107 protein-coding genes and 11 pseudogenes are annotated in these 102,042 nt (G+C 64.0%); 62 read left to right on the top strand and 56 right to left on the bottom strand.

All coding sequences use genetic code 11. The features are described from left to right. Window positions 1–58: 58 nt before the first annotated feature. The 14 genes and pseudogenes from PE067_RS14165 to PE067_RS14100 form a co-directional block, all read right to left on the bottom strand. Window positions 59–976 (bottom strand): annotated as a pseudogene (locus PE067_RS14165) (ATP-dependent metallopeptidase FtsH/Yme1/Tma family protein); the annotation flags it as partial. A 59-nt stretch (window positions 977–1,035) separates the two neighbouring features. Further along, window positions 1,036–1,242, bottom strand: a complete 207-nt coding sequence (locus PE067_RS14160; protein ID WP_276190160.1) for a hypothetical protein — start codon at window positions 1,240–1,242, stop codon at window positions 1,036–1,038. Further along, entirely contained in the window at window positions 1,215–1,931 is a 717-nt protein-coding gene (locus PE067_RS14155; protein ID WP_276190281.1) for a tRNA lysidine(34) synthetase TilS, read from the bottom strand. The genes PE067_RS14160 and PE067_RS14155 overlap by 28 nt, the downstream gene beginning before the upstream one ends. Window positions 1,932–1,998: 67 nt before the next feature. Then, window positions 1,999–2,229: pseudogene (locus tag PE067_RS14150) on the bottom strand (ATP-binding protein); the annotation flags it as partial. 115 nt (window positions 2,230–2,344) lie between these two features. Continuing rightward, window positions 2,345–3,337 carry a tetratricopeptide repeat protein gene (locus PE067_RS14145; RefSeq protein ID WP_276190164.1) on the bottom strand — a complete coding sequence of 331 codons (993 nt, stop codon included), beginning with the start codon at window positions 3,335–3,337 and terminating at the stop codon, window positions 2,345–2,347. Next, window positions 3,240–3,743 carry a peptidoglycan-associated lipoprotein Pal gene (pal, locus tag PE067_RS14140; RefSeq protein WP_276190280.1) on the bottom strand — a complete coding sequence of 168 codons (504 nt, stop codon included), beginning with the start codon at window positions 3,741–3,743 and terminating at the stop codon, window positions 3,240–3,242. Before pal (PE067_RS14140) ends, PE067_RS14145 begins: the two co-directional genes overlap by 98 nt. Window positions 3,744–3,780: 37 nt before the next feature. Beyond that, window positions 3,781–5,103 carry a Tol-Pal system beta propeller repeat protein TolB gene (gene tolB / locus PE067_RS14135; protein WP_276190279.1) on the bottom strand — a complete coding sequence of 441 codons (1,323 nt, stop codon included), beginning with the start codon at window positions 5,101–5,103 and terminating at the stop codon, window positions 3,781–3,783. Between the two features lie 332 nt (window positions 5,104–5,435). Then, window positions 5,436–5,630, bottom strand: a complete 195-nt coding sequence (locus PE067_RS14130; protein ID WP_276190166.1) for a hypothetical protein — start codon at window positions 5,628–5,630, stop codon at window positions 5,436–5,438. Between the two features lie 17 nt (window positions 5,631–5,647). Further along, complete coding sequence (locus tag PE067_RS14125; RefSeq protein ID WP_276190278.1) at window positions 5,648–6,946, bottom strand: protein TolA; 1,299 nt, start codon at window positions 6,944–6,946, stop codon at window positions 5,648–5,650. After that, entirely contained in the window at window positions 6,943–7,191 is a 249-nt protein-coding gene (locus tag PE067_RS14120; RefSeq protein ID WP_276190277.1) for a hypothetical protein, read from the bottom strand. The genes PE067_RS14125 and PE067_RS14120 overlap by 4 nt, the downstream gene beginning before the upstream one ends. 4 nt (window positions 7,192–7,195) lie before the next feature. Next, window positions 7,196–7,649 (bottom strand): annotated as a pseudogene (locus PE067_RS14115) (ExbD/TolR family protein). A 1-nt stretch (window position 7,650) separates the two neighbouring features. Further along, window positions 7,651–8,337, bottom strand: a pseudogene (gene tolQ, locus PE067_RS14110) (protein TolQ). 302 nt (window positions 8,338–8,639) lie between these two features. Beyond that, a pseudogene (locus PE067_RS14105) lies at window positions 8,640–8,966 on the bottom strand (thioesterase family protein). Window positions 8,967–9,015: 49 nt separating this feature from the next. Continuing rightward, entirely contained in the window at window positions 9,016–9,228 is a 213-nt protein-coding gene (locus PE067_RS14100) for a hypothetical protein (protein ID WP_276190276.1), read from the bottom strand. Window positions 9,229–9,894: 666 nt separating this feature from the next. Here PE067_RS14100 and PE067_RS14095 point away from each other — a divergent pair. From PE067_RS14095 to PE067_RS14085, 3 genes are all read left to right on the top strand, one after another. Beyond that, window positions 9,895–10,017 carry a hypothetical protein gene (locus PE067_RS14095; RefSeq protein WP_276190275.1) on the top strand — a complete coding sequence of 41 codons (123 nt, stop codon included), beginning with the start codon at window positions 9,895–9,897 and terminating at the stop codon, window positions 10,015–10,017. A 545-nt stretch (window positions 10,018–10,562) separates the two neighbouring features. Continuing rightward, the gene (locus PE067_RS14090) at window positions 10,563–10,982 is read left to right on the top strand and encodes a hypothetical protein (protein WP_276190274.1); all 420 of its coding nucleotides are present in this window, start codon (window positions 10,563–10,565) and stop codon (window positions 10,980–10,982) included. 200 nt (window positions 10,983–11,182) lie between these two features. After that, window positions 11,183–11,605 carry a hypothetical protein gene (locus PE067_RS14085; protein WP_276190273.1) on the top strand — a complete coding sequence of 141 codons (423 nt, stop codon included), beginning with the start codon at window positions 11,183–11,185 and terminating at the stop codon, window positions 11,603–11,605. An 899-nt stretch (window positions 11,606–12,504) separates the two neighbouring features. Here the strand turns inward: PE067_RS14085 and PE067_RS14080 are convergent. From PE067_RS14080 to PE067_RS14070, 3 genes are all read right to left on the bottom strand, one after another. Further along, on the bottom strand, window positions 12,505–12,861 hold the full coding sequence (locus PE067_RS14080; RefSeq protein WP_276190272.1) for a hypothetical protein: 357 nt from the start codon (window positions 12,859–12,861) through the stop codon (window positions 12,505–12,507). 1,652 nt (window positions 12,862–14,513) lie between these two features. Next, the gene (locus PE067_RS14075) at window positions 14,514–14,873 is read right to left on the bottom strand and encodes a hypothetical protein (RefSeq protein ID WP_276190271.1); all 360 of its coding nucleotides are present in this window, start codon (window positions 14,871–14,873) and stop codon (window positions 14,514–14,516) included. Next, the gene (locus tag PE067_RS14070) at window positions 14,873–15,118 is read right to left on the bottom strand and encodes a hypothetical protein (RefSeq protein WP_276190270.1); all 246 of its coding nucleotides are present in this window, start codon (window positions 15,116–15,118) and stop codon (window positions 14,873–14,875) included. The genes PE067_RS14075 and PE067_RS14070 overlap by 1 nt, the downstream gene beginning before the upstream one ends. 32 nt (window positions 15,119–15,150) lie before the next feature. On the opposite strand from PE067_RS14070, the gene PE067_RS14065 reads away from it, so the two are divergent. Both PE067_RS14065 and PE067_RS14060 read left to right on the top strand, forming a co-directional pair. After that, the gene (locus PE067_RS14065; RefSeq protein WP_276190269.1) at window positions 15,151–15,591 is read left to right on the top strand and encodes a hypothetical protein; all 441 of its coding nucleotides are present in this window, start codon (window positions 15,151–15,153) and stop codon (window positions 15,589–15,591) included. Between the two features lie 1,660 nt (window positions 15,592–17,251). Beyond that, entirely contained in the window at window positions 17,252–17,590 is a 339-nt protein-coding gene (locus PE067_RS14060; RefSeq protein WP_276190268.1) for a hypothetical protein, read from the top strand. 871 nt (window positions 17,591–18,461) lie between these two features. Here the strand turns inward: PE067_RS14060 and PE067_RS14055 are convergent. From PE067_RS14055 to PE067_RS14015, 9 genes are all read right to left on the bottom strand, one after another. Further along, on the bottom strand, window positions 18,462–19,061 hold the full coding sequence (locus PE067_RS14055; RefSeq protein WP_276190266.1) for a hypothetical protein: 600 nt from the start codon (window positions 19,059–19,061) through the stop codon (window positions 18,462–18,464). A 264-nt stretch (window positions 19,062–19,325) separates the two neighbouring features. Continuing rightward, window positions 19,326–19,472, bottom strand: coding sequence for a hypothetical protein (locus PE067_RS14050; RefSeq protein WP_276190265.1), 147 nt, complete (start codon window positions 19,470–19,472; stop codon window positions 19,326–19,328). Window positions 19,473–19,580: 108 nt separating this feature from the next. Next, window positions 19,581–19,742 (bottom strand): hypothetical protein, encoded by a 162-nt coding sequence (locus PE067_RS14045; protein ID WP_276190264.1) that lies wholly within the window; start codon window positions 19,740–19,742, stop codon window positions 19,581–19,583. A 67-nt stretch (window positions 19,743–19,809) separates the two neighbouring features. Then, a complete protein-coding gene (locus tag PE067_RS14040) occupies window positions 19,810–20,031 on the bottom strand; it encodes a hypothetical protein (protein ID WP_276190261.1) in 222 nt (73 codons plus the stop codon). A 364-nt stretch (window positions 20,032–20,395) separates the two neighbouring features. Continuing rightward, window positions 20,396–20,839, bottom strand: coding sequence for a hypothetical protein (locus PE067_RS14035; RefSeq protein WP_276190259.1), 444 nt, complete (start codon window positions 20,837–20,839; stop codon window positions 20,396–20,398). Further along, window positions 20,833–21,366 (bottom strand): hypothetical protein, encoded by a 534-nt coding sequence (locus PE067_RS14030; RefSeq protein WP_276190257.1) that lies wholly within the window; start codon window positions 21,364–21,366, stop codon window positions 20,833–20,835. The genes PE067_RS14035 and PE067_RS14030 overlap by 7 nt, the downstream gene beginning before the upstream one ends. Window positions 21,367–22,165: 799 nt before the next feature. Then, window positions 22,166–22,396, bottom strand: coding sequence for a hypothetical protein (locus PE067_RS14025; RefSeq protein ID WP_276190256.1), 231 nt, complete (start codon window positions 22,394–22,396; stop codon window positions 22,166–22,168). Between the two features lie 796 nt (window positions 22,397–23,192). After that, window positions 23,193–23,372 (bottom strand): hypothetical protein, encoded by a 180-nt coding sequence (locus PE067_RS14020; RefSeq protein ID WP_276190254.1) that lies wholly within the window; start codon window positions 23,370–23,372, stop codon window positions 23,193–23,195. Between the two features lie 891 nt (window positions 23,373–24,263). After that, entirely contained in the window at window positions 24,264–24,425 is a 162-nt protein-coding gene (locus PE067_RS14015; RefSeq protein WP_276190252.1) for a hypothetical protein, read from the bottom strand. Between the two features lie 184 nt (window positions 24,426–24,609). Here PE067_RS14015 and PE067_RS14010 point away from each other — a divergent pair, with 184 nt between their 5' ends. Next, complete coding sequence (locus PE067_RS14010) at window positions 24,610–24,801, top strand: hypothetical protein (protein WP_276190250.1); 192 nt, start codon at window positions 24,610–24,612, stop codon at window positions 24,799–24,801. 104 nt (window positions 24,802–24,905) lie between these two features. Here PE067_RS14010 and PE067_RS14005 read toward each other — a convergent pair whose 3' ends face one another. Further along, window positions 24,906–25,370, bottom strand: coding sequence for a hypothetical protein (locus tag PE067_RS14005; protein WP_276190248.1), 465 nt, complete (start codon window positions 25,368–25,370; stop codon window positions 24,906–24,908). A gap of 1,935 nt (window positions 25,371–27,305) precedes the next feature. On the opposite strand from PE067_RS14005, the gene PE067_RS14000 reads away from it, so the two are divergent. The 6 genes and pseudogenes from PE067_RS14000 to rplP all read left to right on the top strand — a co-directional run bounded on the left by PE067_RS14000 (window position 27,306) and on the right by rplP (window position 30,838). Next, window positions 27,306–27,770 carry a hypothetical protein gene (locus tag PE067_RS14000; protein ID WP_276190246.1) on the top strand — a complete coding sequence of 155 codons (465 nt, stop codon included), beginning with the start codon at window positions 27,306–27,308 and terminating at the stop codon, window positions 27,768–27,770. A gap of 630 nt (window positions 27,771–28,400) precedes the next feature. Next, window positions 28,401–29,027: pseudogene (gene rplB, locus PE067_RS13995) on the top strand (50S ribosomal protein L2); the annotation flags it as partial. A 3-nt stretch (window positions 29,028–29,030) separates the two neighbouring features. Then, on the top strand, window positions 29,031–29,309 hold the full coding sequence (gene rpsS / locus PE067_RS13990) for a 30S ribosomal protein S19 (protein ID WP_276190244.1): 279 nt from the start codon (window positions 29,031–29,033) through the stop codon (window positions 29,307–29,309). A gap of 64 nt (window positions 29,310–29,373) precedes the next feature. Continuing rightward, window positions 29,374–29,695: pseudogene (gene rplV / locus PE067_RS13985) on the top strand (50S ribosomal protein L22). Beyond that, the gene (rpsC, locus tag PE067_RS13980; RefSeq protein WP_276190242.1) at window positions 29,695–30,411 is read left to right on the top strand and encodes a 30S ribosomal protein S3; all 717 of its coding nucleotides are present in this window, start codon (window positions 29,695–29,697) and stop codon (window positions 30,409–30,411) included. Before rplV ends, rpsC begins: the two are co-directional and overlap by 1 nt. A gap of 13 nt (window positions 30,412–30,424) precedes the next feature. Beyond that, window positions 30,425–30,838 (top strand): 50S ribosomal protein L16, encoded by a 414-nt coding sequence (gene rplP, locus PE067_RS13975; RefSeq protein ID WP_276190240.1) that lies wholly within the window; start codon window positions 30,425–30,427, stop codon window positions 30,836–30,838. A gap of 99 nt (window positions 30,839–30,937) precedes the next feature. Here the strand turns inward: rplP and PE067_RS13970 are convergent, their stop codons facing one another. After that, the gene (locus PE067_RS13970) at window positions 30,938–31,204 is read right to left on the bottom strand and encodes a hypothetical protein (protein WP_276190238.1); all 267 of its coding nucleotides are present in this window, start codon (window positions 31,202–31,204) and stop codon (window positions 30,938–30,940) included. Between the two features lie 61 nt (window positions 31,205–31,265). Here PE067_RS13970 and rpmC point away from each other — a divergent pair, with 61 nt between their 5' ends. From rpmC to PE067_RS13885, 17 genes are all read left to right on the top strand, one after another. Beyond that, window positions 31,266–31,472, top strand: coding sequence for a 50S ribosomal protein L29 (gene rpmC, locus PE067_RS13965; RefSeq protein ID WP_276190236.1), 207 nt, complete (start codon window positions 31,266–31,268; stop codon window positions 31,470–31,472). Between the two features lie 12 nt (window positions 31,473–31,484). Continuing rightward, the gene (gene rpsQ, locus PE067_RS13960; RefSeq protein ID WP_276190234.1) at window positions 31,485–31,730 is read left to right on the top strand and encodes a 30S ribosomal protein S17; all 246 of its coding nucleotides are present in this window, start codon (window positions 31,485–31,487) and stop codon (window positions 31,728–31,730) included. A 76-nt stretch (window positions 31,731–31,806) separates the two neighbouring features. Beyond that, window positions 31,807–32,175 carry a 50S ribosomal protein L14 gene (gene rplN, locus PE067_RS13955; RefSeq protein WP_010400243.1) on the top strand — a complete coding sequence of 123 codons (369 nt, stop codon included), beginning with the start codon at window positions 31,807–31,809 and terminating at the stop codon, window positions 32,173–32,175. Continuing rightward, window positions 32,175–32,480, top strand: a complete 306-nt coding sequence (gene rplX / locus PE067_RS13950; RefSeq protein ID WP_276190215.1) for a 50S ribosomal protein L24 — start codon at window positions 32,175–32,177, stop codon at window positions 32,478–32,480. Before rplN ends, rplX begins: the two co-directional genes overlap by 1 nt. After that, window positions 32,480–33,040 (top strand): 50S ribosomal protein L5, encoded by a 561-nt coding sequence (rplE, locus tag PE067_RS13945; protein WP_276190213.1) that lies wholly within the window; start codon window positions 32,480–32,482, stop codon window positions 33,038–33,040. Before rplX ends, rplE begins: the two co-directional genes overlap by 1 nt. Window positions 33,041–33,058: 18 nt before the next feature. Continuing rightward, window positions 33,059–33,364: a 30S ribosomal protein S14 gene (rpsN, locus tag PE067_RS13940; protein WP_276190211.1), complete on the top strand. Its 306-nt coding sequence runs from the start codon at window positions 33,059–33,061 to the stop codon at window positions 33,362–33,364. Between the two features lie 9 nt (window positions 33,365–33,373). Beyond that, complete coding sequence (rpsH, locus tag PE067_RS13935) at window positions 33,374–33,772, top strand: 30S ribosomal protein S8 (protein ID WP_276190209.1); 399 nt, start codon at window positions 33,374–33,376, stop codon at window positions 33,770–33,772. An 11-nt stretch (window positions 33,773–33,783) separates the two neighbouring features. After that, the gene (gene rplF / locus PE067_RS13930) at window positions 33,784–34,317 is read left to right on the top strand and encodes a 50S ribosomal protein L6 (RefSeq protein WP_276190207.1); all 534 of its coding nucleotides are present in this window, start codon (window positions 33,784–33,786) and stop codon (window positions 34,315–34,317) included. Window positions 34,318–34,328: 11 nt separating this feature from the next. Next, entirely contained in the window at window positions 34,329–34,688 is a 360-nt protein-coding gene (gene rplR, locus PE067_RS13925; RefSeq protein WP_276190206.1) for a 50S ribosomal protein L18, read from the top strand. 111 nt (window positions 34,689–34,799) lie between these two features. Further along, window positions 34,800–35,366 carry a 30S ribosomal protein S5 gene (gene rpsE, locus PE067_RS13920; protein ID WP_276190204.1) on the top strand — a complete coding sequence of 189 codons (567 nt, stop codon included), beginning with the start codon at window positions 34,800–34,802 and terminating at the stop codon, window positions 35,364–35,366. A gap of 11 nt (window positions 35,367–35,377) precedes the next feature. Then, window positions 35,378–35,566 (top strand): 50S ribosomal protein L30, encoded by a 189-nt coding sequence (gene rpmD, locus PE067_RS13915; RefSeq protein ID WP_145396710.1) that lies wholly within the window; start codon window positions 35,378–35,380, stop codon window positions 35,564–35,566. Between the two features lie 200 nt (window positions 35,567–35,766). Then, the gene (locus PE067_RS13910; protein ID WP_276190201.1) at window positions 35,767–36,441 is read left to right on the top strand and encodes a hypothetical protein; all 675 of its coding nucleotides are present in this window, start codon (window positions 35,767–35,769) and stop codon (window positions 36,439–36,441) included. Window positions 36,442–36,772: 331 nt separating this feature from the next. After that, entirely contained in the window at window positions 36,773–39,961 is a 3,189-nt protein-coding gene (locus tag PE067_RS13905) for a hypothetical protein (RefSeq protein WP_276190199.1), read from the top strand. Further along, entirely contained in the window at window positions 39,921–40,517 is a 597-nt protein-coding gene (locus tag PE067_RS13900) for a hypothetical protein (protein WP_276190198.1), read from the top strand. Before PE067_RS13905 ends, PE067_RS13900 begins: the two co-directional genes overlap by 41 nt. Before the next feature lie 53 nt (window positions 40,518–40,570). Beyond that, window positions 40,571–42,595, top strand: a complete 2,025-nt coding sequence (locus tag PE067_RS13895) for a TonB-dependent receptor (protein WP_276190196.1) — start codon at window positions 40,571–40,573, stop codon at window positions 42,593–42,595. 44 nt (window positions 42,596–42,639) lie between these two features. Then, window positions 42,640–44,229 carry a calcium-binding protein gene (locus PE067_RS13890; protein WP_276190194.1) on the top strand — a complete coding sequence of 530 codons (1,590 nt, stop codon included), beginning with the start codon at window positions 42,640–42,642 and terminating at the stop codon, window positions 44,227–44,229. A 120-nt stretch (window positions 44,230–44,349) separates the two neighbouring features. Further along, window positions 44,350–45,873: a phospholipase D-like domain-containing protein gene (locus PE067_RS13885; protein ID WP_276190192.1), complete on the top strand. Its 1,524-nt coding sequence runs from the start codon at window positions 44,350–44,352 to the stop codon at window positions 45,871–45,873. Here PE067_RS13885 and PE067_RS13880 read toward each other — a convergent pair. Both PE067_RS13880 and PE067_RS13875 read right to left on the bottom strand, forming a co-directional pair. Continuing rightward, on the bottom strand, window positions 45,825–46,241 hold the full coding sequence (locus PE067_RS13880; protein ID WP_276190190.1) for an HTTM domain-containing protein: 417 nt from the start codon (window positions 46,239–46,241) through the stop codon (window positions 45,825–45,827). The two genes, PE067_RS13885 and PE067_RS13880, sit on opposite strands and share 49 nt — an antisense overlap. Next, window positions 46,148–47,263 (bottom strand): HTTM domain-containing protein, encoded by a 1,116-nt coding sequence (locus tag PE067_RS13875; RefSeq protein WP_276190188.1) that lies wholly within the window; start codon window positions 47,261–47,263, stop codon window positions 46,148–46,150. Before PE067_RS13875 ends, PE067_RS13880 begins: the two co-directional genes overlap by 94 nt. Before the next feature lie 110 nt (window positions 47,264–47,373). Here PE067_RS13875 and PE067_RS13870 point away from each other — a divergent pair, with 110 nt between their 5' ends. Further along, window positions 47,374–47,760, top strand: a complete 387-nt coding sequence (locus tag PE067_RS13870) for a DUF393 domain-containing protein (protein WP_276190186.1) — start codon at window positions 47,374–47,376, stop codon at window positions 47,758–47,760. Window positions 47,761–47,838: 78 nt separating this feature from the next. Here the strand turns inward: PE067_RS13870 and PE067_RS13865 are convergent, their stop codons facing one another. After that, window positions 47,839–48,300: a hypothetical protein gene (locus PE067_RS13865; RefSeq protein ID WP_276190185.1), complete on the bottom strand. Its 462-nt coding sequence runs from the start codon at window positions 48,298–48,300 to the stop codon at window positions 47,839–47,841. A gap of 135 nt (window positions 48,301–48,435) precedes the next feature. Between PE067_RS13865 and PE067_RS13860 the strand changes: the two genes are divergently transcribed. Both PE067_RS13860 and PE067_RS13855 read left to right on the top strand, forming a co-directional pair. After that, a complete protein-coding gene (locus tag PE067_RS13860; RefSeq protein ID WP_276190183.1) occupies window positions 48,436–48,606 on the top strand; it encodes a hypothetical protein in 171 nt (56 codons plus the stop codon). 88 nt (window positions 48,607–48,694) lie between these two features. Next, window positions 48,695–49,321: a DsbA family protein gene (locus PE067_RS13855; protein WP_276190181.1), complete on the top strand. Its 627-nt coding sequence runs from the start codon at window positions 48,695–48,697 to the stop codon at window positions 49,319–49,321. Here PE067_RS13855 and PE067_RS13850 read toward each other — a convergent pair. Further along, a complete protein-coding gene (locus PE067_RS13850; RefSeq protein ID WP_276190178.1) occupies window positions 49,318–51,018 on the bottom strand; it encodes an ABC transporter ATP-binding protein in 1,701 nt (566 codons plus the stop codon). The genes PE067_RS13855 and PE067_RS13850 overlap by 4 nt on opposite strands. A 277-nt stretch (window positions 51,019–51,295) precedes the next feature. On the opposite strand from PE067_RS13850, the gene PE067_RS13845 reads away from it, so the two are divergent. From PE067_RS13845 to PE067_RS13785, 13 genes and pseudogenes are all read left to right on the top strand, one after another. Beyond that, the gene (locus PE067_RS13845; RefSeq protein ID WP_276190176.1) at window positions 51,296–51,919 is read left to right on the top strand and encodes a hypothetical protein; all 624 of its coding nucleotides are present in this window, start codon (window positions 51,296–51,298) and stop codon (window positions 51,917–51,919) included. Beyond that, a complete protein-coding gene (ybgC, locus tag PE067_RS13840; RefSeq protein ID WP_276190174.1) occupies window positions 51,916–52,302 on the top strand; it encodes a tol-pal system-associated acyl-CoA thioesterase in 387 nt (128 codons plus the stop codon). The genes PE067_RS13845 and ybgC overlap by 4 nt, the downstream gene beginning before the upstream one ends. 302 nt (window positions 52,303–52,604) lie before the next feature. Beyond that, window positions 52,605–53,300: a protein TolQ gene (gene tolQ / locus PE067_RS13835; RefSeq protein ID WP_276190172.1), complete on the top strand. Its 696-nt coding sequence runs from the start codon at window positions 52,605–52,607 to the stop codon at window positions 53,298–53,300. A gap of 1 nt (window position 53,301) precedes the next feature. Next, window positions 53,302–53,754: an ExbD/TolR family protein gene (locus PE067_RS13830; RefSeq protein WP_276190170.1), complete on the top strand. Its 453-nt coding sequence runs from the start codon at window positions 53,302–53,304 to the stop codon at window positions 53,752–53,754. Window positions 53,755–53,945: 191 nt separating this feature from the next. Further along, on the top strand, window positions 53,946–55,301 hold the full coding sequence (locus tag PE067_RS13825) for a protein TolA (protein ID WP_276190168.1): 1,356 nt from the start codon (window positions 53,946–53,948) through the stop codon (window positions 55,299–55,301). Window positions 55,302–55,318: 17 nt separating this feature from the next. After that, on the top strand, window positions 55,319–55,513 hold the full coding sequence (locus tag PE067_RS13820) for a hypothetical protein (RefSeq protein WP_276190166.1): 195 nt from the start codon (window positions 55,319–55,321) through the stop codon (window positions 55,511–55,513). Between the two features lie 332 nt (window positions 55,514–55,845). Continuing rightward, a pseudogene (gene tolB / locus PE067_RS13815) lies at window positions 55,846–57,169 on the top strand (Tol-Pal system beta propeller repeat protein TolB). Window positions 57,170–57,289: 120 nt separating this feature from the next. After that, window positions 57,290–57,709 carry a peptidoglycan-associated lipoprotein Pal gene (pal, locus tag PE067_RS13810; protein ID WP_276190289.1) on the top strand — a complete coding sequence of 140 codons (420 nt, stop codon included), beginning with the start codon at window positions 57,290–57,292 and terminating at the stop codon, window positions 57,707–57,709. Continuing rightward, window positions 57,612–58,604 carry a tetratricopeptide repeat protein gene (locus tag PE067_RS13805; RefSeq protein WP_276190164.1) on the top strand — a complete coding sequence of 331 codons (993 nt, stop codon included), beginning with the start codon at window positions 57,612–57,614 and terminating at the stop codon, window positions 58,602–58,604. The genes pal (PE067_RS13810) and PE067_RS13805 overlap by 98 nt, the downstream gene beginning before the upstream one ends. Before the next feature lie 57 nt (window positions 58,605–58,661). After that, on the top strand, window positions 58,662–59,720 hold the full coding sequence (gene tilS / locus PE067_RS13800; RefSeq protein ID WP_276190162.1) for a tRNA lysidine(34) synthetase TilS: 1,059 nt from the start codon (window positions 58,662–58,664) through the stop codon (window positions 59,718–59,720). Then, on the top strand, window positions 59,701–59,907 hold the full coding sequence (locus PE067_RS13795; RefSeq protein WP_276190160.1) for a hypothetical protein: 207 nt from the start codon (window positions 59,701–59,703) through the stop codon (window positions 59,905–59,907). The genes tilS and PE067_RS13795 overlap by 20 nt, the downstream gene beginning before the upstream one ends. 60 nt (window positions 59,908–59,967) lie before the next feature. Beyond that, the gene (gene ftsH, locus PE067_RS13790) at window positions 59,968–61,866 is read left to right on the top strand and encodes an ATP-dependent zinc metalloprotease FtsH (protein ID WP_276190157.1); all 1,899 of its coding nucleotides are present in this window, start codon (window positions 59,968–59,970) and stop codon (window positions 61,864–61,866) included. 334 nt (window positions 61,867–62,200) lie between these two features. After that, the gene (locus PE067_RS13785) at window positions 62,201–62,518 is read left to right on the top strand and encodes a chorismate mutase (protein WP_276190155.1); all 318 of its coding nucleotides are present in this window, start codon (window positions 62,201–62,203) and stop codon (window positions 62,516–62,518) included. A gap of 117 nt (window positions 62,519–62,635) precedes the next feature. Here the strand turns inward: PE067_RS13785 and PE067_RS13780 are convergent, their stop codons facing one another. From PE067_RS13780 to dapA, 7 genes are all read right to left on the bottom strand, one after another. Further along, window positions 62,636–63,070 carry a PaaI family thioesterase gene (locus PE067_RS13780; protein ID WP_276190154.1) on the bottom strand — a complete coding sequence of 145 codons (435 nt, stop codon included), beginning with the start codon at window positions 63,068–63,070 and terminating at the stop codon, window positions 62,636–62,638. Beyond that, on the bottom strand, window positions 63,063–64,091 hold the full coding sequence (gene ruvB / locus PE067_RS13775; RefSeq protein ID WP_276190288.1) for a Holliday junction branch migration DNA helicase RuvB: 1,029 nt from the start codon (window positions 64,089–64,091) through the stop codon (window positions 63,063–63,065). Before ruvB ends, PE067_RS13780 begins: the two co-directional genes overlap by 8 nt. Next, window positions 64,088–65,008, bottom strand: coding sequence for a zinc metalloprotease HtpX (gene htpX / locus PE067_RS13770; RefSeq protein ID WP_276190151.1), 921 nt, complete (start codon window positions 65,006–65,008; stop codon window positions 64,088–64,090). Before htpX ends, ruvB begins: the two co-directional genes overlap by 4 nt. Before the next feature lie 4 nt (window positions 65,009–65,012). Then, window positions 65,013–65,684, bottom strand: coding sequence for a Holliday junction branch migration protein RuvA (gene ruvA / locus PE067_RS13765; protein WP_276190148.1), 672 nt, complete (start codon window positions 65,682–65,684; stop codon window positions 65,013–65,015). Next, window positions 65,681–66,175 (bottom strand): crossover junction endodeoxyribonuclease RuvC, encoded by a 495-nt coding sequence (ruvC, locus tag PE067_RS13760; RefSeq protein ID WP_276190146.1) that lies wholly within the window; start codon window positions 66,173–66,175, stop codon window positions 65,681–65,683. The genes ruvA and ruvC overlap by 4 nt, the downstream gene beginning before the upstream one ends. Before the next feature lie 80 nt (window positions 66,176–66,255). Continuing rightward, the gene (locus PE067_RS13755) at window positions 66,256–66,660 is read right to left on the bottom strand and encodes a group II truncated hemoglobin (protein ID WP_276190144.1); all 405 of its coding nucleotides are present in this window, start codon (window positions 66,658–66,660) and stop codon (window positions 66,256–66,258) included. Between the two features lie 121 nt (window positions 66,661–66,781). After that, complete coding sequence (gene dapA / locus PE067_RS13750; protein WP_276190142.1) at window positions 66,782–67,657, bottom strand: 4-hydroxy-tetrahydrodipicolinate synthase; 876 nt, start codon at window positions 67,655–67,657, stop codon at window positions 66,782–66,784. Between the two features lie 101 nt (window positions 67,658–67,758). On the opposite strand from dapA, the gene PE067_RS13745 reads away from it, so the two are divergent. After that, a complete protein-coding gene (locus PE067_RS13745) occupies window positions 67,759–69,909 on the top strand; it encodes a lytic transglycosylase domain-containing protein (protein WP_276190140.1) in 2,151 nt (716 codons plus the stop codon). Here PE067_RS13745 and PE067_RS13740 read toward each other — a convergent pair. From PE067_RS13740 to PE067_RS13730, 3 genes and pseudogenes are all read right to left on the bottom strand, one after another. Beyond that, window positions 69,854–70,804 (bottom strand): DMT family transporter, encoded by a 951-nt coding sequence (locus tag PE067_RS13740; protein WP_276190138.1) that lies wholly within the window; start codon window positions 70,802–70,804, stop codon window positions 69,854–69,856. The genes PE067_RS13745 and PE067_RS13740 overlap by 56 nt on opposite strands. 75 nt (window positions 70,805–70,879) lie before the next feature. Next, window positions 70,880–71,669: pseudogene (locus tag PE067_RS13735) on the bottom strand (inositol monophosphatase family protein). 81 nt (window positions 71,670–71,750) lie between these two features. Further along, on the bottom strand, window positions 71,751–72,656 hold the full coding sequence (locus PE067_RS13730) for a LysR family transcriptional regulator (RefSeq protein ID WP_276190287.1): 906 nt from the start codon (window positions 72,654–72,656) through the stop codon (window positions 71,751–71,753). An 89-nt stretch (window positions 72,657–72,745) separates the two neighbouring features. Here PE067_RS13730 and metF point away from each other — a divergent pair, with 89 nt between their 5' ends. After that, window positions 72,746–73,609, top strand: coding sequence for a methylenetetrahydrofolate reductase [NAD(P)H] (gene metF, locus PE067_RS13725; protein ID WP_276190135.1), 864 nt, complete (start codon window positions 72,746–72,748; stop codon window positions 73,607–73,609). Between the two features lie 66 nt (window positions 73,610–73,675). Here metF and PE067_RS13720 read toward each other — a convergent pair whose 3' ends face one another. Then, complete coding sequence (locus PE067_RS13720) at window positions 73,676–74,770, bottom strand: DUF2235 domain-containing protein (RefSeq protein ID WP_276190131.1); 1,095 nt, start codon at window positions 74,768–74,770, stop codon at window positions 73,676–73,678. Window positions 74,771–74,823: 53 nt separating this feature from the next. Next, entirely contained in the window at window positions 74,824–75,981 is a 1,158-nt protein-coding gene (locus PE067_RS13715; protein WP_276190129.1) for a type III PLP-dependent enzyme, read from the bottom strand. Between the two features lie 165 nt (window positions 75,982–76,146). Between PE067_RS13715 and PE067_RS13710 the strand changes: the two genes are divergently transcribed. Next, window positions 76,147–76,578: an Lrp/AsnC family transcriptional regulator gene (locus tag PE067_RS13710; RefSeq protein ID WP_276190286.1), complete on the top strand. Its 432-nt coding sequence runs from the start codon at window positions 76,147–76,149 to the stop codon at window positions 76,576–76,578. A gap of 41 nt (window positions 76,579–76,619) precedes the next feature. On the opposite strand, the gene PE067_RS13705 is transcribed toward PE067_RS13710, so the two are convergent. Then, a complete protein-coding gene (locus PE067_RS13705; protein ID WP_276190128.1) occupies window positions 76,620–77,186 on the bottom strand; it encodes an RsmD family RNA methyltransferase in 567 nt (188 codons plus the stop codon). After that, the gene (locus PE067_RS13700) at window positions 77,183–78,385 is read right to left on the bottom strand and encodes an FAD-dependent oxidoreductase (protein ID WP_276190127.1); all 1,203 of its coding nucleotides are present in this window, start codon (window positions 78,383–78,385) and stop codon (window positions 77,183–77,185) included. Before PE067_RS13700 ends, PE067_RS13705 begins: the two co-directional genes overlap by 4 nt. 76 nt (window positions 78,386–78,461) lie before the next feature. Between PE067_RS13700 and PE067_RS13695 the strand changes: the two genes are divergently transcribed. Then, on the top strand, window positions 78,462–78,947 hold the full coding sequence (locus PE067_RS13695; RefSeq protein ID WP_276190126.1) for a peroxiredoxin: 486 nt from the start codon (window positions 78,462–78,464) through the stop codon (window positions 78,945–78,947). On the opposite strand, the gene PE067_RS13690 is transcribed toward PE067_RS13695, so the two are convergent. Next, window positions 78,881–79,603, bottom strand: coding sequence for a winged helix-turn-helix transcriptional regulator (locus PE067_RS13690; RefSeq protein ID WP_276190124.1), 723 nt, complete (start codon window positions 79,601–79,603; stop codon window positions 78,881–78,883). The genes PE067_RS13695 and PE067_RS13690 overlap by 67 nt on opposite strands. A gap of 88 nt (window positions 79,604–79,691) precedes the next feature. On the opposite strand from PE067_RS13690, the gene PE067_RS13685 reads away from it, so the two are divergent. The 4 genes from PE067_RS13685 to PE067_RS13670 all read left to right on the top strand — a co-directional run bounded on the left by PE067_RS13685 (window position 79,692) and on the right by PE067_RS13670 (window position 84,709). Further along, complete coding sequence (locus PE067_RS13685) at window positions 79,692–80,045, top strand: DUF1428 domain-containing protein (RefSeq protein WP_276190123.1); 354 nt, start codon at window positions 79,692–79,694, stop codon at window positions 80,043–80,045. A 25-nt stretch (window positions 80,046–80,070) separates the two neighbouring features. Beyond that, a complete protein-coding gene (locus PE067_RS13680; protein WP_276190120.1) occupies window positions 80,071–80,865 on the top strand; it encodes a VOC family protein in 795 nt (264 codons plus the stop codon). Beyond that, a complete protein-coding gene (locus PE067_RS13675; protein ID WP_276190118.1) occupies window positions 80,862–81,509 on the top strand; it encodes a YceI family protein in 648 nt (215 codons plus the stop codon). Before PE067_RS13680 ends, PE067_RS13675 begins: the two co-directional genes overlap by 4 nt. A gap of 101 nt (window positions 81,510–81,610) precedes the next feature. After that, window positions 81,611–84,709, top strand: coding sequence for a valine--tRNA ligase (locus tag PE067_RS13670; protein WP_276190115.1), 3,099 nt, complete (start codon window positions 81,611–81,613; stop codon window positions 84,707–84,709). Window positions 84,710–84,797: 88 nt separating this feature from the next. On the opposite strand, the gene PE067_RS13665 is transcribed toward PE067_RS13670, so the two are convergent. Next, the gene (locus tag PE067_RS13665; RefSeq protein ID WP_276190285.1) at window positions 84,798–86,123 is read right to left on the bottom strand and encodes an HlyD family type I secretion periplasmic adaptor subunit; all 1,326 of its coding nucleotides are present in this window, start codon (window positions 86,121–86,123) and stop codon (window positions 84,798–84,800) included. Window positions 86,124–86,236: 113 nt separating this feature from the next. Further along, window positions 86,237–87,978 (bottom strand): annotated as a pseudogene (locus PE067_RS13660) (type I secretion system permease/ATPase). A 140-nt stretch (window positions 87,979–88,118) separates the two neighbouring features. Here PE067_RS13660 and PE067_RS13655 point away from each other — a divergent pair. Both PE067_RS13655 and PE067_RS13650 read left to right on the top strand, forming a co-directional pair. Continuing rightward, window positions 88,119–88,850, top strand: a complete 732-nt coding sequence (locus PE067_RS13655; protein WP_276190112.1) for a VacJ family lipoprotein — start codon at window positions 88,119–88,121, stop codon at window positions 88,848–88,850. Then, window positions 88,840–89,451 carry an ABC transporter substrate-binding protein gene (locus PE067_RS13650; RefSeq protein ID WP_276190284.1) on the top strand — a complete coding sequence of 204 codons (612 nt, stop codon included), beginning with the start codon at window positions 88,840–88,842 and terminating at the stop codon, window positions 89,449–89,451. Before PE067_RS13655 ends, PE067_RS13650 begins: the two co-directional genes overlap by 11 nt. A gap of 43 nt (window positions 89,452–89,494) precedes the next feature. Here PE067_RS13650 and PE067_RS13645 read toward each other — a convergent pair whose 3' ends face one another. Next, window positions 89,495–91,852 carry a transglycosylase domain-containing protein gene (locus tag PE067_RS13645; RefSeq protein WP_276190110.1) on the bottom strand — a complete coding sequence of 786 codons (2,358 nt, stop codon included), beginning with the start codon at window positions 91,850–91,852 and terminating at the stop codon, window positions 89,495–89,497. A gap of 211 nt (window positions 91,853–92,063) precedes the next feature. Between PE067_RS13645 and PE067_RS13640 the strand changes: the two genes are divergently transcribed. Further along, window positions 92,064–92,471 carry a DUF4087 domain-containing protein gene (locus PE067_RS13640; protein WP_276190108.1) on the top strand — a complete coding sequence of 136 codons (408 nt, stop codon included), beginning with the start codon at window positions 92,064–92,066 and terminating at the stop codon, window positions 92,469–92,471. Window positions 92,472–92,548: 77 nt separating this feature from the next. Here the strand turns inward: PE067_RS13640 and PE067_RS13635 are convergent, their stop codons facing one another. Beyond that, window positions 92,549–93,550 carry a polyprenyl synthetase family protein gene (locus tag PE067_RS13635; RefSeq protein ID WP_276190105.1) on the bottom strand — a complete coding sequence of 334 codons (1,002 nt, stop codon included), beginning with the start codon at window positions 93,548–93,550 and terminating at the stop codon, window positions 92,549–92,551. A 74-nt stretch (window positions 93,551–93,624) separates the two neighbouring features. On the opposite strand from PE067_RS13635, the gene PE067_RS13630 reads away from it, so the two are divergent. The 3 genes from PE067_RS13630 to PE067_RS13620 are packed head-to-tail and all read left to right on the top strand — an operon-like array spanning window position 93,625 to window position 94,811. Continuing rightward, window positions 93,625–93,831 carry a DUF2007 domain-containing protein gene (locus PE067_RS13630; protein ID WP_276190104.1) on the top strand — a complete coding sequence of 69 codons (207 nt, stop codon included), beginning with the start codon at window positions 93,625–93,627 and terminating at the stop codon, window positions 93,829–93,831. Further along, window positions 93,828–94,586 carry a methyltransferase gene (locus PE067_RS13625; protein WP_276190102.1) on the top strand — a complete coding sequence of 253 codons (759 nt, stop codon included), beginning with the start codon at window positions 93,828–93,830 and terminating at the stop codon, window positions 94,584–94,586. The genes PE067_RS13630 and PE067_RS13625 overlap by 4 nt, the downstream gene beginning before the upstream one ends. Before the next feature lie 60 nt (window positions 94,587–94,646). Next, window positions 94,647–94,811 carry a YdcH family protein gene (locus PE067_RS13620; protein WP_276190282.1) on the top strand — a complete coding sequence of 55 codons (165 nt, stop codon included), beginning with the start codon at window positions 94,647–94,649 and terminating at the stop codon, window positions 94,809–94,811. 175 nt (window positions 94,812–94,986) lie between these two features. Here PE067_RS13620 and phbB read toward each other — a convergent pair whose 3' ends face one another. From phbB to PE067_RS13605, 3 genes are all read right to left on the bottom strand, one after another. Next, complete coding sequence (gene phbB, locus PE067_RS13615; RefSeq protein ID WP_276190100.1) at window positions 94,987–95,712, bottom strand: acetoacetyl-CoA reductase; 726 nt, start codon at window positions 95,710–95,712, stop codon at window positions 94,987–94,989. 98 nt (window positions 95,713–95,810) lie between these two features. Further along, the gene (locus PE067_RS13610) at window positions 95,811–96,986 is read right to left on the bottom strand and encodes an acetyl-CoA C-acetyltransferase (RefSeq protein WP_276190098.1); all 1,176 of its coding nucleotides are present in this window, start codon (window positions 96,984–96,986) and stop codon (window positions 95,811–95,813) included. A gap of 175 nt (window positions 96,987–97,161) precedes the next feature. Next, complete coding sequence (locus PE067_RS13605; RefSeq protein WP_276190096.1) at window positions 97,162–97,989, bottom strand: EAL domain-containing protein; 828 nt, start codon at window positions 97,987–97,989, stop codon at window positions 97,162–97,164. A 93-nt stretch (window positions 97,990–98,082) separates the two neighbouring features. Here PE067_RS13605 and PE067_RS13600 point away from each other — a divergent pair. Beyond that, a pseudogene (locus PE067_RS13600) lies at window positions 98,083–98,256 on the top strand (DNA-3-methyladenine glycosylase I); the annotation flags it as partial. A 133-nt stretch (window positions 98,257–98,389) separates the two neighbouring features. On the opposite strand, the gene PE067_RS13595 reads toward PE067_RS13600, so the two are convergent. Further along, window positions 98,390–98,611, bottom strand: coding sequence for a hypothetical protein (locus PE067_RS13595; RefSeq protein ID WP_276190094.1), 222 nt, complete (start codon window positions 98,609–98,611; stop codon window positions 98,390–98,392). Between the two features lie 98 nt (window positions 98,612–98,709). Here PE067_RS13595 and PE067_RS13590 point away from each other — a divergent pair, with 98 nt between their 5' ends. Then, window positions 98,710–98,910 carry a hypothetical protein gene (locus PE067_RS13590; RefSeq protein WP_276190092.1) on the top strand — a complete coding sequence of 67 codons (201 nt, stop codon included), beginning with the start codon at window positions 98,710–98,712 and terminating at the stop codon, window positions 98,908–98,910. 1,630 nt (window positions 98,911–100,540) lie between these two features. Further along, on the top strand, window positions 100,541–100,798 hold the full coding sequence (locus PE067_RS13585) for a hypothetical protein (RefSeq protein ID WP_276190091.1): 258 nt from the start codon (window positions 100,541–100,543) through the stop codon (window positions 100,796–100,798). Between the two features lie 1,016 nt (window positions 100,799–101,814). Here PE067_RS13585 and PE067_RS13580 read toward each other — a convergent pair. Beyond that, window positions 101,815–102,042: hypothetical protein (locus tag PE067_RS13580; protein WP_276190089.1), on the bottom strand; the 228-nt coding region annotated here is incomplete at its 5' end.

Below are 102,042 nucleotides of genomic sequence, written 5' to 3'. Positions count from 1 at the left end.
CTTCGTTCAGTTACGTATTGCTAAGGTTAAAGAACGACTTCCATACTCATGACAGCACCTCCAGCACGTCCTTGCGGTTGGTGGCGGCGATGATGATGACGCCTTCGTTCGCGTCGAAACCGTCCATTTCCACCAGAAGCTGGTTCAGCGTCTGTTCGCGTTCGTCATTGCCGCCGCCGATGCCGACGCCGCGCGCCCGACCGACCGCGTCGATTTCGTCGATAAAGACGATGCAGGGCGCCGATTTCTTGGCCTGTTCGAACATGTCGCGGACGCGGCTGGCGCCGACGCCGACGAACATTTCAACGAAATCCGACCCCGAGATGGTAGAAAGGCACGCCCGCCTCGCCCGCGATGGCGCGGGCCAGCAGCGTCTTACCCGTGCCCGGAGGGCCGACCAGCAGCGCGCCTTTCGGGATCTTGCCGCCAAGACGGCTGAATTTCTGCGGGTTGCGCAGGAATTCACGATCTCCTCCAGTTCCTCCTTGGCTTCGTCGATGCCCGCCACGTCGTCGAAGGTGACGCGCGGCCATGCTTTTCGGTCAGCAGCTTGGCGCGCGACTTGCCAAAGCCCATCGCGCCGCCTTTGCCCCCGCCCTGCATGCGGTTCATGAAGAAGATCCACACCCCGATCAGCAGGATGAAGGGCAGCCAGACGCCCAGCAGGGACATGAAGCCCGACTGTTGCTGCGGCTCGACCCGGACCTCGACATTCCTCGGCGATCAGCTGATCGGCGATTTCTTCGCCCTGGGGGCGGATCGTCGTGAACTGCTTGCCATCCTTGGTCGTCAGGCCGACCTTTTCCCCGTCGATGGTGACGCTGGAAATCTGATCGTTTTCCACCCGTTGGATGAAGTCGGAATAGCTGATCTGGCGGCTGTTCATCTGGCTGGAGCCGTCGCTGAACAGATTGAACAGCGCCAGGATCATCAGGAACAGGACCACCCAGAAGGCGATATTACGCGCGTTGCCCAAAGGCTCTCCTCCGCGGGGTTTGAAAGCTCGACCTGAAAATAGGGATTCCGGCGCGGTGTTCAATGAGAGAACAGCATTGCGCGGAAATGTCCCAGTCCGCGGATCGGCTGCGCCGCAGGTCCGGCGCCGGTTGCGGGCAGGATGGCGGGGGCCGCGACCAGCCGGTCGCCCTGCCAGATGCCGGGGGTCGATGCGGCCTCGTCGCGGGTCAGGCCGGGGCGGCGCCAGTCCAGACCGGTCAGCGCATCATGGCCCAGAACGCGCACCTCCTGCCCCGGTTGTCAGCCCGTCGAGGCGCCAGCGGTTGTCCCAGATCGCGCCGCCATCGGCACCGGCGATGGCGGCGGGCGCCCGCGCGGCGGCGGCGGGTTCGCGGGATCATCCGCAGGCGGCTGGCGCGGCGTTCCAGAATCACGCCCTCCAGCGTGGTGCGGCCACCGGCACCGACCGCGACCATCGCATGCAGCACCTCGTCGCGCCGCGCCGGATAGTCGGACCCGGTCATCCAGCGCAGGCCGGTGACCAGGATACGGCGCCGGATTTCTTCGGGGGCGCCCGTGAAATCAGACAGTTGCAGGAAATCCGCGCCTGATCCGTCGCGATGTTTTCCGTCGCACGGGCGGCGAACTCCTGCAGCGCAGCGCGCGCCATCGCCAGATTGGCCGCCGTCCTGGCCCAGACTGGCGGCAGGGATATCCAGCGCCTCCAGCGCCTTGCGCATCCGCACCCGCTCATAATCAAGGTTCTGGTTCGAAGGGTCGTCGATCCAGCGCAGCCCCTGCTCCCGCAGCCAGTCGCGCAGTTCCTGCCGCGACAGGCCCAGCATCAGGCGCAGCCAGACCGTGCCGAAGGCCAGCCGGGATGCCGCCATCCCCGACAGCCCGTCGACCCCCGCCCCGCGCCCCAGGCGCATCAGCAGGGTTTCGGCCTGATCGTCCAGCGTATGACCCAACATCACCGCGTCCAGCCGGTTGCGCGCCGCCCAATCCGACAGCAGCCGCAGCCGCTGCCTCGCGGGCCTGCGCCATCAGATTGCCGGGACCGTCCTCCCGCCGCCAATGCAGGGTTTCATGGGCCACGCCCAGATCCTGCGCCATCCGCGCGGCGAATCGCGCCTCATCCGCCGATTCGCGGCGCAAACCGTGATCGACCGTCGCCGCCATCACCCGCCGCCCGGCGGCCCATGCCGTCACCAAATGCAAAAGCGCCGCGGAATCGCCGCCGCCGGATACGGCCACGCCGACCGCCGACATATCGCCCGCCAGCCGGTTCAGCTCTGTCGAGATCCGACCGGCAAGGTCTGCCGTCATGGCAGTTCCGGCATGGATCTCCGCGTCGAAAGCAGCCTCGGGGTCAAGGCTGGCCGCATCATCGCCGCCGATGGCGCCGGTGTCCCCCCGATTGCGCGGCGCAGCCGGTTGAGGCCACGCGCCGTTCCGCCTCGGCCGCCTGCGGGGCGGCGGGGAAGCGGGCCAGAATTTCGAACAGATAATAGCAGCCATCCGCCGGGCTGCCGACCTGCGACATGGCGCGCGACAGGCCCAGCAGGGCATCGGGGGCCTGCGGCCCGTTGGGGTTCGCGGCGAAACTGGCCAGCCATGCCTCGCCCGCGGCGGGCAGATCGCCCGCGCTGTCCAGCGCGGCACCGCGCAGGAACATCGCCTCTGCCGTCAGTGGCCCGCCCGCGTGGGATTGCGCGACGGCCGCGAAGAGGTCCGCAGCACGACGAAAGTCACCTTGACCGAGCACCTCCCGGGCCCGGTCGAAATCGGCTGTCTCTGCTTCGGTCGCAGCCCCCGCCGAAGGGTTCGGGGTGCCCTGCCGCGCCCTGTTCATGCCTTGCTGATCCGAACCCGGCAGCGGCGCGGAACCGCCCTGCTGCCCCAGATCCGGCGTCGTCAGCGAACCCAGATCGCAGTTCGGCTCCATCTCGCACAGGCGGAATTCGATATCGCCGATGCGGGTGGTGCCATCGCGCACGATGCGGTCGATGCGGTTTTGCAACTGCTCGGTCTGGCCGGTCAGTTGCGCCAGCCGCTGTTCCATCGCGTTCATGCGGTCAAAGGCGCTGTCGCCCCCCGCCGCCGCAAAGCCCGCAGGCCCCGAGGCGACCAGTTCCGACCGCAGCGTTTGCAGATCCGCCGTCAGCCGGCTCAGTTCCGACCGGATATCGGCCAGCGAGGCCGCCCGGTCCTGCGCATGAGCGCCCGGCGTGGCGCCAGGGCCGCCAGCGCCAGCGCCGAGACCATCAGCAACCTGCGCATCAGCTACCGAAGCCCGGGCTGACCACGGTGACGGCGCGGCGGTTTTTGGTAAAGCATTCCTCGGTCGAACAGATGGCCAGCGGGCGTTCCTTGCCATAGCTGACGGTTTTCAGACGCCCGGCAACGACGCCTTGCGAAATCAGGTATTCCTGCACCGAACTGGCGCGGCGCGCGCCAAGCGCGATGTTGTATTCGCGGGTGCCCTGTTCGTCGGCATGACCTTCGATCATGGCGCTGAAACCCTGGTTCTGGTTCATCCACTGCGCCTGACGGGCCAGGATGGCGCGCGCCTCGGGCGTCAGGCTGGACTGGTCCAGCAGGAAGTTGACGGTGTCGCCGACCTCGGCCTTGAAATATTCCGCCGTGCCCGGACCGCCCAAGACCCCGGTGCCGACCGTTCCAGCCGCACCGCCGCCCATCGCATAGGGGTCGTTCACCATGCCCCCCTGCGGCTTCGCACAGGCCGCCAGCCCCAGAATCACGGCCAGAGCGGCAAATTTCATCATCTGTTTCATCGCCATTCCCATCGCGATCCCTGAGTTACGGCAGCAGCGGGCCCCAATCGGGATCCGAAGCCGCCCCGTCGAAGTTCACAGGTCGCATGTTGCGCCCGGTAATGTCCACCGAATGCAACCGCGACTGCCCGGTATCGCCCGGAGTGGTGCGCATGAACATCACGACGCGCCCATTGGGGGCCCAGGTCGGGCCTTCGTCAAGGAACGATTCCGTCAGCATTTTTTCCTCGGAACCATCCGTGCGCATGACGCCGATATGGAACCGGCCGCCGACCTGACGGGTAAAGGCGATCAGGTCGCCGCGCGGCGACCAGACCGGCGTGCCGTAGCGGCCATCGCCAAAGCTGATGCGGCGCGGCTCTCCGCCGCCTGCGGACATGATATACAGCTGCGGGCTGCCCGAGCGGTCGGATTCAAAGACGATCTGCTTGCCGTCGGGGCTGTAGCTGGGCGAGGTTTCGATCGAGGGCGCATTGGTCAGCGCGCGCTGTGCGCCCGACCCCGCATCCATCTGATAGATATCGGTATTGCCGTTCTGTTCCAGCGAATAGACGATCCAGCGCCCATCCGGCGAAAAGCGCGGCGAAAAGCTCATGGTGCCCTGCTGCTGGCCCATCTGGCGGCTGGCAAGCGTGTTCACATCCATCAGCATGACCTGCGGGAAACCCGTGGCATAGGAGGTATACAGCAGCCGGTTGCCATCGGGCGAAAAGCGCGGGGCCAGCACCAGCGCGGAATCGTCGGTCATCCATTTGATGTTGGCGCCGTCGTAATCCATGATGCCGATGCGTTTCAGCCGGGCATTTTTCGGGCCGGTTTCCGACACGAATGCCACGCGGCTGTCGAAATAGGGGCCTTCGCCGGTCAGCCGGGCATAGACCTGATCGGCGGCCTTGTGCGCCGCGCGCCGCCAGTTGCCCGTGCTGGCATCGAATTGCATCCCGTCGCCAAGCGGCTGGCCGGAAAACACGTCGAACAGCCGGAACTTGACCACGACCTTGCCGCCCTGAACGCTGACCGCGCCGGTGACCAGCGCCTGCGCATTGATCGCCTTCCAGTCCTCATAGGCGACGGCGGCGTCGAAACCCGCCGGGCGAGCGATATGGGCGCTTTGCGGAATTTCGCGGAACAGGCCCGTGCCGGTCAGATCGGCCGCGACCAGATCGCGGACCTGCCCGACCATCTGCCCCGCGCCGCCTTCGTCGAAAAAGGTGATCGCGAAGGGCATCGGTTCGATCACCCCCTCGGTGATTTCGATCCGCAGGGGACCATCCTGCGCCAGCACGGGCGCGGCCAGACCGAACCCCGTCAGGGCGATGACAGAAGAAAGTAGAAATTGACGCAACATGAATCGGCCCTCTGGCGGTTTGGTTGCAGGTTATCGGTTCAGCGCGGCAAAGGGCAGAGCCCCGATGGCCGGCATTGTCACGAGCAGCGACGTCACGATCACATATTCGGTATCTGTGCGGGAATATCCCCGGCCTGGCGACTGTCCGGGCATGTCGCGGGCATCCACGATGCCCATCGGCAAGATATAATGTTGCAGCTCGTCTTCGGTCCGGGATGGTTCGGCGCCGTCCTGAACATGGTCAGGACAGCGGCCAGGCGCGCGACCCGCAGCCCGGTCATGCGGCTGGTTCGCCGCGGCCTGACTGGTGACGCGGATGCCGTCGGGACGGATCAGCCCGCCTGATCGGCCTGAAACGCCACATGATACATGCCACCCGGCTGGCGTTTCTGCCCGGCATGTTCGGGATCAGGGACAAAATACCTGCCCACGCATTTCCGGATCGACTGCACGGCACTTGCCGCGCCGTCCTGTTGTGCGGCAACAGGCTGCGCGACGGTCGGGGCAGGGCTTGCGATCACGGCCATCCGGTTCCGCATCCCGCCTACCTCAGCGCCGCGCCACCGCTGGCCCGGAAGTCGATGATGACATCCTTCCAGCGGTTGTATTTTTCCGGCGGCAGCTTGTAGCCGCCGCTGCGGGCCGCGCAGGCCAGAATGGCCCGGCGCGCGGCCTCATAGGCCTGATTGGCGGCGGCATCCGAACCGCCATCGTGGCCGATCATCCGCAGCGAGCCCTGTTCCGGCATGCCGTTCTGCGCCATCGCGAAACGCACGGAAACCGTGACGCGGCTGGCCTCGGTCGAGAGGGCGCCACGGTTCCAGCAGGCTTCGACCGCGATGCGGAAACCGTCCTTTTCGCCCTGGCTCAGCGGCGGGCCGCTGGCAGCAGCGCCACCACCGCCCGAGCCGCCGGAACCGGCCTGTTCGGCAGCCGCCGTTTCAGCGGCGCGACGTTCGGCGGCGGCAGCGGCCTCGCGGCGTTCGGCCTCTTGCTGACGGGCGCGGGCTTCGGATGCCTGACGTTCAGCCTCTTGTGCGGCGCGGGCGGCTTCGGCTTCGCGACGCTGTGCCGCCTCGCGTTCCTCGGCGGCGCGGGCTTCGGCCTGTTCGCGGGCGCGGGCTTCTGCCGCTTCGCGTTCGGCGGCCTCGGCTGCGGCAGCGCGGCGTTCGGCAGCGGCACGGCGTTCGGCAGCGGCCTCGCGTTCCCGCGCCTGATTTTCCTCGGCCTGACGTTGTTCTGCCTGCCGCTGTTCTGCGCGGCGTTCTTCTGCCGCACGTTCCGCTGCCGCGCGTTCCTCGGCGGCCTCGGCCTCGCGCGCGGCGGCGGCGCGGCGTTCGGCGGCGGCAGCCTGGTCCTGCTCTTCGCGCTGGCGTTCGGTTTCGCGTTCGGTTTCTGCGCGCCGTTCAGCGGCGGCGCGTTCGGATGCGGCCTGTTCCTCGGCACGGGCCAGTGCCGCCTGACGTTCGGCGGCGGCGCGCTCGGCGGCCTGCTGGGCGGCTGCCCGACGGGCGCGGGCCGCCTCTGCCAGACCGGCGGGGCGCGATTGCGGGCGCGACGATGTCACCGGCGCCAGCGCCGAACGCGGCGGCGTCACGGTCTGCGGCTGAGCGGGCGTTTCGGGCCGCGATTGCGCCGGCGTCTGCTGCGGCAGGGCCGCGCCATCGTTGGCCTGATCGGGCTGCACGGGTTGCGGCGCGACGGTCGCCACCTGCTGCGGGCGCGGCGTCGGTTCCAGATCGCTCAGATCCGGGCGGGCTTCGGGGCGGTCGTCGGGGCTGGCCAGCACCTGCGCCTGCACGTCGGGCGACGGCGGCGACATCGCATCCGGCGCGCCGGTCACGTCCTCCTCCGACGGCGGGCGGGGCTGCGCGGGGGTCGAGGCGGCGGTTTCCGCCACCGGCCCCGCCCCGCGGCGGCCGCCGCGATCGCACGGAATTCGGCTTCCGACATGGTCGAAACCGAGGTCATCCGCACGGCCTCCAGCGGCTCGGTGCGAAAGAACACGCCGCCGACCGCGACCCAACCGATCAGCCCGGCATGGGCAAGCCCGGAAACCCAGGCCCCGATGCGATCCGCGCGATCCATCACCCTAGCCGTCCATCCGCGGACCGCCCGAGTCGGTCACCAGCACGATATCGTGGAAACCCGCCGCATTCAGCGCGCCCATCACCTGCATGACGCGGGCATAGGGCAGATCGCCCGCCGCGCGCAGATAGATGCGCTGGCTTTGGCGTTCCTGCGCGACCGATTGCAGCCGCGTGATCAGTTCGTCTTCCGGGACCTCGGTGGTCATCACGACCAGCGGGCCTTCGGCGGTGATCGACACGGTCAGCGGCTCTTCCTGTTCCGACGGCACGGGCTGGGCGGCGGTGCGCGGTAGTTCCAGCGGCACGCCGACGGTCAGCATCGGCGCCGCGACCATGAACACGATCAGCAGGACCAGCATCACGTCGACGAAAGGCGTGACGTTGATTTCGGCCATCGGCTGCGTGCGCCGCCTGCGCCCGCGCCCCCGATCCCTTTCTGACGACACCCGCGCCCATCTTATTCCTCGCCCAGCTGGCGCGACAGGATGGTCGAAAACTCGTCCGCAAGGTTTCGTAATTTCCGGTGATGCGGTCGGCATCCCCGACAGCTTGTTGTAGAAGATCACCGCCGGGATCGCCGCCAGCAGGCCAAGGGCGGTCGCGACCAGCGCCTCGGCAATGCCCGGCGCCACCACGGCCAGCGAGGTGTTTTGCGAAATCGCGATTTCCTCGAACGAATTCTTGATGCCCCAGACCGTGCCGAACAACCCGATGAAGGGCGCGGTCGAACCGACCGTGGCCAGAACAGGACGGCGCGCGTCAGCCGGTCGCTTTCGCGGCCGATCGCCACATTCATCGCGCGGTCGACGCGGGCGCTGGTCCCGGCGATCATGCGCCCGTCATGCGTCCGGCTGCGCTGCCGTCTGCCCATGCCTGCCGCAAGATCCGCTCGGGCGAGGTCACGGGGCTGTCGCCGATGCGGTCGAACAGATCGTCCAGCGGCTCGCCCGACCAGAAATCGCGGTCGAACCGGTCGGCGTCACGCCGGGCCGCGGCAAAGGTGATGAATTTCTGGATGATGATCGCCAGGCCCAGAAAGAGGCCAGCACAAGTATCACCATCACGATCCGCACCGTGATCGAGGCGCGCGCAAAAGCGCGATCACCGAAAAATCCACTGCCTGTCCGGCTGCTGCGACTCTGATCCATTGGGGTTGCCTGTCCTTTGGGCCGCTGCTGGCTGCGGCTTCTGCCCCGCCCGATAGCAGAGCGCATTTCCGGGGCAAAGCCCGCAACCCGTCAAATCTGCGTCAACTTTCGGGGGTTGTTGCGCCGCCCGGCCAGGGGCCGCATGCCGTCACCGGGGCGGCGCATCGCGGGGCGCTGCGGCAAGGGGTTGTGCGGGCTTGGGAAAACCGGCGCCCCCTGTCGCGCATCGCCCCGGTCCACCGACCGGATGCGTCGAAAATCCTGGCCGCACGGGGCCGCGATCCATGGACCCGCGATCTCAGCCCAGCCTTTCGGCCAGCCCGGCAGGCAGGCGGGCCGCCCGGCCATTCGCGCCGTACAGACCAGCGTGACGCGGCGGGTGAACAGCGCCTGCCCATCGCGCAGAACCGCCTGATCCATGACCACCCGCGCGGGCGTGGCCGAATGGCAGGCTGGATGCGACGACCAGCGCATCGTCGAAACGGGCGGGCGACAGGTAATCGGCCTCGATCCGGCGCACGGCAAAGACCACGCCCTGCGCCTTCATCGCGACCTGATCGACGCCGATGTCGCGCAGCCATTCCGACCGGGCGCGTTCGATGAATTTCAGGTAATTGGCGTACAGACGATGCCGCGATCGTGTCCCCGTACAGACGCGGACGGGAAAGGATGAGTCATGGCGTCTTTCTCCGGCTGTTTTCGCAGGCCGCGCAGACAGGCAGCGCGTGGGACGGATCATGCGCCGCCGCTGGCATCACCGGATCATAGGCCGCGCGCAGCAGCGCCGCCAGTTCCGGCGAAGGCAGCACGTCCTGCGCGAATGTCGGGACCGAACGCACCGCAGCCCCGGCTGGACGCCGGATGGCGTCGCGCAAGGCGCCGCTCATGTTGACAATAGGCAGGTGCGGATCGCGCCATCCTGATCGAAACGAAAGATGCGATACTGATCCGCCGCGCCGCCGCCGCGCCAGCCAAGACCGGCTGCCGGTCAGCTTTTCCAGATCGGGGACATGGTCCAGATCGGCCCAGTCCCGGACGAAAGAACAGCATCATGTTCGCCCCCATCTCCGGGGTCGGTATCGGTCATCGGCTGGCGGATATCGTTCAGCACCGCCTGGCAACGCGCCGCGAAAGATCGCAAGCGCTTTCATCCGCCAGACCAAGATCATCGCGCGCGACCGGGCGCCCTCAACGCGCGCACGATGGCTGTCGCCGCCGAACAGGCGGGCGATGGCGTCCGGGGTCAGAGCTTCCGGCGTCAGATCGGTCCGGCTCATGGGGCGCGGCCCTGTCATCTTGCGAGGTCGTCATCTTGCGAAGTCGCCCCGGTTTAGGCCAAGACCCCGCGCGGCAGAAAGCGCCCCCCGCCCCGATGCTACGGCCCTGATTGCACCCGGCCTTGCGGTTGTAGTAACCCGCTGGCAACCGCCCCTCTCCGGGGCAGGCGCACTCCCCCGACCGCGCCACGATCAGGCGAGCCGTCACAGCCAGCCGACATTCCGCCATCAGGCCGCCCCGGAACGGACGTCCGCCGCCCCTTGTCACGGTGTTTCATGCTGCGCGATTTCATTTCCTATTACCGCCCCACGAGCGCCTGTTCATGCCTGCTGGATTTCAGCGCCGCCGTCGGCTCTGGCCTCGCTGGAGCTGTCATTCCCGCTGGCGATCACCGGTAGTGCCTGACCACCTGACTGCCGCGCGGCGGCTGGACGCTGACGATCATCGCCGCCTGCGTGCTGCTGGCGGTCTATGCGCTGAACACCGGGCTGATGGCGACCGTGGATCGATTGGGGCCACAAGCTGGGGATCGGGAATCGAAGAACAAATGCGCGCCCGCGCCTTTGCCCATCTGACACGGCTGTCTTGGCGCTGGTATGACCCGCGCCCGCACCGCGTCAACGCTGGTCGCCCGGCGTCGCCCGCGATCTGGAAGAAATCGGCGAGGACGCCCATCACGGCCCTCGGGAGGATCTGAATTCATTCGCCATCATGACCTTTGCCGGCGCGCTGGCGCAAGCTGGTCTCGGCTGCACCCGACGCTGGCGCTGGTGACCCTGCGCCACTCGGGCCGCTGACGATCTGGCTGGTCGTCGTCTATGAGCGGGCGCATGACCCGGACATGGCAGGAAATCTATTCGCCAGCGTCGGCGAATTGCAGCGTCCGGCTGGAGGAAGCCCTGGGCAGCATCCGCGTCGTTCAGGCCCTTTGCCAACGAAAGCCATGAAAAGGACCTGTCCTGCCCATGACAACCGCGCCTATCGCGCGACGAAACTGGACGTCTACCGGATCATGGCGGCGTCGATGGCGATCCATTACATGGGGCTGCGTTTCGTTCAGGCGGTGGTCATGGCGCCGTCGGCGCGGGCTTCGTGCTGTCGCGGCAAAGCCTGCCGACGCGGCGGCTTTTGTCGGCTTTCTGCTGCTGGTCGGCGTGTTCTTTCTGCCCGCTGGCAAAAATCGCCGCAGTCATCGAGACCTATCCGCGGCATCGCGGGCTATCGCCGCTATCAGGAACTGCTGGCGACTGAACCGGAAATCGGCGACAGCCCCGATGCGATCACGGCCCCGGCCCTGCGCGGCGAAATCGTCTTTGACGACGTGCCGTTTTCCGATGACGAGACGCGGCCGGGTTCTGCATAATCGTTCTCGCTGACCGTGCAGCCCGGGCGAAGCTCGCGGCCTTTGTCGGGCCATCCGGCGCGGGCAAGACGACGCTGCTGGCGCTGTTGCCGCGCGCTTTGCGAACCGACATCGGGGCGGATCACGGTCGACGGCATGGCGCTGGACGAGCCTGACGCTGGACAGCCTGCGCAGCCAGATCGGCATCGTCAGCGAGCGATGTGTTCCTGTTCGGATCGACCATGCGCGCCAATATCGCCTATGGCCGTCTTGGCGCCGGCGATGCCGAAATTCTGGATGCCGCCGCCCGCGCCCAACTGCTGCCAATGATCGAAACCCTGCCCGAGGGGCTGGATACCGCGGTCGGCGAACGCGGCGTCATGCTGTCGGGCGGCTGCCAGAGCCAGCGCGTCATCGCCCGCGCCTTTCTGAAAAAACCCGCCGCTGCTGATCCTGGACGAGGCGATCCTCGGCCTTGGATCAGCGGAAACCGAACGCGAGATTCAGGCCGCGCCGAAGGCGCATGCGGTCGGGCGCACGACGCTGGTCATCGCCCACCGCCTCGGCACGATCCGCAACGCCGACCGGATCGTGGCGATGGATCAGGGCCGCGCGTGCGAGGACCGGCAGCCATTCCGGCCTGATCGCGCAGGGCGGCATCTGCTGCGCGGCTGGCGTGGCTAAACAGGTTCTCGCGGTGCCTGTGCGATCATGGCGCGCAGGCTGGCCACGCTCAGCTTGCCGAGTAACGCCGTTATAGCCCGGCGATAAAGGTGGGCGTGCCCTGCAGGCCCATGTGATCGGCCAGCAGCATCGAATGGTCCAGGATGCTGCGTACACCTCGGACGCCTGCATGTCGCGGCGTACATGGACGTTCCGCGTCCAGCCCGACCCGCCGCGCCGCCGCCATCACCACATCTTCCGCGACCTGTCCTGCGCAGCTTCATCAGCGCGGTATGGAACGGCCAGTACTTTCCTGTTCCAGCGACGCCAGCGAGGCGCGGGCCGCGAACACCGAACCTTCGCCAAAGCACCGGCCATTCGCGCAAGACGAGGCGCAGGTCCTTGTCCTCCGGATATCAAGCGCGTGGATGTCGGACGTCCGATTCCCGGCAGAAATGGCAATTGTAATCAAAGAACTCCGTCAGCGTGACATTGCCCCGCGGATTGCCCAGACCGGGGGCAGCCCGTGTCGCGCTCCAACGCCCGCGCAGCCTTCAGGGGGCATGGGCCGTCGCCGAGCCGGACAGCAGGGACGCGGCGGCAAAGGCGCCGCCCGCGGCGATGATGGTGCGCGTTCAAGATGCCCGCCTGGCCTGGGGATGCCAGCGGCGGGATTATACCCTGACCAGCCTGGGTTCGATCACATGATCGCAGGATCAGCGCGGTTCGCCCTGATATGCCCCATGGTCAGGGTCCGCCCACTCCACTTTGCGCCTGCGCATACGCTACAGTTCGCAACAATGCTGAATGCGATGTTCACCGCATCGCCGCGCCAGTACTGACGAGGCCAAAACAGAGTCCGTCATCAAAAATTCATAGCCTACGCATACCGGCTGGCGGCCTTCGCCGCAATGACGATAGTGACGAAACCTTCGAAATGCTGGTCATGGCTCCTGCCGGGACGGCGCGGATGCTTCAGCAGTCGACGCAGCGGCCTGCACCTGCATGGCCGGCCTTGCAGCAGATGACGATGATGATGCCGTAAGCCCTGGCCTGAAATCGCACGATGACGATGACGACGGCATGCGTCGTCCGGGAGCAGCGCGACGACGACGACGGCTCCGCCAGCGCACGATGATGATGGAAGTCGCCGCCGCGCCTGTTCTCGCGCCATGATGATGACGATGATGCTGGTGCCGGGCATGTCATCCGCTCGCTTCGGCTCTGCTCCAGTCATGGCGTCATTTTTTCGCCGCGACAGAAAACATCGCGCATCGCCGCATCGGGATCGACGCTGCCGGAAAGACCGGCAGCCCTCAGCTTCACCTGCGACGTTCCAGCAGGCGTAACAGGCAGCGATTACCGGCAGAAAATACCGCACGGTGCAGCGCATCAGCCAGATCAGCGTACAGCCCGCTGGATATAGTCATCGCCCGGTAATAAACAGTCGCCGTGAAACTCGCCATGCGCTGTCGAAACAACCCCCTGCGCTGTAAAATAATTCGCAGATAGTCAGTCGATCGCCTGACGGCCCGACCGCGCGGCGCAGCTCGACATCCGCACATTATAGACGAAGAAAGGTATTCGCCGTCTGTAAAATCTGATCCCCCCGTCAGGGGCGGGGTCGTCTGCTGTCATCTGGCGTCTTCCGGCAATGCGGCTTTCTGCCGCGCCGCGGGATTAACGCGGCATACACATCGCTGGTCATTGTACGATGATACAGATCCCGCAAAGATCGAACGCTGACCGGCACCGCTTGCCAGGCTGGCGCCCGCCTGTCCCGCCGCCTGGGCAATGCCGTATGGTGTTCCGCATTCTGTTCGCGCTGATTTTCTGGATTTTGCGCCTTCGATCTGCACGAGGCTGGGTTACTGGATCGAGCCGGAATTCCATTTCAGCCTGTTTTACAATCTTGCCTCGAGCGATGCTTTGGGCTGTTCAAAGCAGACAGCGCCGATGGCGATCGGGTTATCGGTCGCGATCGCGGTGCTGACGCTGCTGTTCGGCTGGTTCCTTTCTGGTCGACGCGGCGACATCTGAACCATTCTTTGTCTGGTCCTGCTGCGCTGATCCTGCGGGCTGCTGCGCGCGCGGGTATCGCCGGATGCGCGGTGTTGCAGTTCTATGGCGCTGTCTGCGATCCTGCGGTGACTGAAATCATGTTGATCTTGCCCGTCAAACTGACCCCCGACTGGTTGCTGGAGAGCTGCGTTTGGTCTGTGGATCCGCGATCAGCACCGCTGGCATGTATTGAGTTGCCGCTGCAGCACGAACTGGCTGGATCGCTCGGCTGGCGCCACCGCGCTGCTGGGGGCGCCTGCTGGCATCGGACGTTGTGCGGTCTCCTGATTGCGTCTTCGCCTGGTCTTCACCACCGGCATTTTCCCGCGGCTGACATCGCCGCCACGACGCTTCTTTGCCCTGACGCCGTCATGCTCAAGACCCGGCCATGTGGCTAGCGGTTTGTACATACTGCGGTCTGTGATCGTTGCCTAAAGCGGCCCGCCTTTTGATCTGAGGTGGTGGAGCGGCGATTGCCATCGCTTTTCATGGCGGGGCCGCATACCGAGTCCGCGTCTTATAAATATCGACTGCTTGCGATAAAGGTCGTCCATCCTGACGATTTCGACATGCGCTGCTGGATCTGTCCATCAATTCGCTGACCACGTTGAGGGGCGCGATGCCGAGATCAAAGCGTCGGCTCTGTTTGCCATCGACCTGACGGTCGATCTGACGGTCAGGTCATGGACCTTCGTCAGGCTGCTGGAATCCTGTCTGGGGCGTCGAACCAGATCGCTGCCGTTGCCCAGTCCCATCCCCGATGACGAGGACGAAACTGCGACCATTGCGATAACTTCGTCGCCGCCCCCAGAAACAGATGGCGCGAGGTCAGGCCGCCGGCTTTACGCGCCGGCAGCGCGGATCGAAAGCGCGTATCGAACTGGGTAGGCCGAACAGGTTTTCTCGGCGCGGCTTGACCGGGCGCAACCCGCGCCCAAGGGCCGGGCGGTTGCGACGACGCTGCCTCGCGCGCAGACGCAGCGACTGCGCAGATCGCGCCTTGATGGCGATCGATCGCTGCGGATAGAGAATGCGCCTTTGATGTACTGCTCGCACGGCCACGTCGCATTCCAGGCCGAACCCCATGCCGGTCGAAGCCAGCTGGAGCCGATGCGCAAAGCTGTCGTCGATGATGCTGATCTTGGCATGGACATAGCTGTCGCCATCGTCATCGACGGGAAACAGCATCACGAAGCGCCCATAGGGATCGGCTGCCGTAAAGATCGCGCAGCATCCGGCTGCGGCGTATGGCCTGATCCTCGATCACGTTCTGCGCCGTGCTCGGGGCTGATGACGACGACCTGACCGTCGGGTTCCTGCAGGCGGGCATGGATGGCCTGGGTGATGCTGTCGGCGGCGAAATACCGCGATTCCAGATAGATCACATCGCGGGCGGCGCGGATGCTGTCCAGGATACAGGAACTCGATCTCACCGACCGCGGGGGCATCGCGTTCAGGCGGTTCGGTGCGGGCGATGGCCACGTCGATATCGGTGAAATCGCCGGACGTCGGGCCAGCGGTTTTCGCCGGGCTTGAATTTCTCGTCCATCGGGGCGTCATTGGCGTGTTCCCAACGCGCCCGCGACACCCGGGCGCGGCGGCGGCGGGGCCGGTCATCACGGTGGTCGCGTCATGCCAGGCCTGCGCGACCTCTCGTCCCGGTTGGGCGGGGATCGCCGGGCAGGTGGTCGCGTGTCCCACCGCCCCGCCGTCGTCGATGCCGCCGCAAAAGGCCAGCGAATCGTCGATCACCACGATCTTCTGGGTGATGGCAGGCCCTGATCGGGTGACGCCCGTCAAAGGCCAGATGCACCTGATCGGGCGACAGGAACTTGATCTGCAAGGCGGGCATCACGTTATGCTGTTTCAGCAGATAGATGCCCAGTTCTTCGTGCTGATCGATTAGCGCGTCCAGAGCGTTGATCTGGTCGGAGAGCGCCCGCGCATATCTCGGCATCGCTTGCCGGGCAGCATCTCGATTTCGAAATCGAAATAAATATGCCGCCGTTTCAGCAAAGTGACGCAGGGCGCGGAATAATCCGCGCCAGTCGATGCGCGATTTCGCGAAACGCAGCAAGGGACTGGCGCTGGCGCGAAATCAGGATGCTCAAGCAGCGCACAGGCAGCGCCGCGATGGCCTGCCTGCGCAGAAAATTGCACCGCCCATACGTCAGTCACAGCATGAAATTACTGCGCGTGCGCCGGACGGTCACGAAATGGACCGAAGAAATCCGGCCTGTCTGCCGCCGTCTACATCCCCGTAAACCAGATGTCTCGTCTCGAGACGTTTCTGATATATTCTCTCGTCGAACCCGAAAACGCCGCCGTTCCGATGAACGAAACGTCTTTACCCGCCATGATGGCGGTATTCGCGATGCCGCGCAGGTCGATACGGCCGTCTGCCGCACGGTGTCGAATGGTATCAGACGCGCCGCGGGCGGTCACAGCGCAAGACATATGAGCCGACCCTTACCTTCGACCAGCATGCGCCAAGCCCGCCAACGTCAGCCAGTTCGCGCTCCCGACTCAGGCCGGCCATTGCCTGCCCTGCCACATTGGCGCTGGCATTGCCGGTGATGATATTCGTCCAGCGCATTGCTCAGCGGCTTCATTCGCGGTCAGGGTATTACCGTGCTGCGCACCGTATCGGTGCCTGCGCCGGCGGCTGATCATCGCGCGGTCAGTCGGCGTTATCCACGACATATCATTGCGCCGCCGCGCATCAATATCGTTAGCGCCCAGAGCACTGCGGCATTGCCGACACCAGATTGGCCAGCGCCACCGAGTCAGGCTGAGCGTCTTCGACATTCGCGGCCAGGCATAGGTGACATACCCGAAATATGCCTGACCTGCCCCTTTCGATTGGTAATGATGGCATTATCGACGACAGGGATTACCACAGCCGATACCGCAGCCGCGTCGGCGCTGTTCAGGGTGTCGCCACTAGGCGTCGGCACCGCCGTTGATGCGTCGTGGGCCGCCCCGCCGACAGTATCGTCATTGACGTTACTGAATCACATCGTTGCAGACGCTTCTATACCACCGAGTGCCGCGCACATTTCTGCCCACAAGAAACTCCGTTCCAGCGGGATTGGCGCTGCCGGTGTGGAATATTCGCCGCCTGGGCACTGTATTCAGCCAAAACGCCTGAAATGTTCGGTCTCGGTGACCTGATCGCGGTGCTGACATTTCAGGATCCGCTCCCTGAGCGGTCGCGTGCGAGTCCCGTCGCCTGCGCCTGCATCGCTGCCGCCAGCCGACTGTCGCGAAGGAAAAATTCAGATTGTGCCGTCGACCGCCTGCGTATTAACGGGTCTGGCGTCTGTTCGTCTGCGCTGCGGGCCATTGAACGCTGGCGCCGCCCAGGAAATTGCTGGAACACCGTTGAGGGGCCATGTTGTAATCGACGTTGAAAATTCACGCTGCTTGCGGATACAGGTTGATGGTAATGGCCATGTCAATTTCCTTGTCTCAGGCTTGCGTAATTATGCGCGAAGCGTCAAAAGCTCATCGTTAGGACCGCGCGGGCAATAGCTGCTGGGGCTGCGTCTGATATTGTCAGGTTCTTGTCGGTTGTTCAGCGCGATATTCAGCTCTTCGCGGATGTAGAGCTACGACAGGATCCAGCGTTTCATATTGCTGGAGTTGCAGGTGCTGTTGCCACCGCGCGCCCCGACAAGTCAGACGCATGTACTAAGCTCGTCAAGACCATGCGCTGCATCTTGGGGCTGCAGGGTATTGTCCGAAGGGTAGAACAGATGGTACTTCCAGACTTCGTCATTGGTGCCCCGCCGTTCCAGACATCGGCTGTTAGGCGAAAAGCAACAGCTGATTTCGACGCCGCGGAGGATCTGGAAGCGATGTTCAGAAGATTGATAGAAAAGCGCCTGCGGTTCAGACTCTGACCGATGCAGCCATTATCGCCCCAACACTCGTCAGCCGCGTCGTCAGGAAAAATCGCCCGGCGCCAGCAGGTGGCGGAGTCACACCGCTTCGGCGCGGGCGATTCCGCGCAGGTCGGGGTTGGCAACTCTCCGCTGATTTGAACCGGGTGAAGCTTCTCCGATCAGGGGCTCCCGGTCAGCGAAGCGTGGACCCCGCGCATATCGGCGTGGAATGGGTCGCAGTCAGGCCGGTCAGCCTGGGCAGGCAGTTCGCGCCATCGATTACGGTGGCGGCTGTTGCCAGAAAGTAGCCCGCCGATTGCAACCACGGGGAAACCGTGACCCTTCGACAGCGCCCCAGACGGCGGCCGGGCGGCATCCGGTGTCCAGACGTCGATTTGCGCACGCGTCAGCGTGATTTGCGCCGATGTCAGCTCGCGGTGCCGTCGGTCTGGAACGCGCGGCAAAGAGTGGGCGTCGATTAAAGGTCCAGACGCGAGTCCCAGCTGATCGCTTGCCGCATCAGCCTGCTGCGCGCTGTTCAGGTCAGCGGCGTCATTATCCTTGCGTCGTTACCGGGCGAGGTCCAGTGATATCCCGCCGTCACCGTAGACCGCGGCATCGGCATCGCGCATCGGTGCCGGTGCCTGCGACGAAGCTGTTCAGAGGTTGAAAATCCATGCCCCCGGCGGACGAAAGACGCCTCTGATCAGACTACCTGATCGACCTGCTGTTCATCCGCGGCTGTGCAGCGATGTCCAGACGTACCCCGGCCACGCCCGGTCGTTACGCGCATCGCGCCGATCACACTCGTCGGGCCGGGGCCAAGAAACTGCTGCAAAAGGCTGCCGCCGTCTGTCGCCATCGGCGCTGATATCGGCGGGGTTCAGCGTCACATATTGACGACGCCACCGCGCCGCTGACATCGCGCTCGGCCTGCACGGATTTCAGCATCTTCGGTGACCGGTAAAGGTGCGCTGCTGGCGCCGTGGCCGTTTTCTGGAAATTTCGCCGCGCGCCATCGACCAGGTCGATTTTCATGCAGGCCGAAATCCTGCAGGCCCCGGATATTCGCGATCGCGATACCAGTCGTCGCGGCCCGAGTTGAAACGCCCAGCGTCGGGTCAGATCTGGGCACCGATGACGCAGCCAGCTCCTTACCGTCGAGGCGGTATTCAGCCCGCCTCTTCGGCGAGGAAACGCTGACGATGACGCGGTCCAGAATCATCTTCTTGCGCGCCAGTGCGGCAGGCCCCGCATCTGCGCCAGCGCCTGATCGAATTACTTCCGTACCTGCGCGCCGAGGCCCATCCGCCAGCGCGACGACCGCGCCCGCCGCCAGCAGGAACTCGCGCTGGAAGCGCCACCGCCAGCATGACGTAGGATCGCCGCCATTACATCGCCATAGACAAAGGCGGTTGCCATTTCGCGATTTGATAGCGCAGTTTTCCGGCGCGTGCTGGTGCGGGTCGCGATAGCGCAGTCCCGGCAAGCGTGCCGGTTGGCGTCGATACCGATGCGGTCGCCCCGCTTTACGCTGAAGTCGTATCGCGGGCCGACCACCCGCGACCGCCCGCGATTGGCGGATAAACACAAAGACATCGCCGGAACTTGCCGGACAGGCCACCGCCGCCTGTGAATGCGATGTCAGAGCCGAACAGGGTATCATCTCGACAGCTGCGTTCATTGTCTGCACTGGCCATGCGGCGTCGGTGCGCTGCGCCAGCCCAGATAGACGATACGCCGTCTCGCATATTCACGCATCATTGCCTGAAATCCGGCAATTGACCGATATGTCGCCGACTACAGATACGCCGACATTGGCGTCAGGCGATAATCGCGCTGGCGCACCGCAGCCGATGCCGGCGATGAACGGTTCGACGACATCGCCGGCATTGTCCACGACATACAGATCATCGCGCCCGCGCCACCGCCATGCAGTCGGTGCCGATCCGCGCCGTCTTCAACGTTACGCCGCCAAATTGCGTCATTGCACGCGCCATGCCGCCGATCACCGGTTGCCGATTGATGACAAACTAGCCGCATTGCCCGCGCCGTTGATATCGGTCGAATCAGCGACAGGTTTCGACGCCAGCGCACCGTACGTGCCGATGTCGGCATTCGCGAATCTTCGACGACGCTGGCCGCCCGCACGGTTGACGAAATCAGACATCACCTTCGTCGCCGCGCAATGGCCTGATCCATTTCAGCGTGCCGTCTTCGGGCGAGCTGACAGCAGGTCATCGGCCGCGGTTTGCGATCAGGTTATCCTCGACCGCGATCAGAGCTGTCGGTATTGATACAGTACCCGTTCCGATCACGGTCATCGCCCAGTTCGACGTGAAGTGACTGGCTTCGTAATCCAGATCTCGTTGACGACAAGGTGTCTGCCACATCTGGCGCAGCGCAAACGTTACCCGCATCGTCATCCAGCGTATAGTCGCCAGCGTCGTCATCGTCATTGCCGTTCCGTCAGCACGCCGATTACCGTGCCCAGCGGCACTCCTCGCGCACCGTGGACGATGACAGCTGACGCCCGGCGCGGTATTTCGACTGGATCAGTTGACGATGACGGTGACATCCTTGTCAGCGTTCCAGCTGCTCGGTGATTACGCAGCGTCACCGTGTAAAGGTCGGCCGGCGCATCGCTCGTCACCACAGCTGGCTGCGCTTCGACGCTGGCTGGCATCGGCATCGATGGCAAAGTTGCAGTTATCTGCGTCGTCGCGGGTCAACCGCGGCTGTGCCGACGGCTCGGCCACGGTCTGAAATACGCCGTCGTCGTCTGCATCGGTCGGGTACTATAACGGCTGATGAAATCATAGGTCAGGCCCGCAGCGTTTCTTCAGCGTATCGGAATGCGGCTGTCGGCGACTGTCTGCCGTGCCGCCGGTAAAGGCTGCCGAAGTCAAAGACCACGGTATTGGCGACAACAGCAGGCCAGACGGCATTCGATCGCTGAGCGCCGACAACATCGGCGAAGGGACTGATGAATGCTTCGGCGATATCCACCAGCCCGGCATATGTTCCAGACGCGCCTGCGGCCAGCCGCCATATAGGCGATGACGAAGAAGGATCGGCGCCAACCGCTTCGGCGGCGTCGTTCGGCCAGCATAGCCTGCGATGCGCAGCCTGGACATTGCCGCCGGTATTGCGCCGCCGGTCATACGCCGCCGCCGCGCGCTGATGGCAAATGACCTGTTCCAGATCGCGTGGGCAAGCTGGCGCAATACTCCAGATACCCGCGCGCCAGAACAGAGAGGTCAGCAAACATCACCGTCCGGATTCGGGCCATTGTCAAAGGCCGCATGGTATCGCCCTGGACATCCCTCCAGAAAGGCCCCGGATGGCAACATGCCGCCGCTGGCAGGATGGTGCCAGTTCGGGGCCCGCTTGCGGGTTCGGTCACTGAAACACTCCAGCCCTTTCAGCAGTGTTGCCGCCGTCTGCGCCGCATACGCGCAGGGCAATTCCCGCACCTGACCTTTGCCAATGTCGATGCTGAATACCTGCCGCATCGTCCAGCAACTCGAAACTGCAGGCCAACTGATGCACGTCGGTGACCGATCATACGCCAGCACTGTATCTTCGGCGATTTCCGACAGGGTCAGGCCAGGTCGGTCGGCGTAGGCAGGATTGACGAAATCATAACAAATTAACATCCCCGACATTGTCGCCTGTGCCATTCCGGTTGCGACGCACAGGAAGTGGTGGCCGAAGCCGCCTGCCGGGTTCGCCGTTCCGTTCGCGAAATGCAGACCGTCGGCACCGCCGTCGCCATCATCGGCTGGCTGCATCGTCATTACCTGCACCGCTGCTGATCAAAGTCGTCATGGATGCTGCCGACATTATCTCTGTCCCCGGAAATTTGCCGATGATTCTGCGAATATCGCCCAGAAACTGGGTAGATTACGGCGACGGATGCGCTTTCCCCGGTCGATAGGCCCACAGATAAATCCACGACTGGATAACCATACTGACGCGCTGGTAATGCGGCGATATCGGTACCGCTGATCGCGATACAATCCGGTCACGCGATCTTCCGGGTTCGGCCTCGGTGCCGGTTTCCGTCCACCTGAATATCTGCACGATATGGAATGATGTTGCCCGATACGCGGAAGAGGTGCCGCACCGGACTAGGGGTAATTGCCAGATTCCGCGCCTGATCAGACGCGCGTTCGCGCTATCGAACACCAGCTGAGTATCGCCCATCGCATATTGTTAGCCAGCGCCGCCATAGAATTTGTATCCGGCAGGCATGAAATCGGCGATATTGGCTCCAGACTTACCGCCAACCTATGCGTCGATGGTGATCACGGTTTCCGCCCGTGGTGCAGTGATCCTGCTGGTTTGTTTACCTAAAGATATCACAGCAGAATGCGCCGGTGGCAAAATCCTAAGTAGGGGACAGGCGCACCAACATGACCCAAACCGATAGACGTTTGCGGGCAGGTTGTTGGGTGAGTTGTCCATACGCAAGGGGCGTTCGATCAGATGGATTTTACCTAAGGAATAAACCAAGCATTTTAAATGCACGCATGCGGCCTGAGTCGGTCATGTCCGTCAGGGCTGGCACGGCCTAGAACTCAGTTGATTTCAGCGCGGGTTTGCCATCGCCTCGATACCGGGGTGCATTTTTTTCCAGTTTTCGCCGAGATTTAACGACCGAATCTCGTGCCACTTGGCCGAAAATCGTTGTCCTGCTGTTCCAGGCACCGCGATCAGCATGACGTTAACCCGTGCGGCGTCTGGCGCTGGCTCCGGGTCAGATAGCTGACGCCGGCGCCTGCCCGGCTGCCGCACCTGGTAATGATCGTCATCAGCCATTCCCGCAAATGAGTTCCCGCCTGTCGGAAGCCGATCTTCCACGGGCACTGTCCTGCCGAGCCGATGCGACCGACGCGGTCTGTCCTTCCGTTGCTCCAGCACGCGCTGAAACCACAGGTGCTGGTTCGTCCTGATCGGCATGGCCCAGTTCAAGCCTGACGCAGGGCGCGGCGACAAGCGCATTCGGTATATTTGCATAACGTCGTCAGCAATCGACGTTTATCAGGTCTGCGCCTGTCTCGCGCCTGTAATTCGTTTTGCATGGGTTTAATGGTTTCGCATCCCGGCCCCTTTATTGATCTATAGAACCAGACAGGTAGCGGTTGCATTCCACTACTGTTCAGCGCCAGCGCTGCACCGCAGGCGAAAACAGTTCCGGCGCAGCCGTGCCGGGGCGTCTGATGCAGCGGCCGAGCGATCAGCCGCGTTCTCGATGATGATTTTGCCAGATGGATCTGCTGACCATGCCGGAAGTGGGCGTAATCTTCCAGCCTGCGCGGTTCATCTTTGTTCAGGCCCAGGCCTTTCAGCGTTTCGCGGCGCTGGATGGCGGGTAGTGGATCGGCGAACCGATCTGTTTGACGACGATGGTCTTAGCCATTGCCGCTACGCTGGACAGCGGCTTCGCGTTCCTGCGGATGTCCGCGTCCCGCAGATAAGTTGGCGCTCACGCTGTCGTCCACGGAAGGAACAGCGATTTCAGCAAACAGAATACGCGCGCATCGGACATCGGCGATGATCTGTCCGTTCTTTCGATGTCGTGGTAGAAAGCGGCCGTCGCGCAGCGGGACGCGGATCAGATTGCGGCGGTGCCTGGCGTCTCTGCGGATCGCTCTCCGAATTCTCTGGCCTGTTCCCAGCCAAAATGATAGCGGAGCCACGACGACGACGTACGCAGCGCTGCTTGCCAATTCTCGATGAAGATCGCGACCACCGGCGACCGCCGAGTCTTCGTCTCGGCGTAATGTTCTGCCATCAGGCATCTCTTCAGGGTGGTGCGTTCTGCGCCGTTCTCATTGGCCCAGGGATGCCCACGTTGGGACGCCCCAGGGCAGCGCTCGCCACAAGCGATCAGAACGCCTTCAGCCGCGTCAGCCAAGGCCGGGAACAGGAGTTCGCCACGTCGAGCTCTTCGATACCGCTTTTCGCACGTCTCCGTTCCGGGCGGCGGTTTCGACGTTAATGATCACGCCCAGACTTTTCCAGCGTCGAGGTATTGCCATGTCATCGATCAGCTGAACGCCGATGTTTTCGACGAGCGGCGGAATGACAGACGCGACGATCATCCGGATCGCGGCCCGATAAGACGGCGCTCTGAACAGTCCTCTTTGTTCCAGCGCTGTCCCTGCTTACGCTTCTGCGGAGATTTGTCACTTGCGGATGCCCTGCCTGTCACGCGGATACCTGCATACCGCCGACGACCTGCTCGATCTTCGACAACATCCGGCCTGCTGCTGGCGGTGATGGTCACTCGGGGGTTTCGGGCCAGTCATGCGAATAACTCCAGAGCGCCCTGCATCGAGGCGCGGCACCGACGCCCTTCCAGCCTTCGCTGACGCCGACGGTCACCTGACCAGGTCATCTCAGGGCGTACACCCGCGCGGGGCCATGCCGTCTTCCAGCGATTAGGTCGTCATCGGTCGCGGTTGCGCCGTTGACCTTTGATTTCAGCGGTCACGCCTTCGGGGCGACGACACCTGACATCTCACCTCCTTAACGGTGCAGAGCACTGCGACGTCGACATATTGCGTGCCGCCGCATAGATTACCACCTTCGTCGACATCGACGCCTGTATCGCGCCAGGGATCTGCTCGATCGAAGTGCAGACGCTGACGCAGCCGCACATACGCCAGCTCACGGATTTATTTCAGGCTACCAGCTCGCCATGGCCGGCACATCGGTGGTCACGATTCAGCCGGATTTGTTTCGTCTTCAGCATCCAGCACCCAAGCGCAGCTTGAGTATAGTGCGATATTCGCGCATCTGCGTTGCGGATGCGGGTCAGCATATCGCCGAGAGGATCGCTCATCGATTATATCGTCTCCTTACTGATTCATGGGAATCATCGAACGAGTTTCAGCTCGCGCAGGTCCGGCGATAGCCAGCTCTGCAGGCAGGCAGAGGGATTTTGCCACCGGTTGCAGGCGGCCGATGGCGCGCTGTTGTCTGTTGCCAGCCGGTTCTGAAGTGCCTTCCATCGGCAGGGGACTGTCGTGGATGACCTGTTCAAAGAAGCATGCCATTGCGTTGGCATCTTCTGGCAAGATTCGCGCTTTTCAGCGCTTCTGATCATGATTTCTTTAGCCATATTACGGCGATCAGCTGTTGAACGGCATGTTGAAAATGCTTCAACAGCTCTGCTCTGCGTCAATCTCGCGTTGGTGCGAGATGATGTCCATCCCTGAATTTGCCGATCTTGTACGAAGGCGTTGATTGCCGTGGCGCTTCAGGCCCATGGTGCGCCGTTACGGTGCTCTGCGCGTGTCGCGCGGGGGCAGCGCGATGTTGATCAGGCGATCAAGGAATTCATACATATATCGCGTACTTGCAGCTTGCATTGCATGAACACGGCGATCGAATTTTCGCTCCAGGATGACATCAAGGTTTGCCGGATTTTTGCCACGGCTTCGCCGATGCCCATACCCAGACGATCCATCCAGACGCGGATCAGCATCGCGATATCACCGCCGCAGCGCGACGACGTCGCGATATTCGCGGTTTCAGGCGCGGCGTGTAGCCTGAAGCATCCAGCATCATCACGTGGCTGCATGAAACGGACTCTTCCTACGACACGGCCGCTCTTGCCGTTCTTGTCCAACAGAGTTACTGACAGGCGATCGGCGCTAAAAATCCGGCCACCCTGGCTGGCCCAACGGATGGCGATGATGCCATCAACCTTTAAACACGGCGATTTCATTCCCTGCTTGCCTTTAATCCTTGATACGACGATCTTTGTCGCCTCTTTTCCGGGCATTACTGCGCATCTCCGGCGCAAGCGAGATGATCTTCATGAAGTTTTTCGCACGCAGCTCACGCACGACTGAAGATTATAACGCGCGCTATCTCCCCGTTGTTCAGGATGACGCATTGCGGTCGAAACGGATCGCTATCGCTTCACTTTTGCGGTGAACATTTGCCTTTGTGACGTCACCCTTCGTTGTTCTGACTTCGTACGGTTTCCACGACGATGTCACGTCTTCACGATATAGCGAGGCCATCTGCGCATCTGGATGCACTGAATCTCGGCGTGCGCCGGAGTTGTCAGTACATCCAGATTAATCTGCATCTGATCATTTGCTCTTCCGACCTCTGCAGCCCCAGGTTTCGATCATTTCATCTGTGATGATGGATTTGTTTCAACTGTCAGATATCCAGCGTTTGTTTCGAGATTGATGCGCATTGATGACGTGAACGATATCGCTACCTAGTTTGCCATGGGCGCGGATATATTTTGGTGCTGCGGACAATTTTATTCCATCAGCGGATGTTTGAGGACAGTTGTTTTATCGCTGATTAACCTTGCTTTGCAGGATGCGGGGTTTAGCATGGGCTGGCCTAGGATGTCGTAGTTTCCGCCGTTTGAGCCTGTGAATGGTTTTCATACGGGCAAATGCCGATGGACGGTGTAGCAGGCGGGCGGCCGATCTGAGTTGGCCAGTGGCCTGCTGAAGCGCATTTTTTCAGCGACAGCGCTCACGCAGTTGTTCGGGCCTGGGGCCCCTGCGCTTCATGCGCCTCTCCTTTCAACATCACTGAGGAAAGCGTTCGATGCGGGGCCACCCTGATTTCGCGGAGCTTCAGCTGCCTATAGCGAATTCCCAGCAATGAGCTGCGGGGCCAGTTGTCATGGATGACAGCGCGCGCAGGCCGATGACGCCGGTCGTCATTACAAGGTGTCGTTGCCAGTCATCACTTCAACTATTTCACGGTTTTCGAGGGAACAGAGCCTGCGTCGGCCAATTGGCACACCGCTAATTCAAGACTTGCGTTCGCGCTATGGAGTCTGATAGCCTGCCCAGTCAGGCGCTTCGATGAAGAAAAATAAAGGCTGATCCGGCGTGTTTTCAATCCTGCAGGTTGGCGGTAAGGGTTAAATCTACGCCATCGCTGTGGCACGATGTAGTCAGACTCGGCAGTTATTGCAGTAGGCTTTCGCGCAGGTACAGTTGACGTTGCCGATCTGAACATATTCCAGCCGGGTAAATGCGGGCGGCCCAGAAATCGACTGAGTTCTATCTTTATCTATCGCCACCATCGGTTTACTGGGTGACCGGGACATCCGGGGAAGATGCGGGATCCAGATTACGATTCCTGACGCTTCATGTGGTGGCGCGGCGGGCAGTTGATCTGACGCGGTGTGACGCTTTCGCTGATGGAAGCCAGCGTGCGGTGGTTTTATCTGCTGGCTTCGCCATGGATACGGCCTCTGAATTTTTTGCGGAATTTGTCTGTTTCGGTGCAGCATGCTTTTACTCTAGAGCGCCGCGGTCGCGACGTGGGCTGCGCGTAAGTGCGGCCATTCTGGCTTGATATCGCGGCGATTATCGCGAATCTGCGGGATCATGTTCTATGATCTGCCTTTGAAGATCTATATCTTGATGCCGATGATCCCTGCAAGGGGTCGAAGTTGACAATGCATACATGCGCAGCGGGGTGCAGTGAGCATTATTTGCCTGTGTCTGGGCATTGCCAAGACGGCCAATGATTACCACGTGGATCCCCAGAGGCATGTCGGCGCAGCCCATGGCGCGACGGAGCACCCGGTGGCGCCTAGCCGCTGGCCGATTGATTCTGCACCAGCATTTGCCTGCGGATTCGACGATACGCGCAGTTCAATCGGCCTGCCAGCTGCGCAGGGTCGGCGTCGCTTGCCGATGATGACCTGACGCGGTATTGATCGTGACGGCATTTGCTGACGTCTGATGATGACGCGAAGATGCCTGTTTGTTCTGCGATGAATACTGCGGATCTTCAGATCCTCGAGCAGATCGCCATAACGAAAAACAGACGCACAGCGGCTGTCCGGACTGAGGTTCCGGATGGGGTTGACGCCTACGACATTGCCTTCGATCTCCTTGATAGTGATTTCCGAGGTAACGGTTTCATGACGCTTACTGCAGGTTGCTGGCGCGGGATGACCGCGCTGACTGTTCGCCAGGGCGACAACCAGGTTGTCGACGTCGAGACGGTATCGCCGCATTGGCGATGGCCGATCGAAGGCATTCTCTTTCACGTCGCCAGCTTTTCTGAGAAGTTCTGTCGACCTTCTGCCGCGGATTCACGAGGTCCAGCTTCTGGGGCGAGGCGTATTATCTTGATCTGCAAAGTCTTCGTTATTCCATTGTCGGCGGCGCGGATTTTTCCAGCTCCATGATTATTTCGTTTTTATTGCGACCGGCATCCGCGTCGGCGACATTCACTTCTAATGATCATTCGAGATTTGTCAATTGATTGCTTGTTGTTTCACCACGACCAGCGGTAGATAATAACATATCATCGATCACATCCGATTTTCTGATCCGCGCGCTTTCTCCAGCAGGCGTAACAGGAACGCCATTGGATTAACGTCTGCGCGCGACCGCAAGATTTGTCGGTCGATTTGTTCATGGAAGCTTGCCCTTGGTATCCTACCTTGCAGTGCGTACGGTCATTCCGAGGTGTACCACACATGCGGATCGAAGACAGACAACGCTCGGGCGGATCCTGCGGCGGCCAAGCTGCCCTGCCCTGGTCACCGGCAGCGCCTCGACACGGCGCCGATGGTCGCCATGTACCCTGACGGAACTCGCTGAGCAGATCAGGCGATTCCAGCCGGTCAGCGCGCCGACGAACTGCATAGAGGGCCTCGCTGAACGCGCGATCTGACCGCCTCAGCTCGACGTTGTGGACGATCGGTGCCGGTCGGCACGCCGCTGAAGGGCATGTTGCCGGCACCACTTGTCATCGACGGTTGCGGACGCTGCGGAGCCAGGATATAGGCCTGCTCGCCGTCTTCGTATTTGACCAGTTCGACGTGGCCGCTGTGGTCGAGCGGATCGAATACGATCCCAACCGCACCGCCTTCATCGCGCTGGTCAAATACGAAGACGGCGAGCAGGCCTATATCCTGGCTCCGCAGCGTCTGGCCGTCGGTGACAAGGTCATCGCGGGCGCGAAAGTCGACGTGAAACCCGGCAACGCCATGCCCTTCAGCGGCATGCCGATCGGCACGATCGTCCACAACGTCGAGCTGAAGCCCGGCAAGGGCGGTCAGATCGCGCGTTCGGCGGGCACCTATGCCCAGTTCGTCGGCCGTGACGGTGGCTATGCACAGATCCGCCTGTCCTCGGGCGAGTTGCGTCTGGTCCGTCAGGAATGCATGGCGACCATCGGCGCCGTGTCGAACGCCGACCATTCGAACCAGAACTTTGGCAAGGCAGGCCGCAACCGCCACAAGGGCATCCGCCCGAGCGTTCGCGGTGTCGCGATGAACCCGATCGACCACCCGCATGGTGGTGGTGAGGGCCGCACCTCGGGTGGCCGTACGCCGGTGACGCCCTGGGGTAAGGATACCAAGGGCAAGAAAACCCGCTCGAACAAATCGACCGACAAATACATCTTGCGGTCGCGCAATGCGAAGAAGGGGCGTTAATCCATGGCACGTTCTGTTTGGAAAGGCCCTTTCGTCGACGCCTATCTGCTGAAGAAAGCGGAAAAAGCGCGCGAGTCGGGAAAATCGGATGTGATCAAGATCTGGTCGCGTCGTTCGACCATCCTGCCGCAGTTCGTTGGTCTGACCTTCGGGGTCTACAACGGCCACAAGCACATCCCGGTGACCGTCTCGGAAGAGATGATCGGCCAGAAGTTCGGTGAATATTCGCCGACGCGGACCTATTACGGTCACGCCGCCGATAAAAAAGCGAAAAGGAAATAATCGTCATGGGTAAGGAAAAGATCCGCGCCGCGTGGCGGATAACGAGGCTTTTGCGAAGATCAAGATGCTTCGCACCTCGCCCCAGAAGCTGAACCTCGTGGCTGCGATGATCCGCGGCAAGAAGGTCGACAAGGCGCTTGCCGATCTGACCTTCTCGAAAAAGCGTATCGCTGGCGACGTGAAGAAATGCCTTCAGTCGGCCATCGCCAATGCCGAGGAAAACCACCGTCTCGACGTCGACAACCTGGTTGTCGCCGAAGCATGGGTCGGCAAGAACCTGGTCATGAAACGCGGTCGTCCGCGCGCCCGTGAGCCGTTACGGCAAGATCATGAAGCCGTTTTCGGAAATCACCATCAAGGTGCGTCAGGTCGAGGAGCACGCGTAATGGGACAGAAGGTCAACCCCATCGGGATGCGCCTCCAGGTCAACCGCACTCGGGACAGCCGCTGGTATGCGGATGACAAGGATTATGGCGATCTGCTGCTCGAGGATCTGAAGATCCGCGAGTTCATCCGCAAGGATGCCAAGCAGGCCGGCATCAGCCGCGTCATCATCGAACGTCCGCACAAGAAATGCCGCGTCACGATCCATGCCGCGCGTCCGGGTGTCATCATCGGCAAAAAAGGCGCCGATATCGAAACCCTGCGCAAGAAGCTGGCGAACCTGACCGATTCGGAACTGCACCTGAACATCGTCGAAGTCCGCAAGCCGGAACTGGACGCGCAACTGGTTGCAGAATCCATCGGCCAGCAGCTGGAACGCCGGGTGTCCTTCCGTCGCGCCATGAAGCGCGCCGTGCAGAACGCCATGCGCATGGGGGCTCTGGGGATCCGCGTGAATGTCGGTGGCCGTCTTGGCGGTGCCGAGATCGCACGGACCGAATGGTATCGTGAGGGTCGTGTTCCGCTGCACACGCTGCGCGCCGACATCGACTATGCATTGTCCGAAGCTTCGACCACCTACGGGATCATCGGCATCAAGGTCTGGATCTTCAAAGGCGAGATCATGGAACATGATCCGCAGGCCCATGATCGCCGTGCGTCCGAAGCTCAGGATGGCCCCGCACCGCGCGGCCCGCGTCGCGACCGCGACGCTCGCTAAGGAGTAAAAGCACATGCTGCAACCGAAACGGACCAAGTTCCGCAAACAGTTCAAGGGCCGTATCCATGGCGAAGCCAAGGGCGGCTTCAACCTGAACTTCGGCTCCTACGCGCTGAAAGCCATCGAACCCGAGCGCGTCACCGCGCGTCAGATCGAAGCTGCCCGCCGCGCGATCACCCGCCACATGAAGCGTCAGGGTCGTGTCTGGATCCGCATCTTCCCGGATGTCCCGGTCACGGGTAAACCGACCGAAGTGCGGATGGGTAAAGGTAAGGGCTCGGTCGATTTCTGGGCCGCCCGCGTCCACCCCGGCCGGATCATGTTCGAGATCGACGGCGTCAACGACACCATCGCCCGCGAGGCCCTGCGCCTTGGCGCGATGAAGCTGCCGGTCCTGACCCGCATCGTTGCCCGCGAAGATTGGTAAGTAAGGTGGGGTTTAACCCCACCCTACGCCTTGCAGGATTGAAAAGCCCCGCCGGATCCGGCGGGGCTTTTCAGTTTGACGCCTTTCATCAGCACTGTTTCAGGACAGGGAGCCGCAGATCAGGTTGATGGCGTTATTTTGCAAGTCTTGAATGCTTTGCGGAACGATATTGGCCGACGCAGGCTCTGTTCCCGCATCGGACGACATCAGATAGTTGAAGGTGATGACGGCAACTGCTGTGACACCTTGTAATGACGATTCGGCGTCATCGGCCTGCGCGCTGTCATCCGTGACAACGGCCCCACGAATTCCCTTGTCATTGCTGGGAATTCCGCCTATAGGCACAGCTTCATCATGAAGCTCCACCGGGAATCAGGGTGGCCCTGGCAATCAGGGGCTCTCCGGTGATGTTGAAAGGAAGAGGCGCATGAAAGCGCAGGAACTGAAAGAAAAGTCGCCGGAACAACTGCGTGAGCAGCTTCTGTCGCTGAAAAAGGAAGCGTTCAACCTGCGCTTTCAGCAGGCCACTGGCCAGCTCGAATCGACCGCCCGCATGCGCACCGTCCGTCGTGACGTTGCCCGTGTGAAAACCATTCTGAACCAGAAAGCGGCGGAAGCCGCGGCGTCGAACTAAGGAGCCCGGCCCATGCCCAAACGCATCCTGCAAGGCAAGGTTGTCAGCGATAAAAACGAACAGACCGTCACCGTTCTGGTCGAGCGTCGCTTCAAGCATCCGCTGATGGATAAAATTGTCCGCAGCACCAAGAAGTATCGCGCCCATGACGCGGAAAACCAGTTCAAGACCGGCGATATCGTTCGCATCATCGAATGCGCGCCGATCTCGAAAACGAAACGCTGGACTGTCCTGACGGACGAAGCTGCTTCGGCATAAGTCCATCATCACAGATCAGAAATGATCGAAACCCTGGGGCTGCAAGTGGCAGTCCCCAAAGGTCGGGAGAAACCAAATGATCCAGATGCAGACCAATCTGGATGTTGCTGACAACTCCGGCGCACGCCGGGTTCAGTGCATCAAGGTCCTGGGTGGTTCGCACCGTCGCTATGCGTCGGTGGGCGACATTATCGTCGTGTCCGTCAAGGAAGCCATCCCGCGGGGCCGGGTGAAGAAGGGTGACGTCCGCAAGGCCGTCGTCGTTCGCACCGCAAAAGAAGTGAAGCGCGAAGACGGAACCTCGATCCGTTTCGACCGCAATGCCGCCGTCATCCTGAACAACCAGGGTGAGCCGGTCGGGACCCGTATCTTCGGCCCGGTCGTGCGTGAGCTGCGTGCGAAAAACTTCATGAAGATCATCTCGCTTGCGCCGGAGGTGCTGTAATGGCTGCCAAGCTGAAAAAGGGCGACAAGGTCGTCGTGCTGGCCGGCAAGGACAAAGGCAAGCAGGGTGAAATCACCGCCGTGTTCCCCAAGGACAACAAGGCCGTGGTCGATGGCATCAACATCGCCATCCGTCACCAGCGTCAGACCCAGACCAGCCAGGGTGGCCGGATCGCGAAAGCGATGCCGATCGACCTGTCGAATCTGGCTCTGTTGGACAAGAACGGCAAAGCGACCCGTGTCGGCTTCCGCGTGGAAGGCGATCAGAAGGTCCGTTTCGCCAAGACGACCGGGGATGTGATCTGATGCTGGACCAAGCAAATTACACGCCGCGCCTGAAAACGCAGTATCGCGACGTCATTCGCGCTGCGATGAAGGAAGAATTCGGCTATAAAAACGACATGCAGATCCCGCGTCTGGACAAGATCGTCCTGAACATGGGCATCGGCGAAGCCGTGAAAGACACCAAAAAGGTCAAGCAAGGCGCGGAAGAGCTGTCGCTGATCGCGGGTCAGAAGGCTGTCATCACCAAGGCGAAGAACTCGATCGCGGGTTTCCGTGTTCGCGAAGAAATGCCTCTGGGCTGCAAGGTGACCCTGCGCGGCGACCGGATGTATGAATTCCTTGATCGCCTGATCAACATCGCGCTGCCCCGCGTCCGCGACTTCCGCGGCGTCAAGGGCACCTCTTTCGACGGTCGCGGCAACTACGCCATGGGCCTGAAAGAGCATATCGTGTTCCCGGAAATCAACTTCGACAAGGTCGACGAAGTTCTGGGGATGGACATCATCATCTGCACCAACGCGAAGACCGACGCGGAAGCGAAGTCGCTGTTGAAGCATTTCAACATGCCGTTCAACAGCTGATCGCGGGGGAAAGAAGATATGGCTAAGAAATCCATGATCGAGCGCGAGAAAAAGCGCGAACGTCTTGCCAAGAAGTATGCCGCCAAGCGTGCTTCGCTGAACGAGGTCATCCACGACCAGTCCCTGCCGATGGAAGAGCGCTTCAAGGCCAGCCTGAAACTGGCTGAACTGCCGCGCAACTCCTCGGCCACGCGCCTGCACAACCGGTGCCAACTGACCGGCCGTCCGCATGCGTATTACCGTAAACTGAAACTGTCGCGGATCATGCTGCGCGAGCTGGGCTCGTTCGGTCAGGTTCCCGGCATGGTCAAATCGAGCTGGTAAGGGGGCAATATGTCGATGAACGATCCTCTCGGCGATATGCTGACCCGCATCCGCAACGCACAGATGCGCGGCAAATCGACCGTTCGCACGCCTGCCTCCAAGCTGCGCGCTTGGGTGCTGGATGTGCTGAAGGCAGAAGGCTACATCCGTGGCTATGAATCGGTGACCACCGATGCCGGCCATAACGAGCTGGAAATCAGCCTGAAATACTACGAAGGCACCCCGGTCATCCGTGAGCTGGCCCGTGTGTCCAAGCCCGGCCGTCGCGTCTACGCCTCGGTCAAGGAAATCCCGCAGGTCCGCAACGGCCTGGGCGTTTCCATCGTGTCGACCCCGAAAGGTGTCATGTCTGATGCAGCAGCACGCAATGCCAATGTCGGCGGCGAAGTGCTCTGCACCGTGTTCTAAGGAGGGCAGAGATGTCTCGGATTGGTAAGAAACCGGTCGCCCTCCCGAAAGGCGTGACCGCGGAAATCAAAGGTCAGACGATCGAAGTCAAAGGCCCGAAAGGCGCCCGCAGCTTCACCGCGACCGATGACGTGACCCTGTCGCTGGAAGACGGCGCCGTGAAAGTGACCCCGCGCGGGTTGTCGAAACGCGCCCGTCAGCAGTGGGGCATGACCCGCTCGATGGTCGAGAACCTGACCGTCGGCGTCAGCGAAGGCTTCAAGAAAGAGCTGGAAATTCAGGGCGTCGGTTACCGCGCCTCGATGCAGGGCAAGACCCTCAAGCTCGCTCTGGGTTATTCGCATGACGTGAACTTCGAAACCCCCGAGGGTGTGACCATCACCGCGCCGAAACAGACCGAGATCGTTGTCGAAGGCATTGATCAGCAGGTCGTCGGCCAGGTGGCTGCGAACATCCGCGAGTGGCGCCGCCCCGAGCCCTACAAGGGCAAGGGCATCCGCTACAAGGGTGAGCAAGTCTTCCGCAAGGAAGGCAAGAAGAAGTAAGGGACGCAAAAATGGCACTGAACAAAAGAGAACTGTTCCAGAAGCGCCGTCTGCGCGTTCGGAACAAACTGCGCGCGATCTCGGATGGTCGTCCGCGTCTGTCGGTTCACCGCTCGTCGAAAAACATCAGCGTTCAGCTGATCGACGACAGCAAAGGTGTGACGCTGGCAGCCGCCTCGACGCTGGAAAAAGATCTGGGCGTGGTCGGCAAGAACAACGTCGAAGCCGCCGCCAAGATCGGCGCGGCGATCGCGGAACGTGCGAAAAAAGCCGGTGTCGAAGAAGTCATCTTCGACCGTGGCGGTTTCCTGTTCCACGGCAAGGTCAAGGCCTTGGCTGACGCAGCCCGCGAAGGCGGTCTGAAGTTCTGATCCTTGTGGGTGGCGGAAACGCCGCCCCGATGATCCGGGGGCGTCCCAATGGGGCGCCCACCTGGATTGAATGAAACGGCGCCAAACGCGCCACCTGAAAAGGAATGCCTGATGGCAGAACGTGAAAACCGCCGGGGCCGCCGCGAAGAGCGCGAAGAAACCCCGGAATTCGCCGATCGTCTGGTCGCGATCAACCGTGTGTCGAAAACCGTCAAGGGTGGTAAGCGCTTTGGCTTTGCAGCCCTGGTCGTCGTCGGCGATCAGCGCGGCCGTGTCGGCTTTGGCAAGGGTAAGGCCAAGGAAGTCCCGGAAGCGATCCGCAAGGCGACCGAACAGGCCCGCCGCAATCTGGTCCGCGTCCCGCTGCGCGACGGCCGCACCCTGCACCACGACATCGAAGGCCGTCACGGCGCTGGCAAGGTCGTGATGCGCACGGCGCCTGCCGGGACCGGGATCATCGCCGGTGGTCCGATGCGCGCCGTGTTCGAAATGCTGGGCGTGCAGGACGTTGTTGCGAAATCGCTTGGTTCGCAGAACCCCTACAACATGATCCGTGCCACGCTGGACGGCCTGAAAGGCGAAGCCAGCCCGCGCAGCGTCGCGCAACGTCGCGGCAAGAAGGTTGCGGACATCCTGCCCTCGAACGACAAGCCGGCTGAAGCCGCTGTCGAAGCGTAAGGAGAGGCACAATGGCTAAAACCATCGTCGTCAAACAGATCGGTTCGCCGATCCGCCGCCCCGCCATCCAGCGCGAAACGCTGAAAGGTCTGGGCCTGAACAAGATGAACCGCACCCGCGAGCTGGAAGACACGCCCGCGATCCGCGGCATGGTCGCCAAGATCCCGCATCTGGCCGTCATCATCGAAGAACGCGGCTGATCGCTCGGCCCTTTGCATCGGAAAGCCCCGGCACAACTGCCGGGGCTTTTTTGTTTTCGCCTGCGGTGCAGCGCGAATGTCACGCGGGCGATTTGGTTGATTTTGGTGGATGGAATGCAACCGCGATTTGCCATAATGCGGACCTATAGATCAATAAGGGGTTCGGGATGCGGACGCGCCGGGTATGTTGCCTTGTCCTTTTGCTGCTCACCCAAACCCATACCGTCGCCGCAGGCCCCTGGGCGCGCGAGACGGGCAAGACCTTTCTGTCGCTGTCGGTCGAACAGGACCGCGAGGACGACCGTTATACCAGCCTCTATGCCGAATATGGCCTGTCGCCGCGCCACACCGTCGGGCTTGAACTGGGCCATGCCGATCAGGACGAAACCAGCGCCCTGTTGTGGTTTCAGCGCGTGCTGGACAACGGGCAGGGACCGGACCGCGTGTCGGTCGCGTCCGGTATCGGCGCGATCCGGCGGGACGGCCAGACCGTGCCGGTGGGCCAGATCTCGGCCCATTGGGGCAGGGGGTTCGATCGCTTTGCAGGGGGTGGCTGGATGACGGTCGACACCCGCATCAAGGTTGCGGGCGAGATGCGGACCGAATGGCAGGCGCCCGGCGTCAGCGTCAGCTATCTGACGCCCGAAACCAGCGCCAAGGCCGATCTGACGCTTGGGTTGAAGCCGCGCGCCGCGATCATGCTGATCACCCAGTTACGGCTGGAACAGCGCAAGGACAGCGGTTTTTCGGCCAAGCTGGCGGGTTCGGTCGTGCAGGATATCGCCGGTCCGGCCAAGGTCGAGCTGGGCGTGATCGCCCCGGTGTCGGGCGATGGCGAACCCGCGCTGAAAATCGGCAGCTGGCTGGAGTTCTAGGCCGTGCCAGCCCTGACGGACATGACCATTTCGACAGGCCGCGCAAGATCGTGCGTACTTGACTAAAATGCTTGGTTTGTTCACTTAGATGGGAACGTCAGGCAGGTCCGTCTGATCCAGGCGCCCCTTTGGCGGCGGTATGGACGGGCTCACCCAACAACGCAAGCATGCCTCGCGCAGACCGGTCGCAACCGGCACCGGGACGTCTATCGGTTTGAATCATGTTGGTGCGCCGCCCGATTTCCTTGCAGGACTGCCGCAGATGCTGCGGCGAACCGTTACCGGCCGCGACCACATCCCCCTGCTGTGACATCTTTAGGAGAAAGTCGTCGTGACCCTGCAGAGCCAACTGGAAGAAACCGGCGGAATCACTGCCACAGCGGCGACCCAGACCGTGATCACCATCGACGCCTCGCAGGTTGGCGATGGGGTCGATTGGGCCAGCTATATCGCCGATTTCATGCCCGGCACGGGCAGTTACAAATTCTATGGCGGCGCGTTTGACACGCTGTTCGGCCAGCAATATGCGATGAACGGCTCTCAGCTGGTGTTCGACTATAGCGGCACGGACGCGCGCGTCCTGATCGAAGGCGCGGATCTGGCCTATTACTGGATCCATTACGGCACCTCTTTTCCGCATGCCTTGTCGGGCAGCATCGATTCCATCGTTCTGGGCTATTGGGTGGACGGAGAGACGACCGGCACCGAAGGCGCCGGGCCGGAAGGTCGCGTGACCGGGCTGGACAGCCGCGTCACGATCAGCGGTTTCGATATCGCCGTGCCCGGCGGCACCGGCGCGTCGAGCGGGACGGTTTCCAATCCGGTCATGGATCTGTGGGGCTATTTCTCGACCGGGGGCGCGGCCTCGGTCGCCAGCGTCTACGGATTTCTGGGCGGCTATTCGCAGAATTTCATCGGCTCGGACGGGGCGGATGTCTATGTCGGCAGCATCCATGACGACACGATCAACGGCGGTGCGGGCAATGACACGCTGTCGGGCGGCGGCGGCGATGATGTGATCGACGGCGGCGACGGCATCGACACGGTCTATTTCGCGGGCAATTTTGGCGGGCCGACGGGCAGCTTCAGCTTTACCGGCGGGACGGGCGGCGCGCCTCTGGTCGTCACGGACAACCGGGAGGATGGCACGGGCACGGCGACGCTGACCAATGTCGAGATCCTGAAATTCGACAACCTGACCTATGATTTCGTCAATCACCGCCCCAATTACACGCCGACCGACCTCGCCCTGACCCTGTCGGAAATCGCCGAGAATGCGAATATCGGCGACATGATCGGCCTGTTCGAGGTCACCGACCGCGATGCGTCGGACAGCCACAGTTTCGAGTTGCTGGACGATGCGGGCGGGTTGTTCAGCATCGGCGACGGCGGGATTCAGGTTGCGGGGGCCTTGACCCAGGGTGATTATGCCCTGCGCGTCCGTGTGACGGACGGGGCAGGCAACACCTTTGAAAAGGAGCTGAGTGTTTCAGTGACCGAACCCGCAAGCGAGCCCGAACAACCCGAGGCGATCACCATCGACGCCTCGACCGCCAGCAGCGGCATGGATTTCGACGCCTTCATCCGGGGCGGTTTTCTGGAGGATGTCGAGGGCGGCACCATGCCGGCCTTTGACAATGGCCCGGATTTCAACGGGACCGAGGTGATGCTGGGCTATGGCACCGGCGCGACCTCTCCCTATGTTCTGGCGCGCGGGTATCTGGAGTATTACTTCAACACCCACACGGTCTGGGGCCAGATCGACACCATCGAATACGGCACGCGCGGCAGCGGCAGCTATGACGCCAACGGCTGGTATACCGGCGGCAATGTCGAACTGCGCATCACGGGGCTGGATTTCGCCAATGCCCGGCCGAACGACGCCACCGAAGAAGCCGAGATCGAGGCGAACGGCGCCGTCCATAATTTCGTCATCGCCCATATGTATGGCGGCAGCGCCCCGCAGGCGCGTCTGGACGCCTATGCCGAGGCGCTTGGTGAATATCGCCAGCATTTCATCGGGTCCGAATTCGCCGATGTCTTTGTCGGCAGCCGCTTCAACGACACGATCGAAGGCGGCGGCGGCAATGATACGCTGGACGGCGGCGACGGCATTGATACCGTGGTCTTTGACGGCGTCTTCGGCGGGCCGACCGGCAGCTACAGCTTTACCGGCGGCACGGGCGGGGCGCCGCTGGTCGTCACCGACAGCCGCACGGGCGGCACGGGTTCCGATACGCTGCTGAATGTCGAGCTGCTGCGTTTCGACAACCTGACCTATGATTTCATCAACCACGTTGCCAATTACACCCCGACCGATCTGGAACTGGGCGGTGACGGCGTGGCGGGTTCGGCGGTGGCCGGGACCGTTGTCGGCGACCTGACCGCGGTTGACCGCGACGCGGATGAAACCCACAGCTTTGCCATCGTCACCGATGCGGGCGGACGTTTCCGGGTCGAAGGCAGCCAGCTTGTGGTGACGGGCGATGCGCCGCTGTCGGCCGACAGCTACACGGTGACGCTGCGTGTCACCGACAGCTGGGGCAACAGCTTTGACAAGGATGTCACCGTCATCGTCAACGATCCGGTCGAAAATACCGCACCGGACGGGATCGAGCTGTCATCGTCCACGGTGCGCGAGAATTCGCGCTTGGGCACGGTGATCGGCGTGCTGACGGGCAGCGATGACGATGACGACGCGCTCAGCTATACGCTGGATGACGATGCGGGCGGGCTGTTTGCGCTGCGCCGGGTCAATGGCGAAACGCAACTGATCGTCAACGGGGCGCTGGATTACGAAAGCCAGGTCTCGCATCAGGTGACGGTGACCGTGTCGGACGGGCGCGGCGGCAGCTATACCGACAGCTTCCTGATCGCGGTCGAGGATGTGGACGGCAGCCTGATCACCGGCACCGCGGCCGATGACCTGCTGGTCGGCTCGCCCGAAAACGACACGCTGAATGGCGGGATCGGGGCCGATACGATGCGCGGCGGCCTGGGCGACGATGTCTATTTCGTCAACCATGCGGGCGACCGGGTCGTCGAATTCGCCAATGCCGGCATCGACACGGTGCGCAGCATCGTCAGCTACAGCTTGGCCGCGAATGTCGAAAACCTGTCGCTGATGCGTTCGGCCGATATCAACGGCACGGGCAATGCGCTGGACAATGTCATCATCGGCAATGCCGGTGCGAACCTGCTGATCGGCGGCGTGGGCAATGACACGCTGAACGGCGGCGCGGGCAACGACACGCTGAACGGCGGGATCGGCACCGACCGCATGGCGGGTGGCGCGGGCGATGATCTGTATGTCGTGGACAATGCCGGCGATGTCGTCATCGAATTCGCCAATGCCGGCATCGACACGGTGCGCAGCACGGTCAGCTATCGCCTGACCGCCAATGTCGAGCATCTGAATCTGGTCGGCGACGCCTCGGTCAACGGCGTGGGCAACGGGCTGGCCAACCGGATTTCGGGCAATGATGCGGCGAATATGCTGGAACGGCGGCGCGGGCAATGACACGCTGTTGGGCGGTGCGGGCAATGACACGCTGAACGGCGGCGCGGGCAACGACGCGCTGAACGGCGGGATCGGCACCGACCGCATGGCCGGTGGTGCGGGCAATGACACGCTGTCGGGCGGTGCGGGCAATGACACCCTGTTCGGCGGCGCCGGTGCCGACCGCATTCTGGGCGGCGCGGGCGACGACCGCATCATCGGCGGGTTGGGCGCGGACAACCTGTTCGGCGGGACCGGGCGCGATGTCTTTGTGTTCAACGACATCACCGAATCGCGGGCGGTCGCGGGTGGTCGTGACACGATCTTTGACTTCAGCATCGCCGAGGGCGACCGCATCGACCTGCGCGGTATCGACGCCAACACCGGCCTTGCCGGGGATCAGGCCTTTGCCTTTGTCGGCACGACCGCGTTTTCCGGCACCGCCGGAGAGCTGCGCTATCAGATCGCCAATGGCGACACCTTTGTCTATGGCGATGTGAATGGCGACGGTCGGGCGGATTTCGCGATCATGCTGGACGATCTGCTGGCGCTGACCCGCGCGCAGTTCCTGCTGTGACGGATATCCGGGGGCGCGGTCGTCGCGCCCCCGAACATGATAGGGAAGGCCGGATGAAACCCTCAGCACGCAAGGCCACGGGTATTCTGATCGGGGCGCTGGCACTGGGTCCGGCGGGGGCCGCGCTACTGGCCGCGCAGGATCAGGCGGAAGGCGTCGTGATTCTGGACCGCGTCATCGTCAGCGTTTCCGCCGGGGATGAAGAGGGGCTGAATGCCGCCTCGACGATGGATGCGCAGGAACTGGCGCTGCGTTATCCGGGTGCGGATCTGCCGCAGATCCTGACCGATATTCCGGGCGTTTCAACTCAGGCCACGGGCGACGGGCCGGGGGTCGCGGTCAATATCCGGGGCCTGCAGGATTTCGGCCGCGTGAATGTTCTGGTCGATGGCGCGCGGCAGAATTTCCAGAAAAGCGGCCACGGCGCCAACGGCACCTTTTACACCGATACCGAGATGCTGAAATCCGTGCAGGTCATGCGCGGGCCGGGCGCGATGGTCAATGGCAGCGGCGCGATTGGCGGCGTCGTCAATATGGTGACGCTGGACCCCGCCGATATCATCGCCGATGGCGCCGACCGGGGCGGGCGGCTGCGCTGTACGCTGGACAACAACGGCCCCGGCCCGACGGTCAACCTGATCGGCGCGATGCGCATGGGCGACCGGGCCGAGTTTCTGGCCGGAGGCACCATTCTGGACCTCCGCGACTACACGGCCGGGGATGGCAGCAAGGTCGCCTCGGGTCAGGAGATGCGCTCGGGTCTGGTCAAGGGCGTCTTTCGTCCCGCCGAGGGGCATGAGATCAGCCTGTCCGCCAGCCGCTATCTGAACAGCTTCGTCGCGGGCACCGGCACCATGCGCGATACCGATGCCACGGTCGACACGGTGACGGCGGGTTATCGCTGGACCTCGCCCGACAGCGATTTCTGGGATGTGACGCTGCGCGGCTACTGGACCAGCACGCAGCTGGACCAGATGCGGCCCGCAAGCGATCAGCTGGAACAATCCTTTCGCGTGCAGACCTTTGGCATCGACGCCCATAACACCGCGCGTTTCCAGACCGGCGAACTGGATCACGAGCTGACATTCGGCATCGACGCCTATCGCGACCGCGTGCGCACCATCGACGATCTGGGCACCAGCCAGGACCTGACCCCGCCCGGCCGCCGTCTGGCATGGGGCGCCTTTGTCGAGGATCGGGTCACGGTTTCCCCGTGGTTGCAGGTCATCGGCGGGCTGCGTTACGACAGCTACAGCCTTGAAAACAGCCGCCACAGCGTCGATGGCGACCGCTTTTCGCCCAAGCTGACCATCGGCCTGACGCCGAATGACACGACCACATTCCACCTCAGCTATGCGCAGGGGTTCCGCGCGCCTTCGCTGACCGAAACCCTGATCGAGGGCTTTCACCCCGGTTCCGTCAGCGGAGAGTTCCTGCCCAACCCCGACCTGCGCCCCGAAATCGCCCGCACCATCGAAGCGGGTGTGACGCTCCGCCACGGTGACCTGCTGGCGCCGGGCGATTTTCTGACGACGCGGCTGACGGTGTTCCAGAACGATGTGAGCGATTACATCGATCAGGATCTGGTGCTGCACGGGCTGTATGGCGCCTATCAATATCTGAACATCGCCAAGGTCCGCATCCGCGGCGTCGAAATCGAGGCCAACTATGATCCTGACCGCTTTTTCGCCAGCCTGAACGGCCAGTATCTGGACGGCGAAAGGCGCAGCAACGAGGATCTGGAAGGTATCCTGTTCTACCCTTCGGACAATGCCCTGCAGCCCAAGATCCCGCCCTGGCGCATGGTCTTGACGGCGGGTCTGCGCGCGCCGGACGAACGCTGGCGGGCGGGGGCGCGGCTGACCTTGGTCGGGGCGCGCGGTGAAGACAGCAGCACCGCCGCCTTTTCCAGCGAAGCCCATGAAACGCTGGATCTGTTCGGCCAATACCGCATCCGCGAAGGGCTGGATGCCAGCATCGCGCTGAACAATATTTTCGACAAGAACCTGACCCAATATCTGAACACCAGCCCCAGCCCCGGCTTCAACGCCCGCGCGGTCCTGACGATGAGCTTTTGACGCGCTTCGCGCATGAACACGCAAGCCTGAACAAGGAAATTGACATGGCCATTACCATCAACCTGTTGTCCGCAAGCGGCGTGAATTTCAACGTCGATTACAACGCCTTTTTCAACGATTTCAGCCAGACCGGCTGGCCGCTGTTCCCGGGCGGCGCCAGCCAGTTCAATGGCCCGCAACTGCTGCTGCTGGACGAACAGGCGCCGAACCCCGTCAATACGCAGGCGATCATCGTCGACGGCACCAATCTGAACTACCATTTCGCGACCCATACGCTCAGCGGGTCGATGAATTCGATCCGGCTGGCGACGCTTGGCAACAGCTATGATGCGGGCACGGGCGGGTTCACGCGCGATGCCTCGGGGCGGATCACCAATGTCAGCACCGCGATCGAGATCACCGGGCTGAACATTTCGAACCCGGCGGGGACGACGGGGGATTTCCACAATGTCGTTCTGGGCCTGATGGGCGGCGGGCATGATTCCACCGGCAGCGCCAATCCCGCCGCGCTGAACGGGTTTCTGTGGGCAGAGGCGCATATCGTCAACGGCTCGGTCGGGAATGATACCTATGTCGGCACGCGCTTTAACGATGTGATTCGCGGCAATGGCGGCAATGACGTGCTGTCGGGCGGGGCGGCCCACGACCTCATCAACGGCGGTGCGGGCGCCGACGCCCTGAATGGCGGCGCGGGCAACGACACCCTGAACGGCGGCGCGGGCGCGGACACCATGCGCGGCGGTATCGGCAATGACATCTATGTCGTCGATAATGCCGGCGACCGCGTAATCGAAGGGGCGGGTCAGGGCACCGACACCGTTCAGGCCCATGTCACCTATACCCTGACCGCGAATGTCGAAAACCTCAGCCTGATGGGCGCGGGGGCGATCGATGGCAGGGGCAATGCGCTGGCCAATCTGATTGTCGGCAATGCCGCGAACAATACCCTGAATGGCGGCGCGGGTGCCGATACGATGCGCGGCGGCGCGGGCAATGATATCTATGTCGTGGATAACGCCGGTGACCGCGTGGTCGAATTCGCCGGCGCGGGCACCGATACGGTGCGCAGCACGATCAGCTACACCCTGACCGCGAATGTCGAAAACCTGAACCTGACGGGCACGGCCGCGCTGAACGGCACGGGCAATGCGCTGAACAATATCATCACCGGCAATGCCGGCGCCAATGTGCTGAACGGCGGGGCGGGCAATGACCGGCTGGTCGGGGGCGCGGGCAACGACCGTCTGGTTGGCGGGCTTGGCAATGACACGCTGGTCGGCGGCGCGGGCAAGGATGCGCTCTATGGCGGGGCGGGCGCCGATGTCTTTGTTTTCAACGCGCTGAGCGATTCCGGCGTGACCGCCGCGACGCGCGATACGATTTTCGATTTCGACCGTGCGGCGGGCGACCGTATCGACCTGCGCGGCATCGACGCGAATACCGCCATCGCCGGGGATCAGGCGTTTTCGTTCATCGGAGCGGCGGCGTTTTCGGGTTCGGCGGGGGAATTGCGCTATCAGAACGTCTCGGGGCAGACGCTGGTTTACGGGGATGTGAACGGCGACGGGCAGGCGGATTTCTCGATCCATTTCGACGACCCGATCAGCTTTGCACGCGGCTATTTCATGCTGTGACGGTCGCGTATGGGGCAGGGGGCCGGGACCTTCCCGGCCCCTTTCGCATGTCGCGGGCGGGAACCCATCGCGGCGCTGCCGGTTGCCTTGCTGAGGCATCCCAAAGGCTTTGAACCCGTCATGACTGATTTCACTTTCGCGCCGGATCACAACTGCTGGCGTATCGAAAAGGCTGACCGTTTCGCGGTCATCATCGACGGCGCGGATTATTTCCGCGCCCTGCGTGAATCGCTGCTGAAGGCGCGGCGGCTGGTCACGCTGATCGGTTGGGATTTCGATTTCGAAATCGAGATGCTGCCCGGCGAAAGCGATGCCGAAGGCAATGCGCCGGACGGCTATCCGAACCAGATCGGCCCCTTTCTGGACGCGCTGGTCGATCAGCACGAAGGGCTGGACATCTATCTGCTGAAATGGAGCGGCGGCGCCCTGATCGCGCCCGGCGGCGTGATGCCCGCCTTGCAGATCAAGTTCCTGTCGCCCGATCAGGTGCATCTGGCCTTTGACGGGCGTCACCCGATCGGGGCCTGCCATCACCAGAAAATCGTGGTGATCGACGATTCGCTGGCCTTTTGCGGCGGCATCGACGTGACGGCGGGGCGGTGGGACACGCGCGACCACCTGCCCGGCGATCCCCGCCGCAGCCGGGACGGAGAGGTCGCGCAGGCCTGGCATGACGCGACCACCGTGATGACCGGCTCCGCCGCCGCCGCGCTTGGCGAATTGTCGCGGGCGCGTTGGGAACACGCCAATGACGCCCCGATGGACGAGGAATTCAAGCCCGGCGAAAACCGCTGGCCCGACAGCGTCCGGCCCGATTTCACCGATATCGACGTGGCCATCGCCCGCACCGAACCGCCTGAACGCGATGCCCCCGCGGTCGGTGAGATCGAGTTCCTGTATCTGGACAGCATCCGCGCCGCCCGCGATGTGATCTATCTGGAATCGCAGTATTTCGCCGCCGACAGCATCACCCGGGCCATCCATGCCCGCCTGCAGGAACCCGACGGTCCCGAGGTCGTCGTCATCAACCCCGACGCGGCGCAGAACGTGATCGAGGATCAGGCCATGCATATCACCCGCAGCCGGATGCTGCGCGATCTTGCGGCGGCCGATCCCTATGGGCGCTTCGTGATGCTGTTTCCCGTCGATGACGATGGCGACAGCATTTATGTCCATGCCAAGATCAGCATCATCGACGACAGCTTTTTGCGCATCGGTTCCAGCAATATCGACCGGCGTTCAATGGGGTTCGACACGGAATGCGACGTGGCCGTGCAGGCCACGCGCAGCCGCGACAAAGGGCGCATTCTGGATATCCGCAACGATCTGATCGCCGAACATCTGGGCTGCGATCCGCGCGAATTCGCCCGTGTCCTGCGGCGCGAAGGCAGCGTCATCGCCGCGATCCGCAGGCTGAACCGCCCGGCCCTTGGGCGCGGGTTGCGCCCGGTCAAGCCGCGCCGGGAAAACCTGTTCGGCCGCTTTCTGGCCGATACGCGTTTCTCTGATCCGCGCTACCGGCGCAGCGCGCAAAGCCGGCTTGGCCTGACCTCGCGCCATCTGTTTCTGGGGGCGGCGGCAGCCGGGGCGGGGATCTATCTGTGGTCGCGGATTTCGTCCTCGTCATCGGGGGATGAGGACTGAACGGCGGCGGCGATCTGCCGGTTCTGCCCGACGCCCCAGACCGGGATTTCCAGCGGCACGACCCGAGGGTCCGCGCCAAAGCGGTTGACCCTGACCTGCGTCAGATCGACCGTCGGGTCGATGAAGTCCTGACAGGGCCGACCGTTCAGCGATTTGCAGATCTCGGCGCGGACGGAAACCTCGCGCCCCTCGGCGGCCCAGATCCGGGCAAGGTGATTGGCGAATTGATGGACCAGATCGGAACGGACCAGCATCTTGTCGGTCTGGCGCATGGTCAGGAAATCGTCGGGATGGACGACCCATTGCTGACCTGTCTGGCGGTCGGTGACGATAAAGACGCCTTCGGCAAAGCGGTCGTAGATCCGCATCCGCCATGAAAAGCGATGGCCGTCGCTGCTCCACCGCACCTCGGGATCAAAGGCCAGCGGCGCAGGGGCAGCGCGATCTGGACCGCGATCCACAGCGCCATGGCCAGCATGGCCGCACGGGGCAGCAGGGTGGCGCCGCTGGCCATGGCCGGGGTTTCGGGCAGCCTGACGCCCAACCGGGCCAGCAGTTTCGACGGCCAGTCCGGGGCAAAGAAGATCGTCGTGGCGGCGATGGTCAGCCACGGGAAAATGCCGATGTTGAAGGCCCAGGCATTGCCCATGTGAAAGACGCAATAGATCAGGAAGACCGCCAGCCGCGTCCGGTGCCACAGCAGCAGGGGCGCCCCCAGCACATGCAGCGCGATGACCAGCCAGCAGGCGGCGGCGATCAGCCAGTCGTGCTGGGCCAGCGGCTCCAGCCACATGCCGGCGGTGCGGTCGCGGATCCACAGGCCAAGCGGCTCTCCGGCCAGCCAGTCGGGGGTCAGTTTGACCAGACCGGCAAAGATCAGCATGATTTCGGTCTGCACCCGCAGGATATGGACGGCGCCATAGAGCACCGTCTGCGGGCGCGGAAACAGCCGCGCATCCAGCGACCAGACCCGCGCGGCGGGCAGGCAGCACAGGATCAGCGCGTAAAGCAGGACCAGATAGAAATGGTTCAGATATTCCGCCGCGTCGATCAGAAAGAACCAGCCGAACAGCAGCGTCAGCACCACGATCGCGACCCGGTAGAACAGCCCGATCGCCACCATCACGGCGCTGATCCCGATACCGGCCCAGGCAATATGGACCCAAAGCTCGCTCGGGGCAGAGACCCAGCCAAAACCGGGATAGCTGAAATGGAATTCCGGCTCGATCCAGTAGCGCCAGACCCGGTCGTGCAGGATGAAGCGCCAGAAATCCCAGAAAATCAGCGCGCCGAACAGAATGCGGAACACCGCCAGCGATTGCCCGGAAACCGGCCGGGACAGGTGCAGGCGCCAGCGGGCAAGCGGTGCGGTCAGGCCATTGGGTGTCATGCGTTCGGTCCTTTGCGCGGGATCTGTCATCATCGGCTCTGGCGGAATAACGTGTGGCGATGCCGCGTTATTCCCGCGACACGGCAAAAAGCCGCAGCCGGAGGCGCCAGATGACCCAGCAGACGACCCACCAGATGACGGGGGGGATCCAGATTTTCTATGACGGCGAATGCCCTTTGTGTTCGTCCTATGTGCGGATGATAAACCTGCGCCGCGCGGTCGGGCAGGTCGAACTGATCGACGCGCGCTCGGGCGATCTGCGGGTGGCAGAGCTGCGCGCGCAAGGGGTTGATTTCGACAGCGGCATGGCGGTGCGCCACGGCGGGCGGTTGTGCCACGGGGCCGAGGCGATGGCGCTGCTGTCGGCCCTGTCCAGCGGGCGCGGGCCGCTGATCTGGCTGATGCGCGCGCCGCGCCGTGCGGCGCTGGTCTATCCGGTTCTGCGGGCCGGGCGCGGCGCCCTGTTGCGCCTGCTGGGGCGGTCGCGGATTGGCTGAGGGCATGGAAAAAGCGCCGGTCTTTCCGGCGCTTTCATGTGATCATCCGTCCCGATGCGGCGACTTGCGCGTGTTTTTCTAGTCGCGGCGGAAAATGACGCCATGACCCGGAGCGGGCCAGTGGCGGCGGATGACATGCCCACGGCGCCCGTCATCGTCATCGTCATGGCGCGAGGGGCGGACGCGGCGGCGGCCATCGTCATCATCGTCGTTGCGCTTCAGGCCGGGGCGTCCGCGGCGGGGGCCGTCATCGTCGTCGTCATGGCGCTGTATCCCCGGACGGCCGCGCCGCCTGCCGTCGTCATCGTCGTCATTGCGTTTCAGGCCGGGGCGGCCACGGCGGGGGCCGTCGTCATCGTCATCATTGCCGCGACGCAGGGCAGCGCGCTCGGCCATCGGCTCGGCTTGTCCCGCCTGGGTTTTCTGCGGGGCTGGCCCGTCGGTAAAGCGGCTGAAGGGGCTGACATCCGCGCCCGCGATCCCCGGCAGGCCCATTGCCACGACCAGCGACACCATCAGGATCCGTTTCGAAGGTTTCATCTGTTCCGTCCTTTGTAATAGGCAACACGGCCGGTGTTGCAGGGGGTAGGACGCGCCAGCCCGGAAACTATTCCCCGGCAGGCTGTGAATTTTTATTGACGGTTTCGTGACGGCGCCGGTGGGGGCCTTGTGGCGATGCGGGTGCGGAACGGATTTCCGGGCGCATTCGGCGTGACGCGGGCGGCTCGGTGCAAGCGTGTCGCGCAGGCAAAGGGTAAGGGTGGGCGGACTCTGACCGTGGGGCGCGTGTATCAGGAACTGACCCGCGCCCTGATCGAGCGTCCGGCCCGCCTTGCGATCATGTGATCGGGCTTGACTGGTCAGGGGCCGCCAATCCCGCTACCGCTTGGCGCATCCCGGTCCCGCGACCGGACAAGTAGAGGAAAGGGCCAACATGTTCAGACGCCGCACCATCATCGCCGCAGGCGGCGCCTTTGCCGCCGCGTCCCTGCTGTCCGGCTTTGCGACGCTGGCCCATGACAATCCCATGCCCCCCGAACTGCGCGAGGCGTTGGAGCGCGACACGAACGCCCCCGTTCTGGGCAATCCGCAGGGCAATGTCACGCTGACGGAGTTCTTTGATTACAATTGCCATTTCTGCCGGGAATCGGTGTCCGACATCCACGCGCTGATATCCGAGGACAAGGACCTGCGCCTCGTCTTTCGCGAATGGCCGGTCTTTGGCGAAGGTTCGGTGTTCGCGGCCCGCGCCTCGCTGGCGTCGCTGAAACAGGGAAAATACTGGCCGTTCCATACCGCGCTGATGAAGCTGCGCGGACAGGTCGCGGAAAATGTGGTGATGGCGACGGCGCGGCGGGTCGGGCTGGACGCGGAACGCCTGCGCCGCGACATGCAGGCGTCCGAGGTGACGCAGCATCTGGACCATTCGATGCTGCTGGCCGATCACATGGGCCTGCAGGGCACGCCCACCTTTATCGCCGGGCATAACGGCGTTTTCGGCAAGCAGAGCATGGCCAGCCTGCGCGCCATGATCGCACAGGCACGCGAGGACCTGCTTTAACCCGCCAGCCGCGCATAGATGCCGCCCTGCGCGATCAGGCCGGAATGGCTGCCGGTCTCGCACACGCGGCCCTGATCCATCACCACGATCCGGTCGGCGTTGCGGATCGTGCCAAGGCGGTGGGCGATGACCAGCGTCGTGCGCCCGACCGAAAGCGCCTCTAGCGCGGCCTGAATCTCGCGTTCGGTTTCGCTGTCCAAGGCCGAGGTCGCCTCGTCCAGGATCAGCACCGGCGGGTTTTTCAGAAAGGCGCGGGCGATGGCGACGCGCTGTTTCTGGCCGCCCGACAGCATGACGCCGCGTTCGCCGACCACGGTATCCAGCCCCTCGGGCAGGGTTTCGATCATTGGCAGCAGTTGGGCGCGGGCGGCGGCATCCAGAATTTCGGCATCGCCGGCGCCAAGACGGCCATAGGCGATATTGTCGCGCATGGTCGATCCGAACAGGAACACATCCTGGCTGACGATGCCGATCTGGCTGCGCAGGCTGTCCAGCGTCAGGCTGTCCAGCGCCATGCCATCGACCGTGATCCGCCCCGATGTCGGTTCGTAAAAGCGCGGCAACAGCGCCAGCAGCGTCGTCTTGCCCGCGCCGGATGGCCCGACAAAGGCCACGGTTTCGCCCGGCTGCACGGTCAGCGAGACATTATGCAGAACCGGCCGCGTCTCGTCATAGGAAAACGACACGTCGTCAAAGACGATTTCGCCGCGCAGGGCCGGGGCCGTGATCGCATCGGGGCTGTCGCCGATTTCCGGTTCAGTCGCCAGCAGTTCCTGATAGCGGCGAAAGCCCGCGATGCCGCGCGGATAGGTTTCGATGACCGCGGCGATTTTTTCCAGCGGGCGAAAGAACACGCCGACCAGCAGCAGAAAGCCGACAAAGCCGCCCGTCGACAGGCTGCCCGACAGCACGAAGCCCGCGCCGACGACCATGACCACCACCTGAACGAAACGCAGCCCCATGTAATGGATCGCCATCGACGCCGCCATGATCCGGTAGGCGTCCAGTTTCGTCGCGCGATAGGCGCGGTTGTCATGGGCGAACAGGTCCTTTTCATGGCTTTCATTGGCAAAGGCCTGAACGACGCGGATGCCGCCCAGGGCTTCCTCCAGCCGGACGTTGAAATTGCCGACGCGGGAATAGATTTCCTGCCATGTCCGGGTCATGCGCCCGCCATAGACGACGACCAGCCAGATCGTCAGCGGCACGATGCACAGGGTCACCAGCGCCAGCGTCGGATGCAGCCAGACCATCAGCGCCAGCGCGCCGGCAAAGGTCATGATGGCGATGAACAGATCCTCGGGGCCGTGATGGGCGACCTCGCCGATTTCTTCCAGATCGCGGGTGACGCGGGCGACCAGCTTGCCGGTGCGGGCGCGGTCATACCAGCGCCAAGACAGCCGTGTCAGATGGGCAAAGGCGCGGGCGCGCATTTCGGTTTCGATCTCGATCCCCAGCTTGTGGCCCCAACAGATCACGATCGCCATCAGCCCGGTGTTCAGCGCATAGACCGCCAGCAGCACGCAGGCGGCGATGATCGTCAGCGTCCAGTCGCCGCGCGGCAGCAGGTGGTCGATAAAACCGGTGATCGCCAGCGGGAATGACAGCTCCAGCAGGCCAGAGCCGACGGCGGCGCTGAAATCCAGCCAGAACAGGCGCTTGTGGGGGCGGTAATAGGAAATGAAATCGCGCAGCATGAAACACCGTGACAAGGGGCGGCGGACGTCCGTTCCGGGGCGGCCTGATGGCGGAATGTCGGCTGGCTGTGACGGCTCGCCTGATCGTGGCGCGGTCGGGGGTGCGCCTGCTTGCCCCGGAGGGGGCGGTTGCCAGCGGGTTACCACAACCGCAAGGCCGGGTGCAATCAGGGCCGGTTGCAATCAGGGCGGGGGGCCTTTCGCCGCGCGGGGTCTTGGCCTAAACCGGGGCGACTTCGCAAGATGACGACCTCGCAAGATGACAGGGCCGCGCCCCATGACCCAGACCGATCTGACGCCGGAAGCTCTGACCCCGGACGCCATCGCCCGCCTGTTCACGCGCGGCGACAGCTATCTGTGCGCGCGTTGGGGGCGCCCGGTCGCGCCGGTGATCTTTGGTCTGGCGGATGAAAGCCTTGCGATCTTTCGCGGCGCGTTGCAGGCGGTGCTGAACGATATCCGCCAGCCGATGACCGATACCGACCCCGAGATGGGGGCGAACATGATGCTGTTCTTCGTCCGGGACTGGGCCGATCTGGACCATGTCCCCGATCTGGAAAAGCTGACCGGCCAGCCCGGTCTTGTGGCGCGGCTGGCGGCGGCGCAGGCGGATCAGTATCGCATCTTTCGTTTCGATCAGGATGGCGCGATCCGCGCCTGCCTGACCTTTGTCAACATGAGCGGCGCCTTGCACGACGCCCATCCCGGCGCCCTGGCCGAGGTGCTGGCGGTGCGTTCGGTCCTGACATTCGCGCAGGACGTGCTGCCTTCGCCGGAACTGGCGGCGCTGTTGCGCGCGGCCTATGATCCGGTGATGCCAGCGGCGGCGCATGATCCGTCCCACGCGCTGCGCCTGTCTGCGCGCGCCTTGCGGGAAAACAGCCGGAGAAAGACGCCATGACTCATCACTTTCCCGTCCGCGTCTATTACGAGGACACCGATCTGGCGGGCATCGTCTATTACGCCAATTACCTGAAATTCATCGAACGCGCCCGGTCGGAATGGCTGCGCGACATCGGCGTCGATCAGGTCGCGATGAAGGCGCAGGGCGTGGTCTTTGCCGTGCGCCGGATCGAGGCCGATTACCTGTCGCCCGCCCGTTTCGACGATGCGCTGGTCGTCGCATCCAGCCTGCATTCGGCCACGCCCGCGCGGGTGGTCATGGATCAGGCGGTTCTGCGCGATGGGCAGGCGCTGTTCACCTGCCGCGTCACGCTGGTCTGTATCGGCGCGAATGGCCGGGCGGCCCGCCTGCCTGCCGGGCTGGCCGAAAGGCTGGGCTGAGATCGCGGGTCCATGGATCGCGGCCCCGTGCGGCCGGGATTTTCGACGCATCCGGTCGGTGGACCGGGGCGATGCGCGACAGGGGGGCGCCGGTTTTCCCAAGCCCGCACAACCCCTTGCCGCAGCGCCCGCCCGCGATGCGCCGCCCCGGTGACGGCATGCGCCCTTGGCCGGGCGGCGCAACAACCCCCCGAAAGTTGACGCAGATTTGACGGGTTGCGGGCTTTGCCCCGGAAATGCGCTCTGCTATCGGGCGGGGCAGAAGCCGCAGCCAGCAGCGGCCCAAAGGACAGGCAACCCCAATGGATCAAGTCGCAGCAGCCGGACAGGCAGTGGATTTTTCGGTGATCGCGCTTTTCGCGCGCGCCTCGATCACGGTGCAGATCGTGATGGTGATACTTGTGCTGGCCTCTTTCTGGGCCTGGGCGATCATCATCCAGAAATTCATCACCTTTGCCGCGGCCCGGCGTGACGCCGACCGGTTCGACCGCGATTTCTGGTCGGGCGAGCCGCTGGACGATCTGTTCGACCGCATCGGCGACAGCCCCAGGACCTCGCCCGAGCGGATCTTTGCGGCAGGCATGGGCGAATGGCAGCGCAGCCAGACGCATGACGGGCGCATGATCGCCGGGACCAGCGCCCGCGTCGACCGCGCGATGAATGTGGCGATCGGCCGCGAAAGCGACCGGCTGACGCGCGGGCTGTCCTTTCTGGCCACGGTCGGTTCGACCGCGCCCTTCATCGGGTTGTTCGGCACGGTCTGGGGCATCAAGAATTCGTTCGAGGAAATCGCGATTTCGCAAAACACCTCGCTGGCCGTGGTGGCGCCGGGCATTGCCGAGGCGCTGGTCGCGACCGCCCTTGGCCTGCTGGCGGCGATCCCGGCGGTGATCTTCTACAACAAGCTGTCGGGGGATGCCGACCGCATCACCGGAAATTACGAAACCTTTGCGGACGAGTTTTCGACCATCCTGTCGCGCCAGCTGGGCGAGGAATAAGATGGGCGCGGGTGTCGTCAGAAAGGATCGGGGGCGCGGGCGCAGGCGGCGCACGCAGCCGATGGCCGAAATCAACGTCACGCCTTTCGTCGACGTGATGCTGGTCCTGCTGATCGTGTTCATGGTCGCGGCGCCGATGCTGACCGTCGGCGTGCCGCTGGAACTACCGCGCACCGCCGCCCAGCCCGTGCCGTCGGAACAGGAAGAGCCGCTGACCGTGTCGATCACCGCCGAAGGCCCGCTGGTCGTGATGACCACCGAGGTCCCGGAAGACGAACTGATCACGCGGCTGCAATCGGTCGCGCAGGAACGCCAAAGCCAGCGCATCTATCTGCGCGCGGCGGGCGATCTGCCCTATGCCCGCGTCATGCAGGTGATGGGCGCGCTGAATGCGGCGGGTTTCCACGATATCGTGCTGGTGACCGACTCGGGCGGTCCGCGGATGGACGGCTAGGGTGATGGATCGCGCGGATCGCATCGGGGCCTGGGTTTCCGGGCTTGCCCATGCCGGGCTGATCGGTTGGGTCGCGGTCGGCGGCGTGTTCTTTCGCACCGAGCCGCTGGAGGCCGTGCGGATGACCTCGGTTTCGACCATGTCGGAAGCCGAATTCCGGCGATCGCGGCGGCCGCCGCGGGGCGGGGCCGGTGGCGGAAACCGCCGCCTCGACCCCCGCGCAGCCCCGCCCGCCGTCGGAGGAGGACGTGACCGGCGCGCCGGATGCGATGTCGCCGCCGTCGCCCGACGTGCAGGCGCAGGTGCTGGCCAGCCCCGACGACCGCCCCGAAGCCCGCCCGGATCTGAGCGATCTGGAACCGACGCCGCGCCCGCAGCAGGTGGCGACCGTCGCGCCGCAACCCGTGCAGCCCGATCAGGCCAACGATGGCGCGGCCCTGCCGCAGCAGACGCCGGCGCAATCGCGGCCCGAAACGCCCGCTCAGCCGCAGACCGTGACGCCGCCGCGTTCGGCGCTGGCGCCGGTGACATCGTCGCGCCCGCAATCGCGCCCCGCCGGTCTGGCAGAGGCGGCCCGCGCCCGTCAGGCAGCCGCCCAGCAGGCCGCCGAGCGCGCCGCCGCCGAACGTCAGGCGGCACTGGCCCGTGCCGAGGAACAGGCCGCATCCGAACGCGCCGCCGCTGAACGGCGCGCAGAAACCGAACGCGAAACCGAACGCCAGCGCGAAGAGCAGGACCAGGCTGCCGCCGCCGAACGCCGCGCCGCCGCCGCGCGCGAGGCCGAGGCCGCCGAGGAACGCGCGGCAGCGGAACGTGCGGCAGAAGAACGCCGCGCAGAACAGCGGCAGGCAGAACAACGTCAGGCCGAGGAAAATCAGGCGCGGGAACGCGAGGCCGCTGCCGAACGCCGTGCCGCTGCCGAACGCCGCGCTGCCGCAGCCGAGGCCGCCGAACGCGAAGCGGCAGAAGCCCGCGCCCGCGAACAGGCCGAAGCCCGCGCCGCCGAGGAACGCGAGGCGGCACAGCGTCGCGAAGCCGAAGCCGCCCGCGCCGCACAAGAGGCTGAACGTCAGGCATCCGAAGCCCGCGCCCGTCAGCAAGAGGCCGAACGCCGCGAGGCCGCTGCCGCCGCCGAACGTCGCGCCGCTGAAACGGCGGCTGCCGAACAGGCCGGTTCCGGCGGCTCGGGCGGTGGTGGCGCTGCTGCCAGCGGCCCGCCGCTGAGCCAGGGCGAAAAGGACGGTTTCCGCATCGCGGTCGAAGCCTGCTGGAACCGTGGCGCCCTCTCGACCGAGGCCAGCCGCGTCACGGTTTCCGTGCGTTTCGCGATGGCGCAGAACGGCATGCCGGAACAGGGCTCGCTGCGGATGATCGGCCACGATGGCGGTTCGGATGCCGCCGCCAATCAGGCCTATGAGGCCGCGCGCCGGGCCATTCTGGCCTGCGCGGCCCGCAGCGGCGGCTACAAGCTGCCGCCGGAAAAATACAACCGCTGGAAGGATGTCATCATCGACTTCCGGGCCAGCGGTGGCGCGGCGCTGAGGTAGGCGGGATGCGGAACCGGATGGCCGTGATCGCAAGCCCTGCCCCGACCGTCGCGCAGCCTGTTGCCGCACAACAGGACGGCGCGGCAAGTGCCGTGCAGTCGATCCGGAAATGCGTGGGCAGGTATTTTGTCCCTGATCCCGAACATGCCGGGCAGAAACGCCAGCCGGGTGGCATGTATCATGTGGCGTTTCAGGCCGATCAGGCGGGCTGATCCGTCCCGACGGCATCCGCGTCACCAGTCAGGCCGCGGCGAACCAGCCGCATGACCGGGCTGCGGGTCGCGCGCCTGGCCGCTGTCCTGACCATGTTCAGGACGGCGCCGAACCATCCCGGACCGAAGACGAGCTGCAACATTATATCTTGCCGATGGGCATCGTGGATGCCCGCGACATGCCCGGACAGTCGCCAGGCCGGGGATATTCCCGCACAGATACCGAATATGTGATCGTGACGTCGCTGCTCGTGACAATGCCGGCCATCGGGGCTCTGCCCTTTGCCGCGCTGAACCGATAACCTGCAACCAAACCGCCAGAGGGCCGATTCATGTTGCGTCAATTTCTACTTTCTTCTGTCATCGCCCTGACGGGGTTCGGTCTGGCCGCGCCCGTGCTGGCGCAGGATGGTCCCCTGCGGATCGAAATCACCGAGGGGGTGATCGAACCGATGCCCTTCGCGATCACCTTTTTCGACGAAGGCGGCGCGGGGCAGATGGTCGGGCAGGTCCGCGATCTGGTCGCGGCCGATCTGACCGGCACGGGCCTGTTCCGCGAAATTCCGCAAAGCGCCCATATCGCTCGCCCGGCGGGTTTCGACGCCGCCGTCGCCTATGAGGACTGGAAGGCGATCAATGCGCAGGCGCTGGTCACCGGCGCGGTCAGCGTTCAGGGCGGCAAGGTCGTGGTCAAGTTCCGGCTGTTCGACGTGTTTTCCGGCCAGCCGCTTGGCGACGGGATGCAATTCGATGCCAGCACGGGCAACTGGCGGCGCGCGGCGCACAAGGCCGCCGATCAGGTCTATGCCCGGCTGACCGGCGAAGGCCCCTATTTCGACAGCCGCGTGGCATTCGTGTCGGAAACCGGCCCGAAAAATGCCCGGCTGAAACGCATCGGCATCATGGATTACGACGGCGCCAACATCAAATGGATGACCGACGATTCCGCGCTGGTGCTGGCCCCGCGCTTTTCGCCCGATGGCAACCGGCTGCTGTATACCTCCTATGCCACGGGTTTCCCGCAGGTCATGCTGATGGATGTGAACACGCTTGCCAGCCGCCAGATGGGCCAGCAGCAGGGCACCATGAGCTTTTCGCCGCGCTTTTCGCCGGATGGGCGCTGGATCGTCTATTCGCTGGAACAGAACGGCAATACCGATATCTATCAGATGGATGCGGGGTCGGGCGCACAGCGCGCGCTGACCAATGCGCCCTCGATCGAAACCTCGCCCAGCTACAGCCCCGACGGCAAGCAGATCGTCTTTGAATCCGACCGCTCGGGCAGCCCGCAGCTGTATATCATGTCCGCAGGCGGCGGAGAGCCGCGCCGCATCAGCTTTGGCGATGGCCGCTACGGCACGCCGGTCTGGTCGCCGCGCGGCGACCTGATCGCCTTTACCCGTCAGGTCGGCGGCCGGTTCCATATCGGCGTCATGCGCACGGATGGTTCCGAGGAAAAAATGCTGACGGAGATCGTTCCTTGACGAAGGCCCGACCTGGGCCCCCAATGGGCGCGTCGTGATGTTCATGCGCACCACTCCGGGCGATACCGGGCAGTCGCGGTTGCATTCGGTGGACATTACCGGGCGCAACATGCGACCTGTGAACTTCGACGGGGCGGCTTCGGATCCCGATTGGGGCCCGCTGCTGCCGTAACTCAGGGATCGCGATGGGAATGGCGATGAAACAGATGATGAAATTTGCCGCTCTGGCCGTGATTCTGGGGCTGGCGGCCTGTGCGAAGCCGCAGGGGGCATGGTGAACGACCCCTATGCGATGGGCGGCGGTGCGGCTGGAACGGTCGGCACCGGGGTCTTGGGCGGTCCGGGCACGGCGGAATATTTCAAGGCCGAGGTCGGCGACACCGTCAACTTCCTGCTGGACCAGTCCAGCCTGACGCCCGAGGCGCGCGCCATCCTGGCCCGTCAGGCGCAGTGGATGAACCAGAACCAGGGTTTCAGCGCCATGATCGAAGGTCATGCCGACGAACAGGGCACCCGCGAATACAACATCGCGCTTGGCGCGCGCCGCGCCAGTTCGGTGCAGGAATACCTGATTTCGCAAGGCGTCGTTGCCGGGCGTCTGAAAACCGTCAGCTATGGCAAGGAACGCCCGCTGGCCATCTGTTCGACCGAGGAATGCTTTACCAAAAACCGCCGCGCCGTCACCGTGGTCAGCCCGGGCTTCGGTAGCTGATGCGCAGGTTGCTGATGGTCTCGGCGCTGGCGCTGGCGGCCCTGGCGCCACGCCGGGCGCTCATGCGCAGGACCGGGCGGCCTCGCTGGCCGATATCCGGTCGGAACTGAGCCGGCTGACGGCGGATCTGCAAACGCTGCGGTCGGAACTGGTCGCCTCGGGGCCTGCGGGCTTTGCGGCGGCGGGGGGCGACAGCGCCTTTGACCGCATGAACGCGATGGAACAGCGGCTGGCGCAACTGACCGGCCAGACCGAGCAGTTGCAAAACCGCATCGACCGCATCGTGCGCGATGGCACCACCCGCATCGGCGATATCGAATTCCGCCTGTGCGAGATGGAGCCGAACTGCGATCTGGGTTCGCTGACGACGCCGGATCTGGGGCAGCAGGGCGGTTCCGCGCCGCTGCCGGGTTCGGATCAGCAAGGCATGAACAGGGCGCGGCAGGGCACCCCGAACCCTTCGGCGGGGGCTGCGACCGAAGCAGAGACAGCCGATTTCGACCGGGCCCGGGAGGTGCTCGGTCAAGGTGACTTTCGTCGTGCTGCGGACCTCTTCGCGGCCGTCGCGCAATCCCACGCGGGCGGGCCACTGACGGCAGAGGCGATGTTCCTGCGCGGTGCCGCGCTGGACAGCGCGGGCGATCTGCCCGCCGCGGGCGAGGCATGGCTGGCCAGTTTCGCCGCGAACCCCAACGGGCCGCAGGCCCCCGATGCCCTGCTGGGCCTGTCGCGCGCCATGTCGCAGGTCGGCAGCCCGGCGGATGGCTGCTATTATCTGTTCGAAATTCTGGCCCGCTTCCCCGCCGCCCCGCAGGCGGCCGAGGCGGAACGGCGCGTGGCCTCAACCGGCTGCGCCGCGCAATCGGGGGGACACCGGCGCCATCGGCGGCGATGATGCGGCCAGCCTTGACCCCGAGGCTGCTTTCGACGCGGAATCCATGCCGGAACTGCCATGACGGCAGACCTTGCCGGTCGGATCTCGACAGAGCTGAACCGGCTGGCGGGCGATATGTCGGCGGTCGGCGTGGCCGTATCCGGCGGCGGCGATTCCGCGGCGCTTTTGCATTTGGTGACGGCATGGGCCGCCGGGCGGCGGGTGATGGCGGCGACGGTCGATCACGGTTTGCGCCGCGGATCGGCGGATGAGGCGCGATTCGCCGCGCGGATGGCGCAGGATCTGGGCGTGGCCCATGAAACCCTGCATTGGCGGCGGGAGGACGGTCCCGGCAATCTGATGGCGCAGGCCCGCGAGGCGCGGCTGCGGCTGCTGTCGGATTGGGCGGCGCGCAACCGGCTGGACGCGGTGATGTTGGGTCATACGCTGGACGATCAGGCCGAAACCCTGCTGATGCGCCTGGGGCGCGGGGCGGGGGTCGACGGGCTGTCGGGGATGGCGGCATCCCGGCTGGCCTTCGGCACGGTCTGGCTGCGCCCGATGCTGGGCCTGTCGCGGCAGGAACTGCGCGACTGGCTGCGGGGGCAGGGGCTGCGCTGGATCGACGACCCTTCGAACCAGAACCTTGATTATGAGCGGGTGCGGATGCGCAAGGCGCTGGAGGCGCTGGATATCCCTGCCGCCAGTCTGGGCCAGACGGCGGCCAATCTGGCGATGGCGCGCGCTGCGCTGCAGGAGTTCGCCGCCCGTGCGACGGAAAACATCGCGACGGATCAGGCGCGGATTTCCCTGCAACTGTCTGATTTCACGGGCGCCCCCGAAGAAATCCGGCGCCGTATCCTGGTCACCGGCCTGCGCTGGATGACCGGGTCCGACTATCCGGCGCGGCGCGACGAGGTGCTGCATGCGATGGTCGCGGTCGGTGCCGGTGGCCGCACCACGCTGGAGGGCGTGATTCTGGAACGCCGCGCCAGCCGCCTGCGGATGATCCGCGAACCCGCCGCCGCCGCGCGGCGCCGCCGCCATCGCCGGTGCCGATGGCGGCGCGATCTGGGACAACCGCTGGCGCCTCGACGGGCTGCAACCGGGGCAGGAGGTGCGCGTTCTGGGCCATGATGCGCTGACCGGTCTGGACTGGCGCCGCCCCGGCCTGACCCGCGACGAGGCCGCATCGACCCCCGGCATCTGGCAGGGCGACCGGCTGGTCGCGGCCCCCGCCATCCTGCCCGCAACCGGCGCCGGACCTGCGGCGCAGCCGATCCGCGGACTGGGACATTTCCGCGCAATGCTGTTCTCTCATTGAACACCGCGCCGGAATCCCTATTTTCAGGTCAAAGCTTTCAAACCCCGCGGAGGAGAGCCTTTGGGCAACGCGCGTAATATCGCCTTCTGGGTGGTCCTGTTCCTGATGATCCTGGCGCTGTTCAATCTGTTCAGCGACGGCTCCAGCCAGATGAACAGCCGCCAGATCAGCTATTCCGACTTCATCCAACGGGTGGAAAACGATCAGATTTCCAGCGTCACCATCGACGGGGAAAAGGTCGGCCTGACGACCAAGGATGGCAAGCAGTTCACGACGATCCGCCCCCAGGGCGAAGAAATCGCCGATCAGCTGATCGCCAGGAATGTCGAGGTCCGGGTCGAGCCGCAGCAACAGTCGGGCTTCATGTCCCTGCTGGGCGTCTGGCTGCCCTTCATCCTGCTGATCGGGGTGTGGATCTTCTTCATGAACCGCATGCAGGGCGGGGGCAAAGGCGGCGCGATGGGCTTTGGCAAGTCGCGCGCCAAGCTGCTGACCGAAAAGCATGGCCGCGTCACCTTCGACGACGTGGCGGGCATCGACGAAGCCAAGGAGGAACTGGAGGAGATCGTGGAATTCCTGCGCAACCCGCAGAAATTCAGCCGTCTTGGCGGCAAGATCCCGAAAGGCGCGCTGCTGGTCGGCCCTCCGGGCACGGGTAAGACGCTGCTGGCCCGCGCCATCGCGGGCGAGGCGGGCGTGCCTTTCTTCACCATCTCGGGGTCGGATTTCGTTGAAATGTTCGTCGGCGTCGGCGCCAGCCGCGTCCGCGACATGTTCGAACAGGCCAAGAAATCGGCGCCCTGTATCGTCTTTATCGACGAAATCGACGCGGTCGGTCGGGCGCGCGGCGTCGGCATCGGCGGCGGCAATGACGAACGCGAACAGACGCTGAACCAGCTTCTGGTGGAAATGGACGGTTTCGACGCGAACGAAGGCGTCATCATCATCGCCGCCACCAACCGCAAGGACGTGCTGGACCCCGCGCTGCTGCGTCCGGGCCGTTTCGACCGCCAGATCCACGTTCCGAACCCCGACATCAAGGGGCGCGAGCGGATCCTGAACGTCCACGCCCGCAAGGTTCCGGTCGGTCCCGATGTCGATCTGCGCATCATCGCGCGCGGCACGCCCGGTTTTTCGGGGGCGGACCTGATGAACCTCGTGAACGAAGCCGCGCTGATGGCCGCCCGCATCGGCCGCCGTTTCGTCGCGATGGAGGATTTCGAAAACGCCAAGGACAAGGTCATGCTGGGCGTCGAGCGCCGCAGCATGGTCCTGACGCCCGAGCAAAAGGAAAAGACCGCCTATCACGAGGCGGGCCATGCCGTCGTCGGCCTGAGCCTGCCGAAATGCGACCCGGTCTACAAGGCCACGATCATCCCGCGCGGCGGCGCGCTTGGCATGGTGGTCAGCCTGCCCGAAATGGACCGGCTGAACTATCACAAGGACGAGGCCAAACAGAAGATCGCCATGACCATGGCCGGCAAGGCCGCCGAAATCATCAAATACGGTGAAGAAGGCGTCTCGAACGGTCCGGCGGGCGATATCCAGCAGGCCTCGGCGCTGGCGCGGGCGATGGTCATGCGTTGGGGCATGTCCGACAAGGTCGGCGCCGTCGATTATTCCGAAGCGCATGAAGGCTATTCGGGCAATACCGCCGGTTTCTCGATTTCCGCCCATACCAAGGAGCTGATCGAGACCGAGGTCCGCGACATGATCGAGGAAGGCTATCAACTGGCCCGCAAGATCCTGCTGGAAAAAGAGGTCGAATTCGAACGCATGGCCAAGGGCCTGCTGGAATACGAAACCCTTACCGGCGAAGATATCGCGAAAATCCTGCGTGGCGAACCGCTTGGCGGCGATGACGACACGCCCGGCTCGACCATCCCGGTGGTCGCGGCCATGCCCAAGGTGGAACAGTCGCGCCCGGCGCCCGGCGCCGAACCGCAGCCGCAGGGCTGAACCGGACCCAGAAACGAAAAGAACCCCGGCCTGCGCCGGGGTTCTTTTATTCCTGTCCGTCACTGCACCTCTGTCGGGGGGGGATCCTTTACAGCACCAGCAGAATCGTGGCGCCAAGGACCAGCCCAAGCCCGAAACCGACAGAGATTACGACACCAGCGGGATTCATCCGTATCTCCTTTTTCATTGCGGCATGTCTGGTGAGTCCGATTGTCGCCTCTTTACCGATTCGCACCAGAGCAAGCATGAATAAGCGAAAATCCGCTTAACCTGTGTCGCGGATTTGACACATCGAGAACTTGCAAAACCGGTGGTGGCGGTGCATCCAAGGGGCATGACCAGCTACCCGGAATTGCCCGCAACCTCCCTGCTTCACCGCCTGCGTCAGCGTATCGACACGCTGGATGCGCGGCTGGTGGCGCTTCTTGCAGAACGCTCTCGGCTGATCGACGAGGCGGCGCGGATCAAGGCGCGCGAGGGGCTGCCCGCGCGCATCCAGTCCCGCGTCGATGAGGTGGCGGAAAACGCCCGTCGCATGGCCGCGGAAGAAGGTCTGGACCCCGATCTGGCCGAAGCGGTCTGGCGGCTGATGATGGATCATTTCATCGCGCAGGAAGAAAGCCATCTGGCCAGTCACCGCCCGGTCGAGTGATCCGGTCCGCGCGGCGACGGGATGACGCGCCGCCGCATGAAACACCCATGATATTCCATCCCGCAAACCGTCAGGCGGGTGTCGGGGGCGGGCATCGGGGCGGCTGTCCCGTTCAGGTCATGATCCGGCATCGACCGGGATCATCGTCCCCTGCAGGATCGCCACATGCTTGCGCTGGCCCTGCGTTTCCGCCCAGATATCGGCGCTGACCACGACGACGCGGCGCCCCGCCCGGATCACGCGGCCCTCGGCAACCAGACGGTCGCCCAGGGCGGGCGAAAGCAGGTTGATCTTCATCTCGACCGTCATCACCTCGGACGCGGCGTCCATCACCGTCAGGGCGGCATAGCCCGCCGCCGAATCGCCGATGGCAAAGGCCAGCCCCGCATGGCCCGCGCCATGTTGTTGCAGCGATGTCGGCAGGATCGGCGCGGTGATGACCGCACGACCCGGCCCCAGATCCCGCATCTGCGCGCCAAGCGTTTCCATCATGGTCTGGCGGGCAAAGCTGTCGCGGATCCGGGCTGCGTGTTCGGGGGGCAGGTCAGTCATCGAACAATCCGTCCTGTTGGCTGCGTGGGATATCCAGTCCAAGGTGGCGCCAGCCGCGATGGGCCAGCATCCGCCCGCGCGGGGTGCGGCTGATCAGGCCCTGCTGCATCAGAAAAGGCTCGATCACCTCTTCGATGGCATCGCGGCTTTCGGACATCGCAGCGGCCAGCGTTTCCACGCCCACCGGCCCGCCGCCGTAGTTTTCCGCCATCAGCGACATATAGCGCCGGTCGGCGGCATCCAGCCCGATATCATCGACCCCAAGCCGGTTCAGCGCGGAATCGGCAATCGCGCGGGTCAGGCGGCCGTCGCCTTCGACCAGCGCAAAGTCGATGACGCGGCGCAGCAGACGGCCCGCGATGCGCGGCGTGCCGCGCGCGCGGCGGGCGATTTCCAGCGTGCCCTGTGCCTCGGCGTCGATCCCGAGCAGGCTGGCGCCGCGCCGGACGATCAGGTCCAATTCCTCGATGGTGTAGAATTGCAGCCGGGTTGGGATGCCGAAACGGTCGCGCAAGGGTGTCGTCAGCAGGCCAAGCCGGGTGGTGGCGCCGACCAGCGTGAAGGGTTGCAGCTCGATCCGCACGGTGCGGGCAGCCGGGCCTTCGCCGATGACCAGATCCAGTTCGAAATCCTCCATCGCGGGATACAGGATTTCTTCGACCGCAGGGTTCATGCGGTGGATTTCGTCGATGAACAGCACATCTCGCGCTTCCAGATTGGTCAGGATCGCGGCCAGATCGCCCGCCCGCGCCAGCACCGGACCCGAGGTCATGCGGAAATTCACGCCCAGTTCGCGCGCCATGATCTGCGCCAGCGTCGTCTTGCCCAGACCGGGCGGGCCGTGGAACAGCGTGTGGTCCATCGCCTTGCCGCGCATCCGGGCGCTTTCGATGAAGACGCGCAGATTGGCCCGCGCCTCGGCCTGACCGACGAAATCGGCCAGCATCTGGGGGCGCAGGGCGCGGTCTTCGGTCTCGCCCTCCAGCGGTTCGGGGCGCAGCATCGGGTCGGGCTGGATCATGAGTTGCCCCACGGGCCGTCGTTCTGTCCGCCTGTGCGCGGGATGCGGCTGGCCCCCAACCCGCCCGAACCGAAACCGGTCATCGCCTGCAGCCGCGCGATGCGATCCTCGGTCGCTGGGTGGGTGGCGAACAACCGGTCCATGCGCAGCGCGTGCAGCGGGTTGACGATGAACATGCTGGCCGAGGCCGGGTTGCGTTCCGCCGGGATATTCACCACCTGACCCGCCGCGCGCGAGATCTTCGCCAGCGCCGAGGCCAGCGCCATCGGCTGGCCGCAGATGTCCGCGCCGGTCCGGTCGGCTTCATATTCGCGGGTGCGCGAGACGGCCATCTGCACCAGACCCGCCGCGATGGGGGCAAAAATCATCGCGGCAATCGCCGCCAGCCCGCCGCCGCGATTGTCGCCGCGGCCGCCGAACATGGACGAAAACATCAGCATATTGCCCAGCATGGCAATCGCCCCGGCCATGGTCGCGGTGATCGTCATGGTCAGCGTGTCGCGGTGCTTGATATGGGCCAGTTCATGGGCGATCACCCCGGCCAGTTCGTCGCGGTTCAGGACGCGCATGATGCCCTGCGTCACCGCGACGGCGGCGTTTTGCGGGTTGCGGCCGGTGGCGAAGGCATTGGGCTGGTCGGTTTCCAGCACATAGACGGCAGGCATGGGCAGGTTGGCGCGTTTGGCCAGCGCCTCGACCATATCGACCAGTTCGGGGGCGTCCTGCCGCGTCACCAGCCGCGCGCCCTGCTGGCGCAAGACCATCTTGTCGCTGTTCCACCAGGCAAAGACATTGGTGGCCCCGGCGATCATCAGCGCGATCACCGCGCCGCCCTGTCCGCCGATCAGCGCCCCCATCGCCATGACCAGCGCGGTCATGGCGGCCATCAGGACAAAGGTGCGAATATTGCCGGTCATCGGGCTACTCCTTGGGGGCAAGCAGGCGGAGCGCTGCGCGGATCAACGCCGCAGTCGTGGCACTCGGTTCCGCGCCCGATGCCTCGGCCACGGCGGATGCCGCCTCTGACGGGGCGTAGCCGAGGTTCGACAGCGCAGACAGCGCTTCGGCGCTGGCAAGGGCTGCGGGGTCGGGCGTGGGGGCGCTGCGTCTGGCGGCGGGTCTGGCGGGCGTTTCGGGTTCGCCGTCCATCACCGGGCCGGGATCGGCGCTCAGCGTGCCGCCAAGCGCCATGACGGCGGGGGCCTTGTCCTTCAGTTCCATCACCACGCGCTGCGCGAGTTTGGGGCCGACGCCCGGCGCCTTGCGCACCGCCGCGCTGTCGCCGATCGCGATGGCGCGGGCGACGCCATCCGGCCCCAATGTTCCCAGCAGGGCCAGCGACGCCTTTGGCCCGACCCCCTGAACCGAGGTCAGCAGCCGGTGCCATTCCTTTTCCAGGAGCGTCGGAAAGCCGTAAAGCTGCAACAGATCCTCGCGCACGACCAGTTCGGTGAACAGCGCCGCAGCCTCGCCCACGCGCAGGCTGGCGGCGGTGCGTTCGCTGACATGGACGATATAGCCCACGCCGCGCACGTCGATCAGGACGTGGTCGGCGGCGCGGTGAATGATGATGCCCGCAACGCGCCCGATCATGATGCCGCCTTGATGCGCAGGCTGCGGCCTTGCAGGTGATGGGCGTGGCAGATGGCGATGGCCAGCGCATCGGCGGCATCGGCCCCGGCCAGATGGACGCCGGGTAGCTGAAAACGGACCATGTGCTGGATCTGTTCCTTGGCGGCATGGCCGACGCCGACCACGGTTTTCTTGACCGCATTCGGGGCATATTCGCCGATGGCGATCCCCGCCTCGGCCGGGGCCAGCAGGGCGATGCCGCGCGCCTGACCCAGTTTCAGCGTGCCGACCGCGTCCTTGTTCACGAATGTCTGCTCGACCGCCGCCGCATCGGGGCGGTGCTGGGCAATGACCGCGCGCAGGCCGTGATACAGCCGCACCAGCCGTTCGCCCAATTCGCCCTGATCGGAATGGATGATGCCGTTCGCGACATGTTTCAGCCGGGGGCCATCGACCGAAATCACGCCCCAGCCCATATTCCGCAAACCGGGGTCGATACCCAGGATAATCATGCCCGTCCTCGTTTTGGTCAGGACTAGCACGAAAGGCGAACATCGCCTAGTGGCTTATCGCATCCCCCTGAACAGACGTCTCAATCCATGTTGCGGGAAATTTCCGCGGCGCGCGTGAAATGGTTCATCAACTGGGTGGCAAGCGCGGGGGCGATGGCGCGCTGGTCGATGGCCTTGCGCATGCAATCCAGCCACAGGTCGCGCATTTCCGGGCCGATGGGGACATGTTCGTGGATTTCCCGCAGCCGGGCGTGGCGGTGTTTCATGACGTAATATTGCGGCCCGCCGAAAAAGCCGCAGAGGTAGTTGAACTGTTCGGCCCGCGAATGGGCGACGCCATGACCCTGCTGGTGCAGCCGTAGCAAGGGCGCGGCATCGGCATCCTGTTCGATGATGTCATAGAAGGTTTCGACCAGCGCGCGCACGCCGTCTTCGCCCCCGATCTGGTGAAACAAGGATTGCTTGTGCTGTGCGGCGATAAGCATGGCGGACCTGAGGTTGACTCGGTCCCTTCATTATAGGGAAATAAATATTCTTTGAAAGAATAATCTGGACATGAAAAAGGCGGGCAAGATGCCCGCCTTGTGTCACGCGATCCGGGACGCCTTACAGCAGCCCGGCATGTTCCAGCGCCGCGTCGATCCTGTCGCGGGTCGGGCCGGTCAGCGGCACCAGCGGCAGGCGGACGCGTTCGTTGCACAGCCCAAGGCGCGACATCGCATATTTCGCGCCGACGACGCCCGGCTCGACAAAGATCGCGGTGTGCAGCGGCATCAGCCGGTCCTGATAGTCCAGCGCGGTGGCGTAATCGCCGCGCAGGGTCGCCTCCCGGAATTCGGCGCACAGGCGCGGCGCGACATTGGCCGTGACCGAGATGCAGCCGATGCCGCCATGCGCGTTGAAGCCAAGCGCCGTCGCATCCTCGCCCGAGATCTGCAGGAAATCCTTGCCGCAGGTGATGCGTTGCAGGGGCACCCGCTCCAGCTTGCCGGTGGCGTCCTTGACCCCGGCGATGCGGGGCAGTTTCGCCAGTTCGCCCATGGTTTCGGGCGACATGTCGACGACCGAACGGCCGGGGATGTTGTAGATGATGATCGGCAGGTCCGAGGCGTCGTGGATCGCGGTGAAATGCGCGATCAGCCCCTCCTGCGTCGGTTTGTTGTAATAGGGCGTCACGACCAGCGCGCCATCGGCGCCCGATTCCTGCGCCGCCTGCATCAGGCCGATCGCCTCGCGGGTCGAGTTCGAGCCGGCGCCCGCGATGACCGGAATGCGGCCTGCGGCGACGCGCACGACCTCGCGCACGACCAGATTGTGTTCGTCATGGCTGAGCGTCGGGCTTTCGCCGGTGGTGCCGACGGGGACCAGCGCGTGCGAGCCCTCGCCGATGTGCCATTCGACCAGCTTTTCGAGCTTGGCCAGATCAACGTCGCCCTCGGGCGTGAAGGGGGTGATCAGAGCGGGCATCGAGCCTTTGAACATGACGGCATCCTGAAATTTGGGTCTTCCCGCCTTACAACTCTGCTTCCGGCTTGCCAAGGATGTGAGTTGCACTGACTGCGCGGGGCGGTCACAACTGGGCCATGTTGTATCCCCTGCGTGACAGGCTGCTGGCGGCGGTGATCGCCGTGGTGGCCGCCGTCCCGGCTGCGGCCGAAAACCTGCGTGACATGACCGGCGCGCTGAATGCCGCCGCCGGTCGCGACTGGCCTGCCGCGCGGCAGGCGGCGGCGGGGTCCAGGCCGGTGGCTGTCAGTCTGGTCGATTGGCAGCGGCTGCGGGCCGGGCAGGGGACATGGGCCGAATATCGCGATTTTGCGGCCAGCCATCGCGACTGGCCGGGGATGGATCTGTTCTGGCGGCGCGGTGATGCCGTGCTGCGCCCCGACCTGCCCGCGCCCGAGGTTCTGGCGTGGTTCGGCGACCGCAAGCCCGACACGGCCAACGGCTTTCGCGCGCTGCTGGCCGCGCTGAACGCGACGGATCCGGCGGCGGCCGATGCCGAACTGGCGCGGTTCTGGACCGTTCAGGCCATATCCGCGGAAGACGAGCGGGTCTTTCTGACCGAATATGGCGTCAAGCTGGCGCCCCTGCATGATGCCCGTCTGGCCAGCCTGCTGGATCAGGGCGAATGGGCGGCGGCAGAACGCATGATCCCGCTGGCCAGCCCCGATGCGGCGGCGGTGGGTCGGGCGCGGGTCGCCATGCAGGCCGGGCGCACCGGGGTCGATGCGCTGATCCAGGGCATGCCGCAGGCCTTGCAGGCCGATCCGGGGCTGGTGCTGGATCGTTTCCGCTGGCGGGTCCGGGCCAAGATGCACGATCCCGCCCGCGACCTGATGCTGAGCCAATCGACCAGCGCCGAGGCGCTGCGCGATCCTGCGGCATGGGCCTCGATGCGGGTGGATTATGCGCGCGCGGCGCTGCGGGCCGGTGACTGGGACCGGGCCGAACGCTTTGCCGCGCATCATTTCCTGCCCGCGAACCACCGCAATTATACCGATCTGGAATGGCTGGCGGGCTATGCCGCCTTGCGGGCGGGTGCGCCGGATCGCGCCATTGCCCATTTCCGCAAGCTGGAAAACAGTGGATCGCCCATCACGCTGTCGCGGGCGCATTACTGGCTGGGCCGCGCCCATGAGGCGGCGGGCGATGCGGCGGCGGCGGATGCCGCCTATCAGCGCGCGGCCCGCTTTCAGACCGCCTATTATGGCCAGTTGGCCGCTGAAAAGACCGGCGCTGTCATGTCGCCCGATCTGGCCGTTCCGGGCCTTGCGGCGGAAACGCTGCCCGATTGGCGCGGATCGGCCCTGACCGAAAGTCAGCAATGGCAGGCGGCGGTCTGGCAGATCGCGGCGGGATATCCGGATCAGGGGCAACGCTTTTTCCTGCATATGGCCGAAACCGCCCCGCACGAAGATATCGCCCGTATGGCGCGGCTGATGCTGGAATTGCGTCTGCCATGGCATGCGGTGCGCCTGTCCAAGGCGGCGGCGTCCAGGGGCGGCATCTATCCGGCGGCCTATTATCCGCTGACCGGGTTGGAACATGACGGCCATGCGGTGCCGAACGAGTTGGTCATGTCGATTGCCCGGCAGGAAAGCGAATTCAATTTCGGCGTCAGTTCACCCGCCGGGGCCAAGGGGCTGATGCAGGTCATGCCCGAAACCGCGCGGATGATGGCGAACCGTTTGGGCGAACCCTATGAATTCGACCGCCTGACCACCGATCCCGATTACAACGCCCGGCTTGGCGCGGCCTATCTGCGCGGGCTTTATGACCGCTTCGGGACATCGACGGCGCTGGTGGCGTCCGGTTACAACGCCGGACCGGGGCGTCCGGCGCGCTGGCTGGGCGATTTCGGCGATCTGCGCCGCGAGGCGGACCCCGTGGACTGGGTCGAGATGATCCCCTTTGACGAAACCCGCAACTACGTCATGCGCGTGACCGAGGCGATGCCGATCTATCGCGCCCGCATCTCGGGGAAGCCCGCGCCCATCGTGCCGACATTCGAACTGACCGGGGGCGGGCTGATGCCGCCGCCACCGCCGCCGCCGATCCGGCTGGCCTCATCCGCGCGGCCGCCGCGCGCGCTGACGCCGCTGATTCAGGGGGCCAGCGGCGGCGTCCTGAATGCCGTGGTCCTGCCGATGGTGACAGAGGCGCGGGCCGAACAGGTCAGCCCGCTGCCGATCGGTTCAGGCCCCGCTTCTGGCGCTCTCTCCACCAGGTGAACAGGCTGGCCGAAACGGTGATCAACCCGCCGATGACGACATTCGGGGTCAGGCTTTCGTTGAAGACCATCACCCCCAGCAGGGTGATCCACAGCAGTTGCGTATAGGAAAAGGGCTGCAGGCTGGAGGCCTCGGCCATTTCATAGCAGCGGATCAGCAGGTAATGGGCCAGCGCGCCGGTGCAGCACAGCAGGATCATCCGAGGGATATGCGGCGTGGCGATGGGCTCCATCGTGCGCCAGCCCAGCAGGGTCGCGACCAGCGCGCCCGCGATGCAGGACCAGAAAAAGCTGACCTCGGCCAGATCATCGCGCGAGACGTGGCGGGTGGCGACCAGATAGACCGCGAACATCGTCGCGCCGACGAAAGGCAGCAGCAAATCCCATGAAAAGACCGCGCCGACCGGGTTCAGCACGATCAGGATGCCGATAAAGCCGACGCCGACCGCCGCCCAACGCCGCCAGCCGACCTTTTCGCCCAGCACCGGGCCGGACAGGGCCACGACCAGCAGAGGGCCGCAGGCAAAGATCGCATGTGTGGCGATCAGGCCAAGGCGCACGAATGCCTCGATCATCACGACGATTTCCAGCACCAGCAGGACGCCGCGCAGGATCTGGGTCAGCGGGCGGCGGGAATGGATGACCCGACGCAGCCCGCCGGGGCTGCGCAGGGCCATGGCGATGACGAAGGCGGCCATCGCCCAATAGCGCAGCATGACGATGAAGAACGGCGAATAATTCGCGCCAAGCACCCGCGACATGCCATCCTGCATCCCGAACAGGAATGCGACGCTGCACATGATCAGCACCGCCTTGCCCTGCTGGTCACCGGATGGTGTGGCGGGCGGCGATACGGGCGCGGCGAACTGGCCGCGCTCGGGGGTTTTGTCGGTCATGGGGGGCTCTTGCCGAAAATCGCGCTTGCTTGCGCCCTAGCCGTGCGCCCGCCCGCCCGAAAGGTCAAGAGCCGGTCAGTCGCGTTCCCGGATCACTTTCGCAAGCTGATCGAAAAGCTGCGCATTGGCGGCGATCAGCGACCCCAGATCGACGACGCTTTGCCCTTCGCGCAGGGGTTCGACGAAACCGCCCGCTTCCTTGACCAGCAGGATACCCGCCGCGATGTCCCAGGAATGGATGCCGCGTTCCCAATAGCCTTCGTAGCGGCCCGCCGCGACGTAGGCCAGATCCAGCGCCGCCGAACCGAAACGCCGCACGCCCGCCGTCAGCGGCATCAGCCGCGCCAGATCGGTCAGCGTGCCGGGCAGGGTGCCGCGCCCGCCAAAGGGCACGCCGGTCGCAAAGATCGATCTCGATCATCTGGCGCCGCCCCGAAACCCGGATGCGCTGGTCGTTCATGAATGCGCCATCGCCCTTTTCGGCGGTGAACAATTCGTCCTTGGCCGGGTCAAAGACCACGGCGGCGACGATTTCGCCCTTGTGTTCCAGCGCGATCGACACCGCCCAATGGGGCAGGCCGTGCAGAAAATTGGTGGTGCCGTCCAGCGGATCGACGATCCAGCGGCGGGTCGGATCCTCGCCCGGTTCCGTGCCGGTTTCCTCGCCGACCCAGCCATAGTTCGGGCGGGCGCCGCGCAGTTCGTCCTTGATGATGCGTTCGGCCTCGCGGTCGGCGCGGCTGACGAAATCGCCCGCGCCCTTGACCGAGACCTGAAGGTTTTCGACCTCGCGGAAATCCTTGACGAGGGAACGGCCGGCCTTGCGCGCGGCCTTGATCATGATGTTGAGATTGGCGCTGGCCATCGGGGAATCCTTGTGCGGGTAAGCCAGCGTCATAGTGTCAAGCGCCCGAATTGTGAAGCGCGACGACAATCGCGCTTCACGTCACATCCGCAAAAGCCGCAAGGGCTCGGTCCGCGACAGGCGCAGGACATAGGCCATGAAGGGCTGGGCCAGATCTTCCTCGCGCATGGCAGCATAAAGACGGCGCAGGATGCCCTTGGGGCCAAGCGGGATCGTCGCCAGTTCGGGATTGCCCGCATGGGCGCGCAGCACCCAATCGGGCATCACCGCGACCCCGCGCCCCGAGGCGATCAGCATCAGCGCGACCGATGTCTGTTCGACCTGCCGGACATGCGCGGGCTCGACCCCCGCCGGGTCGAGGAACTGGGAAAACACGTCCAGCCGCGCGCGCTCCATCGGATAGGTGATCAGGGTTTCGCCGCGCAGATCCTGCGGATCGGCATAGCCCTTTTGCGCCAGCGGATGACCGGCGGGCACGACCATCGTCGGCGCATAATCGAACAGCGGCTGAAAGGTCACGCCCGGCGTCGGATCGGGGTCGGATGAAATCACCATGTCGACCTGCCCCTTTTGCAGCGCGGGCAGGGCCTTCAGCGCCAGCGAACTGCGGATATCCAGATCGACATCCGGCCATGCGCGGCGAAAGCGGTCCAGCACCGGCAGCAGCCAGTCGAAACAATGGTGACATTCCATCGCGACATGCAGGCGGCCCGCGCGGCCCTGTTCGACGGCGCGGAATTCGGCCTCGGCCGCCTCGATCAGGGGCAGGACCTGTTCGGCGGTGCGCAGCAGGCGCATCCCGGCGGCGGACAGGCGCAGGGGTTTGGTCTTGCGCAGGAACAGTTCGACCCCGGCCTGATCCTCCAGCGCCTTGATCTGATGCGACAGTGCCGATTGGGTCAGGTTCAGCACATCCGCCGCGCGGGCCAGGCCGCCCTGTTCATGGATCGCGCGCAGCGAGCGCAGATGGCGCAGTTCCAGATGCATATGAACGGATCTCATGACGATATTGCAGATTATGAATTTGTCTCACAACGCTGGACATGCGACAAGCCCGGCAGAAAGAGGGTTTCGTCATGTCCACGCCGCACGTCAGCTTTGAATTCTTTCCGCCCCGGAATCTGGACCAGTCCTTCCGGCTGTGGGAAACCGCCAAGGCGCTGGCGCCGCTTGGTCCCGATTTCGTGTCGGTGACCTATGGGGCGGGTGGCACGACGCGGCAGTTGACCCACGAAGCGGTCAGCGCGCTGACGACGCATTGCGGGCTGAACGTCGCGGCGCATCTGACCTGCGTTGACGCCACGCGCGACGAAACCATGAAGATCGTGGCCGATTACGCGGCGGTCGGCGTGCATGAGATCGTGGCGCTGCGCGGCGACGCGCCCCAAGGCCATGACAAATTCACCGCCCATCCCGATGGTTTCGCCAGCTCGGTCGAGCTGATCGAGGCGATTGCCGCGCGCGGCGATTTCACCATCCGCGTCGGCGCCTATCCCGAACCGCATCCCGAAAGCCCCGATACCGCCGCCGATGTCGCCTGGCTGAAGCGCAAGGTTGACGCGGGCGCGACCTCGGCCATGACGCAGTTCTTTTTCGCGCCGGACACCTATTTCCGTTTCCGCGATGCCTGCGCCGCTGCCGGGATCGACGCGCCGATCATCCCCGGCATCCTGCCGATTCAGGGCTGGGCGGGGACCCGGCGTTTTGCCGAACGCTGCGGAACCTCTGTGCCGCAATGGGCCGATGACGCCTTTGCCCGCGCGGGCAAGGAGGGCGAGGCCGCGCTGGCCCATGAGCTTTGCGTCGATCTGTGCGAAAAGCTGATCGCGGGCGGTGTGGACCGGCTGCATTTCTATACGCTGAACAAGCCCGAACTGACCGCCGCCGTGTGCGGGGCATTGGGGATCGTGGCGCAGCCCGAACTGGTCAAGGTCGCCTGACCCCGACCCCGACCACAGGGAACCGGGCCATTCAGAATCGGACCGCTGCGCCGGCGCCGGCGTTTTCTATTCCGCAGGAGTATCCGCCGTGTCGCCGCGATTGTCGGGCGGTGCGGGGCGCGGCGCGCGGCGGAACCGTCTTTGCCGGATCGGGTTGGCCGAAAAGCGCGCCAGCGGCCCGGTCAGCAGCGCGGGGCCGGTATAGGGAACCCTGACCGAAGGGTGCAGCATTTCCGACGGGCTGCTGCCCGCAACGCGAGGCGCGCGCGCCAGAAAGGCCTTGCCCCAGTGCCGCCACGACCCGACCGAAGGCGCGCTGCGGTCGCAGGGCAGCCGGTCTTCCCACCCCTGCGGCAGGGGCAGGCCCGCGCCTTCGGCCAGCCGCATCATCCAGACCAGCGGAATATTCGCCAGGGGCCGCGCCGGTTCATAGCCCGACAACTGCCCGCCGATATCGGGGTGACAGCCCCGGAACCACATCTGCCGGACGCGCTGGTCGCTATCGTCATTCGCCCAGAGCAGCGGCTGAAAGGCCGCGCGGGTTTCGTCCAGCGCCAGCGCCTGCGCCCCCAGATCGACGTGATCGCCCAGCCTTGTGTCGTGGAAACGGAAACGCGGTTCGGTCAGCATCCACAGCAGGGGCAGGCGGATGCCAAGCGCCATCACCGTGTCGAACACCCCGATCATGCGGATCGGCACATCCTGATGGCAATGCGCGTCCCGAAACGCCTGCCGCTCTGATTCGGTCGAGGGGTCGCGATACAGGGTCCAGGCCTGCAACACGCGCTCTGCCGTGACCGATTCGGGGCGCAGCAGGCCCAGATGGCCGATCATCCCGGCCAGCGACCGCACGGCAAAGGCGCCCCGCGAATAGCCGAACAGAAAGATCGGATCGCCCGGAGTCCAGCTGCTGGCCAGCCAGGAATAGACGTCGCGGATATGGTTTTCCAGTTCCGCCCCGATGATCAGATCGGGCAGGGTTCGCCATTTTTCCCATTGCATTCCCGGCGCATAGCGCACCCGGACCCGTTCGGGCGTCCGCCCCCACCAGCCCGAAAGCGCGGAATAGATCCGTCCGATCGAGCTGCGCTGTGCCGGGTCGAGCGAGGCGAATGTGCCATCGACCAGGATCACATGGGTAAGGGGCGGGCGTTCGTTCATATCCGTGGGCAGGTTCCTGACGACATGCTGCACACGCTATTAGACCGATTTGGTTACTCCAAGGTCAACACAGTCAGGTGACCCAACTGGCCAAATCCGTTGAAGCGGGTGTTGGTGACGGTGGAATAGGCGCCGGCCCCCTGAAAGACGACGTAATCGCCTTCGGCAATATCGCCGGGCAGGGCGATTTCACCGGCCAGGCGGTCGACGGAATCGCAGGTCGGGCCAAAGATGACATGACCCTGCGGATCGGCCTGACGCAGCACGCCCTCTGGCGAAAACACCTGCACCCGGTCCAGATTGCCGATGATCGGCAATTCGGAAAGCCCGCCGTAAACGCCATCATTCAGAAAGACGCTGGCGCCGTCGCGGACCGCCTTGATGCGGGTGATCAGGGCAAAGGCATCGGCGCACAGCCCACGGCCCGGTTCGCAGACCAGTTCGGGCGCACCGTCGCCAAAGGTGTCGCGGGTCACGGTGCCGATCAGGTCAAAGATCGCTTCCAGATGCGGCTCGACCCCGGTGACGCGATGCGAGGGAAAGCCGCCGCCGACGTTCAGGCGGCGCGCGCGCACGCCCGCCATGTCGCAGATCTCGGCCGCCGTGCGGATATAGGATTCCCATGCCGCCGGATCGGTGCATTGCGTGCCGGGGTGAAAGGTCAGCGAGGGGGTAAAGCCGCGCGCGGCCACCTTGGCCAGCAGTTCCGCCGCCAGTTCCGGCGTCGCCCCGAATTTCGAGCCGAAATCATAGGCCGCGCCCAGCACCGGCAGCTTGAACCGGGGCGAGATTTCGCAGTTTTCCGCCGGGACCGATTCCAGCAGCTTGTCCAGTTCGGAATGGCTGTCGACCGACCATGCCTTGATCCCCGCCGCGACCGCATGGGCGATTTCGGCACGCGAACGGACGGGGTTGTGGTAATGCCGTGCAGCCCCCGGCGCGAGCCGCGCGATCAGGTCGATTTCAAAGGGCGATGCCACGTCGTAACCACGCAGGCCGACCGCCGCCAGCGTGCGGATCACGGCTTCGTCCGGGTTCGATTTCACGGCATAGGTCACCAGACCGGGAAAACCCGCCAGAAAACGCCGGGCGGTCGCTTCCAGCACCGTCGGCGAAAAAACCATGACCGGATTTTCCGGAGCGAGGTTCCGGATGATCTCGACAGGATTGGCCCAAACGGTCTTGGCGCCACGCCCTTCGGTCAGTCCCATGCGCGTTCCCCTTATTATCAGAGCGGTGCCCCTTCGCGGGGGCGAGGTTGTGGTGGAAAAACGGAATGTGCGCCCTATGGGTTCCGATTGCAGCAATGAAAAGGGTAGATTCGGGCTGGAATTCGGTTAAAATAACGGCTGTTATGGCAGAATGACGGAATGACGATGGATGAGCTGGATCGGGGCATTCTGGCGCAGCTTGCGCAGGATGCGCGCATGTCGGTCGCGGTGCTGGCCCGGCGCCTGAAAGTGGCGCGCTCGACCGTGCAGGCGCGGCTGGAGCGGTTGGAAACCAACGGCTCGATCGCGGGCTATACCCTGCGCCTTGGCGAGGCCGCGCGAGAGGGTCGGATCCGCGCCACCTGCCTGCTGACCATTGAACCCCGGTCGCAGGCGGCGATCATTTCGCGGCTGCGGACCCTGCCAGAGGTCGAAAGGATCCACACAACCAGCGGTCGGGTTGATCTTTTGCTGCAGGTATCGGCCGAATCGACCAGCATGCTGGACGATGTGCTTGACCAGATCGGCGGATTGACGGGCGTCAGGTCCAGCGAAAGCCTGATCCACCTGTCCACGAAACTGGATCGCGCGGTCTGAAAGCGCCCCGCCCGTTACGAAACCGTCGCATTGCCAATCCTTCAGGCTGACGGCGCGCGGGCCAGCGTGATGATGCTGTCGCCATATTGGCGCTGGTCGATCTGGATCAGGGGCGCCGGAACGGCGGGGGGGCGGTTGTCTTCCCAGACGATCATCGCGCCGGGGGTCAGCCAGCCGCCCGCAATCAGCCCGGCCACGGCCAGTTCGCCCAGGGCCTTGCCATAGGGCGGATCCAGAAACACCAGCCCGTAACCCGCGCCGCGATTTTCGCCCAGATTGGTCGCATCGCGCCGCCAGACATCGGTGACGCCCATGGCGCGGGCCTTTTCGATATTGGTGCGCAAGAGCGCCCGCGCGGCCACGCCGTCATCGACAAAGGCGACGCGGGATGCGCCGCGCGACAGCGCCTCCAGCCCCAGGGCGCCGGTGCCTGCGAACAGGTCCAGCACGCGGGCATCGGGGATCGGATTGCCATGGGTGCCGTTGATCAGCAGGTTGAAGACCGATTCGCGCACCCGGTCGGTGGTCGGGCGCAGATGGGCTGCGGCATCGCCCGCGCCGACATCCGCCAGTTTCAGCCCGCGCAGGCGACCGCCGACGATTCTCATGCCATCAGTTCCTTGATGTCGGTGGCGGTGGCGACCAGTTCGGGGGATGGGCTGCGGCCCGCCTCGATCAGGCGCTTGCCGACCATATAGGCGCGGGCGTCGTTCAGCGCATCGACGGCGATCAGGCGGTCGCCCCGGAAATACCATGTGCTGCCGGAATGGGGCGCATCGGCCCGGCGCAGCACGCTGCGGTCATAGCCGTTCAGCAGGCCCGCGATCTGCAATTTGGCGTCGAACTGATCCGACCAGAACCACGGTTTCGGGACATACGGCCTTGCCGCGCCAAGGATGTTCGCCGCGACGGCCTCGGCCATGTCGATGGCATTGCCGACGCTTTCCAGCCGCAGCGTCCCGCCATCCAGCGGCAGGCTGGCACAATCCCCCGCCGCCCAGATCCGCGGGTCCGAGGTCCGGCCGAACGCATTCGTCGCGATGCCGTTGTCCAGCGTCAGCCCGGCGTTTTCGGCCAGCGCGGTTTCCGGGGTCACGCCGATGCCGCAGATCACCAGATCGGCGGGCAGGGTGCGGCCATCGGCCAGCGCGACCCCGTTCGCGCGGCTGTCGCCGGTGATGCGCGCAATCGCCATGCCTTCCAGAATGGTGACGCCATGAGCGTGGTGCAGGTCGCGGATCATCTGCGCGGTTTCGGTCGCGGCGACGCGGCCCAGAATGCGCGGGGCGGATTCGACCAGCGTGACGTTCAGGCCCAGCTTGCGGGCGACGGCTGCGGCCTCCAGCCCGATATAGCCGCCGCCGATCACGACCAGATTGCGGCCCGGTTGCAGTTCGGGGGCAAGCCGGTCGATATCGGCCAGATTGCGGATGACATGGGTGCCGGGCAGGTCGCCACCCATCGCGGCGGGCAGGCGGCGCGGCACCGCGCCAAGCGTCAGGATCAGCGCATCATAGGGGTAGCTGCCCCGGTCGCTGTCCACCACCTGCGCGGCCGCGTCGATCCGGGTCGCGCGTTCGCCCAGATGCAGGTCGATGGCCTGCTCGTCCCACCATGCCGCATTGCGCAGGGTCAGCCGGTCCAGCCCCATCTGGCCCAGCAGATAGGCCTTGGACAGGGGCGGGCGCTGATAGGGCGGTGCGGGTTCGTCGCCGATGATCGTGATGGTCCCCTGATGGCCAAGGCCGCGCAGCCGCGCCGCCGCCGATGCCGCCGCCTGTCCCGCCCCAAGGATCACGATGTTCATTCTTCGCCCTCGCTGGTCTGCCTGCGCGCCAGACCCTATAGTCGCACCGGACGCTATGCAATTCACGGAGGATGCCATGGCAATTTCAAAGGGTGACCGCCTGCCCGCGGGCAAGCTGTTGAAACTGGGCGAAAGCGGACCCGAAGCGGTCGATGTCGCGGATCTGGCCAACGGCCATGTCGCGATCTTTGCCGTTCCCGGTGCCTATACGCCGACCTGCACGAACGCGCATATGCCCAGCTTTGTACAAAGCGCCGGGGCGTTCCGTGACAAGGGCGTCAGCCGCATCATCTGCGTGACCGTGAACGACCCGTTCGTCGCGGCGGCATGGGCCAAGGATACCGGCGCGACCGATGCGGGCATCGAGGTGCTGGCCGATGCGGACAGCAGCTTTACCAAGGCGCTCGGCCTTGATTTCGACGCCCCGCCCGCTGGCCTGATCGGCCGGTCCAAGCGTTACGCGATGCTGGTGCAGGACGGCACCGTGACCGAGCTTCAGGTCGAGGAAAGCCCCGGCACCTGTTCGGTTTCATCGGGCGCATCGCTGCTGGATCTGATCTGAAGCTGCGGTTGCAGGCTGAAGAATGACATGAATTCCTGCGCGGCGGCGGCGTCGCCGTGCAGCGCAATCGCTCCCTCGGCCGCCAGTTCCTGCGGCGGCTGCGGGCCATAGATCGTCCGGGCCAGCATATTGCCGCTGCCCGTCGCCACGAAATCCGCATCCACCTGCCGGACGGCGCGGACCTGCGGCTGGCCGCTGGACGACAGCGTGACCTCGAACGCTTCTGACCCGCTGACGAAACCCGCGCGCAGCGGGCTGCCCGCCGCGCGGCGGATATCGACGGTGGCGGAAATCGAAATCATCAGCGCCGTCGGACTGATGAACCGCCCCGGATCATGGCCGGGCAGAATCAGCGCCCATCGGCACAGCTCGGTCAGCACCGGATGCAGGGCGCGGCCCCGATCGGTCAGCCGGTAGGTGCCCGGCACGGGGTCGTGATCGACCACCCCCGCATCGACAAGCTGGCCAAGGCGCCCGGTCAGGACGCTGGCCGTGATGCCCGGCAGGCCCGCGCGGATCATCTGGAACCGCTTGGGCGCAAACATCAATTCCCGCACCACCAGCAGCGCCCAACGGTCGCCGATGGTGTTCAGGGCATGGGCGCCAAGGCAGCCCTCGTCATAGCGCAGACGCGCGGATGTGCCGTTTCTTGCCATCCGAAAATATTATCAGTTGTTTTTTACTACTGCAACTGCGACGCTTGGATGGTCGCGATTCGACACACCAATCAATGGGAGTGAGACGATGACCTATTATTCCGGCTTCGTGCTGGCCGTGCCGACCGCAAATCGCCAGAAATATATCGACCATGCCCGGCAATCCTGGCCGATGTTCCAGCGTCGCGGCGCGTTGCGCATGGTGGAAACCTGGGGGGTCGATGTGCCCCATGGCGAAACCACCGATTTCTATCGCGCCACGCAGGCCAAGGACGATGAAACCGTGCTGTTTTCCTGGGTTGAATGGCCCGACCGCGCAACGGCGGATGCGGCCTATGCCGAGATGATGCAGGATCCCGACATGGCCGCGATGGGCGACATGCCCTTTGACGGCAAGCGCATGTTCTGGGGCGGGTTCGAGCCCGTCGTCGATGTCTCGTAATCCCGCCGCGACAAGGAAAACCACGATGTCAGATCACGGAACGCCCTGCTGGTTCGAGCTTTCGACCGCCAAGGGCCGGCTGTCCGATGCCGAAGGCTTTTATGCCCGGCTGTTCGGATGGGATTTCACCGACGCGGGCATGCCCGGCTTTACCTATCATCTGGGCCGCGACGGTGGCGATGTCATCGTCGGCGCGATGGAAATGCCCCCCGATTGCGCCGATGTGCCGCCGAACTGGATGATCTACATCATGGTGGATGACGCCGATGCCACCGCCGCCCGGATCGTTGAAAAGGGCGGGCGCATCTTTCGCGAACCGGCCGATATTCCGGGGACGGGGCGTTTCGCGATCGCCACGGACCCGCAGGGCGCGGCATTCGGCATCCTGCAACCCGAACCGATGGAGGCGCCGACCCCGGAATGCGCCGGGTCGTGGAACCAGCAAAAGGCGGGGCGCGGCAACTGGATCGAACTGATGTCGACCGACCCTGTTGCCGGATTCGATTTCTATGCGGATCTCTTTGGCTGGTCGCCGGGCGATGCCATGGACATGGGAGAGATGGGCAAATACCAGCTTTTCCGCCAGAACGGCGTGGATATCGGCGGGATGATGGGCCTTGGCGATGCGCCGCAGCCGAACTGGCTGGCCTATTTCGGCGTGGATGATGTCGCCGCCGCGCTGGAAGGGATCGGGTCGCAGGGCGGCACCATCCTGCACGGCCCGACCGAGGTGCCCGGCCCTGCGCTGATTGCCGTCGCGCTGGACCCGCAGGGCGCGGCATTTGCCGTCGTCGGCCCAAAACCCGAGGGCGCCGCATGAGGCGCGCGCTGTCATGGGCCCTGATGCTTTGCGCGACCCCGCTGGTCGCGCAGGTGGCCGCGCAGGACATCGCCCCCGACGATGTTCCGCGCGGCGTGCCCGACTATCACGCCGCCGAGGCCGGGACCTATCGTCTGGACCCGACCCATACGGCGGTGATCGCCCGCGTGCCGCATATGAATTTCTCGATCAGCGTGTTCCGCTTTGACGTGGTCAGCGGCCAGCTTGAGTGGAACCCGCAGGATCTGGGGGCGGTAAGGCTGGTCGCGGATGTGGATCCGGCCTCGATCTCGACCCCCGTGCCGGGCTTTGCCGAGGCGCTGCGCGGCACGGATTATCTGGACACCGCCAGCCATCCGACGGCGCGTTTCGTCGCCGACGGCTTTGTCGCGGACAGTCCGGTGCAGGGCCGGATTTCGGGGCAGTTGACGATCATGGGCCAGACCCATCCCGCGACATTCGACGCGACGCTGATCGGCGCGGGGCAGGGCTATACCGGCGATGAAAACGGCAATCCGATCATCCGCAACCTGATCGGTCTCAGCGCGGAAACCGCGATCGACCCGCAGCAATTCGGGCTGAATCCTTTCTTTACCGATCCGGTGGTCATCCAGATCGACGCGGAATTCGCGCGGCAGGATTAGCACGGGCGCAGGATCGACAGGGGCGGCGGGTTTGGCCCGCATCTTCTCTTGGCCTTTGCGCCGTGCTTCGATATCCCCTTGCGCAAGCAAAGGGTGATCACATGGCGATGGAAAAGAATTTTGACGCCGCTTCCGCCGAGGCGCGGATCGCGGCCGAATGGGAAGCAGCGAATGCCTTCGCGGCCGGGGCGAATGCCAAGCCGGGTGCCGAAAGCTTTTCGGTCGTCATCCCGCCACCGAACGTCACCGGTAGCCTGCATATCGGCCACGCGCTGAACAACACCTTGCAGGACATTCTGGTGCGCTGGCACCGGATGCGCGGCTTTGACACGCTGTGGCAACCGGGTCAGGACCATGCGGGCATCGCGACCCAGATGGTCGTCGAACGCCAGATGGCCGAACGTCAGGAACCCGGCCGCCGCGAGATCGGTCGCGCGGCCTTTCTGGAAAAGATCTGGGCCTGGAAACAGGAATCCGGCGGCACGATCATCAATCAGCTGAAACGGCTCGGGGCAAGCTGCGACTGGTCGCGCAATGCCTTTACCATGTCGGGCGCCCCCGGCGCCCCCGCGGGCGAGGACGGCAATTTCCACGACGCGGTCATCAAGGTCTTTGTCGACATGTATGACAAGGGCCTGATCTATCGCGGCAAAAGGCTGGTGAACTGGGACCCGCATTTCGAAACCGCGATTTCGGACCTAGAGGTCGAAAGCCGCGAGGTCGCGGGCCATATGTGGCATTTCAAATACCCCCTCGCGGGTGGCGAGACCTATGAATATGTCGAACGCGACGCGGACGGCAATGTCACGCTGCGCGAGACCCGCGATTACATTTCCATCGCAACGACCCGGCCCGAAACCATGCTGGGCGACGGCGCGGTCGCCGTTCACCCCGACGATGCGCGCTATGCCCCCATTGTCGGCAAGCTGGTCGAAATCCCGGTTGGACCCCGCGAACACCGCCGCCTGATCCCGATCATCACCGACGAATATCCCGATCCCGATTTCGGCTCGGGCGCGGTCAAGATCACCGGCGCGCATGACTTCAACGACTATGGCGTGGCGATGCGCAATGGCATCCCGCTCTATGCGCTGCTGGACACCAAGGCGCAGATGCGCGCCGATGGCCTGTCCTATGCCGAAAGCGCCGAAATCGCGACCCGCGCCGCGCGCGGCGAGGATGTCGGCGATGTCTCGAACGTGAACCTTGTCCCCGACGAGCTGCGCGGCCTTGACCGTTATCAGGCCCGCCGCATCGTCGTGGACCAGATCACCGCCGAGGGGCTGGCCGTCACCTGCCTGCACAAGGAAATCGACAAGGAAACCGGCGCCGAACATCTGGAACGCCGCCCCCTGGTCGAAGCCAAGCCGATCATGCAGCCCTTCGGCGACCGTTCGGGCGTGGTGATCGAGCCGATGCTGACCGATCAGTGGTTTGTCGATACGCCGAAAATCGTCGGGCCGGCGCTGGACGCCGTCCGCAGCGGCGCGACGAAAATCCTGCCGGAACAGCATGAAAAGGTCTATTTCCACTGGCTGGAAAACATCGAGCCCTGGACCATCAGCCGCCAGCTTTGGTGGGGGCATCAGATCCCGGTGTGGTATGGGCTGGACCTGTCGGCGCAGGGTTTCCGCGATGACGAAGGCGATGGCGCGCTGGACGAGGTCGAACTGTTCGAACTGCTGGCCGATGGTCTGGTCCAGCGCGGCGAATTGCACCACGCCGCCGCCGGCTTTGCCGATGTGGTCGAACGCTTCCGCGATGATATCGCAGGTCTGCCGCAACCCCTTGAAATCGCCCGCGTGATCGAGGTCGCCGACCGCGATGCCGCGGTCGATGCCTTTTCGCAGGGGCTGGCCGATTACAACCTGACGCAGGATCCGACCCGGCTGGTCTATCCGGTCTGGCGCGATCCCGATGTTCTGGACACCTGGTTTTCGTCCGGGCTGTGGCCCATCGGGACGCTTGGCTGGCCGGAAAAGACGCCGGAACTGGCCCGGTATTTCCCGACCTCTACCCTGATCACGGGCTTTGACATCATCTTTTTCTGGGTCGCCCGGATGATGATGATGCAACTGGCCGTGGTCGGTCAGGTGCCGTTCCATACCGTCTATGTCCATGGGCTGGTGCGCGACGAAAAGGGCGCCAAGATGTCGAAGTCGAAAGGCAACGTCATCGACCCGCTGGTCCTGATCGACGATTTCGGCGCGGATGCGCTGCGGTTCACGCTGACCTCGATGGCGGCGATGGGGCGCGACCCCAAGCTGGGCCCGAAACATGTCGAGGCGAACCGCAATTTCGTCACGAAAATCTGGAATGCCGCGCGCTTTGCCGAAATGAACGGCGTGCGTGGCGGGGGAGACCGGCCCGCGCCGACCCATACGGTCAACCGCTGGATCATCGGCGAACTGGCCCGCACCCGTCTGGCCTTTGACGAGGCGCTGCGCGGCTATCGCTTCAACGAAGGCGCGCAGATCCTCTATGCCTTTGTCTGGGGCAAGGTCTGCGACTGGTATGTCGAATTTTCCAAGCCGCTGTTCGACGGCGATCTGGCGCAGGAAACCCGCGAGACGATGGGCTGGGTGCTGGATCAATGCCTGATCCTGCTGCATCCGATCATGCCCTTTGTGACCGAAGAACTGTGGTCGCTGACGGGGGATCGCAGCTCGATGCTGGTTCATGGCGACTGGCCGGAATATGGCGCCGATCTGATCGACCATACCGCGGATCGCCAGATCAACTGGGTGATCGGTGTGATCGAAGGGATCCGTTCGGCCCGCGCGCAGATCGGGGTGCCCGCAGGTGCCCGCCTGGACCTGATCGTGGTTCAGGCCGACGATGCCGCCCGTGCCGCGATTGCGGCGAATGGTCCGCTGATCGAACGGCTGGCGCGGGTCAATCCCGCGCAAGACGGTGCGATGGGGCAGGGCATGATCTCGGTCGCGGCGAATGGCGCAAGCTTTGCGCTGCCTGTCGGCGAGGTCATTGATGTTGCGGCCGAAAGCGCGCGGCTGGAAAAGGCGCTGGCCAAGACGGAAAAGGATGCTGGCGGCTTGCGTGGCCGTCTGGCCAATCCGAAATTCGTCGAAAATGCCGAACCCGAGGTGATCGAGGAAACCCGCGACAAGCTGGCACTGCTGGACGAAGATATCGCCCGCACCCGCGCCGCGCTGGCCCAGCTTCTGGCGATGAGGGGCTAGGCTGTCGTGCAATGTCGAAAAAGCCCCGCCCAGGGATGCCGGGGCGGGGCTTTCTCATTGTCGCAGGGCCGGGGTCGCAGAGCCGGGATCATTCTTCGCGGAAGGCGCGGGAGAAGTAATCCGTCAGCGGTTTCAGCAGATAGGCCATTGGGCTGCGTTCGCCGGTCTGGATATAGACTTCGACCGGCATCCCCGGAACCAGCGCCAGATTGCCCAGCTTTTCAAGCTGATCGGCCGGGATGGTGACCTCACCGCGATAATAGGGCATCCGCGTGACTTCGTCGATCAGCGCATCGGGTGACACCTTGTTCAGAACGCCGTCGATTTCGGGCGTCGTGCGCGAGGAAAAGGCCGAGAAACGCAGCACGACCTCTTGTCCCGGATGGACTTCATCGACGTTGATCGTGGCGATCTGGGCGCTGATCACCAGCGGGCGGTCCTGCGGGATGATATACATGATCGGTTCGGCCGGGCGGATGACCGAACGCGGCGTGGTGACCTGCAATTCCTGCAAGATGCCCGACACCGGCGCGGTGATTTCCAGCCGGGCGATCTGTTCGCCCAGGCCGCGACGACGTTCCGCCATCTCCAGTTCGCGATAGCCAAGGTCGCGCAGCTCGGTTTCGGCAGCCTCGCGGCGTTCGGCGGTGCGTTCCAGCCGGGTCAGGTCGATTTCGGTCAGCCGCGTCACGGATTGCGCCCGCCCGGCGATGATTTCGCCCATCTGGCCGTCAAGTCGCGCCGCTTCGCGTTCCAGGGCCAGCACCCGGGCGGATTGGGCAAGGCCCTTTTCGAACAGCGCGCGCTGGTTTTCCAGCTCTTCCTGGATAAAGCCGCGCTGCTTTTCCAGGGCACCCATCTGGGCGTCGATCCCCTCGATCTGGGCGGTCACCTGCTCGGATTGCTTGGCAAGCTGGCCAAGCGCCTGGTCGAGCGTGTCGCGCCGGGCCGTGAACAGGCTTTGCTGGCCCGCCATCAGCCCGGCAAGGCCCGGGCTTTCATGGGCCTCACGGACCAGTTCTTGGGGGAAGGTGATGGTTTCCAGATCGGCGCGCTCTGCCTCGAGCCGTCCGCGACGGGCCAGCATTTCGAAATACTGGCCTTCGACGATGGCCAGTTCCGTGCGCAGCATCGTCCCGTCAAGGATGATCAGCGGTTGCCCCGCCGTGACCGTTTCCCCTTCGTGAATCATGATGTCCTGAACCACGCCACCATCGGGGTGCTGGACGACCTGACGGCGCTGTTCGACCTCGACCTGACCCGAGGCGACAACGGCGCCGGCGATCCGTGCGGTCAAGGACCACAGGCCAAAGCCGCCGAACAGCAGCAAAAGGCCGATCACGCCGATGATGATGGCACCCCGCGCGCTCCACCTTTGTTCGACGGGGGCGCGGTGGATGGGGGCGGGCTGCATCAGCTCGACCTCGGCCGGCTTGGCGCGCAGGGCGGGCTGTTGCTGCGGGCGGCCGGCAGGCAGGTTGTCCAGCTTTTCGACGGGCGCGCGGCCGGTTTGCGGCTGTTCCGTGGTCATACGACACCCCCGCCCTTGCCTTGCGATTGGCTGATCTGTTCGGCGTTCTTGACCATCGAGCGCAGCACCTCATCCCTTGGGCCGAAGGCGCGGCGCAGGCCCTGATCGACGACCAGCAGCAATTCGCATTCGGTGATGGCGGCGGGGCGGTGGGCCATGATGATGACCGCGCCGCCGCGCGCCTTGATGTTGCGGATCGCGATGTTCAGCGCCTCGGACCCTTCGTTGTCGAGATTCGAGTTCGGCTCATCCAGAACGAACAGGACCGGGTCGGCGTAGAGCGCGCGGGCAAGGCCGATGCGCTGGATCTGCCCGCCGGAGAGGCGCCCCCCGGTCTGCGAAACCTGTGTGTCATAGCCCTGCGGCAGATCCAGAATCATGCGATGCGCGGCGGCCGCCTGTGCCGCCGCCACGACGCGCTGCGGATCGGGTTGCGGCGACAGGCGGGCGATGTTTTCGGCAATCGTGCCGTCGAACAGCGTGACCTGCTGGGGCAGATAGCCGATCAGGCTGCCCAGCACATCGGGGTCATATTGGTCCAGCGTCGCGCCGCCAAGCCGGATCGAGCCCGCCGCCACCGGCCATGCGCCGATCAGGGCGCGGGCCAGCGTGCTTTTGCCCGAACCGGACGGCCCGATCACGCCCATCGCCTGACCGGGGCCCATGGCAAAGGACATGCCGCGCAGTGTCGCGGCGTTCTGGCCGGGCGGCACGACGGAAATCTGGTTGACCTCCAACTGCGCGGGGGGCGGGGCAGGGGCGTGCGAGAGAGGATCGGCGGGCGGCGCGACAGCAGTTGCGACAGCCGTTCCCAACCGTCCTGTGCGCGCTGGACCATGGGCCAGCCGCCCACGACCTGTTCGATCGGCGCCAGCGCGCGACCCATCAGGATGGACGAGGCGATCATCGCGCCGGGCGTGACCTCTTGCTTCAGCACCAGCCAGGCACCTGCGGCCAGCAGGGCGCTTTGCAAAAACAGCCGGAACGTCTTGGAAAAGACGGTGAAATTCGTGGCGCGGTCGGTGCCGACCATGCCCGCATCGGTCGCGCGGTCGCGCGCCACCTGCCAGCGCCGGAATGCCGCGCCGCGCATGCCCGAGGCACTGATGATCTCACCCTCTTGCCGATACAGATCCGATATCCGTTCCGCTTGCTGCGAGGCGATGTTCGATTCCTGCAGGGGGATCCGGCCAAGCCATTGGTTCAACAGCGTGGCGACGATCAGGATCGCCATGCCGATCGTCGCGACGATCCCCAGAAACGGGTGAAAGATATAGACGGCGGCCAGAAAGAGCGGCGCCCAAGGCAGATCGAACAGCGCCATCAGCACCGGAGAGGCGATCAGCCGCTGCACAGCCTCCAGATCGCGCATGCCGCCGCGTGTGACCATGTCATTGCCCGCAGCCGATCCTTCCTGAAGGGCGGCAGCGAAAACCCGTCCCTCCATCTTTTCCTGAAAGCGGGCGGCGACGCGGGCCATGACGCGGCTGCGCGCCACGTCGATCAGCCCCATCAGCGCGAAAAGAAAGCAGATCAGCACGAAAAGCGCCGTCAGCGTTTCGACCGAGCGGCTGCCCAGAACGCGGTCATAGACCTGCATCATGAACAGCGGTCCGGTCAGCATCAACAGGTTCACCGCAGCCGAAAACAACCCGACAAACAAGAAAAGATGCCAGGTCAGGCCGCGCGCGCTGCGCAGTTCCCGCTTGCCATCATGTCGCATAGGCGGCATGGCCATGCCGATCCTTTCCTTTCGACGACGGGCGCACTTGCCCGATGAGTTGCGCCCGTTTATCGCAAGCGATGACCCGGCAAAAGCCCGCAGGCCGTAAATCGCCGTGATTGAACGAGTCGTAACAGAAGAAGGTTATCAAAGAATTGAGACATTCCCTTTTTCTTTTTCCTGTCGTGGCGCTTGGCCTGTCCGCCTGTTCGCAAGGCGCGGGGCCGGACGGCATCAATGACCCCTATGAAGGCATGAACCGTCGCGTTCACGCCTTTAACCGGGGGCTGGATGCAAATATCGTCAAGCCATTGACGGACAAGGAAAACGACGGCGATGACACGCGCGGTCCGCTGTCCTATGCGGTTCAGGGGGTGGGCAATTTCGGATCCAACCTGGCGCTGCCGGGCAAGGCTGCGAACCATCTGCTGCAGGGCAAGCTCGCGCCGGCGGTGCGCATGACCTTTCGTTTTGCGGTGAATACGACGGTTGGTCTGGGCGGTTTTCTGGATCCCGCGACAGCGGATTTCGGCCTGCCCGAGGAGGACACCGATTTCGGACAGACGCTTGCGACCTGGGGCGTGGGCGAAGGTGCCTATCTGGAACTGCCGCTGCTTGGCCCTTCGACCGAGCGCGATACCTTCGGGCGTGTCGTCGATCTGGTCCTTGATCCGCTTGGCCCGCAGATGAACCGCGACCAGCGGCTGATCGGTTTTGGTGCCCGTATCCTGTCAAAAGCCGGTGATCGTGCGAAATATGGCGACACGGTCGATCCCGTTCTGCATGAAAGTGCGGATAGTTATGCGCAGACCCGATTGATCTGGTTGCAGCATCGCCGTTTCGAACTGGGCGAGGAAGGAGAGGCCATTGACCCATATGCCGAATGACACGCGCCGCGGTTTTCTGGGGCTGATCGGCGCGGCCGTCGCCTGCACAGCGATTCCCGCCTTTGCGATTCCGGCCTTTGCGCTGGACACCGATCAGGCGCGTGCCTTTATTTCTGAATCGCTGGATCAGGTCTATGCGGTCATCAATTCGGGCAAGCCGCCCGCCGAGATGTATCGGGATTTCGAAGCGATCTTTGCCCGCTATGCCGATGTCGACACCATCGCGCGTTCCGCGCTTGGCCCGGCGGCGCGGTCGGTCGGCGCACAGGAATTCGCCGCCTATCGTCAGGCTTTTCAGGGCTATATCGGCCGCAAATACGGCAAGCGTTTCCGGGAATTCATCGGTTCGCGCATCGAGGTGCAGGAGGCGCGTCCGCTGAAATCATTCTTTGCGGTGAATTCAGTCGCCTATCTGAACGGACGCAGCCCGATGCTGGTGGAATGGCATGTCTCGGACAAGTCGGGGCAGCTTCGCTATTTCAACATCATCATCGAAGGCATCAACATGCTGTCGACCGAACGGACTGAAATCACGGCCCGGCTGCGCGCGGCGCGGGGCGATATCGCCGCCTTGACGGCGGATCTGTCGCAGGCGGGCTAGGCGCCCCCCTGAGCCGGAACGGGATGAACTGGAACCGGCGGCGTCAATAGACGCCGTCGATTCCCCGCAGCGCGCGGGTCAGCGCGTCTTCTTCACCGGACAAATCCGCGTCATTGGGCAGATCGACCATCGTATCGGGCGTGATTTCGTTCGGCGCGCGCAGATCCGCCGGATCGGTGAAGCCGTCCTCGGTCCCGTCGCTGGATATCGTGCTGCCCGGCGTGCGCGGGGCCGTGCCCGCATTGTCGCCGCCCATGCCCGCCGCATTTTGCGCGACATTCTGCGGCGAAGGCTGGCCAAGCGCCTCGGACAGGGCCGCCGCCAGCGGATCGGCGCCGCCTTCGGGACCGGCGCTGACGACATTCGGCACGGCGCGTTCGACATCCGGGGCAAAACCGCCAAGCGGCTCCGCGGGCAGGCCCTCGTGGATTTCCTGCATCACGGCCTGCCAGATTTCGGCGGGCAGACCGCCGCCGGTCACGCCTTTCAGGGGCGTGTTGTCATCATAGCCCATCCAGACGCCGGTCACATATTGGTCGGTAAAGCCGATGAACCACGCGTCACGATAGCTGGAGGTCGTGCCGGTCTTGCCTGCCGCCTCGCGGCCCGGCAATTTCGCCCGGCCGCCGGTGCCGCCGTCGATCACCTGTTTCATCATCGCGATCAGGTTGCGGGCCGAATTCTGCGAAATCACCCGCGTTCCGATACCGCCCGCCTGACCGATCAGGGGCTGGTCGTCACCCTTGATGCGCAACTCGATCAGCCCATAGGGTTTCACCGCAGAGCCGCCGTTGCGGATGCCCGCATAGGCGCCGGTCATTTCCAGCAGCGTCGATCCTGACGCACCCAGCCCAAGCGAGGGGCTGCTGGTCAGATTGCTGGCAAAGCCGAAATCCTGCGCCACGCGGCGCACGGCATCGCGCCCGGCGATTTCCTGCAGACGGATCGTCGCGGTGTTCAGCGATTGGGCAAGCGCGGTGGTCAGCGTCACCTCGCCCCGGTATCTGCGGGTGTAGTTCTGCGGGCTCCACGGCGCCGAGCCGCGGATCTGGATGGTCAGGGGGGCGTCCAGAACATGGTCGTCCGGGCGATAGCCCTGATCCAGCGCCGCCGCAAAAACAAAGGGTTTGAAGCTGGAACCGGTCTGCCGCTTGGCCTGAACCGCGCGGTTGAAAACCCCCGCCGTGCCGGTTTCGCGCCCGCCGATCATGGCGCGCACCGCACCATCGGCCGACATCACGACAACCGCCGCCTGCGCCTTGGACGCCTTGTCGACCTTTTCGTCAAAGATGCGTTGCAGCGCACGTTCGGCGGCACGCTGGACGCGCTGGTCGAAGGTGGTCTGGATGGTCACGTCCTCGGTCGTTTCGCTGGTCAGGAAGCCGGGGCCTGCCTCCATCACCCAATCGGCGAAATAGCCCCCCGCGCGCGCGGCTGCGGCGCGCGACAGGACGGCAGGCTCGGCCTTGGCCGTGGCGAATTGCGCATCGTCCAGATAGCCCTGATCATGCATCAGCCCCAGAATGACGCTGGCCCGGTCCTGCGCGCGTTGCAGGTTCGCGGTCGGCGCGAAATAGCTGGGGGCCTTCAGCAGACCGGCCAGCATCGCGGCCTCTGCCGGGGTCACATCGGTAGCGGGCTTGTCGAAGTAACGCTGGCTGGCGGCTTCGAAACCGCGCGCACCGGCACCCAGATAGGACCGGTTCATGTAGATGTTCAGGATGTCCTGCTTGGAATATTTCGATTCCAGCGCGATCGCATAGGGGACTTCCTTGATCTTGCGCCAGATCGAGGATTTGCGGCATTCCGCCTCGAAATCGGCTTCGGATTTCCACTGGATCGGGTCGAAGGTTTCGCCAAGGCACAGCAGCTTCGCGACCTGCTGGGTGATGGTCGAACCGCCGTTGCCTTCCAGTGCGCCACGGCCTGCGGCCATGTTGATGCGGATGGCGCTGGCGATGCCGCGTGGATCGACGCCAAGGTGGTTGTAGAAACGCTTGTCCTCGGTCGCGACGACGGCGTCGCGCAGCACCGGGGCGATCTTGTCGGCGCTGACCATGCCAAAGGTTTCCCCGCGCCAGGCAAAGACGCGCCCGTCGCTGTCCAGCATGGTCACCGACCCGCGCGCGCGCCCGTCGAACAGGTCCGAGGCCTCGGGCAGGGTCGTATAGTAATAGAAGCTGGCAAAGCCCAGAATCAGGAACACCGTCAGGCCAAGCCGCCAGATGGAACCCCAGATCACGCGCCATATCAGGGCGATGAACCCCGCAAACCCGGATGTCACCGCGCTGCCTATCCGTCTGGTTTTGCGCGGCTTTCTGGCTTGCCGTTTCTGTTTCGGCTGTTCTTGCACTTGGCGCTTGTCCGCGACGATGCGGCGTCCGCCGGTGGGTTTTTTCATGCCTGTAATCCTGCCCGGCCTGCTGCGACGGCCTTTTGTCGCGGAACATACAGCAAGATTGCCGCCTTGAGAACCTGCCTGACCGGAAGGTGAACGGATGGTGACAGCCGCGCCGGGGGAAATCCGCCGGGGCGATTTGCGGCTGGTCCAGGGCGCCCGGCCATGCGAAGCTGTGGCCATTGAAATTGCCGCTGAAATTCAGGAGCCTTGGATGTCCCGCAAAACCCTTGTCGCCCTTGGGGCCGTGATCGCAGCCGCTGCCATCGTTGCCGCCTGTTCGATGCCGGGCACGTCCGGAGAGGTGCGTTGCGGCTGGATCGAAAATCCGACCCCCGGCAACTGGTTCCTGACCGACCGCGACGGGCGTTGGACCATCGCCACGCAGGGCGGCGAACAGGCGCAGGGGATGGAGCAGATGCCCGATATGTCGGCAGGCGAATGGGTCGCGTCGGATGCGCGCGGATCCTATGGCCATGGCTGCGGCTGTCTGACGATGCGCGACGATCCGGCGGAAATGAAGGTGCTGGCGCTGCTGAAAATCCGGCAAAAGCCGCTGAACGACTGCCGCGCCGATCCCGCCTTGCTGCCAAGCGAGCCGAAATATTCCGGCAGGGGCTAAGGTCACGGAAAGGTTGAATTTCAAAGGCCCGGCGATCGCGCGCCGGGCCTTTTGAATATGGGGCCTTTGCGTGGGGGTTACGCGACGCGGGCGGTCACGAAATCGGCCAGATCGGCCAGCTTGTCGCGCAATTCGCTTTGCGGCAGCACCGACAGCGCCTGACGGGCACGCGCCGACCAGTCCAGTGCATCGCGCCGCGCCGCATCCAGCGCACCATGGCGACGCAGCAGCTCCATTGCATGCTCCAGATCGCCGTCGCGCTGGTCGCCCGCCTCGATCGTGCGGGTCCAGAAGGCGCGTTCCTCGGCCGAGGCCAGCGCCACGGCCTTGATGACCGGCAGGGTCAGCTTGCGTTCGCGGAAATCGTCGCCGGTGTTCTTGCCGATGGTTTCGGACACGCCGCCGTAATCCAGCAGGTCGTCGACGATCTGAAAGGCGATGCCAAGCGCGTCGCCATAATCGCGCAGGGCCGTGACATGGGCGTCAGAGGCGCCCGCGATGACGGCGCCCACCTCGGTCGCGGCGGAAAACAGCGCGGCGGTCTTGCCCCGGACGACCTGCAGATAGACGCTTTCGTCGGTGCGCAGGTCCTGCGCGGCGGTCAGTTGCAGCACCTCGCCCTCGGCAATCGTGGCGCTGGCATTCGACAGGATGGCCATGACCCGCATGTTGTCGGTTTCGACCATCAGCTGAAAGCTGCGGCTGAACAGGTAATCGCCGACCAGCACGCTGGATTTGTTGTCCCACAGCAGGTTGGCGGTGGGACGGCCACGCCGCTGGCGGCTTTCGTCGATGACGTCGTCATGCAGCAGCGTCGCGGTATGGATGAATTCGACCGTCGCGGCCAGCAACTGGTGATGCGTGCCCCGATAGTCGAACAGCCGGGCCGAGGCGACGGTCAGCAGCGGCCGCAGCCTTTTGCCGCCCGCGCCGATCAGATGGGCCGTGACCTCGGGGATGCGGGGGGCGTGTTCGCTGACCATACGGTCGCGCAACAGCCCGTCGACGGCGGCCATGTCGTCAGCAAGAAGCTCGGAAAGCCGGTCCAGCGGCTTGGCGACGAAATCGTTCTTACCCATCAGCATTCCTTTCGCAGCACAGCCATTGCCACGGCATGGACAGTTTCGCAACAGCCGCTTACCCTTTTCTTGTCATGAAAGAACTCTTGCGAACCAACGACCCGCTTTTGCTAGTCCGCGCCACGGATCTGCTGGCGTCCGAGGGGATTCCCGCCTTTCCGCTGGACCAGCATATGAGCGTTCTGGAGGGGTCGATCGGGGTGCTGCCGCGTCGCCTGATGGTGGCGGATCGCGACTTTTTCATGGCGCAGGCGATCCTGCGCGACAACGGATTGCGATGACGGATCCGGTCCGGAACGACTTTCTGGGCGGCCGGTTGCGGATCTGGCAGCCTGCGCGGGGCTATCGCGCCGGGGCGGATGCGGTGATGCTGGGCGCGGCCTGCCCGGCGCGGGCGGGCCAGGCGGTGCTGGAACTGGGTTGCGGTGTCGGCGTCGCGCTGTTCTGTCTGGGGCGTCGCGTGCCGGGGCTGGCGCTGACCGGGCTGGAACTGCAGGCCGATTACGCGGCGCTGGCGCAGCGCAATGCCGATGAAAACGCCATCCCGGCGCGGATCCTGACCGGCGACATCGCCGCCATGCCCGCGCCCCTGCGGCAGCAAGGTTTTGACCATGTCATCGCCAACCCGCCCTATTTCCTGCAAGGCACCCGCGCGCCCGATGCGGGGCGCGAAACCGCCCGGCACGAGGCGCTGCCGCTGACGCTGTGGATCGACGCCGCCCTGCGCCGCCTGCGCCCGAACGGGCAGGTGACGCTGATCCAGCGCGCCGACCGTCTGGATGCGATTCTGGTCGCTTTGCAGGGGCGCGCCGGGAATGTGACGATTCTGCCCGTCGCGGCCCGCACCGGCCGTCCCGCCGGTCGTGTGATCGTGAATGCGACAAAGGGCGCGAAATCCCCGATGAGCTTGCTTTCGCCCTTTGTCATGCATGAAAAAGCCGAACATGATCAGGATGTTGAAGATCTGACCCCGGCGGCGCAGGCCATTCTTCGCGAATGCCGGCCGCTCAATCTGAACGGGCGTGAAAGCAGGTGACAGAACCATGAAACTGTGATGCAATCGTCATGTTCGACCGGATCACAAATGGAGGACGATATGTCGGTTGCTTCCCATGTGGAGGAACTTCGCAAGAAACATCACAACCTTTCCGAGGCCGTCAAGGACGCCGAGCGCAGTCCGGGTTCCGACAGTGTCAGCATCACCAGGATGAAAAAGGAAAAGATGCGGCTGAAAGAAGAAATCGTTCGTCTTTCCCATTGATCACAAGATAGGTATTCCAACCGTCATCACATGATTGCCGAATGGATACGGCCCGCAGGACATGATCCGCGGGCCGTTTTTGTTGCGTGTCGCCACCGTGGCTGGCGGGATCGTGGCTGGTTGGCGGTTCGCGGGGACCGTCAGGCCCCCGCCGCACAGGATCAGCCCAAGGACATCAGCCGAAGAACTGGCCGCCGTTCGCGCTGATGGTCGATCCGGTGATGAAACCGGCGTCATCCGACGCCAGGAACACGACGGCACGGGCGATTTCTTCGGGTTCGCCAAGGCGACCGACCGGGATCTGGGGAATGATACGCTCGGCCAGGACCTTTTCGTCGATGGCGCGGACCATTTCCGTGCCGATATAGCCCGGAGCGATCGCGTTGACCGTGATGCCCGCGCGCGCGCCTTCCTGCGCCAGCGCGCGGGTAAAGCCGATGTCGCCCGCCTTGGCGGCCGAATAGTTCACCTGACCCGCCTGACCCTTCTGGCCATTGATCGAGCTGATGTTGACGATGCGCCCGAATTTGCGATCGCGCATCCCGTTCCAGACCGGATGGGTCATGTTGAACAGGCCGGTCAGGTTGGTGTCCATGACCTCTTTCCACTGCTGCGGGGTCATCTTGTGGAACATCGCGTCACGGGTGATGCCCGCATTGTTGACCAGAACCGCGATCGGGCCCAGATCTTCCTCGACCTGTTTGATCCCGGCGGCGCGGGCATCGTAATCGGCGACCGACCACTTGTAGGTCTTGATCCCGGTTTCTTCCGTGAACTTGCGGGCAGCATCATCATTGCCCGCGTAATTGGCGGCCACGGTGTAGCCTGCCTGTTGCAATGCAATCGAGATGGCGGCGCCGATTCCGCGCGATCCACCGGTAACAAGTGCGACTTTGGCCATCTGTCCCCCAAAAATTCAGAACGGCTATGAAATGGAGTTACCCTTGTGGGCGGGTGCGCGCAAGATAGTTGCGCGCACTATTCTCGTTTCTTTTCGAATTATGCGCGCTCAAGGCACATGGCGACGCCCATGCCGCCACCGATGCACAGCGTGGCCAGACCCTTTTTCGCGTCGCGGCGCTGCATTTCGAACAGCAGCGTGTTCAGGATGCGCGCGCCCGATGCGCCGATCGGGTGGCCGATGGCGATCGCGCCGCCGTTGACGTTGACGATCGCCGGATCCCAGCCCATGTCGCGGTTGACCGCGATGGCCTGCGCGGCAAAGGCCTCGTTCGCCTCGACCAGATCCAGGTCGCCAACCGACCAGCCGGCTTTTTCCAGCGCGCGGCGGCTGGCGGGAATCAGGCCGGTGCCCATGATCGTCGGATCGACACCCGCCGTCGCATAGGACGCGATTCGGGCCAGCGGGGTCAGGCCACGGCGGGCGGCCTCTTCTTCGGTCATCACCAGCACGGCGGCGGCGCCGTCGTTCAGGCCCGAGGCGTTTGCGGCGGTGACGGAACCGTCCTTGGTGAATGCCGGGCGCAGTTTTTCCATCGCCTCCAGCGTGGCGCCGATGCGGATGTATTCATCCTTGTCGACCGAAACGTCGCCCTTGCGGCTTTTCACGGTAAAGGGGGTGATTTCATCGGCAAAACGGCCCTCGGCCTGCGCGGCTTCGGCCTTGTTTTGCGAGGCGACGGCGAATTCATCCTGTTCGCCGCGGGTGATGCCGTATTTGGTCGCGACGTTTTCGGCGGTCTGACCCATGTGATAGTTGTTGAACGCATCCCACAACCCGTCACGGATCATCGTGTCGATCATCTGCATGTCGCCCATTTTCTGGCCCGAACGCAGATAGGCGGCATGCATGGCCAGCGACATCGATTCCTGACCGCCGGCCGCGACGACGGTTGCGTCGCCCAGAATCACCTGTTGCGCGGCCAGTGCGACCAAACGCAGGCCCGAACCGCAGACCTGGTTGATCAGCCATGCGGCCGAACCTTGCGGAAAGCCGGCCTTGATATGCGCCTGACGGGCCGGGTTCTGGCCCTGACCTGCGGTCAGCACCTGACCGAAGATGGTTTCGCTGACGTCGTTGGGGTCGACGCCCGCGCGCTCGACAACGGCGCGAAGGACGGCCGCGCCAAGGTCATGCGCCGGAACCTGAGCGAAGGATCCCAGAAAGCTACCGACGGGGGTGCGTGCCGCAGACACGATGACGGCTTTGGTCATGTTCGAAAATCTCCTCAGTCGCAGGGCCCCGGATGTCCCTGCCTGATCAGATTAGTCGAGCCTCGATCACGTCGCGTCAAGCCGTCCTTGCGCCGCAGGCCGGGATTCGGATGGCGTTTCCGGCCCCGGATGCGGTGCGAATCACCGATGACGGCCATTTTTGCGGCGGGGCGGGTCAATGGCGGCCTGCCGCCGCCTCGGGCGATTTCCAGGGCGGCACGATGGTCGGCGCGCCGAAATAGAACCCCTGCATGCAGTCGATGCCCATATCGATCAGATAGGCAGCGTCATCAGCGGTTTCGACGGATTCGGCGACGGTGAACATGTCGAAATGATGCGCGATGGATTGCAGCGCCTGCGTCAGGATCTGGTTGTCCGGATGGGCCGAGATTTCGCGGATGAACTGGCCGTCGATCTTGATCATGTCAAAGCTGAAATCGCGCAGATAGCGGAACGAGGTATAGCCCGCGCCAAAATCGTCCAGGGCAAAGCTGACCCCGTGATCCTGCAATTCGCCCATGAACCGGCGCACCATGCCCGGCATGCCCATGGCCGAGCTTTCGGTGATTTCCAGGATCAGCCGTTCGCCGATGTGCTGGTCTTCCAGCAGGTGGTCGCGCAGGGTGCGGATCCAGTCCGGATAGCCGATCGAGCGCGCCGACATGTTCACCGACAGCCGCAGCGACGGTTCTTCGGCCAGGGTCTGCAGGCCAAGCGACAGCGACAGGCAGTCGATCTGACGGCCGAGTTCGGTGGTTTCGGCAAAGGGCAGGAAATCACGCACCGGAATGAACCGCCCGGTTTCGTCGATCACGCGAATCAGCCCTTCGTAAAAGGCCGCGCGGGATGTGCGGTCGGATTGGACGACGGGCTGAAAGGCCAGCACCGCATCGCGATTGGCCACGGCGCGGCGCACCGTTTCCAGCGTCCGCCGCGATTGCTGGTCAATCGCGAAATCCAGCGGCGAGCCTGTTTCCTGCGGCGGGTCAAAGCTGGTGGTCATGGTCAGGCTCCCTGAATTCATGAGGTGCAGCCTGCCGTATTTTCACTAAACTGGGGTAAACAGGGGGTGTTTTCTGGATTCGAGGTTAAGGAAATGACAACCGGACGTTGTGGCTGGTGTGGGACGACGCCGCTGTATGTCGCCTATCACGACGAAGAATGGGGCGTTCCCGAATATGATTCAGCGCCTGTGGAAAAGCTGATCCTCGACGGGTTTCAGGCGGGCCTGAGCTGGATCACCATCCTGAAGAAACGCGACAGCTTCCGCAGGAGCGCAGCGTCCTTATTCGGGACGCCGATGCGCTTCGTTAGGCGACGTAGCGGCGATCGTCCCCAGCAGTTGTCCTTAACCTCGAAGATCAAGCACTGATTTCTGGTTGCCGAACAGCGGGCTGCATAATTCAAGGAGCCGATGACGAGAAGAACGGGCTTTCGCCGCTGGATTTCGCGATTGACCAGCAATCGCGACGGACACTGGAAACGCGCCGTATTAATCGCTGTGCGGTGCAGCGCTCGGCTATGCGCCCGACCGCATCCGGCCTGAAGAGGGGCTGATTCGCGTGATCGACCAGGCCGGTGCCGCGTGATTTCCTGCCCTTGCCGAAACCACCGAACTCGGCCATCGAGATCGGCCTATGTCTGTCGCTGGCCTACAGACGGTGAAAGACTTATAAACGCATCGTGAGTATGTCGGCGCGCTCGATCCACGACCAATCCCGAGATGGATCCGCACACCCTGCGCGACCGCCTGCTGGAGACCAACACTGATCTGGAATGCGGCTCGGCCATGGGCATGCCGAATGATGCGCCAGTTCATGGAGCGGAATACAGGATCTGGGTCAACTGCCCTGGACGGTACAGCGCGGGTATATCGTTCCGCTATCTGCGCGATTTCAGCGATATGATCCAGACAGCCGGATAATCGCGAAGATCAGCCCATCCGGACAATGCGCTGGGCGCTTACGATCCATCGCATCATCATTCGACATGTTCACCGTCGCCAGATCCGTCAGGCCACTGATGTACTATCGCGATCGATATCGAACGGAGTTCTGGTATACGCAGCCATCGTGCCACAATCCGGCGAACGGCCCAGGCCGCCGTTGACGCAGATGGCGTATTCACGCATCCGGGATGGCGAACGCTATCCAGATCCAGCTGCCGCGGCACGCAAGGTAACTGACGCGGTGATCTGATCAGGCAGGGCATCAGGGCCCTGCCGACTGGAAGATTTTCAGACATGACCAAAACCGTCATCACGCGCCCCCGTCGGCGAAACTCTGGGATCCCTTCGCTCAGGTTCAGCGCATGACGCGCGGCCGCCGTTGTCAGCGCTGGGCGATCGAGCTGTGACGTCAGCAACATCTTCGGTCAGGTGCTTTGAGCAGATGGAGCCAGAACCCGGCCCGTCAGGCGCATAACAGGCCGGCTTCCCGCAGATTCGGCCGCATGAGGCTGTCCAGCAGTCTGCGGTTCGAACTACATTCAGTCGCACTGGCCGCGCAACAGGTGACCTGGGCGACGCAACCGGCAGTCAGGGATCGATCGCTGACCATAAATACCGCCTATCTGGAATATGAAAATGGGCGTATGCCGTGACGAAGTTGTGCGTTCAACAACTATCTGGGCCGCCGAAACGTCGCGATACAATCACCCGCGGCGGGCAAGTAATTCACCGTCATCTCGTAGACGAAGCGAAGCCGTTTGCCACGTGGGAATCTGCCCGTGGCCGCAGGGCAGCGCGTTTCGGTCATTTGAAAGGATGCATCCCGCATCAGCGCCGCGCAGAAGACGATGGAAAACTGCGCCCGGCGTGACCCGGTTCCGTCACCGTCAGGCTACGGACGACGGCGCCATCTCTATAACGCCGGAAAACGCCACGCTGGCCTGCCCCGCTGGCCCGAAATCGCGTCATGCGGTGATCATGGGCACCGGCCCGATGCCGCCGGCCGCCGCTGGAAAAGCGTAATCGGTGGCAGCACAGTGTGAAACGAAGACGCTGCCGCGTCGCGTCAACTACGGTATGGAATCAACGTCGTCAACGTCATCGAAGCGGCGGCGCGATCGGTACCCGATCAGCGCATCAGGCCTATTGAAACCGGCATACTGACAGCGTCTGGCGCGGCAACCGACATGGATCGCCATGCCTTTGCTGGACGCCTGGGCGAAGAAGGCGGAATAGTGCGCGCAGCACCACCTACAGAATTAACGATTTCACGTAGCCGTTCTAACAGGATGGCAAAGTCGCACTATTCAGTGGATCGCGCCAGGGTCAACGCCGCCATCTCGGTGCATTGCAACGAATTTCCCGTGATGACGTGCTGCCCACTGGATTCACGGAAAACTCCGTGGTCGGTCACTGACCCGCGCAGATCAAACGGAGTCGAGGAAGATCAGGTTGATCGCAGTGCTGTCGACATCACCCGTGACGCGATGTTCTAAGCCCGAAGAGTCATGGACGCCAACCTGACCGGCCTGTTCAACATGACCCATCAGTCCTAGGATGCGCGATCACATCAACTCCGGTAATGGCAGAAAGTCAGACGGGTCAGGTGGATGAACCTATTCAGCCGCCGACAGACGACATCGGCACCCGCGCGCTGGCGCAGAGCATCGCAGGCAATCACAATCAACGCGATCCCGAATATATCGGCGCAGGCATGGTCATATCGACGAAAGGTCGCGGTAATAATCATTCCCCGGATCTGATCGATGCGCTAACAGGCCCCGACCATCGTGTCCTGGCGTCGGATGACGCCGGTACCGGATCGACACAAATCAGCGCGGGCAACGCCAATTCTGTTGGGTGATCCTGTGCGGCAGGGCCTGACGACATATACCAACCAACCGCGATCCCGACGACACGCAATAAAAACGGCCGCGGATCATCTTCTGCGAATACCATCAGCTACGGCAATCATCTGATGACGATTCAAATCTTGTGATCAATGGAAAAGACGAACGTGCTCTTTCAGCCGCATCTTTTTCCTTTTCATCGCGGTGTGCTGACTGTCGGGACCCGGACCGAATAAACGTCGCGGGCGGCACTCGAAGATTGTGATTGTTTCTTGCGAAGTTCTAATTGGCCTTGACGTATCGTCCTCGGTTTGTTGACCTTGACGGTGCCATGGTTCTGTCTGCTTTTTCACGCCCGCCGAACGAGCGGCCGGCATTCATATTGCGCCGCCGGGATGAAGTCTTCAACATCCTGGTCATGTTCGGCTTTCACAGGCAAGAGGCGAAGCAAGCTCATCAGTAATCGCATTCGCAGTACACGGCCGGCGGGACGTCGACGGGCAGGATCGTCGTTCCTGGCGCGCCTGCAAACGTTAAGTCGTATCCAGACTGATCGGCGCTGGAAATCAACGTCACCTGCCGTTGGGCGCAACAGACGGCAGCGTCAGCGAACGGCACTCGTGCCGGGCTGACTCACCGCCAGCGTACTTACGGAAATAGGGCCAGGCGTTAATGACATCGTCCAAAGACGCCTTTGCTGCCCGCAGGGCGCAGGCATGGCGCGTATCCAGATCAACCGGGATGGCGTTTTCAGCGCCCACGGCACCTGTAATCGGCACCTGCGGTTACGCCAGCTGGCGCAGGCAAACAGCGCGACCGACCCGCCGCAGCCAGTTCAGCGCCGCGCATTGCCATCACCGCATCCGCCCCGGTACGGCTTCAGCCCGAACGCAGATCTGGCAAACCGCCCGTCGTTCGGACGGATCCATCATCTGTCCGGCAGGATCGCCATACATCGCGATCCGCCGCCAATCCGACGTACTGATCGGCACCAGTACTTCATATGCTGGTCAACGAAGGCCTCGGACGCTTAGTCCGTGGCAAACAGCTGAAAGCGGGTCGTTATTTCTGGAAATTCTTTCATGACAGAAGAAAGTGGCGGCTGTTGCGGGCTATTATGCCGAAGAAATTCTTGATAGTAGAACATTTCGTCGCCGAAGCCGCTGGATCCTTTCAGGCTTCTTGCTGACGACATGGCCGCTGGAGCTGTTGCGCGACGAGTATGGAAGTCGTTCTTTAACCTTAGCAATACATGTAC

This window comes from Paracoccus sp. DMF-8 (genome assembly GCF_029309835.1).
In the GTDB taxonomy this organism is placed as follows: Bacteria; Pseudomonadota; Alphaproteobacteria; order Rhodobacterales; family Rhodobacteraceae; genus Paracoccus.
Note: the sequence above shows the minus strand (reverse complement) of the source record. Positions and strands in the feature narration are given on the sequence as shown.

Excerpts from the sequence above, each read along its gene's own strand:
- PE067_RS14155 (WP_276190281.1), bottom strand. The coding sequence starts at position 1,931 with ATGTTGGGTCATACGCTGGACGATCAGGCCGAAACCCTGCTGATGCGC.
- PE067_RS14145 (WP_276190164.1), bottom strand. The coding sequence starts at position 3,337 with ATGGCAAGGAACGCCCGCTGGCCATCTGTTCGACCGAGGAATGCTTTA.
- pal (WP_276190280.1), bottom strand. The coding sequence starts at position 3,743 with ATGAAATTTGCCGCTCTGGCCGTGATTCTGGGGCTGGCGGCCTGTGCG.
- tolB (WP_276190279.1), bottom strand. The coding sequence starts at position 5,103 with ATGTTGCGTCAATTTCTACTTTCTTCTGTCATCGCCCTGACGGGGTTC.
- PE067_RS14130 (WP_276190166.1), bottom strand. The coding sequence starts at position 5,630 with ATGGCCGTGATCGCAAGCCCTGCCCCGACCGTCGCGCAGCCTGTTGCC.
- PE067_RS14120 (WP_276190277.1), bottom strand. The coding sequence starts at position 7,191 with ATGGATCGCGCGGATCGCATCGGGGCCTGGGTTTCCGGGCTTGCCCAT.
- PE067_RS14100 (WP_276190276.1), bottom strand. The coding sequence starts at position 9,228 with ATGAGCGGCGCCTTGCGCGACGCCATCCGGCGTCCAGCCGGGGCTGCG.
- PE067_RS14095 (WP_276190275.1), top strand. The coding sequence starts at position 9,895 with ATGCTGCGCGATTTCATTTCCTATTACCGCCCCACGAGCGCCTGTTCA.
- PE067_RS14090 (WP_276190274.1), top strand. The coding sequence starts at position 10,563 with ATGAAAAGGACCTGTCCTGCCCATGACAACCGCGCCTATCGCGCGACG.
- PE067_RS14080 (WP_276190272.1), bottom strand. The coding sequence starts at position 12,861 with ATGACTGGAGCAGAGCCGAAGCGAGCGGATGACATGCCCGGCACCAGC.
- PE067_RS14075 (WP_276190271.1), bottom strand. The coding sequence starts at position 14,873 with ATGCTGTTTCCCGTCGATGACGATGGCGACAGCTATGTCCATGCCAAG.
- PE067_RS14045 (WP_276190264.1), bottom strand. The coding sequence starts at position 19,742 with ATGTCTGATTTCGTCAACCGTGCGGGCGGCCAGCGTCGTCGAAGATTC.
- PE067_RS14040 (WP_276190261.1), bottom strand. The coding sequence starts at position 20,031 with ATGACGATGACGACGCTGGCGACTATACGCTGGATGACGATGCGGGTA.
- PE067_RS14030 (WP_276190257.1), bottom strand. The coding sequence starts at position 21,366 with ATGCAGCCAGCCGATGATGGCGACGGCGGTGCCGACGGTCTGCATTTC.
- PE067_RS14025 (WP_276190256.1), bottom strand. The coding sequence starts at position 22,396 with ATGGCTGATGACGATCATTACCAGGTGCGGCAGCCGGGCAGGCGCCGG.
- PE067_RS14020 (WP_276190254.1), bottom strand. The coding sequence starts at position 23,372 with ATGGCAGAACATTACGCCGAGACGAAGACTCGGCGGTCGCCGGTGGTC.
- PE067_RS14015 (WP_276190252.1), bottom strand. The coding sequence starts at position 24,425 with ATGAGCGATCCTCTCGGCGATATGCTGACCCGCATCCGCAACGCAGAT.
- PE067_RS14005 (WP_276190248.1), bottom strand. The coding sequence starts at position 25,370 with ATGCCCGGAAAAGAGGCGACAAAGATCGTCGTATCAAGGATTAAAGGC.
- rpsS (WP_276190244.1), top strand. The coding sequence starts at position 29,031 with ATGGCACGTTCTGTTTGGAAAGGCCCTTTCGTCGACGCCTATCTGCTG.
- rpsC (WP_276190242.1), top strand. The coding sequence starts at position 29,695 with ATGGGACAGAAGGTCAACCCCATCGGGATGCGCCTCCAGGTCAACCGC.
- rplP (WP_276190240.1), top strand. The coding sequence starts at position 30,425 with ATGCTGCAACCGAAACGGACCAAGTTCCGCAAACAGTTCAAGGGCCGT.
- rpmC (WP_276190236.1), top strand. The coding sequence starts at position 31,266 with ATGAAAGCGCAGGAACTGAAAGAAAAGTCGCCGGAACAACTGCGTGAG.
- rpsQ (WP_276190234.1), top strand. The coding sequence starts at position 31,485 with ATGCCCAAACGCATCCTGCAAGGCAAGGTTGTCAGCGATAAAAACGAA.
- rplN (WP_010400243.1), top strand. The coding sequence starts at position 31,807 with ATGATCCAGATGCAGACCAATCTGGATGTTGCTGACAACTCCGGCGCA.
- rplX (WP_276190215.1), top strand. The coding sequence starts at position 32,175 with ATGGCTGCCAAGCTGAAAAAGGGCGACAAGGTCGTCGTGCTGGCCGGC.
- rplE (WP_276190213.1), top strand. The coding sequence starts at position 32,480 with ATGCTGGACCAAGCAAATTACACGCCGCGCCTGAAAACGCAGTATCGC.
- rpsN (WP_276190211.1), top strand. The coding sequence starts at position 33,059 with ATGGCTAAGAAATCCATGATCGAGCGCGAGAAAAAGCGCGAACGTCTT.
- rpsH (WP_276190209.1), top strand. The coding sequence starts at position 33,374 with ATGTCGATGAACGATCCTCTCGGCGATATGCTGACCCGCATCCGCAAC.
- rplF (WP_276190207.1), top strand. The coding sequence starts at position 33,784 with ATGTCTCGGATTGGTAAGAAACCGGTCGCCCTCCCGAAAGGCGTGACC.
- rplR (WP_276190206.1), top strand. The coding sequence starts at position 34,329 with ATGGCACTGAACAAAAGAGAACTGTTCCAGAAGCGCCGTCTGCGCGTT.
- rpsE (WP_276190204.1), top strand. The coding sequence starts at position 34,800 with ATGGCAGAACGTGAAAACCGCCGGGGCCGCCGCGAAGAGCGCGAAGAA.
- rpmD (WP_145396710.1), top strand. The coding sequence starts at position 35,378 with ATGGCTAAAACCATCGTCGTCAAACAGATCGGTTCGCCGATCCGCCGC.
- PE067_RS13900 (WP_276190198.1), top strand. The coding sequence starts at position 39,921 with ATGATGCGGCGAATATGCTGGAACGGCGGCGCGGGCAATGACACGCTG.
- PE067_RS13895 (WP_276190196.1), top strand. The coding sequence starts at position 40,571 with ATGAAACCCTCAGCACGCAAGGCCACGGGTATTCTGATCGGGGCGCTG.
- PE067_RS13890 (WP_276190194.1), top strand. The coding sequence starts at position 42,640 with ATGGCCATTACCATCAACCTGTTGTCCGCAAGCGGCGTGAATTTCAAC.
- PE067_RS13885 (WP_276190192.1), top strand. The coding sequence starts at position 44,350 with ATGACTGATTTCACTTTCGCGCCGGATCACAACTGCTGGCGTATCGAA.
- PE067_RS13880 (WP_276190190.1), bottom strand. The coding sequence starts at position 46,241 with ATGCGGATCTACGACCGCTTTGCCGAAGGCGTCTTTATCGTCACCGAC.
- PE067_RS13875 (WP_276190188.1), bottom strand. The coding sequence starts at position 47,263 with ATGACACCCAATGGCCTGACCGCACCGCTTGCCCGCTGGCGCCTGCAC.
- PE067_RS13870 (WP_276190186.1), top strand. The coding sequence starts at position 47,374 with ATGACCCAGCAGACGACCCACCAGATGACGGGGGGGATCCAGATTTTC.
- PE067_RS13865 (WP_276190185.1), bottom strand. The coding sequence starts at position 48,300 with ATGAAACCTTCGAAACGGATCCTGATGGTGTCGCTGGTCGTGGCAATG.
- PE067_RS13860 (WP_276190183.1), top strand. The coding sequence starts at position 48,436 with ATGCGGGTGCGGAACGGATTTCCGGGCGCATTCGGCGTGACGCGGGCG.
- PE067_RS13855 (WP_276190181.1), top strand. The coding sequence starts at position 48,695 with ATGTTCAGACGCCGCACCATCATCGCCGCAGGCGGCGCCTTTGCCGCC.
- PE067_RS13850 (WP_276190178.1), bottom strand. The coding sequence starts at position 51,018 with ATGCTGCGCGATTTCATTTCCTATTACCGCCCCCACAAGCGCCTGTTC.
- PE067_RS13845 (WP_276190176.1), top strand. The coding sequence starts at position 51,296 with ATGACCCAGACCGATCTGACGCCGGAAGCTCTGACCCCGGACGCCATC.
- ybgC (WP_276190174.1), top strand. The coding sequence starts at position 51,916 with ATGACTCATCACTTTCCCGTCCGCGTCTATTACGAGGACACCGATCTG.
- tolQ (WP_276190172.1), top strand. The coding sequence starts at position 52,605 with ATGGATCAAGTCGCAGCAGCCGGACAGGCAGTGGATTTTTCGGTGATC.
- PE067_RS13830 (WP_276190170.1), top strand. The coding sequence starts at position 53,302 with ATGGGCGCGGGTGTCGTCAGAAAGGATCGGGGGCGCGGGCGCAGGCGG.
- PE067_RS13820 (WP_276190166.1), top strand. The coding sequence starts at position 55,319 with ATGGCCGTGATCGCAAGCCCTGCCCCGACCGTCGCGCAGCCTGTTGCC.
- pal (WP_276190289.1), top strand. The coding sequence starts at position 57,290 with ATGGGCGGCGGTGCGGCTGGAACGGTCGGCACCGGGGTCTTGGGCGGT.
- PE067_RS13805 (WP_276190164.1), top strand. The coding sequence starts at position 57,612 with ATGGCAAGGAACGCCCGCTGGCCATCTGTTCGACCGAGGAATGCTTTA.
- tilS (WP_276190162.1), top strand. The coding sequence starts at position 58,662 with ATGACGGCAGACCTTGCCGGTCGGATCTCGACAGAGCTGAACCGGCTG.
- PE067_RS13785 (WP_276190155.1), top strand. The coding sequence starts at position 62,201 with ATGACCAGCTACCCGGAATTGCCCGCAACCTCCCTGCTTCACCGCCTG.
- PE067_RS13780 (WP_276190154.1), bottom strand. The coding sequence starts at position 63,070 with ATGACTGACCTGCCCCCCGAACACGCAGCCCGGATCCGCGACAGCTTT.
- ruvB (WP_276190288.1), bottom strand. The coding sequence starts at position 64,091 with ATGATCCAGCCCGACCCGATGCTGCGCCCCGAACCGCTGGAGGGCGAG.
- htpX (WP_276190151.1), bottom strand. The coding sequence starts at position 65,008 with ATGACCGGCAATATTCGCACCTTTGTCCTGATGGCCGCCATGACCGCG.
- ruvA (WP_276190148.1), bottom strand. The coding sequence starts at position 65,684 with ATGATCGGGCGCGTTGCGGGCATCATCATTCACCGCGCCGCCGACCAC.
- ruvC (WP_276190146.1), bottom strand. The coding sequence starts at position 66,175 with ATGATTATCCTGGGTATCGACCCCGGTTTGCGGAATATGGGCTGGGGC.
- PE067_RS13755 (WP_276190144.1), bottom strand. The coding sequence starts at position 66,660 with ATGCTTATCGCCGCACAGCACAAGCAATCCTTGTTTCACCAGATCGGG.
- dapA (WP_276190142.1), bottom strand. The coding sequence starts at position 67,657 with ATGTTCAAAGGCTCGATGCCCGCTCTGATCACCCCCTTCACGCCCGAG.
- PE067_RS13745 (WP_276190140.1), top strand. The coding sequence starts at position 67,759 with ATGTTGTATCCCCTGCGTGACAGGCTGCTGGCGGCGGTGATCGCCGTG.
- PE067_RS13740 (WP_276190138.1), bottom strand. The coding sequence starts at position 70,804 with ATGACCGACAAAACCCCCGAGCGCGGCCAGTTCGCCGCGCCCGTATCG.
- PE067_RS13730 (WP_276190287.1), bottom strand. The coding sequence starts at position 72,656 with ATGCATCTGGAACTGCGCCATCTGCGCTCGCTGCGCGCGATCCATGAA.
- metF (WP_276190135.1), top strand. The coding sequence starts at position 72,746 with ATGTCCACGCCGCACGTCAGCTTTGAATTCTTTCCGCCCCGGAATCTG.
- PE067_RS13720 (WP_276190131.1), bottom strand. The coding sequence starts at position 74,770 with ATGAACGAACGCCCGCCCCTTACCCATGTGATCCTGGTCGATGGCACA.
- PE067_RS13715 (WP_276190129.1), bottom strand. The coding sequence starts at position 75,981 with ATGGGACTGACCGAAGGGCGTGGCGCCAAGACCGTTTGGGCCAATCCT.
- PE067_RS13710 (WP_276190286.1), top strand. The coding sequence starts at position 76,147 with ATGGATGAGCTGGATCGGGGCATTCTGGCGCAGCTTGCGCAGGATGCG.
- PE067_RS13705 (WP_276190128.1), bottom strand. The coding sequence starts at position 77,186 with ATGAGAATCGTCGGCGGTCGCCTGCGCGGGCTGAAACTGGCGGATGTC.
- PE067_RS13700 (WP_276190127.1), bottom strand. The coding sequence starts at position 78,385 with ATGAACATCGTGATCCTTGGGGCGGGACAGGCGGCGGCATCGGCGGCG.
- PE067_RS13695 (WP_276190126.1), top strand. The coding sequence starts at position 78,462 with ATGGCAATTTCAAAGGGTGACCGCCTGCCCGCGGGCAAGCTGTTGAAA.
- PE067_RS13690 (WP_276190124.1), bottom strand. The coding sequence starts at position 79,603 with ATGGCAAGAAACGGCACATCCGCGCGTCTGCGCTATGACGAGGGCTGC.
- PE067_RS13685 (WP_276190123.1), top strand. The coding sequence starts at position 79,692 with ATGACCTATTATTCCGGCTTCGTGCTGGCCGTGCCGACCGCAAATCGC.
- PE067_RS13680 (WP_276190120.1), top strand. The coding sequence starts at position 80,071 with ATGTCAGATCACGGAACGCCCTGCTGGTTCGAGCTTTCGACCGCCAAG.
- PE067_RS13675 (WP_276190118.1), top strand. The coding sequence starts at position 80,862 with ATGAGGCGCGCGCTGTCATGGGCCCTGATGCTTTGCGCGACCCCGCTG.
- PE067_RS13670 (WP_276190115.1), top strand. The coding sequence starts at position 81,611 with ATGGCGATGGAAAAGAATTTTGACGCCGCTTCCGCCGAGGCGCGGATC.
- PE067_RS13665 (WP_276190285.1), bottom strand. The coding sequence starts at position 86,123 with ATGCAGCCCGCCCCCATCCACCGCGCCCCCGTCGAACAAAGGTGGAGC.
- PE067_RS13650 (WP_276190284.1), top strand. The coding sequence starts at position 88,840 with ATGCCGAATGACACGCGCCGCGGTTTTCTGGGGCTGATCGGCGCGGCC.
- PE067_RS13645 (WP_276190110.1), bottom strand. The coding sequence starts at position 91,852 with ATGAAAAAACCCACCGGCGGACGCCGCATCGTCGCGGACAAGCGCCAA.
- PE067_RS13640 (WP_276190108.1), top strand. The coding sequence starts at position 92,064 with ATGTCCCGCAAAACCCTTGTCGCCCTTGGGGCCGTGATCGCAGCCGCT.
- PE067_RS13635 (WP_276190105.1), bottom strand. The coding sequence starts at position 93,550 with ATGGGTAAGAACGATTTCGTCGCCAAGCCGCTGGACCGGCTTTCCGAG.
- PE067_RS13630 (WP_276190104.1), top strand. The coding sequence starts at position 93,625 with ATGAAAGAACTCTTGCGAACCAACGACCCGCTTTTGCTAGTCCGCGCC.
- PE067_RS13625 (WP_276190102.1), top strand. The coding sequence starts at position 93,828 with ATGACGGATCCGGTCCGGAACGACTTTCTGGGCGGCCGGTTGCGGATC.
- PE067_RS13620 (WP_276190282.1), top strand. The coding sequence starts at position 94,647 with ATGTCGGTTGCTTCCCATGTGGAGGAACTTCGCAAGAAACATCACAAC.
- phbB (WP_276190100.1), bottom strand. The coding sequence starts at position 95,712 with ATGGCCAAAGTCGCACTTGTTACCGGTGGATCGCGCGGAATCGGCGCC.
- PE067_RS13610 (WP_276190098.1), bottom strand. The coding sequence starts at position 96,986 with ATGACCAAAGCCGTCATCGTGTCTGCGGCACGCACCCCCGTCGGTAGC.
- PE067_RS13605 (WP_276190096.1), bottom strand. The coding sequence starts at position 97,989 with ATGACCACCAGCTTTGACCCGCCGCAGGAAACAGGCTCGCCGCTGGAT.
- PE067_RS13595 (WP_276190094.1), bottom strand. The coding sequence starts at position 98,611 with ATGGCCGAGTTCGGTGGTTTCGGCAAGGGCAGGAAATCACGCGGCACC.
- PE067_RS13590 (WP_276190092.1), top strand. The coding sequence starts at position 98,710 with ATGGATCCGCACACCCTGCGCGACCGCCTGCTGGAGACCAACACTGAT.